Origin of the sequence: Coleofasciculus sp. E1-EBD-02, from assembly GCF_040218245.1 — a bacterium.
GTDB lineage: Bacteria > Cyanobacteriota > Cyanobacteriia > Cyanobacteriales > Coleofasciculaceae > Coleofasciculus.
Genome location: NZ_JAVJQN010000193.1, coordinates 1 through 102507, shown reverse-complemented (window position 1 = coordinate 102507; position 102507 = coordinate 1). Strand labels below are relative to the sequence as shown.

Annotated in this window: 79 protein-coding genes and 2 pseudogenes; 47 read left to right on the top strand and 34 right to left on the bottom strand. The window is 45.4% G+C overall.

What is annotated here, in order from left to right:
* Positions 1-555 precede the first annotated feature (555 nt).
* From RIC07_RS30270 to RIC07_RS30210, 13 genes are all read left to right on the top strand, one after another.
* On the top strand, positions 556-1833 hold the full coding sequence (locus tag RIC07_RS30270; protein WP_446397749.1) for a dihydroorotase: 1278 nt from the start codon (positions 556-558) through the stop codon (positions 1831-1833).
* The gene (locus RIC07_RS30265) at positions 1812-2000 is read left to right on the top strand and encodes a hypothetical protein (RefSeq protein ID WP_446397748.1); all 189 of its coding nucleotides are present in this window, start codon (positions 1812-1814) and stop codon (positions 1998-2000) included. Before RIC07_RS30270 ends, RIC07_RS30265 begins: the two co-directional genes overlap by 22 nt.
* A 242-nt stretch (positions 2001-2242) precedes the next feature.
* Positions 2243-4906, top strand: coding sequence for an ATP-dependent chaperone ClpB (clpB, locus tag RIC07_RS30260; protein WP_446397747.1), 2664 nt, complete (start codon positions 2243-2245; stop codon positions 4904-4906).
* A gap of 222 nt (positions 4907-5128) precedes the next feature.
* Entirely contained in the window at positions 5129-6112 is a 984-nt protein-coding gene (gene hpsE / locus RIC07_RS30255) for a hormogonium polysaccharide biosynthesis glycosyltransferase HpsE (protein WP_446397746.1), read from the top strand.
* A gap of 205 nt (positions 6113-6317) precedes the next feature.
* Complete coding sequence (gene hpsE, locus RIC07_RS30250; RefSeq protein WP_446397745.1) at positions 6318-7283, top strand: hormogonium polysaccharide biosynthesis glycosyltransferase HpsE; 966 nt, start codon at positions 6318-6320, stop codon at positions 7281-7283.
* Between the two features lie 14 nt (positions 7284-7297).
* Positions 7298-8428 (top strand): glycosyltransferase family 4 protein, encoded by a 1131-nt coding sequence (locus tag RIC07_RS30245; RefSeq protein WP_446397744.1) that lies wholly within the window; start codon positions 7298-7300, stop codon positions 8426-8428.
* A gap of 40 nt (positions 8429-8468) precedes the next feature.
* On the top strand, positions 8469-9449 hold the full coding sequence (locus tag RIC07_RS30240) for a glycosyltransferase (RefSeq protein ID WP_446397743.1): 981 nt from the start codon (positions 8469-8471) through the stop codon (positions 9447-9449).
* Positions 9450-9482: 33 nt separating this feature from the next.
* Entirely contained in the window at positions 9483-10454 is a 972-nt protein-coding gene (locus tag RIC07_RS30235; RefSeq protein ID WP_446397742.1) for a glycosyltransferase, read from the top strand.
* A 42-nt stretch (positions 10455-10496) separates the two neighbouring features.
* Positions 10497-11618, top strand: coding sequence for a glycosyltransferase family 4 protein (locus tag RIC07_RS30230; RefSeq protein WP_446397741.1), 1122 nt, complete (start codon positions 10497-10499; stop codon positions 11616-11618).
* A 72-nt stretch (positions 11619-11690) separates the two neighbouring features.
* The gene (locus tag RIC07_RS30225; RefSeq protein WP_446397740.1) at positions 11691-12605 is read left to right on the top strand and encodes a sulfotransferase family protein; all 915 of its coding nucleotides are present in this window, start codon (positions 11691-11693) and stop codon (positions 12603-12605) included.
* 85 nt (positions 12606-12690) lie between these two features.
* Positions 12691-14673 carry a molecular chaperone HtpG gene (gene htpG, locus RIC07_RS30220; RefSeq protein ID WP_446397739.1) on the top strand — a complete coding sequence of 661 codons (1983 nt, stop codon included), beginning with the start codon at positions 12691-12693 and terminating at the stop codon, positions 14671-14673.
* 247 nt (positions 14674-14920) lie between these two features.
* A complete protein-coding gene (hpsE, locus tag RIC07_RS30215; protein WP_446397738.1) occupies positions 14921-15871 on the top strand; it encodes a hormogonium polysaccharide biosynthesis glycosyltransferase HpsE in 951 nt (316 codons plus the stop codon).
* Positions 15872-15891: 20 nt separating this feature from the next.
* Positions 15892-16866, top strand: a complete 975-nt coding sequence (locus tag RIC07_RS30210; protein WP_446397737.1) for a glycosyltransferase — start codon at positions 15892-15894, stop codon at positions 16864-16866.
* 30 nt (positions 16867-16896) lie between these two features.
* Here RIC07_RS30210 and RIC07_RS30205 read toward each other — a convergent pair whose 3' ends face one another.
* Positions 16897-17874 carry a glycosyltransferase gene (locus RIC07_RS30205; protein WP_446397736.1) on the bottom strand — a complete coding sequence of 326 codons (978 nt, stop codon included), beginning with the start codon at positions 17872-17874 and terminating at the stop codon, positions 16897-16899.
* A gap of 306 nt (positions 17875-18180) precedes the next feature.
* On the opposite strand from RIC07_RS30205, the gene rpmB reads away from it, so the two are divergent.
* The gene (gene rpmB, locus RIC07_RS30200; RefSeq protein ID WP_006099802.1) at positions 18181-18417 is read left to right on the top strand and encodes a 50S ribosomal protein L28; all 237 of its coding nucleotides are present in this window, start codon (positions 18181-18183) and stop codon (positions 18415-18417) included.
* Positions 18418-18455: 38 nt separating this feature from the next.
* Here rpmB and RIC07_RS30195 read toward each other — a convergent pair whose 3' ends face one another.
* Complete coding sequence (locus tag RIC07_RS30195; RefSeq protein ID WP_446397735.1) at positions 18456-19463, bottom strand: glycosyltransferase; 1008 nt, start codon at positions 19461-19463, stop codon at positions 18456-18458.
* Positions 19464-19660: 197 nt separating this feature from the next.
* Positions 19661-20437, bottom strand: coding sequence for an FkbM family methyltransferase (locus RIC07_RS30190; protein ID WP_446397734.1), 777 nt, complete (start codon positions 20435-20437; stop codon positions 19661-19663).
* 742 nt (positions 20438-21179) lie between these two features.
* Between RIC07_RS30190 and hpsA the strand changes: the two genes are divergently transcribed.
* The 8 genes from hpsA to RIC07_RS30150 all read left to right on the top strand — a co-directional run bounded on the left by hpsA (position 21180) and on the right by RIC07_RS30150 (position 32848).
* A complete protein-coding gene (gene hpsA / locus RIC07_RS30185) occupies positions 21180-26246 on the top strand; it encodes a hormogonium polysaccharide biosynthesis protein HpsA (protein ID WP_446397733.1) in 5067 nt (1688 codons plus the stop codon).
* Between the two features lie 66 nt (positions 26247-26312).
* Positions 26313-26990: a hormogonium polysaccharide secretion pseudopilin HpsB gene (gene hpsB, locus RIC07_RS30180; RefSeq protein ID WP_446397732.1), complete on the top strand. Its 678-nt coding sequence runs from the start codon at positions 26313-26315 to the stop codon at positions 26988-26990.
* 43 nt (positions 26991-27033) lie between these two features.
* Positions 27034-28056 (top strand): hormogonium polysaccharide secretion pseudopilin HpsC, encoded by a 1023-nt coding sequence (gene hpsC, locus RIC07_RS30175; protein WP_446397731.1) that lies wholly within the window; start codon positions 27034-27036, stop codon positions 28054-28056.
* A gap of 39 nt (positions 28057-28095) precedes the next feature.
* Positions 28096-28767 carry a prepilin-type N-terminal cleavage/methylation domain-containing protein gene (locus tag RIC07_RS30170; protein WP_446397730.1) on the top strand — a complete coding sequence of 224 codons (672 nt, stop codon included), beginning with the start codon at positions 28096-28098 and terminating at the stop codon, positions 28765-28767.
* A gap of 645 nt (positions 28768-29412) precedes the next feature.
* The gene (locus RIC07_RS30165) at positions 29413-30009 is read left to right on the top strand and encodes a pilus assembly FimT family protein (RefSeq protein ID WP_446397729.1); all 597 of its coding nucleotides are present in this window, start codon (positions 29413-29415) and stop codon (positions 30007-30009) included.
* 371 nt (positions 30010-30380) lie between these two features.
* Entirely contained in the window at positions 30381-31709 is a 1329-nt protein-coding gene (locus RIC07_RS30160; protein ID WP_446397728.1) for a bifunctional folylpolyglutamate synthase/dihydrofolate synthase, read from the top strand.
* 90 nt (positions 31710-31799) lie between these two features.
* Positions 31800-32303 carry a DUF4365 domain-containing protein gene (locus tag RIC07_RS30155; RefSeq protein WP_446397727.1) on the top strand — a complete coding sequence of 168 codons (504 nt, stop codon included), beginning with the start codon at positions 31800-31802 and terminating at the stop codon, positions 32301-32303.
* Positions 32300-32848 (top strand): hypothetical protein, encoded by a 549-nt coding sequence (locus RIC07_RS30150; RefSeq protein ID WP_446397726.1) that lies wholly within the window; start codon positions 32300-32302, stop codon positions 32846-32848. The genes RIC07_RS30155 and RIC07_RS30150 overlap by 4 nt, the downstream gene beginning before the upstream one ends.
* Positions 32849-32943: 95 nt before the next feature.
* Here the strand turns inward: RIC07_RS30150 and RIC07_RS30145 are convergent, their stop codons facing one another.
* The 3 genes from RIC07_RS30145 to RIC07_RS30135 form a co-directional block, all read right to left on the bottom strand.
* Positions 32944-34224: an ABC transporter substrate-binding protein gene (locus RIC07_RS30145; RefSeq protein WP_446397725.1), complete on the bottom strand. Its 1281-nt coding sequence runs from the start codon at positions 34222-34224 to the stop codon at positions 32944-32946.
* A gap of 317 nt (positions 34225-34541) precedes the next feature.
* The gene (locus RIC07_RS30140) at positions 34542-35414 is read right to left on the bottom strand and encodes a pentapeptide repeat-containing protein (protein ID WP_446397724.1); all 873 of its coding nucleotides are present in this window, start codon (positions 35412-35414) and stop codon (positions 34542-34544) included.
* Positions 35415-35422: 8 nt separating this feature from the next.
* Positions 35423-35545 carry a hypothetical protein gene (locus RIC07_RS30135; protein WP_446397723.1) on the bottom strand — a complete coding sequence of 41 codons (123 nt, stop codon included), beginning with the start codon at positions 35543-35545 and terminating at the stop codon, positions 35423-35425.
* 143 nt (positions 35546-35688) lie between these two features.
* Between RIC07_RS30135 and ilvD the strand changes: the two genes are divergently transcribed.
* The gene (gene ilvD / locus RIC07_RS30130; protein ID WP_446397722.1) at positions 35689-37392 is read left to right on the top strand and encodes a dihydroxy-acid dehydratase; all 1704 of its coding nucleotides are present in this window, start codon (positions 35689-35691) and stop codon (positions 37390-37392) included.
* A gap of 154 nt (positions 37393-37546) precedes the next feature.
* A complete protein-coding gene (locus RIC07_RS30125; RefSeq protein WP_446381244.1) occupies positions 37547-37720 on the top strand; it encodes a hypothetical protein in 174 nt (57 codons plus the stop codon).
* Between the two features lie 354 nt (positions 37721-38074).
* Here RIC07_RS30125 and RIC07_RS30120 read toward each other — a convergent pair whose 3' ends face one another.
* The 3 genes from RIC07_RS30120 to RIC07_RS30110 all read right to left on the bottom strand — a co-directional run bounded on the left by RIC07_RS30120 (position 38075) and on the right by RIC07_RS30110 (position 41827).
* Positions 38075-40174 carry a lipoxygenase family protein gene (locus tag RIC07_RS30120; protein WP_446397721.1) on the bottom strand — a complete coding sequence of 700 codons (2100 nt, stop codon included), beginning with the start codon at positions 40172-40174 and terminating at the stop codon, positions 38075-38077.
* A 347-nt stretch (positions 40175-40521) separates the two neighbouring features.
* Positions 40522-40731 carry a hypothetical protein gene (locus tag RIC07_RS30115; RefSeq protein WP_446397720.1) on the bottom strand — a complete coding sequence of 70 codons (210 nt, stop codon included), beginning with the start codon at positions 40729-40731 and terminating at the stop codon, positions 40522-40524.
* A 136-nt stretch (positions 40732-40867) separates the two neighbouring features.
* Positions 40868-41827 (bottom strand): hypothetical protein, encoded by a 960-nt coding sequence (locus RIC07_RS30110; RefSeq protein WP_446397719.1) that lies wholly within the window; start codon positions 41825-41827, stop codon positions 40868-40870.
* A 122-nt stretch (positions 41828-41949) separates the two neighbouring features.
* Between RIC07_RS30110 and RIC07_RS30105 the strand changes: the two genes are divergently transcribed.
* The 5 genes from RIC07_RS30105 to RIC07_RS30085 all read left to right on the top strand — a co-directional run bounded on the left by RIC07_RS30105 (position 41950) and on the right by RIC07_RS30085 (position 47657).
* Positions 41950-42189, top strand: a complete 240-nt coding sequence (locus RIC07_RS30105) for a hypothetical protein (protein WP_446397718.1) — start codon at positions 41950-41952, stop codon at positions 42187-42189.
* A gap of 21 nt (positions 42190-42210) precedes the next feature.
* Positions 42211-42819, top strand: coding sequence for a glutathione S-transferase family protein (locus tag RIC07_RS30100; RefSeq protein WP_446397717.1), 609 nt, complete (start codon positions 42211-42213; stop codon positions 42817-42819).
* Positions 42820-43226: 407 nt separating this feature from the next.
* Positions 43227-44099, top strand: coding sequence for a pentapeptide repeat-containing protein (locus tag RIC07_RS30095; RefSeq protein WP_446397716.1), 873 nt, complete (start codon positions 43227-43229; stop codon positions 44097-44099).
* Positions 44100-44231: 132 nt separating this feature from the next.
* Positions 44232-46355: a tetratricopeptide repeat protein gene (locus RIC07_RS30090; RefSeq protein WP_446397715.1), complete on the top strand. Its 2124-nt coding sequence runs from the start codon at positions 44232-44234 to the stop codon at positions 46353-46355.
* Between the two features lie 552 nt (positions 46356-46907).
* Positions 46908-47657 (top strand): response regulator transcription factor, encoded by a 750-nt coding sequence (locus RIC07_RS30085; RefSeq protein ID WP_446381252.1) that lies wholly within the window; start codon positions 46908-46910, stop codon positions 47655-47657.
* Between the two features lie 516 nt (positions 47658-48173).
* On the opposite strand, the gene RIC07_RS30080 is transcribed toward RIC07_RS30085, so the two are convergent.
* Complete coding sequence (locus tag RIC07_RS30080; protein WP_446397714.1) at positions 48174-49295, bottom strand: hybrid sensor histidine kinase/response regulator; 1122 nt, start codon at positions 49293-49295, stop codon at positions 48174-48176.
* 4 nt (positions 49296-49299) lie between these two features.
* Positions 49300-54825 (bottom strand): PAS domain S-box protein, encoded by a 5526-nt coding sequence (locus RIC07_RS30075; protein ID WP_446397713.1) that lies wholly within the window; start codon positions 54823-54825, stop codon positions 49300-49302.
* 218 nt (positions 54826-55043) lie between these two features.
* On the opposite strand from RIC07_RS30075, the gene RIC07_RS30070 reads away from it, so the two are divergent.
* Positions 55044-55628, top strand: coding sequence for a thioredoxin family protein (locus RIC07_RS30070; protein WP_446397712.1), 585 nt, complete (start codon positions 55044-55046; stop codon positions 55626-55628).
* Between the two features lie 363 nt (positions 55629-55991).
* On the opposite strand, the gene RIC07_RS30065 is transcribed toward RIC07_RS30070, so the two are convergent.
* The 7 genes from RIC07_RS30065 to RIC07_RS30035 form a co-directional block, all read right to left on the bottom strand.
* Positions 55992-56558, bottom strand: a complete 567-nt coding sequence (locus tag RIC07_RS30065; protein WP_446397711.1) for a type IV pilin-like G/H family protein — start codon at positions 56556-56558, stop codon at positions 55992-55994.
* 105 nt (positions 56559-56663) lie between these two features.
* Positions 56664-57971: a DUF58 domain-containing protein gene (locus RIC07_RS30060; protein ID WP_446397753.1), complete on the bottom strand. Its 1308-nt coding sequence runs from the start codon at positions 57969-57971 to the stop codon at positions 56664-56666.
* Positions 57972-58083: 112 nt separating this feature from the next.
* Positions 58084-59034, bottom strand: a complete 951-nt coding sequence (locus RIC07_RS30055) for an AAA family ATPase (RefSeq protein ID WP_446379506.1) — start codon at positions 59032-59034, stop codon at positions 58084-58086.
* Positions 59035-59323: 289 nt separating this feature from the next.
* Complete coding sequence (locus tag RIC07_RS30050) at positions 59324-60427, bottom strand: DUF4350 domain-containing protein (protein WP_446397710.1); 1104 nt, start codon at positions 60425-60427, stop codon at positions 59324-59326.
* A complete protein-coding gene (locus RIC07_RS30045) occupies positions 60427-61044 on the bottom strand; it encodes a DUF4129 domain-containing protein (protein WP_446397709.1) in 618 nt (205 codons plus the stop codon). The genes RIC07_RS30050 and RIC07_RS30045 overlap by 1 nt, the downstream gene beginning before the upstream one ends.
* 337 nt (positions 61045-61381) lie before the next feature.
* A complete protein-coding gene (locus RIC07_RS30040; protein WP_446397708.1) occupies positions 61382-62299 on the bottom strand; it encodes a hypothetical protein in 918 nt (305 codons plus the stop codon).
* A 431-nt stretch (positions 62300-62730) separates the two neighbouring features.
* Positions 62731-63162, bottom strand: a complete 432-nt coding sequence (locus RIC07_RS30035; RefSeq protein ID WP_446397707.1) for a nucleoside deaminase — start codon at positions 63160-63162, stop codon at positions 62731-62733.
* Between the two features lie 339 nt (positions 63163-63501).
* Here RIC07_RS30035 and RIC07_RS30030 point away from each other — a divergent pair, with 339 nt between their 5' ends.
* On the top strand, positions 63502-64425 hold the full coding sequence (locus RIC07_RS30030) for an N-acetylmuramoyl-L-alanine amidase (protein ID WP_446397706.1): 924 nt from the start codon (positions 63502-63504) through the stop codon (positions 64423-64425).
* 194 nt (positions 64426-64619) lie between these two features.
* Here RIC07_RS30030 and RIC07_RS30025 read toward each other — a convergent pair whose 3' ends face one another.
* From RIC07_RS30025 to RIC07_RS30005, 5 genes and pseudogenes are all read right to left on the bottom strand, one after another.
* Positions 64620-66416: a protein kinase domain-containing protein gene (locus tag RIC07_RS30025; RefSeq protein WP_446397705.1), complete on the bottom strand. Its 1797-nt coding sequence runs from the start codon at positions 66414-66416 to the stop codon at positions 64620-64622.
* A gap of 320 nt (positions 66417-66736) precedes the next feature.
* Positions 66737-66940, bottom strand: a pseudogene (locus tag RIC07_RS30020) (transposase); the annotation flags it as partial.
* Positions 66941-67035: 95 nt separating this feature from the next.
* Positions 67036-67575 carry a GIY-YIG nuclease family protein gene (locus tag RIC07_RS30015; protein ID WP_446379522.1) on the bottom strand — a complete coding sequence of 180 codons (540 nt, stop codon included), beginning with the start codon at positions 67573-67575 and terminating at the stop codon, positions 67036-67038.
* A gap of 9 nt (positions 67576-67584) precedes the next feature.
* Positions 67585-67911, bottom strand: coding sequence for a hypothetical protein (locus RIC07_RS30010; protein ID WP_446379524.1), 327 nt, complete (start codon positions 67909-67911; stop codon positions 67585-67587).
* Between the two features lie 191 nt (positions 67912-68102).
* Positions 68103-69815: an ABC-ATPase domain-containing protein gene (locus RIC07_RS30005; protein ID WP_446397752.1), complete on the bottom strand. Its 1713-nt coding sequence runs from the start codon at positions 69813-69815 to the stop codon at positions 68103-68105.
* Positions 69816-70588: 773 nt separating this feature from the next.
* Between RIC07_RS30005 and RIC07_RS30000 the strand changes: the two genes are divergently transcribed.
* From RIC07_RS30000 to RIC07_RS29990, 3 genes are read left to right on the top strand one after another with little or no spacing between them, the layout of a single operon-like run.
* A complete protein-coding gene (locus tag RIC07_RS30000; protein ID WP_446397704.1) occupies positions 70589-71575 on the top strand; it encodes an AAA family ATPase in 987 nt (328 codons plus the stop codon).
* Between the two features lie 15 nt (positions 71576-71590).
* A complete protein-coding gene (locus RIC07_RS29995) occupies positions 71591-72964 on the top strand; it encodes a S8 family peptidase (RefSeq protein WP_446397703.1) in 1374 nt (457 codons plus the stop codon).
* Positions 72906-73394, top strand: a complete 489-nt coding sequence (locus RIC07_RS29990) for a hypothetical protein (protein ID WP_446397702.1) — start codon at positions 72906-72908, stop codon at positions 73392-73394. The genes RIC07_RS29995 and RIC07_RS29990 overlap by 59 nt, the downstream gene beginning before the upstream one ends.
* 126 nt (positions 73395-73520) lie before the next feature.
* On the opposite strand, the gene RIC07_RS29985 is transcribed toward RIC07_RS29990, so the two are convergent.
* Positions 73521-73718 carry a hypothetical protein gene (locus RIC07_RS29985; protein WP_446382952.1) on the bottom strand — a complete coding sequence of 66 codons (198 nt, stop codon included), beginning with the start codon at positions 73716-73718 and terminating at the stop codon, positions 73521-73523.
* A 302-nt stretch (positions 73719-74020) separates the two neighbouring features.
* Between RIC07_RS29985 and RIC07_RS29980 the strand changes: the two genes are divergently transcribed.
* Entirely contained in the window at positions 74021-74779 is a 759-nt protein-coding gene (locus tag RIC07_RS29980; protein ID WP_446397751.1) for a Uma2 family endonuclease, read from the top strand.
* A 156-nt stretch (positions 74780-74935) separates the two neighbouring features.
* Here the strand turns inward: RIC07_RS29980 and RIC07_RS29975 are convergent, their stop codons facing one another.
* Together RIC07_RS29975 and RIC07_RS29970 are read right to left on the bottom strand one after the other, a co-directional pair.
* Entirely contained in the window at positions 74936-75313 is a 378-nt protein-coding gene (locus tag RIC07_RS29975) for a type II toxin-antitoxin system VapC family toxin (protein ID WP_446397701.1), read from the bottom strand.
* Positions 75303-75542 (bottom strand): hypothetical protein, encoded by a 240-nt coding sequence (locus RIC07_RS29970; RefSeq protein ID WP_446397700.1) that lies wholly within the window; start codon positions 75540-75542, stop codon positions 75303-75305. Before RIC07_RS29970 ends, RIC07_RS29975 begins: the two co-directional genes overlap by 11 nt.
* Positions 75543-75942: 400 nt before the next feature.
* Here RIC07_RS29970 and RIC07_RS29965 point away from each other — a divergent pair, with 400 nt between their 5' ends.
* From RIC07_RS29965 to RIC07_RS29955, 3 genes are read left to right on the top strand one after another with little or no spacing between them, the layout of a single operon-like run.
* Entirely contained in the window at positions 75943-77736 is a 1794-nt protein-coding gene (locus RIC07_RS29965) for an eCIS core domain-containing protein (protein WP_446397699.1), read from the top strand.
* A 6-nt stretch (positions 77737-77742) separates the two neighbouring features.
* Positions 77743-78900 (top strand): hypothetical protein, encoded by a 1158-nt coding sequence (locus RIC07_RS29960; protein ID WP_446397698.1) that lies wholly within the window; start codon positions 77743-77745, stop codon positions 78898-78900.
* A gap of 6 nt (positions 78901-78906) precedes the next feature.
* The gene (locus RIC07_RS29955) at positions 78907-79293 is read left to right on the top strand and encodes a hypothetical protein (RefSeq protein WP_446397697.1); all 387 of its coding nucleotides are present in this window, start codon (positions 78907-78909) and stop codon (positions 79291-79293) included.
* Between the two features lie 439 nt (positions 79294-79732).
* Here RIC07_RS29955 and selD read toward each other — a convergent pair whose 3' ends face one another.
* The gene (gene selD, locus RIC07_RS29950) at positions 79733-82015 is read right to left on the bottom strand and encodes a selenide, water dikinase SelD (protein ID WP_446397696.1); all 2283 of its coding nucleotides are present in this window, start codon (positions 82013-82015) and stop codon (positions 79733-79735) included.
* Between the two features lie 158 nt (positions 82016-82173).
* Between selD and RIC07_RS29945 the strand changes: the two genes are divergently transcribed.
* Positions 82174-82308, top strand: a complete 135-nt coding sequence (locus tag RIC07_RS29945; RefSeq protein WP_446397750.1) for a PEP-CTERM sorting domain-containing protein — start codon at positions 82174-82176, stop codon at positions 82306-82308.
* 267 nt (positions 82309-82575) lie between these two features.
* Positions 82576-83238 (top strand): HAD family hydrolase, encoded by a 663-nt coding sequence (locus RIC07_RS29940; protein WP_446379538.1) that lies wholly within the window; start codon positions 82576-82578, stop codon positions 83236-83238.
* Positions 83239-83325: 87 nt separating this feature from the next.
* Here the strand turns inward: RIC07_RS29940 and RIC07_RS29935 are convergent, their stop codons facing one another.
* The 4 genes from RIC07_RS29935 to RIC07_RS29920 form a co-directional block, all read right to left on the bottom strand.
* The gene (locus tag RIC07_RS29935; RefSeq protein WP_446397695.1) at positions 83326-83874 is read right to left on the bottom strand and encodes a Uma2 family endonuclease; all 549 of its coding nucleotides are present in this window, start codon (positions 83872-83874) and stop codon (positions 83326-83328) included.
* A gap of 89 nt (positions 83875-83963) precedes the next feature.
* Entirely contained in the window at positions 83964-85796 is a 1833-nt protein-coding gene (locus tag RIC07_RS29930) for a vWA domain-containing protein (protein ID WP_446397694.1), read from the bottom strand.
* Positions 85797-85907: 111 nt separating this feature from the next.
* Positions 85908-88136 carry a caspase family protein gene (locus RIC07_RS29925; RefSeq protein WP_446397693.1) on the bottom strand — a complete coding sequence of 743 codons (2229 nt, stop codon included), beginning with the start codon at positions 88134-88136 and terminating at the stop codon, positions 85908-85910.
* A 593-nt stretch (positions 88137-88729) separates the two neighbouring features.
* Entirely contained in the window at positions 88730-89590 is an 861-nt protein-coding gene (locus tag RIC07_RS29920; RefSeq protein ID WP_446397692.1) for an EamA family transporter, read from the bottom strand.
* Between the two features lie 659 nt (positions 89591-90249).
* Here RIC07_RS29920 and iscB point away from each other — a divergent pair.
* The 3 genes from iscB (at position 90250) to RIC07_RS29905 (ending at position 93843) form a co-directional block, all read left to right on the top strand.
* A complete protein-coding gene (iscB, locus tag RIC07_RS29915; protein ID WP_446397691.1) occupies positions 90250-91584 on the top strand; it encodes an RNA-guided endonuclease IscB in 1335 nt (444 codons plus the stop codon).
* A 132-nt stretch (positions 91585-91716) separates the two neighbouring features.
* Positions 91717-92826 (top strand): TRAP transporter substrate-binding protein, encoded by a 1110-nt coding sequence (locus RIC07_RS29910; protein ID WP_446397690.1) that lies wholly within the window; start codon positions 91717-91719, stop codon positions 92824-92826.
* Positions 92827-93153: 327 nt separating this feature from the next.
* Complete coding sequence (locus tag RIC07_RS29905) at positions 93154-93843, top strand: HupE/UreJ family protein (protein WP_446397689.1); 690 nt, start codon at positions 93154-93156, stop codon at positions 93841-93843.
* 194 nt (positions 93844-94037) lie between these two features.
* On the opposite strand, the gene RIC07_RS29900 is transcribed toward RIC07_RS29905, so the two are convergent.
* Together RIC07_RS29900 and leuB are read right to left on the bottom strand one after the other, a co-directional pair.
* Positions 94038-94304 carry a hypothetical protein gene (locus tag RIC07_RS29900; protein ID WP_044210808.1) on the bottom strand — a complete coding sequence of 89 codons (267 nt, stop codon included), beginning with the start codon at positions 94302-94304 and terminating at the stop codon, positions 94038-94040.
* Positions 94305-94393: 89 nt separating this feature from the next.
* Positions 94394-95485 carry a 3-isopropylmalate dehydrogenase gene (gene leuB / locus RIC07_RS29895; protein ID WP_446397688.1) on the bottom strand — a complete coding sequence of 364 codons (1092 nt, stop codon included), beginning with the start codon at positions 95483-95485 and terminating at the stop codon, positions 94394-94396.
* A gap of 295 nt (positions 95486-95780) precedes the next feature.
* Between leuB and RIC07_RS29890 the strand changes: the two genes are divergently transcribed.
* Together RIC07_RS29890 and RIC07_RS29885 are read left to right on the top strand one after the other, a co-directional pair.
* Complete coding sequence (locus RIC07_RS29890; protein ID WP_446397687.1) at positions 95781-97487, top strand: ABC transporter permease; 1707 nt, start codon at positions 95781-95783, stop codon at positions 97485-97487.
* Positions 97488-97586: 99 nt separating this feature from the next.
* On the top strand, positions 97587-98501 hold the full coding sequence (locus RIC07_RS29885; protein WP_446397686.1) for a glycine betaine ABC transporter substrate-binding protein: 915 nt from the start codon (positions 97587-97589) through the stop codon (positions 98499-98501).
* Between the two features lie 137 nt (positions 98502-98638).
* On the opposite strand, the gene RIC07_RS29880 is transcribed toward RIC07_RS29885, so the two are convergent.
* On the bottom strand, positions 98639-99691 hold the full coding sequence (locus RIC07_RS29880; RefSeq protein WP_446397685.1) for a mevalonate kinase family protein: 1053 nt from the start codon (positions 99689-99691) through the stop codon (positions 98639-98641).
* A 143-nt stretch (positions 99692-99834) separates the two neighbouring features.
* Between RIC07_RS29880 and RIC07_RS29875 the strand changes: the two genes are divergently transcribed.
* The gene (locus RIC07_RS29875; RefSeq protein ID WP_446397684.1) at positions 99835-101211 is read left to right on the top strand and encodes a cytochrome P450; all 1377 of its coding nucleotides are present in this window, start codon (positions 99835-99837) and stop codon (positions 101209-101211) included.
* 337 nt (positions 101212-101548) lie between these two features.
* Positions 101549-102340: pseudogene (locus RIC07_RS29870) on the top strand (phytoene desaturase family protein); the annotation flags it as partial.
* Positions 102341-102507: the final 167 nt, after the last annotated feature.

The window sequence follows — 102507 nt, the reverse complement described above, 5'->3', positions numbered from 1 at the left end:
GGGGGTGTAGAGACGTAGCATGCTACGTCTCTACACTATCCTGTTCCCTGTTCCCTGTTCCCTGTTCCCTGTTCCCTGTTCCCTGTTCCCTGTTCCCTGTTCCCTGTTCCCTGTTCCCTGTTCCCTGTTCCCTGTTCCCTGTATAGCAGATATAAGAGATTCAAATAGAAAGACTGTGGCAGGATAACACTCCAGATTGTGTGAATTTTTAATAAAGTCTACAGCCGTTAGACGAAATTCTCTACACCAGAAGTGTTTACAGCATTAGCGTTTCGGGAGGTTCATCTATTTATCGGTCTTCCGCTGCAATACATCTCGGTATAGAAATAAGGTAAGCCATTCTTGATCCTGAGTTTTTGTCACTCGATCATGACGTTTGCCTGGAACACTTGCCTTGACAAATGCTCTCCGCACGGCTAATATTCTTGACTTTGTTCAACAAGCAACAATTGTCCGATCCGGGGATTTCTGATTTGTCCAGTATTTCGCTGTTGTGGCAACCGAAAAATGACCAACTGAACCCTCCGTCCTTAAATCCCCAATTGTGTGTTTCCCATGACTAATGAACTACTGCAACAAGTCCGGATTTTAGATCCGGTGTCTGGAACCGACCAACTCGCTGATGTGCTAATTACAGACGGCATCATCAAGGCTGTTGCACCAAAAATTGCGGAGTGGTCAAGTGATACTGTGGTGCGGGATTGCCAAGGTCTAATTTTAGGGACTGGCTTAGTTGATCTTTACAGTCATTCGGGGGAACCCGGATATGAGGAACGAGAAACGTGGACATCACTTCTCACGGCGGCGGCGGCTGGAGGCTTTACCCGATTAGCGATTTTGCCGGATACAGTACCACCGTTAGACAATCCCTCTGGACTTGCCCGTGTGCGCCAGCAGGAACGTTCCCATCCCAGCCACTCTTCTCCTCACCTATATTATTGGGGTGCGATAACCCAAGGCGTGGCAGGACAACAGATGACGGAACTAGCTGAGTTAGCCGCCGCAGGCGTCGTGGGTTTTGCCGATGGGCGTCCCCTATCGAATCTGGCTTTACTGCGGCGAGTGTTAGAATACCTGCACCCGTTGCCAATCCCGGTGGCGTTGTGGGCGTGTGACCCGAAGTTAAAGGGAAATGGGGTGATGCGGGAAGGGGCAAATTCTATCCGGTTTGGTATCCCTGGAAATCCCGCCATGTCAGAATCAACGGCATTATCTGCCATCTTAGAAGTAGTCAGTGCGATCGCGACTCCGGTGCATTTGATGCGGATATCAACCCGTCGCGGTGTGGAACTGATTCAAGCAGCGAAAGCACGAGGGGTTCCAGTAACCGCGAGTACCTCTTGGATGCATTTGCTGCTGGATACTCAAGATGTAAGCAATTATAATCCCAATTTACGCTTAGACCCCCCATTAGGCAATCCCGATGACCGAATCGCCTTAGTCGAAGGAATTCGGGATGGCGTGATTGATGCCATTGCCATTGATCATACCCCCTACACCTACGAAGAGAAAACCGTTGCCTTTGCCGAAGCGCCCCCTGGAGTTATTGGTTTAGAGTTAGCGTTACCCCTACTTTGGCAATATTTAGTGGAAACGGGCGTATGTTCAGCATTGCAACTGTGGCAAACTATTAGCACAAATCCAGCGTTTTGTCTAGGTCAATCCCCCGCCAAAATTGCCAATGAGCAACCCGCCGAACTGGTGTTATTTGACCCGCAGCAGGGTTGGACAGTAGCACAAGATACCCTGAAATCCCTCTCCAGGAATACACCGTGGTTTGGGCAAAAGATTAGGGGGCGCACGGTTCAAACGTGGTCAGGACAGGGGAAGTAGGGGAAGCAGGGGAAGCAGGGGAAGCAGGGGAAGCAGGGGAAGCAGGGGAAGCAGGGGAAGCAGGGGAAGCAGGGGCGGGTTTGACGGATAACTTATGGCGCCAAACCGATAACTTAACTAAACCCGCCCTTTCGTTACCCAGTTCGATAAGGAAATGTCTCGGTTGAGGCTATGCTTCCCTTGAAATATAACATTTAAATACATAACTTTATAAACCCACTTATTTTCAATTTTTGGAAAAGATCAAAAATTTATTATCTATTGCCTTTAATGAGAACGATTGCCTTAAATACCAGTGAAGCTGATCGTAAAGATCAAACCGTGTCAAGCCGTGGGCTACTTATATTGTTATACTGCCACTGGGAGATACTATTCAATCAAGCAAGACTCGATCACTAGATAACCACTCATGCAGCCCACCGACGCCAGCAAATTTACCGACAAAGCCTGGGAAGCGATCGTTAAATCCCAAGACGTTGCCCGCCGCTGTCGCAATCAACAGCTAGAAGTTGAACATGTGGCGATCGCACTCTTGGAACAAGAGGGGTTAGCCGCCCGGATTCTCTCACGGGTGACGGTGGATGTGCCGACATTTAAGCAGCAGCTAGAAGCCTTTGCCAATCGCCAAGCTAAGGTGAATAATGTTGACCAACTCTACCTGGGGCGAGGCTTGGATATTATGCTGGATAATGCCGAGGCATCCAGAGTCGCCCTGCAAGATGACTATATTGCGGTTGAGCATTTACTTTTGGGATTAGCTGCCGATGAACGCATCGGACGCCGTTTGTTTAAAAGCTTTGACCTGGATAGTACCAAACTCGAAGCCGCCGTTAAAGCAATTCGGGGTTCGCAAAAAGTCACCGATCAAAGTCCGGAATCCCGCTATGAAGCGCTAGAGAAATTTGGGCGGGATTTGACCGAACAAGCCAAAGCCGGGAAACTTGATCCGGTAATTGGGCGGGATGAAGAGATTCGTCGAGTGGTGCAAGTCTTATCCCGACGTTCTAAAAATAACCCGGTACTCATTGGGGAACCCGGTGTCGGTAAAACCGCGATCGCAGAAGGATTGGCACAACGGATAATTAATGGAGATGTGCCAGAATCCCTCAAAGAACGCCAGTTGATTTCCCTGGATATGGGGAGTTTAATTGCTGGGGCGAAATATCGAGGAGAGTTTGAAGACAGACTCCGCGCCGTCTTACGGGAAGTTACTCAGTCTGATGGGCATATTGTCCTGTTTATTGATGAATTGCACACGGTTGTCGGTACCGGATCAGGTCAAGGAACAATGGATGCCGGGAATTTACTCAAACCCATGCTAGCGCGAGGCGAATTGCGCTGTATTGGGGCGACAACCTTAGATGAGTACCGCAAGCATATTGAAAAAGACGCCGCCTTGGAACGACGGTTTCAACAGGTACTGGTACGACAGCCGACGGTGGACAATACGATTTCTATTTTACGGGGACTTAAGGAACGTTACGAAGTTCACCATAATGTGACGATTACTGACTCCGCCTTAGTCGCCGCCGCCACCCTATCGAATCGGTATATTAGCGATCGCTTTTTGCCCGATAAAGCCATTGATTTAGTCGATGAAGCCGCCGCTAAGCTGAAAATGGAGATTACCTCCAAACCCGTGGAACTCGAAGCCATTGATCGCAGGCTGATGCAGCTAAAGATGGAAAAGCTATCCCTAGAAGCCGAAAGTCAGCGTCAGGGTGTCGCCGCCGTTAGCAGTGCTTATCAGTCGTCTCAGGAACGGTTAGCCCGGATTGAACAAGAGATTGAACAACTCGAAACCAATCACCAACAGCTTAACGGACAATGGCAGTCGGAAAAACAACTTTTAGAAGAAATTAATGACCTGAAAAAAGAAGAAGACCAACTCCGGGTTAAAATTGAGCAAGCCGAACGCGCTTATGATTTAAATCAAGCCGCCCAGCTTAAGTATGGACAATTAGAGGTACTCCAGCACGATCGCGAGGCAAAAGAGACGATGATGATGGAACTCCAGGCGAAGGGTTCCGCCTTACTCCGGGAACAAGTTACCGAAGCCGATATTGCCGAAATTGTCGCCAAGTGGACAGGGATTCCGGTAAAACGATTGCTGGAGTCGGAACGCCAGAAACTCTTGCAGTTAGAAGGACATCTGCATAAACGAGTAATTGGACAAGGAGAAGCCGTGGAAGCCGTCGCCGCCGCCATTCGTCGCGCTAGGGCGGGGATGAAAGATCCCGGACGCCCCATCGGTTCATTCCTCTTCTTGGGACCCACAGGTGTGGGTAAAACGGAATTGGCGCGGGCTTTGGCACAGTTCCTTTTTGACAGTGAGGAGGCATTGGTGCGGATTGATATGTCCGAATATATGGAGAAACACGCCGTTTCCCGATTGGTGGGTGCGCCTCCCGGATATGTGGGCTATGAAGAAGGGGGACAACTCACCGAAGCCATTCGCCGCCGCCCTTACTCGGTGGTATTGCTAGATGAAGTGGAAAAGGCACACCGGGATGTCTTTAACATTTTATTACAAGTCCTTGACGACGGACGCATTACCGACTCCCAAGGGCGAACCGTGGATTTCCGCAATACGATTATTGTCATGACCAGTAATATTGGCAGTGATCATATTCTCAGTGTGGCAGGGGATGATACCCAGTATGAGGAGATGCGAAAACGGGTAACTGATGCCTTGAGAAAGCAGTTTCGCCCCGAATTCGTCAATCGTGTCGATGATATTATTATCTTCCATACCTTGACGCGCAAGGAACTGCGGCAAATTGTCGAGATTCAACTGAAACGGATTGAACGGTTGTTAGCGGATCAGAAAATCTCCATTGAACTGTCATCGACGGCGCAAGACTATGTGGTGAATGTCGGGTATGATCCAGTCTATGGGGCGCGTCCTCTGAAACGGGCAATCCAACGGGAACTGGAAAATCCAATTGCCACGAAGTTATTAGAAAACACATTTGGGGCGGGAGATACAATTCTCGTTCATTGTGTGGATAATACCCTCACCTTTGAGAAAAAGGAGGCAGTAAATTTGCCGGAACCGCAATCGGTACATTGAACGGGTTTCGTAAAAAATCTTCATTAAAGTTTTAGGAGAATCTCTCCCGAATTCCGCTACTATTCAGTTAGGATCAGAATCCAGGACAGGGGCATCTCTATCAAAAAACTTTAAACGTTCGTAGTAAGCGCTTTAGCGCCATCATTAGCGCCATCAGTGCCTCAGCACTAACTACAAACACTTAAACCGATTGTCTTCTCAACTAGGCAAAAGTGACTTGTTATGTCCCTTACCTTCACCGTCGCGATTCCCACGTATAATGGCGGAAGCCGAATCCCCGAAGTATTAGAACGACTGCGCCGCCAAACGGGTACAGAATCAATTCGCTGGGAAGTTATCGTTATTGATAATAACAGTACCGATAATACGGCTGAGATTGTTAAAGCGTATCAGGAAAACTGGTCTGCCGACATTCCCCTACGATACTGCGTTGAAGCCAGACAAGGGGCAGGATTTGCCCGCCAGTTAGCCGTTAAGGAAGCCCAAGCCTCCCTAATTGGCTTTTTAGATGATGATAATATTCCCGCCCTAAACTGGGTGGCTGCTGCCGTTGCCTTTGCTCAAGCCTATCCCCAGGCGGGGGCGTATGGCAGTCAAATCCACCCCGACTTTGAAGTACCGCCTCCAGACAGCTTACGACCTATCTTACCCTTTTTAGCGATCGCAGAACGCGGCGATCAACCCTTTCGCTACGAATCCCGTCAAAAGTTATTACCCCCTTCCGCCGGATTAGTCATTCGCAAACAAGCGTATCTAGACAGTGTTCCAAATCAACTGATTTTAACAGGCAGAATTCAGGGAAATATGCTCACCGGGGAAGACTTGGAAATGTTAAGTTATATGCAGCTCAACGGCTGGGAAATTTGGTATAATCCAGCCATGGAAATTGACCATAAAATTCCCCAAAAACGCTTAGAACGAGACTATTTAATTCCCTTTATGCGCGGCATTGGACTCAGCCGTTTTGTCACCCGCATGTTAAGCGTCAAACCTTGGCAACGCCCCTTAGCCTTTTTCGCCTATACAGTTAACGACTTGCGGAAACTCATTATTCACAGCCTTAAATATCAGGGTAAACTTCAATCCGATTTAGTCGCCGCTTGTCAATGGCAACTCGTTTTGAGTAGTTTAGAGAGTCCATTCTATTTATACAAAAATGGCTATTTCAATCGCCCGAACCAAATCATTACCCTGAAAGGCAAGTAGGTGGGCAGAAATAAACTCACCCCTCAATCCGGCTTAATTAAGGTGAGCAGGGGGAGCAGGAGAAAAAAAGGGAATTGTAGGGGCGGGTTTTACTACTAACGTTTGCTTTAACAAGCTAATATAACTAAACCCGCCCCAAAAGATTACCAGTATTCTGCGACAAATGACAAATAACCAATGACAAATGACAAATGACCAATGACAAATGACCAATGACCAAACAATGTCTATAGACTTTACAGTAGCGATTCCCACCTATAATGGTGCCAGCCGTTTGCCGAAGCTGTTGGAGAAACTGCGACAGCAAACCGATTTAGACCAGATTTCCTGGGAAATAATTGTTGTTGATAATAACAGTACAGATAATACCGCCCAAGTGGTACATGAGTATCAAGGGAATTGGCTAGTCGATGTTCCCTTAACGTACATCCTGGAACCGCAACAGGGGGCGGCGTTTGCCAGATTACGGGCAGTACAAGAAGCACAGGGGGAACTAATTGGATTTTTAGATGATGATAACTTACCCAATCCCGATTGGATAGCCCAAGCGTATACCTTTGCCAAAGAACATCTCCAAGCGGGTGCATTTAGTGGGCAAATTCATGGAGACTTTGAAGTCGAACCGCCGGAAAATTTTCAACGTATCCAAGCCTTTTTAGCGATTCGAGAACATGGTTCCACACCCCATCAATTTGAACCGCAAAATTTGAGATTACCGCCAGCGGCTTCATTGGTGGTGCGGAAAAAAGCCTGGAGTGAAACTGTGCCGTCCCGTCCCACATTAACAGGTAAATTACCCGGAGTGATGATACAGGGGGATGATTATGAACCCTTACTGTACATATATAAAGCTGGGTGGGAAATTTGGTATAATCCAGATTTGCATACTTATCATCAAATACCCCACTGGCGATTAGAACGGAATTATCTACTCTTTATTTGTCGGGGTTGTGGTTTAGCCACATGTCAATTGCGGATGATCAATGCCAATGCTTGGCAAAAACCCATAATTTTTATCCGCACATTTCTAGGAAATTTACGTCGAGTTGTCCTTCATGTCGCCAAATATCGAAATCAACTTAAAACCAATCTCGTTGCTGCCTGTGAAATGGAATTTTTTTGGGGAAGTTTAATGAGTTGCTTTTTTCTATTTAAAAAGTACAAAATATAAGGTTGATGTAAACTATGCATGTTTTAGTTTTAGAAGAAAATCCATCAACAGTTGGCGGCAAAGAACGAAGTACACTAGATATTTGCTATAGTTTATATCAGCGGGGACATCATATTCATCTGCTTTATGCCAAAGAAGGAGATTTACTACCCGATTATCAGAAGTTTTGTGATCAAGTCATTCAAATCAACACGTTTAAAATCAGTCATGATCAATCTTTAACAACTCACGTTCTATTCCGTTTAGGGAGTAACCTCGTCAAAATCTATAACATCCGTGGGGATATTGTCTATATCAATCAGTACCATGACAGTCTGTTTGCTAGCGCTTTAGCGTTATTCAAAAATATTCCTCTCCTGTGTCACCTCCGCCACCCACCTCCACAAACGATGTATAAAAAATGGAGATTTGGTCTTAAAAGTGTCAAGCAATTTATTGCGATTTCCCATCAGACGAAACAGGATTGGGTTAATCAAGGATTTCCCGAAAATAAAATAACCGTAGTTTATAATGGAATTAAACCGACATTATTCACTCTAGCCGAAAACTCGTCTTTAGTTAAGAATCAATGGGGTATTGATCAAGGGACAAAAGTAATAGCTTATGTGGGAAGACTGGATAAATCTAAGGGATTAGAAACTCTCATTCGTGGGTTTAAGTCTGTCTTAAAAGCAGGGATCAATGCTATTTTATTAATAGCGGGTAAACCTTATCTTGAAAATTTAAATTATCAAAACTATCTGGAAAAAATTGCCGATGAACTAGGAGTAAAAACAGCGATTAAATTTACCGGACACCTAGAGAATCCAATTTGGGTTTATCAAATTAGTGATGTTACCGTTCTACCGAGTCTAGATTCTGAACCATTCGGGCGATCAATTATTGAATCAATGGCTTGTGGTACGCCAGTTATCGGCAGTTGTACTGGAGGAATTCCCGAAATTTTAACGGGAGAATTTAAAGTTGGCTTATTTGAGGCAGGGAATGAACAGGATTTATCAACTGTACTCACCAAAGTTATAAAGTGGCGTGAAACAGACCCGACTTTGTCTCACCGATGCCGTAACCATATTGTAGAACATTTCAACTTGGATAGAACCGTGAACGGGGTTGAGCAAATTATGCTAAACCTTGTTAAAAAATGAACGTTTACCCTTAGTTTATTGATGAATAAACTTAAGATCTATGCCAAAAATATCCGTCGTAATTCCAGCCTACAATGCGGCAAAAACCATAAAAGAAACGATTCAATCGGTTTTAAACCAAACCTTTACTGACTTTGAGTTAATTATCATCAACGATGGGTCTCAAGATGCGACTTTAGAGATTGTTGAAAGTATCCCAGACCCTCGAATTTACCTATTTTCTTACCCTAATGCTGGACCGACGGTGAGTCGCAACCGGGGAATTTGTCAGGCGGTTGGAGACTATATTTCTTTTATTGATGCTGACGACTTATGGACTCCAGATAAACTTGAATCTCAATTTAACGCGCTGCAAGCCAATCCGCAAGCGGCTGTGGCTTATAGCTGGACAAATTCTATTGATGAAAGGGGTAAACTACTACGTCGAGGGTTTTACGTTCAGTTGAATGGTGATGTCTACAAAACCCTCTTAGTTATTAATTTTTTGGAAAATGGTTCTAACCCCTTAATTCGTCGAACGGCGTTAGTGGAAATGGGGGGATTTGAAGAGTCCCTGACTCATGGAGAAGATTGGGATATGTGGCTAAGATTGGCTTCCTCCTATGACTTCGTGGCGGTGCCATCTCCTCAAGTTTTATATCGAATCTCTCCCGATTCAGCCTCCTCTGACGTTTTCAAGCAGGAAGAAGGCTGTTTAATCATGATTGAACGAGCGTTCACGCAAGTTCCTGAATCCTTACAGAATTTGAAACGGCTAACCCTGGCTAATCTTTACAAATATCTGACGAGTAAAGCTCTGGAAGGAATTCCTAGCCGAGCCAACAGTCTAGCCGCCGCGCGATTTCTGGGATTAGCGCTCAGAAATGATCCGTTTCTGCTGCGAAGACGGGTTTTGGGGAAGGTATTATTTAAGATTGCCCTAACCCTGATATTACCATCTCAACAGACGCAACGATTTTTTACTAGATTTGATCGGATTTTTAATACCACAACATTATTAGGTTATTTGAAATTCTCTTGATTTCGTCAGTATTATTAATTTTATAAACAGAAAATGGATAGACCAACTATATCGGTTATTATTCCCGTTTTTAACGGCGAAATTACTATTAAAGAAACGATCAAATCCATCTTAAACCAAACCTTTCAAGATTTTGAAATTATTGTCATTAATGATGGATCTCAAGATAAAACATTAGACATAATTGAGAGTTTTAATTGTCCCCATATCAAAGTCTTCTCCTATACCAACAGGGGACCAGCCGTGAGTCGCAATCGAGGTCTTGACCACGCCAGGGGTGAATTTATTACATTTCTCGATGCGGATGATCTCTGGACATCGGCTAAATTAGAGGCTCAATTAAACGCTTTGCACGCTAATCCGCAAGCGGCGGTTGCTTATAGTTGGACAGATTATATCAATAAATCCGGTCAATTTTTATATCCAGATGAGCGGATTACCGAGACTGGAGATGTTTATGCCAAACTATTAGTTAGTAATTTTTTACACAATGGCTCAAACCCGTTAATTCGCCGCCAAGCATTGCAGGAAATTGGTTACTTTGATGAGTCACTTTGGGGGTCTGAGGATTGGGATATGTGGTTGCGCCTAGCCGCACGGTATCCTTTTACCCTGGTGCCATACCCGCATAATTTATATCGGATTTCAGAGTATTCAGTCTCGTCTAATATTGAAACCCAAGCCAAAGAATGTTTAAAAGTAATTGACAAAGCCTTTGCTCAAGCGCCTGATTCCCTACAGCACCTCAAAAAACAAAGCATCGCTAAGCTTTACCAGTATTTAACCTTTAAAGTATTGGACAGTTTGCCGAATCGCCACAAAGGTTGGCTAGCTGCCCAGTATTACTGGTATACTATTAGCGCTTATCCTCATCTGCTGTGGCAGCGAAAAAAATTAATGGTTGTCATCTTGCTTAAAATTATCTTATGGCTCCTACTGCCGCCACAACAGGCTCGGTTATTCTCAAAAAATGGTAGTTCAGTTCTTCCATCCGAGCCAAAATAATTTAAACTGTAGACGATAGTTCAATCCGTTCTGGGGATGAAATTGAAGAATTCACCAAGCCTCCATGTTTTAATTATGCCGGATTTTCGGTATCCAAATCCCTATCAAAGCCTTCTAGCGGAGGCATTAGAAAAGCAGGGCGTAACCGTTGAGTTTTGGCGCTATCCCTACGTCAAAACATTTCCTATATTTCGGGCGGCTGTGATTCAAGCCTGGAAAAATCCAAAAAATTCTTATCAGGTTGTTCATCTTCATTGGATTCATGAGTATATTGAAAGTTATTCTCAACTGAAGCAATTGTGGCGATCGCTAAAATTTATTCTGGATATTGTTTGTACTCGTTTGGCTGGTGTAAAAATTGTTTGGACGGTGCATAATGCCATGGCTCATGAGTCTAAGTTTCCTCGGTTAGAACGTTGGACGAGAAGTTGGGTTGCTCAATGGGTTGATCGGCTTATTTTTCATAGCCAATCGACGTTAGAGTCTGTGGCTCAACTGTATGGTTTTGCTCCGACAAAAGCCACAGCGATACCGATTGGACATTATCGGGATATTTATCATCCTCTGATTGATCCAATCCTAGCAAGAGCAGAATTGGGATTACCTGGAACTAGGCGAATTTACCTTCATTTTGGCTTGCTTAGACCCTATAAAGGGATAGAAAAATTAATTCAGGCATGGCAAAACTGGACTAGTGATGATAGTTTACTTGTCATTGCGGGTAAGCCTCAAGATGAAGCTTATAAAAATAAACTCAACCAACAGGTGGAAGGGATAAGTACCATTCGCCTCTATCCCGAATACATCGACAATAGTAAACTCCATCTTTTCTTTAGTGCCGCCAATATAGTGGTTTTACCCTTTGATAAAATCTTAAACTCTAGCAGTTTAATTTTGGCAATGTCTTACGCCAAACCGATTATCGCTCCTCGACTCGGAGGGATTCCCGAAACGATGAAAGACGCGGATACGTTGTTATATGATCCAGAGGATGAACAAGGATTAATTAAGGCGCTGGAAAAAAGCAAGCATGTTATTCTGGATGAGCTGAGCGAGTCTGTAATTAAGGTTTGCGATCAACTCGATTGGAATGGGATCGGGAAGAAAACCCTAGAGGTCTATCAAATGGCAATGAATACCTATAGCACTACGGAGATACGTTAGGACATCAGTTAGTCTATGTCCTAACCTGTTTTAATACCGTTATAAGACATTAAACAATTATTGATACAGCGAATGGCTAACTTGATTAAGTCGCGACTCTTTCTGGTTGGATGTCCCCGCTCCGGCACAACATTATTACAAACCCTATTAGCGGCTCATCCTCAAGTCGCCTCTTTTCCAGAAACTCAATTCTTTTTAGATTTAACCCAACAACTAGAGCGTCGGTTATTTGGTCAACCGCCCCTGACTCTCCAAGACCGACTGGAAAACTTGATCAGCGATTGTCGGGTAGGATTAGGGATTGCCTCGCCAAAATTTAGATTGCGAGTGAATAAATTTATCGACACAATTGGTCGCTCAGAGTTTAGGAAAAATTTCCCCTGGCGAGGTCGGTGGATGAAGCAAAAAACTCAAGCGTTTATTGAAATCTTGGATACCTTAGCCTTAGAACAGCAGAAATCTTATTGGCTGGAAAAATCCCCCCATCATTTGAGTTATATCGATATTATTGAAAAATATGTCCCCGACCCGAAATTTATTCATCTGGTTCGGAACGGGGAAGATGTGATTGCCTCCATGTATGAAGCTGTTAATACCTATGCCAATTGGGGAGAACGCTATCGCCATAGTTTAGATGCCTGTATTCAGCAATGGATATGGTCAATTCAGCTAACCCAAAACCAATTACATAAACCGAATCATAAACGGGTCAGCTATGAAACCTTAGTCGCCAATCCTCAAGCCGTACTGCAAGACCTAGCGGCATTTATTGGCATCGACTATCAGGAAACGATGCTGCAAGGCTATCAAACCGTCGCCAAACAGGTCGTCTTAGACACCGAATCCTGGAAATCCCAGGTTTACCAACCAATTCACAATGCCAATTCCCGGAAATTCCACCAGGTTTTCGACGAGCCGCAACAGGATTATGTCCGGGAACGACTCTCGGTTGTCAATTATCCTGAATGGGTAGGGAAATCCGAATAGGCGGCGGGGGTAAATCCTATCGCCCATCACCTGGGGAATCCCGCAGAATTATCATGAATACCTAAAATCTAATCATGAGAGACCTATGACTGTACTGGAACAGGGAAAAATTACCATTCATACCGAGAATATCTTTCCCATTATCAAGAAGTCGCTCTACACCGACCACGAAATCTTCTTGCGGGAGTTAGTTTCTAACGCCGTGGACGCCATCCAGAAGCTGAAGATGGTGTCTTACTCTGGGGAAGTGGATGGGGATGTGGGAGAACCGGAAATTACGATTTCCCTGGATAAAAATAATAAAACTCTCTCGGTTTCCGATAACGGGATTGGCATGACCGTTGAGGAAGTGAAAAAATATATTAACCAAGTCGCTTTCTCCAGCGCCGAAGAGTTTATCCAGAAATACCAAAAAGACGCTGACCAGCAGATTATCGGTCACTTCGGCTTGGGATTTTACTCCTGCTTCATGGTGGCACAGAAAGTAGAGATTGATACCCTCTCCTACCAAGCCGGGGCTGAGGCGGTACATTGGTCTTGTGATGGGTCCCCCCAGTTTGAACTGTCGGAATCCTCTCGCAAGGAACGGGGAACCACGATTACGCTGACGCTACAGGATGAAGAGACCGAATATGTCGAACCCGCCCGGATTCGCCAACTGGTGAAGAAGTACTGCGACTTTATGCCAGTGCCAATTAAGATGGATGGGGAGGATCTCAATCAACACAAAGCACTGTGGAAGCAATCGCCCCGGGATCTCAAGGATGAGGATTACTTAGAATTTTATCGCTATCTGTATCCGTTTCAAGAAGACCCCCTGCTGTGGGTGCATCTGAAGACGGATTATCCGTTTCTGTTAAATGGGATTCTCTATTTCCCCAAACTGAAGCCGGATGTGGATGTGACCAAGGGTCATATCAAGCTATTCTGTAATCAGGTTTTTGTCAGTGACAACTGCGAAGAAGTCATTCCCAACTTCCTCATGCCCTTGCGTGGCGTGATTGATAGTCCGGATATTCCCATCAATGTGTCCCGTTCCGCCCTCACCAATGACCGGACGGTGCGCCGGATTGCCGATTTTATCGCCAAGAAAATCGCTGACCGCCTCAACCAACTGTATACTGAGCAACGCAAAGACTATATCCGCTGCTGGCAAGATGTGGGTACGTTTGTCAAGTTTGGGGCGTTGAATAATGATAAGTTCAAAAAGCAAGTTGAAGATATCATTATGTATCGCACCACCTATTCTGGGGAGTCCCAAAGCCAAGCAGAGACACCGGAGGTAGAAGTGCAGTCGCAAGCAGACGATGCTTGGCAAGAGGTGAGTTCAGCCGCCGTGAATCAGGATGACCAAGGGCGAACTTATACGACGCTAAAAGCCTATTTAGAGCGCAACAAAGCCCAGCACGAAAACCACGTCTTCTACTGCACCGACGAAGCCGCCCAAGCCACGTATGTGGAACTGCACAAGAATCAGGGGTTAGAAGTCCTATATCTGGACTCGTTTATCGACACCCACTTTATCAGTTTCCTGGAACAGGAATATTCGGATGTCAAGTTCTCGCGGGTGGACTCCGAGTTAGATAATACGCTGGTTGACCAAGACAAGGCGGCGGATATTGTTGACCCCAAAACCAATAAGACTCGTAGCGAACTGATTAAGGAGTTATTTGAGCAAGCGATAAATAAGCCCAAGGTAAACGTGAAAACCCAGGCGCTGAAGTCCGATGACCCCCAAGGGACACCGCCAGCGATGGTACTGCTACCGGAAGCCATGCGACGGTTGCAGGATATGACCGCCCTATTGCAGCAGCAAGCGGCGCAGTTTCCAGAGGAGCATATTTTAGTCGTGAATACCGCGCATCCCTTGATTGAGAACTTGGTGGAGATTAGTCAGGGGAGTATTGTCCAAGGGGTAGGTCAATCCCCCAGTGGCGAACTTGCCAATCAAATTTGCCAACACGTCTACGACTTGGCATTAATGGCGCAACGCGGCTTTGACGCTAATGGAATGAAGGCGTTTGTGGAACGGTCAAATCAGGTGTTGACGCGGTTGACCGCAAAATAGGGAAGGGATAAAGCTTTTTCAGTCAGTGAGGTACACCGATTCCCGACGTCTCTAAGACGTCGGGGTTCTTGCTTAGATAGATTGTCAACGTCAGCTCAAAGCCAGGGAAACAGGAGAAGGGGGGTATGATAAATGCACTTGCCCAGCCGGACATGATATAACTGACTAGGATACATGAGATGAAATTTTTTGATATTTTACGTATTGTAAAATATTTGACTAAGTTCTTAATAATTTGAACGGACAGATGTCTCTTGACTTTACTTTAGCCATTCCCACTTATAATGGCGCTAACTGTTTGCCGAAGTTGCTAGATCAACTCCGACAGCAAATCGGTTTAGAACAGATTTCTTTGGAAATTATTGTTGTTGATAATAATAGTAGCGATAATACAGCCCAAGTGGTGCAGGAGTATCAAGCCACTTGGCTACCCGGTGTTCCCTTCAAGTACATTTTTGAACCGGAACAGGGCGCCGCTTTTGCTAGATTACGGGCGGTGCAAGAGGCGCAGGGGGAACTGATTGGATTTTTAGATGATGATAACTTACCTAATCCGGATTGGATCGCCCAAGCTTATTTATTTGCCCAAGAACATCCCCAAGCCGGTGCATTTAGTGGGCAAATTCATGGGGAGTTTGAAGTCGAACCGCCGGAAAATTTCCAGCGCATTCAAGCCTTTTTAGCCATTCGGGAACATGGTTCCACACCTCATCAATTTGAGCCGCAAAACTTGAGATTACCACCTGCTGCTTCGTTAGTGGTGCGGAAAAAAGCTTGGTGTGAGAGTGTTCCGTCGCGTCCCACATTAACGGGTAAATTACCCGGAGTGATGATACAGGGGGATGATTATGAACCCTTACTGTATATGTATAAAGCCGGATGGGAAATTTGGTATCATCCCGATTTGCATACCTATCATCAAATACCACGCTGGCGCTTAGAACGGGATTATTTACTCTCTATTTCCCGGGGGTGTGGATTAGCGACATGTCAGCTACGGATGGTTAATGCTCAACCTTGGCAAAAACCGCTGATTGTTATTCGCAATTTTTTGGGTAGCTTACGTCGAGTTTTTTTGCAGTTGCTCAAGTATCGGGGTCAATTAAATAATAATCTAATTGCGGCTTGTGAACTGGAATTTTTTTGGGGAAGTTTAATAAGTTCGTTTTTGGTTTTGAAACGCCGCCGATTAATATAAATAAATGAGTCCGAAATATTATGCCCATAATTTCCGTTATTATTCCTGCCTATAACGCTGAAAAAACGATTAAAGAAACGATTGGATCTGTTTTAAATCAAACCGTAACAGATTTTGAAGTATTGGTGATTAATGATGGCTCTACAGATGGAACGCTGGACGTTATTGCCGGGATAAAAGACGAACGTTTGCGGGTATTTTCCTATCCTCATGCTGGAGTAGCTACGACTCGTAATCGGGGACTTGCTCACGCGGTGGGAGAGTATATTTCTTTCCTCGATGCGGATGACTTGTGGACACCCGATAAACTTGAAGCCCAACTCAATGCGTTACAAGAAAATCCCCAAGCGGCTGTAGCCTATAGCTGGACGGATTGGATTGATGAATTGAGACAATTTTTGCGAGCGGGGGGTTATATTACTGAAAATGGTCAGGTTTACGAAAAGTTGTTAGTCCGAGACTTTATCGAAAGTGGCTCAAATCCCTTAATTCGCGCTGAAGCGTTTCAGAGTGTGGGGAAGTTTGATGAATCCTTGGAATTTTCAGAAGATTGGGATATGTGGTTGCGCCTAGCGGCTTGCTATGAGTTTGTCGCGGTGCCATCTGCTCAAATTTTATATCGAATTTCTCCGAATTCTGCCTCGTTTAATGTGTGGAAAATGGAAGCCGGAAGTTTGCGGGTTTTGGAAAAAGCTTGGGCGCAAATTACCCCATCTATACAACACCGCAAACGAGAAATTCTGGGAAATCGTTATAAATATCTTACGTGTAAAGCTATTGAGGGAAATTTGGAACGACGTAGAGGATTAGTCGCCGTGCGGTTTTTCTGGCAAGCGATTCTCAATGATCCCGCTTGGCTAGGACGAGGCAAACTGATGTTAATCGTTTTCTTAAAAATTGGATTGGCAATTCTACTCTCTCCTCAACAAGCTCAAAGAATACGAACAAGCTTGAGAAAATGGTTTACCAAAGAGCGTCCGTTTCAACGGCAATAATTTATATCACAATTCCATTGTAATTTAATATCACGGATTTAATTTAATATAGCCCAGGATGGTATCCGTATTTAGCCATTTCCCCCCGATTAAATTATCAGTGAGTCGAGCAGGAAGCAGAGTGACTAAACCACTTTTTAAGAAAATTTTCCAAGTTACTCGTTTTTGCCATAGCTCAGGTTGGTGGTGTAATACTTGCCACCAAAACCGTACCGCTATTTTACCCGCTTGGGGGTCTGGAACTCCTGCCAAGACTTTGTAGGTTAGGTATTTATATAAATTAGCTAAACTCGGCTTTTTTAAGTGTTGCACTGAGTCAGGTGCTTGAGCAAATGCCTGGTCAATTACCTGTAAACATGCGGCTTCTTGTCTAACAACATTTGCAGACATGGAAGTTGTCGATAGTCGATAGAGAACTTGGGGGGATGGAACGACGACAAACTCATAGTTAGCCGCCAGCCGCAACCACATCTCCCAATCCTCAGCCGCCGGAAGAGATTCATTGAAATAACTTACTTTCTTGAACGCTTCAGAGCGAATTAAAAGATTTGAGCCGTTTTCGATAAAATCGGTTAATAAAAGTTGGGCATAAACATTGCCGCTAACTGTGCTATAGTTGCCTCGGCGGGAAAATTGACCTGATTCATCAATACAATCGGTCCAACTAAAGGCTACAGCCGCTTGGGGATTATCTAGTAATGCCTTGAGTTGAGCTTCTAGTTTATCCCCTGTCCATAAATCATCCGCATCGATGAAGGAAATATAGTCTCCACTAGCTAATTGAATTCCTCGGTTACGACTGGCGGCTAAACCGGCATTGGGGAAGGGAAATACTTTTAAGCGGGAATCGGAAATACTCCTGACAATATCCAGGGTTGAATCTTGTGAGCCATCATCAATCACAATCAGTTCAAAATTGGAAAAGGTTTGGTTAATGACGGATTCGATTGTCTGTCGAATTGTCTTTTCACCGTTGTAGACGGGAATCACAACAGAAATAAGTGGCATACTCTGTAATTATATTTGCCAGGGCATTTCATTATAACTTCCTGGGTAAACCCATCTAAAAGTTCTTGACAAAAACGTTAACGTCTGAATTTAAATAAGGGTGGGTTAGGGTCGAGAGCAAAGGTATCCGAAAAGGCTTCTGTGGGGCAAGAGGATGAGACACACAAAACCAATGACACCAGCTCTAGTCAAAAGTCGCTAACATAAGAGTCTGTAGTCAGTGCTTGACTTGCTGGAGGCACAGCCTGTGCCAACAAGGAACCCAGGTTAGGTCAGTACCACTCAACGATAATGACGAGGATTATTATGTCACGCAAATGTCAACTCACTGGTAAAAAGGCAAACAATGCCTACGCTATCTCCCACTCCCACCGCCGCACCAAGAAACTCCAAGAAGCTAATCTGCAATGGAAGCGCGTCTGGTGGCAAGAAGGCAATCGCTGGGTGAAGCTGAGACTCTCCACTAAGGCGATTAAGACACTGGAGAAGAAAGGATTGCAAGCGATGGCGAAGGAAGCGGGGATTAACCTGAAGCATTATTGAGCAAATTAGAAGATAAGGTAGGGTAGGGTAGGCAATGCTTACCCTACTTCGGAGCCACTGGACATCAAGTCTGAAGGGAGTGGGGTTTTAATGTGAACGAGTAAAGCTCTAATGTCGGAGAGTTGTTTCATCGCAGCTAGCTGTTGCTGGGGTAAGAAAGTTACCAGAACAATTTTTAATAAGACTTTCCAGATCACTCGCGTTTTGAGCAAAGTCGGATCATTAATCAGGGATTGCCAAAGAAACCGGACTGCGGTTAAGCCTTTTTCTGGAACCGATGACCCTTCTAATGCCTTGAAAGTGAGGTATTTGTAGAGATTAGCCCGACTTGGCTTCTTTAAGTCATCGCAGGATTCACTCGCCTGAGCCAACGCTCGTTCCATGACCTGTAAACTAGCTCTTTCTAATTGAAGCACATTGGTAGACATGGACTGGGCAGACACGCGATATAAAATTTGGGGTTTGGGTATGGCGACAAAATGAAATTTAGCCGCTAACCGCAGCCACATATCCCAATCCTGAGCTGCGGGAAGTGATTCGTCAAAACCACCAACTTCACTCAATGCCTGTTGGCGAATTAGGGGGTTGGAGCCATTTTCTAAAAAATTAACCAATAACAACTGGGTTAAAACATTGCCATTGGCGGTAATATGACAGCCGGGACGCAGGAACTGACTGGATTCATCAATACAGTTACTCCAACTATACGCCACAGCAGCCAGGGGATTTTTTGTTAATGCTTTGAGTTGAAGTTCTAGTTTATCAAGTGTCCACAGATCATCTGCATCGATAAAGGAAATATATTCACTACTAGCATGGCTTAACCCGCGATTTCGGCTCACCGCTAAGCCGCCATTGGGATAAGAAAATACCTGTAAACGAGGGTCTTGAATTTGCAATACAATTTCTAGTGAAGAATCTGTTGAGCCATCATTGATAACAATGAGTTCCAAGTCGGAAAAGGTTTGGCTTAATACCGATTGAATGGTTTCTTGAATCGTCGTTTCACTGTTGTAAAGTGGGATGATTACAGAAATCAGGGACATATTTTTTACAAAAATAACAAGTTTAGGTCTGAGAGGGTACATGAGGTAAGAGCGCAAGGCTTGCGCCCCTAGGCTTAGGTTTACGGCACAGGCTAAATGGGTTGTGGTAATCGTCCGAAACGTTATCCTGGCTATACCTGGGTTTCAATCCGATCACTTGTCATATCTGATTGAGGGTGGCTATAGTCTTTAATAAATTAAAGTTGGCGCTCTAAAAATAATTCTTCTGTTGTGGAAATTTTAGGATGAATTTTAAAGCCCCATTGATGTAACTTGGCTTTAACGAATTCTACTTTTTCTCGTCCGATTATCCGTTCGTGCAGTTCGATGACGAGTTTCTTGACGTTGTGGAAATGGGCATAGTTTAATAATTCATATTCTCCGCCTTCAATATCAATAATTAAGAACGTGGGATTGAGGCGTTTAATTTCTTGATTAAAAGATTTTACAGGAACCTGTATAGCTTTGGCATCGGGATGACGCTGTATCGTGGAAGACGACCAAAAGTTTTTCTCGATATAAAACTGATGGGTTCCTTGTTGGTCTCCAATCAGACAAATTTCCAGGTGGGGAGAGACTTGATTGATGGCGTAATTTTGGCGAATCGGGAGTTCTAGCTCTGGATTGGCTTCAAAGGTAAAGACTCGTTCTGAACCGATGCGTTTGGCACAGTAACTGGAGAGTAAACCAATCCCTGTCCCGATTTCCATAACAATATCATTGGGGGTAAGTTTAGCCTTGACGATTCTCAGTTCATTTTGCTCGTAGTAGCCCGCATAAATATCGTTGAGTACATCATCAGAGATGTGAGAGTCCAGGCAAATTTTTATGCCTTCATACTCTAACACCTTAGGCTTTTTGAATTGACGATACTTTAATAGGAGTTTAGGTTTTAGTCCTTGATTGTATTCCAATTTAATCCGCCGCTGTAGGCGAGTAAGTAAGTTAGCGGATGATTGATGTAAATTCAGCATTTTTAAGCAATGGCGAGGAAGGACTGCTCAACGTCTACACCCCATGTAAACTGAACACGGATTGGCTTAAGCACAACCTGGTACATGTCCCATTAGTATAACCTCTAGAATTTTCACAGCAAAAGTTTCCCAGCCGATCTGAAGGCAGAGGTAGCCGGAGTGTCGGGGCAGGCATTGGTGTCAACTTAAGGTGAAAAGCGGGGGGAGCAGGGGAAGCGGGGGAAGCAGGGGGAGCAGGGGAAGTAGAAATACTTTCGTTACTAAGTTCAATAATGAAATGCCTTGGTTGAGGCTATGCCTACCTTGAATGGCTGGAAACCAGAATTGGCAAGGGTTGTGGCTTAATTTGACACGGATGCGGGGCGGGGTGGAGCGATAACGTCCCTAACGTGGGCAAGATTTGGCGTTGGGGTGATCATTTTTCTCGCCCAAGTGGGTAAGCTAGATGTAGAAACTCACTGACTGAGTGTTATATACAGTTGAATGGTCAGCCAGGTGATGGGTTCAGACTGCATCAAGTAACTTAATAATTCTGTCGGGAGAGGGAACTTACTCCTTGAGGCATTGCCTCATAATCATACAAGGGGGGTTGATGCTCATCCGGAAAAATCTTGAGTGTCTTGCTAGTAGGGTGGCAACAACAGGTTGAATATAGTGCCTTGAGTGGCACTGTTTGGCTATCCTATCCATATAGACAGAAACGCTTATCAGCAAATCCCCTCAAACTTACGAGGACGTCACTATGTCAATCCCTAAGAAATTAACTAAGGTTATTCAAACTCTATATCAAGAAAGTATAAAGACAGCGCAGGCACTCCCAAAACGGTTGATGACGTGGCTGTTGCGGAACTTGATGATTTTGCGTCATCGCAGCCATTTGACTAGAGCGGGATTTATTCTACCAACGGTGACAATGGTGATCTTGGTTGTGGCGTTGCTGACGACGGCGATCGTGTTTCGCTCCTTTGATCGGGCTAAAAATGCGAGTAACGTCCGGGTTAACGAAGCAGTGTTGAAGGCAGCGACTCCAGCCATTGATCGGGCGAAAGCCAAATTAGACGAACTCTTTACTGACCCCACCCTACCCCGCGCTACGCCATCAGAGGAAGCTTTAGCAACGGTTTTTATACAAAAGAAAACAAAGTACACCTTAGGGGATGAGGAACGCTTGGAAATTGAAGGCGAGGGCGACCCAGTTTGGCGCTTCCCGGTTGATACCAATAACGATGGTAAATTCGATAGCTTTACTTACTATGGCATCTTCTTCAAAACGCCGCTAGACGAGCAGGAAAGCGCCAGAGATCCCCAGGACATGGAAGCTCGTACCCCGCCCATGGATGAGGGGACAACGAATAAGCAATGTACAGAACTCCTTGCCACTAGCGCGAGTTTGGTCGGCGGTCGCGGTTATTATAAAGTGGGTTCAAAGTTAAAGAAAAGTATTTTTGTTTACACGGCAACCGTTCCGATTACCGACCTGACCGGACTTGATCTGGGTACGTATCAGGAATTTCCAGGAGGGAACAAAGGATTTTCTGCATTAGAGTATCAGCAAGACCGATCTCGGATTCCCCTCTCTAACAACGCTGTAGTTTACGAAGATGACTTGGCAATTACGCCTGGTGAAGGGACAACATTCAACCTGAATGGGCGGATTATGACCAACGGTAACTTACTGATTGGGAATGGCGCAACTGCTAGTAATCCAACAATTAATTTATATCTAGTCAGTAGTGCAGAGTCCTGTTTCTATCAGGAAGAAAATAGCAAGATTTTGGTCGGCGGAAATGTGGGTATCGGCGCACCAGATGGTCCTGAGCGATCGGCGGGTGCCAATGTTCATACGTTTGAGGAGGGCGTCGCCGCTGCGGGTACGCCGCCTGGAAAGGAAGGTTTAGGGACGGGTAATAAGTCGGTGACCAATAATCCCCAGGAGATTACCTCAAATAATTTGGCTTATGCCCAACGGATTGACCATCTGGTTAACAATACGACGGGTGGTGATCCAGATGAAGTCACCAACCGATCCGCTGGCACCTCTCGGGACAAAGCCCTAGAAAACTATTTTAAAGAGCGTACCCGCCGCGTTCCGTTTGTAGAAGTTCCTTTGGGTACGGCTCAAACATTGCAAAATCCGACCGGGTCGGGAGACAATCTACGACCTGTAAATACATGGATATTGCCATTTGACGAGACCAATAACCAGACCAGTAACAATAGTCTGAGTCTGAAGTTCAATGGAGATTTCCTTGACCCGCCCGCCACAGAACCGGAAACTCAGCAAAGCTTGGGTAAGGAGAAACGACTGGGCGATCGCTTGTTGGTGGGGAATGCCCTACCGGCGAAGTGGTGGAATGGCACTAGCTTTGCGGGAGAGGAGACAGAACAACCCGTGCTGAAAAATGGAAATGATGTCTTCTGGAATGAACCCGATGACGAACCTCGCTTCCGCACGACCCAAATGCGAACTCTCTCTGATTTGGGTGATACGGATCGCAATGGTTTCTGGGAAAGAATGGCAGCCCAACAACCGACGCAACCGTTAGAAGGCATTGGCGGACTGCGTGTGGTTACCGGGGCGGGACTTTATGTGGATGATAATAGTATCACTGGTGATACCCCCCGCTATCCCCGCAACAATCCAACCAGAGACTCGAAGACATGGGAATCATATTTACCCGTTCCCAGTTGGGATCTGCGGTTTGTTGATCCTAGCGATAGTGACACAAACCGGATTCATGTCAGTGACCTCACCACTCAACTCGGCGGTAACACCCCGATAATTGTTTGGCCCGATACGATGCCGATGAGCGGGGGTGAGGGTGATCTGACTGGGAATAATGGGGCGAATTTGCCAGCCAATCAAGTTAACTCTGATTTTGCCCAAAAAGGCGACCTGTTAATGAGAGCCTCAGTCGTCTATCACTACGGCAGTGGTGCTGGCACTAATCCCGCTCAAGAAGACGGAAATAAGAATCAGACCCCGATCGCTTGTGTCAGTAGCTACTATGACCCAACTGATGCGATCACCGCCCAAAATGAGCAGACTTTAACTACGAATTGGGAAAATCCCCTAGCCGCCACAGGTTTACCCACAGCCCTAGGAGGTCGGACGGGAAAATCTAACAATGGTATTGTTTACACCTATTCCTCAGTGGCAGGAATTCCAGAGTCTAACCTAGCCCGACAGGCAAGACTGGTGTATCCCGATGGGCGCTTGGTGAACGAACCGTTGCTGAAGGCGCTGAATACAGCAGCAGGCGATCGCCTGTGGGCAGATTATGCCGCTATCCATGCCGCCCGATGCGCTGAGGGAATTTTAAGGGGGGTTGCCTCTGTGGATAGTTCGGGTACGATTCCCCACGGCGCTATCTACGAAACCACACTGTTAGATGCCCGACAGCTAAAAGCAATTCACCAGGAACTGCCTCAATACCTGGGGTCGAATCCCGACTACGACCTGGAGATTGAAGACCGTCAGCCTTCAGAAGTTCGGGTCACGGTGTTGGATCTACAGAAACTACGCACGACAACAGCTACAGCATCCGCCAATGGTCCCTCACCCGAGTTCCTCTTGCCCAATAGCGGTATTATCTATGCCAGCCGTGATGATGCTTTACCTGACTTGAGTCATGACCCGACTAATTTGACTGACATTGACACGAGGGAGCGATTTAGTCCAGTAGACTTTAAACTCGACCCCACCCGCCGTCCTAACGGAATTATGCTGCGAAACGGCACGATACTGGCTCGTCAAGATGAGAGTAACTCATTTATCTTGACTTCACCACCAGGGGCAGAGAAGGGGTTGATTTTGGCTTCTAACTTGCCTGTCTACGTTAAGGCGGATCTCAACTCCGCGATCGCTGGCTCGACAACCACAGGGTTTAATCTGCATCAAAACCCAAGCGGCACTCTTGTTGAGGAGTTTAGTGACAACAGGCTAGCTGTTGATGGCTGGACTGAAGCCACCTTCTATAACCGTACTACCAAAGATCCCAGCTTTGCTTGTCGCGCTGATGACCCCAGACTGCCGAGTTGTAGCAGTGGCGGCGACCTATGGCGACCGGCGACGGTGCTGGGAGATAGCGTTACCCTGCTTTCGAGTAATTTTCGGTTTGGGTTCCGCAATGAAGGGGGGTATGACCAGAGGAATAATATGGGTCATGCTCAGATTAGTCAACCCATCGATCTCAATAATCTCAACGGAATAGAGGCAGCCGCCACTTTTAACGAAACCGTGCTTAACTTAGACCTGAACGGAGATGGGGACAAAGTAGACAACATCACTGTGGATGAAAGTAATCCGCCGCTCTCCCTCGTGCGGCTGTTCAATGGTTTCTTTGACAATGATTATGGCACCAGTTATGACTGGGTCGAGCCCACAACGGGTCAACCCCAGGATTTGGATTCTGTGGCTACAAGAACTCAGGGCAGTTCCTATCTCAACAATTACATAACCCCGATCCAACGACGAGTGCCTTTTCCTGAGTACGTTATGGAAATCTGCCGGAAAGTACCGGTTTCCAGTTGTGGTCCCAATGACTGGGTTGTGGGGTTTGACGGGGATGGAGATGGGGAGTTGGATAATACTGAGAAAGCTATTAAAGCGTTCCAGCTAGGTCAGGCTTTAGTAGCAGCGGGTAAAACCGATGCGTCATCTGACGATTCGCTAGAGGATGGTGAAGTCAATTGGGCTAGGGCGTTCACTACAGGCAGCAATAGTGCGAGTCCTTTAGACCGCTTGGGAGCCGGGACTACGGCAAGACCAGCCCTAGACCCAGCCGACCAACGCTATCCCCGCCGCGTTGCCTTTGCTCGGGATGCTAATGATCAGCTTGAACCGGTTACTGTGAGTGGCAACCCAGTCTACAAACCCATGGGAGTGGGCTGTCCTCTAGATGCAACAGGTACAACCTACAGTAATAATGGATGTACCTATCCTCCAACCCCTACTTGGACGGCGAACGTCCATTACGGCACCATTACCGCTACTAACAATGCCCTGTGGTTCAGGACAACCAACAACAGAGCGGGGCAACCCAACCAAGATGAACGTTACACAGCTAACAGACCTTTGTTCTATGACCCACCCATTTCCCTACTGGGTCAACCCCGGCTTGTACCCGTCCTACAGGTACATACTCTAACGAGCGATCCGGATAGTCCTAGAAAAAGTCCCGACGCTTTGCCTCTGGAAGGAGGAAACATTGAATGTTTGGAGACCACAAACTGGCTACAGCAAGCTAATACCAACGGAGAAATATTTAACTTAATTGCGGCGGGTGGTGATACTCCTCCGCGCCCAAGCGAACAAAATGGCGGTTTAGAAAACTATGTGCGTTTGCTAGAAAGGTGGGCGGAGGATACTACAGCTTGTGGCACTATTGACACGCTCACAGCCCAAATCAGTGGTTCGTTCATTCAAACCAAGCGCAGTGCCTATGCTACGGCTCCCTTCCTCCAGTCACTGACCGATCCCAGTAGTCCAACCCCTCTTCCCAGTCGGTTTGGATACGCAACCACTCTCACCGGTAAAAACGCAGGTCCTGCCTTCAATCGATACTCTCGCTTGCCCTACAGCAGCCAAAGTGGTGGACGCAACGCCTACTATACGGCGGCTAACCGTCTTTGGGGCTATGATGTCGGTTTGCTCAGTCAGTTACCGGACTTGTTCTCCCAACGGTTTACCACTCCACCGGCTGGCGAACCGGATGAGTTCTTGAGAGAGGTGGGGCGAAATGACCCCTGGGTGGAGGCTTTAGTTGATGATTCCTGCCGGGATACCACGGCTAATGATGATTGCTGATAACCATGACCAGACATAGAAAGTCGAGCGACTGAATTGTGCAATAACTGAGTAGAGAGTCTAACCATGATGAGTAAACGCCAACTGTTCCACCCCCCCTCTAAACCCAATCAAGCCGGATTCACGGTTATTGAATCCTTGATGGCAATTATCGTGGTGTCTATCCTGATGATTGGACTCTCACCCGTGATCGTTTTATCTGTTGCCACGCGGGTGCAAGCGCGACGGGTAGAACGGGCAACTCAAGCGGCTCGAACCTACATTGATGGTTTACAGGCAGGGACTATTGATCTTCCCCTACGCACTGTTACGGTAGCCGATGCCACAGATAAGAATACATTTGCTGGCATTGGCGCTCCCAATAGTAGTGTCAACTTATCCTCCTGCTCGGGTAATACTTACTGCCAAAACACCACGAGTGAAAGTCTATACTGTATCGATTTCGACGATGACGGGGGCTGTACCTCTGACAGTCCAATCGACATGATTGTGCAAGCGTATCGCAGCGTTCCGAGTGGCACAGTAACTACTCCTGAAAATAGTTACTTTCTTGGCGTGCGCGTTTACCGAGCAGATGCTTTCAGTGGCGGCAGAACTCTAACAGCCGGGACACAAAAAGCCACATTTACTGGGGGGACGGGTTTGAGCAGTAGTGAAGCTCCCCTGGTGGAAATGACGACAGAAGTTAATGCTAGTGAAGTCAATTACCAAAATTTGTGCGATCGCTTGGGGGGTTGTAACTAAATTGGACACAGCTTAATTGGTTAGTAAGAAGGGAAAGCGCAAGATGTTCGCAACACTGAAATTTATCTTAGCCAGTCAGTTCAAACGCTCTCAATCAGCCCGAAAAATGAGCGGTTTTACTCTGATTGAACTGCTCGTCGCCATTATTATCGCGGCTCTGGTGATCACACCCTTATTAGGATTCGCGATCGATATCCTGCAAACCGACAGGAAAGAGCAAGCTAAAGCGACTACGGAGCAAGAACTTCAGGCAGCGCTGGATTACATCGCCAGAGATTTGCAGCAGGCTGTTTATATCTATGATGAGGATGGTTTAACCAGCAACAACAATACAGGACTAAACGCCGCTATTCATTCGGGAATCAGAACCGAAATTCCCCCGGTTGCTGGAACGACTGGCTGTGATGATACAACAACTTGTCAACCGATTCTCGTTTTCTGGAAGCGACAACACCTGGATAGACAACAAGTTGAAAATTTAAACATCGCCAGCCTGACACGCGATGATGGTACTTATGATGATGCGTTTATTTATTCCCTAGTCGGTTACTATTTGATTGAGGATAACAATGGTCTTTGGTCAGAGGAAACAGCTCGGATTGGTCGGTTTGAAATCAGAGATGGCATCCGTAATCCCAGTGGCACAGCAACAAGAACAGAAGGGACGGCAACGGTCAATTACGATTTGTTACCGAGCCAAGGTTTCTCCAATTTCGACCTTTCCGTGTCTGGCAGCAATTTGGGAGAAAAGCTGAATCAGTGGACGAAACATCCGGATAGTTATAATACTAACGTTAATATTCTTGTAGACTATATTGACCAAAACGCCCCAACCCCAACCTGTCCAGTGGGGATGAGTCCTACCCAATCTGCATCTAATCTTAAAGGGGGGTTCTACGCCTGTGTTAATACTCCAGACAATACTATAGCTCAAGTGTATTTAAGGGGAAATGCCTTAGCTCGTATCCAGCAAGATACGGATAATGTTGATCGAGATGAAGCATCAACCTACTTCCCAACGGCAACGATGCAAATACAAAGAAAGGGGTTTCTGAATATTGACTAATGAGCTACCCAATTTGTCGCTAACAACCAGGAGAGTCGTATGAAAGACTGGACTTTATCGAAAATTTTATTATGGAAAACATTAGGGTCTAAAACATTGCCGTCGCGCTCAAAGAACTCCCCTTCCCGCGCACAAGGGTTTACGCTGATAGAACTGATTGTGGTGATACTCATCATAGCAATTCTAAGTGCGATTATCGCTCCGGGTTGGCTAGCCTTTGTCAACCGTCAACGGGTGGCGAAAGTGAATGATGCGGTGTTTAGTGCGATGCAGGAAGCGCAGAGAGAAGCGAAACGGACGAAACGGAGTTATAGTGCTAGTTTCAAAACTGATTCAAATAATTTAAAGGTAGCGGTTTATCCAGAAGGAACAACAACTATACCCTGGAAATCCTTGAATGAGGGTTTAGATATTAAAGCAGGACAAGTGATTCTATGTTCTAACATTAATACGACAGCAAACACCATTGTAAGTCCGGCAACCTGTGATTTAAGCTCTGACGCGAAGAAAAGAACTATTCAATTTGATTATCAAGGAAATCTAGCTAAGGTAGCAGGAAATGCTCCTGATACATCGATAGGGGTTACTGTAGCGATTCCCCAGTCTAATGGAGGTACACAACCGATTGAAGCTACGGCTCGCTGCGTTATGGTTAAAACCTTAATTGGCTCAATGGCGATAGAAAAGGATTCAACTTGTCCTTTACCGTAATTTTTAAGTCGTTAGGGGTACTGGGTAACCACCATAACGATTCTGTTTGTGGTGGAAGTCTTGATTTATGGGTAAATAGAATTAAATTATCAACTTCTATTAACTTTAAAGACAAAACGATTCATTAAATTAACATTTTTGACATTCCCCTGTACAGAGAAAGACGCTTGTCGCAAAATACCAAAAGGGATTTGCCAGAGGAGCATCCTATTTTTAGAGAATTGTAGCCGATTATTCATCAGGTTAGTAGTAGGCACTTTAGTGCCTCTACGAACAGAGCAAGATGTTCCTGTTGCGATGAGTAACCTGCTTATCGGTTTTATATAGAATCGGGCTTGATTATCCTGGAAGCCTGTCAAGGACAGGTTGGGTAAAGGGGGACCCGATCAAATTGAGTGGATACCGTTGTTGATTTGTGCAAGCGGGCATCCGTATCAACTTAAGCCACAACCCCCTCACCCCCAGCCCCTCTCTCTCCGAGGGAGAGGGGAGAGAGAAAGGAATCGGAAGTAATGGTTCCCCTTCTTTTACCCCTCTTTCAAAGGTAATAGGCTCCCATTACCCTTATGTTGCGCCTGATAAAAGTGGGTTGTTAAATCGTAGCCTGGAACTCCCGATGATGAGTTCAATCAGGGTAACTTGACGATGCGACAAAATAACTTAACTCCAAAACCCGTACTTAGCAACACGGCTGGATTTACGTTGCTGGAACTGATTGTAGTCGTTTTCATGATGGGGATATTAAGTGCGATCGCCGCCCCCGCTTGGCTACACTTTACGAATATACAGCGTTTGAATACAGCGCAATATCAAATTCACCGAGCCATGCTAGAGGCGAAAAGTAACGCCACACGGGATAAACTGACTTGGCAAGTGAGTATTCGAGAAGTGAATGAGCAAGTTCAGTGGGCGGTGCATCAGGCTGAATCGGGGTATTCTATCCCTAATACAGTGAATTGGCATAGCCTCGATCCCCATATTCAAGTTTACAAAGACCAAAATGACCAAGGCAAATGTGAAACGACGTTATACCAAGACACTCGTGCTTGTCCCACAACTGGACCGTGGCATGTTCAGTTTAACTACAAAGGCAATACCAACGGACAACTGGGACAGATTACGCTAATCCCCAAAGATAATAGTCAAGTTCAACGTTGTGTCTATGTGTCTACGTTAATTGGCACGTTGCGGATGGGTGAAGATAATGATAAACCCAATGATAGTGACAAGTATTGTTATTAGGCTTTAGCCTGGAGAGGAAATCGAATCAATTTACGGTGTAGTAGAATAACCCCCTCACCCCCAGCCCCTCTCCCACCAGGGATACTGCTGGCGAATTGGCAAAACCTAACCCCCCAGCCCCCTTCCCTGCGAGGGAAGGGGGAGAATCAAAGCCCCTCCCCGCGTCGGGGAGGGGTTTGGGGAGGGGTCCTCAGTTAATGACCAGCAATATCCACCAGGGGAGAGGGGAGCAAGAGGGGAGTAGCCCTTAGCCCTCAAGGGCGGAGCAGCTTTAGCCAGCCGATAAGGGCGCATGTCGGTTATCGAACAGGGCGCACGTCGGTTATGGATAAGGGCGCACGTCGGTGCGCCCCTACGAGTTCGGTGTTTTTATGGATATAAATTCTCTGCTGCAACCCTATCAACGTTTTGGTGTCCATTTGGGTTTGGAACGAATCCAGCGACTCTTGGCGGTGTTGGGGAATCCCCATCAGTGTGTGCCGATGATTCATGTGGCGGGAACGAATGGGAAGGGTTCGGTTTGCGCCTATCTTTCCTCGGTTCTCAGTGAAGCAGGGTATCGGGTGGGACGCTATACGTCTCCCCATTTAATTGATTGGACGGAACGGATCTGTATTAATCAATACCCGATTTCTACACCAGAATTGGTTAATGTTCTGGAACAGGTGCAAGCGGCGATTCCCCCCAATACGGAAGAGTCGCCGACGCAGTTTGAAGTGATTACGGCGGCGGCTTGGTTCTATTTTGCCCAGAAACAGGTGGATATTGCGGTGATTGAGGTGGGGTTGGGGGGACGCCTGGATGCAACAAATGTCTGTGATCAGCCTTTGGCTACGATTATTACCTCGATTAGTCGGGAACATTGGCAGGTTTTGGGTTCGACGCTGAGTCAAATTGCCACGGAGAAAGCGGGTATCCTCAAAACCAATTGTCCGGCGATTATCGCCCCCCTTCCCCCAGAAGCGAAAGCTGTTGTCCAATCTCGGATTGAGGAGTTAAATTGTCCGGTAACCTGGGTAGAACCAGCCCAGGAATTCAATCGGCAAACTGTAGTCAGGGCGGGTTTTGAACCAAGGTTATCATCAATCGCGACACCCAAGTCCCTAAACCCGCCCCTACATCAAAATGCAGACGCGCCATTATGGGCAAGTTATGCGGGGATAACCTATCCATTACCCTTGCTGGGGGAGATTCAGTTAACGAATTCTGCTGTGGCGATCGCGACGCTTCAATCCCTAGTTAACCAAGGTTGGCATATCCCTGATTCTGCTATTGTTTCGGGGATGGCAAAGACGCAATGGTTGGGACGCTTACAATGGACTGAATGGAAGAATTATCGTCTATTGGTGGATGGCGCTCATAATCCGGCGGCGGCGACAGGTTTGCGTCAATATGTGGATACGCTGAATACGCCTGTAACTTGGGTAATGGGGATACTCTCAACTAAAGAGCATGAGGGGATTTTCAAAGCATTACTGCGAGGGGGCGATCGCGTTTACCTGGTTCCTGTGCCTGATCATAGCTCAGCCGAACCCGAAGAATTGAGTGCGATCGCGCGATCGGTTTGTTCTAGTCTTGCTGATTGTCACACCTATCCTAACTTAGAAGCTGGACTGCAAGCGGCGACAACCACGGCTTCTGATTCGACAATTGTTCTGTGCGGTTCCCTGTATCTGGTGGGTTATTTCCTCGGTTCGTAGGTTTGTAGTTGCGCTTCAGCGCCAGTATAATTTTGAGGTTAGTCCCTACGTTGAAGCGATGATAGGCTAAAGCCCTTACTACAAACCACCGTGGCTCTCAACACCCAAAAAGAAGACTTTAGCTATGCTTATGTATATGGTGTCACCGCTGCGGCTGGTTACTCCCTCCAATCAGCCACACGACGGTTAGATAATAGTGGTATTGATGCCACTATAACCGTACCCGGAACTATTGGCTCAAAACGCTTACCTCGATTTGACGTACAGATTAAATGTACGTCACAAGATGTTCTGCAAGAAAACGCTATCAAATACCGTCTCTCAGCGAAGAACTATGAAGAATTAAGCTGTGATGACCCGTTTGTTCCTCAACTTCTAATTATCGTTTTAGTTCCCGATAACGTCAATGAATGGTTATCCCAGTCAGAAGAATCTCTGTGTCTCAAACGATGCGGCTATTGGCTATCACTACGCGGACAACCTCAACTCATCAATCAATCAAGCATCACCGTTGAAATTCCACGCCATAATATATTTAACGTGGATGCTCTTTCTACCATTATGCAACGAATCGCCGCCGGAGAACTTTTATGAAAGCAGTTATACAAGATTTAGAGGCTCTTAGAGAAATACAACCCATGCAAGTTGAAGCGTATTTAAAAGCGCATCACTGGCACCAGCAAGAAAAGATAGCGGATAAAGCTTCAATCTGGACTCAAGCCACTTCCCAGGGAGATGACTTTGAACTCTTACTTCCGTTAAAACCGGAAATTCTAGATTTTCCCCGCCGGATGGGTGAAGTGTTAGAAACCTTGTCCTTGGCTGAAAATCGTTCTCAACTGGAAATATTTAGTGAATTAATTACTCAAGCTAAGGATATAACTGTTCAGGGAATTGTCATCCAAATGCAAACCCCTAATCATGATAAATTAAGCGGAGAAATTACTCTATCAGGTGTTATCGTCAACAAACTCCGTAAAATCCAGGCTGAATTATTTAATCATGACTATATTCTTGCCATTAAAGCCTATCAAGAACGCTTACCTCTATCCTGTACAGGTGACTTAATCAAAGAAGATGACACCTTTATCCTGAAAAACCCTCATAATTTAACTTTAGATGAAACCTGGCAAAACTAACTGGTTTGTAGTTGCGCTTCAGCGCCGATATAATTTTGAGGTTAGTTCCTGCGTTGGAGCGATGAAGGGCTAAAGCCCTTACTACAAACTACAAACTACAAACTATCCCACATCTGGGCTGCATCAGCTACCGCTTGTTCTACCTCCTTTTCTTCTAACATAGCTGCCTGTAAGTTCTCATAAATTGCGGCTTGTAACTTATTTAAATCCTTCATCGCGGGTACTAATACCTCCGCTTCTGTTAACTGATTGGCACTAATTGCCCGTGCTTGTTCTACGGGTGAAGCATTCGGATTACTTGACAATTGTGCTTGATACTGTTCCACGGCTGCAATGGTTGAGGGTAAAACATTTGCGGCTTGAGCAAAGGCTAACTGATTCTCGGTATTTGTCACAAATAGAGCAAAGTTTAAGGCATCCTCTGGATTATTCGTATCCCGTGGAATGACTAAATTCATTACCGCTACATTCTTTTTCCCGGTTTTTCCGGTAATTTGAGGAGATGTCGCTGATACTTTGGCAATGTCGGGAGCATTGGTTTCAATGGTTTTTAGGAATTCCGCACCGGATGCTAGTAATGCAGTCTCTCCCGCTTGATATAATTCTATGGCATTTCGATGTCCTTGGGTGAGAACTTCTCGCGGTAAGAGTCCTTTTTGATACAAATCCACCCAATACTTAAATGCCGCCTTTCCTTCCGGCGTATTAAACGCCGCCTTTCCTTCCTCATCGACTAACTGCACGCCCATCTGGACAAACGATTCCAACACTTCACTGGAATCATCGGGGATAAAGGTGACAAAAAAGGCATATTTCCCTGTCTTATCTTTCACCTGTTGGGCAACCTCTGCCAATTCAGTATAGGTTGTGGGCGGTTGACTAATTCCGGCTTGTTGGAGTAAATCTTGATTGTAAATCGTCACCCGTGTGGTTAGATACCAGGGGATACCAAAACTCTGATTATCAATCGTACTGGCTTGCCAGATTTTGGGCAAATATCGCTGGCGAATTTCATCGGGGATTGTCTCTTCTAACTCTAACCAAGCATTACGAGTGGCAAGCTGGGAGGCAAAGCTGGGATTTAAGTTAACCACATCCGGTGCTGTTTTTGCGGATACGGCGGTTAAGATTTTACGCTCCATTTCTGCCCAAGGGACATCCACCCAGCGCACGTTTACTTCTGGGTTTTCGGCTTCAAAGTCACCGATGACTTGATTAAAATACTCGGTAAACTGAGGCTGAAGCTGCATCGTCCAGAACTCTATTTCTCCAGCGGCTGAGGGTGCGGGGGCGGGGCTACAGCTTACCAGCCAACTTAACAGCCATCCTAACAGGGCAAATAGTCCAAATTGTTTCCAGGTTTTGATCCGAATCATATTGAGATATTACACCATTTTAAGACTCCCACATCATCCGCCAAGAACTCAAGTTCTTGGCTCAAAGCTTAAGTCCATTAAAATGGACTAAAATGCTTATTTGGTTATCAACCCGGTGGGCAGTGTCCACCCTCTGAAGGGGTGAAAAGCTCGCGTCAAAGGTAGGCAGGGTGTGGGGTATGGGGTGTGGGGTGTGGGGAAAATATTAGAGAAACTAAATTTTGTCACCTGAGTTAAGAGTTGTCAATTCCTTTTTCCCTGTTCCCTGTTCCCTGTGACACACCGAGGTAAGTCGAGGTATTCCCTGTTGCCTTCCCTCACTCATAACTTGATCCATCGGGTAATATTGCCCCGGTTAATGTCGCACCGCGCAGGTTAACCTGATCCATATTGGCATCGAGTAAAACGGTTTCTAGTAAAATTGCTTCAGTTAAATTAGACCAGCATAGTTTGGCGCGATATAAATTAGCTTTGCTAAGATTAGCACCTCGTAGGGTTGTCCAACAAATACTGACTCCTCTGAGTTTAGCCCCAACGAGTATCGCTCTGGTCAAGTTAACGCCATTAAGCCTAGCCTGACTCAAATCGACTTCTGTTAAATCTGCCTGGGTAAAGTTAGCACCATGTAACAGGGCTTTGTTCAGATTTGCCTGTTTTAAGTTTGTTTCTAGAAGAATCGCATTCGTCAAATTCGCCTTTTCTAAATTGGCGCTAATTAATGTAGCATAAGAGAGATTCGTGCGACTGAGTGAAGCGTCTATCAATTTTGCCTGGTTTAAGTTAGCTTCCCGCATGATTGCCTCACTGAGAATGGCTTCCGACAGATTGGCACGACTGAGATTCGCACCATTCAAGGTAGATGCCCGCAAACTGGCATTGATTAAATTGGCTTCACTAAGATTAGCTTGGGTTAAGTTACTCGAAATTAGGTTTGCTTCGACCAAATCTGTGCCACGTAAGGTGGTTTGAGTAAGATTTGCTTCTCGAAAGTTGACGAGTTTGAGAGACGCCCCAGTTAGATTGCTTTGGCTTAAGTCCGATCCTCGTAGGTTGGCATGAGTCAGATCAGCACCAATCAGGGAGGCGTTTCTAAGATTAACTCGTCTGAAGTCCCGTTCCCCTACTGCATATCGTCTCAGCAGTTCATCGGCATCCATAATCGTGTTTTGATTGCCTAGGTAGATGTGCATCAAAGGCATTAAGTCATCAAGTTTACCGTAAGGGATTCATGATTGGTGAGTTGTTTGGGGTGTCGGGTGTCGGGTGTCGGGTGTGGGGTATGGGTGAGATGGGGAGATGGGGGGAGGTAGAGACGTAGCATGCTACGTCTCTACTGTGGTAGATTCTGAGACAATCAGAACAGAATGATAGCCGTAGAAGCCGTGTTGAGACGTCGGATTGGCGTTGTGCCTCAATTTTTGCGGTTAATCGTGAATAGCCAATCGCTGAGGAAGAGGAAACCAAATGTCAGACAACCTGAGAAGCAAAGTCGTTACCCAAGGTGTGCAGAGATCGCCAAATCGTGCCATGCTTCGTGCTGTCGGTTTTAGCGATCGCGATTTTACCAAGCCAATCGTTGGGTTGGCGAATGGTTATAGTACAATTACGCCCTGTAATATGGGCATCAATGATTTAGCGCTACGGGCAGAAGCCGGACTTAAACAAGCGGGGGCGATGCCGCAAGTCTTTGGTACTATTACCATTAGCGATGGTATTTCTATGGGAACTGAGGGGATGAAATATTCCCTGGTGTCACGGGAAGTGATTGCTGACTCCATCGAAACCGTCTGTAATGGTCAAAGTATGGACGGGGTGCTGGCAATTGGAGGCTGTGATAAGAATATGCCTGGGGCGATGATTGCGATCGCACGCCTAAATATTCCCGCTATCTTTGTCTATGGGGGGACGATTAAACCCGGACATCTGGATGGACAAGATTTAACTGTTGTCAGTGCTTTTGAAGCGGTGGGACAACATAGCGCGGGTAAGATTACAGAAGAACAACTGGTAGCTGTCGAACGAAACGCTTGTCCTGGTGCGGGATCATGTGGCGGGATGTTCACCGCTAACACCATGTCTTCAGCATTTGAAGCGATGGGGATGAGTTTACCCTATTCCTCGACAATGGCGGCGGAAGATGCCGAAAAAGCTGACAGTACGGAAAAATCCGCAAAGGTTCTGGTTGATGCGATTCGTCAGCAGATTCTACCCCAACAGATTTTAACCCGCCAAGCCTTTGAAAATGCCATCTCGGTAATTATGGCAGTAGGTGGATCAACGAATGCGGTACTGCATTTACTGGCAATTGCGCGGGCGATCGGGGTAGAGTTAACTCTGGATGACTTTGAAACGATTCGCGCTAGAGTTCCGGTTCTGTGTGATCTTAAACCCAGTGGCAGATATGTGACCACGAATTTACATCAGGTTGGCGGTATTCCTCAAGTGATGAAAATGCTGCTTGTCCATGATTTATTACAGGGTGAAGCCTTAACGATTACCGGGAAAACCCTAGCTGAAGTATTAGCCGATGTACCCGATGAACCACCCTCAGATCAAGATGTGATTCGTTCCTGGGATAATCCCATGTATCGCCAAGGACACCTGGCGATTTTAAAAGGAAATTTGGCAACCGAAGGTGCGGTGGCGAAGATTACAGGCGTGAAAACCCCCCAAATCACGGGTCCTGCGCGAGTCTTTGAATCCGAGGAAGCCTGTTTGGATGCAATTTTGGCGGGTAAGATTAAAGCTGGAGATGTAATTGTGGTGCGTTATGAGGGACCCAAAGGAGGTCCGGGAATGCGGGAAATGTTAGCGCCAACCTCAGCAATTATTGGTGCAGGATTAGGGGATTCGGTAGGATTAATTACCGATGGTCGCTTTTCTGGTGGGACGTATGGTATGGTAGTCGGTCATGTTGCCCCAGAAGCTGCCGTTGGGGGTGCGATCGCGTTAGTCGAAGAAGGGGATTCGATTACGATTGATTCCCCAGCGCGATTATTACAGATTAATATATCCGATCAGGAACTACAACAACGCCGCGCCAAGTGGCAACCTCCCAAACCCCGATATACCAAAGGAGTGCTGGCGAAGTATGCCAAATTAGTGTCGTCTAGCAGTATTGGTGCGGTGACAGATTTTGAGTCTGTGATCAATCAGATCACGGATTGAGGGGGGGTAGAGACGTAGCATGCTACGTCTCTACATTTGCCCACCCAGTCGGTTGATCAATTTTTCTTTTTCACACATAATTGTTAAAATATGAAACAATTGTAATATTTTGTAGCGATTTTGGGATTAGAAGCCCATTAAGCAGTAATAGATTATGGCAGATAGAACAACAACCAAAAATAAAAGCACTCAAGCTGAGACACAACAAGCGCTAGCGAGACGAAATCAAAGTGCAACCGCGCTGGATGTTCAGCCTTTACCGAATAATCGTCCGATTGCGGCTAATGCGACTGAATCGAGTGATGAACTCATGGGCTATTTGGACTAATTCACTATTAGCTAGACATGAACACTACCGATTTCCAGTGAGGAAATCGGTATTTTGTCTTTTGACGAATGACGTAGCTTTCTTCTCAAGGGTAGCGAGTTCTCCACCGTTAGCTTTTATTGTGTCCACCTACTTAAATAGGGCTTGCTGCACAAAGCCAAAACCGCAAAGCCCATCAATACTTTGAGCTTTATTTACAGAGGGTTGGATTCAAGGAAATCGGGTAGTATTCTTCATAAGAATAGCATCACCTTGCTCAGGAAAAATGTACCCTTGCTCCCCCAGCTCCCCCAGCTTCCCCAGCTTCCCCAGCTTCCCCCGCTCCCCCTCACCCCAAGACTTATTCAGCAGCCCCTAAATATTGATGCTTTGAGGAATTTTGGAGGGTAGCAAATATCGGTAAGACACAAGCCTTTGACTATCTTCTTGGAGAATCGTGTTTTCAATTTCTGTTAGCTTTAGCTTGAACTTGTCCAAAGCGTTTTTCACCTGGGTATTCTGAAAATGTGAGCCAGAGTAATCGCCTAGTTTCGTATAGTAGACTGAGCCAAGCAAATAAAGGACTTGTATTTGCAGTTCAGCTCGTTCTAAGGGCGGTAGTAACTCCATAAAATCTTGATCCTGTTGGGAGCTTGTCGGTGCTGGGGAATAGCAACCTAAAGGAAATGCTGGTGCGTAGCTCATCAAGCCACTTTGGGGAAAGTTGACCGCCCCATGTTGAACACTAGCGGTAAAGATAATGATAGAGATAGCCTCAACTAGATAATCTAGGGTTTTAATTTGACCATCACCTGCTTCTCCAATATTACAATGTCCTTTAGAACGCAATTCACTCGCCCAATTTTGTAGTTGTGAATCTGTCTCTACAGACTGATCACTGGAGTAAAACAGTCCTAAGTATTCCTGCACCCATTGAGTAATCGCATCCCAAATCCGTTGTCCGTCATCTCGGTAAGGGTAAATGGGTAGCTGTTTGAAATTATTAACACCGCGTTTTTCTAAAGTCCGAGGGAAAGCAACATCATTAAAATTAGCTAAGTGAGTTTGGGCTTCTTTGATAGCTAGCTGAGTGTTACTGCCAATCGTGGCACTTAATAAGGAGTCTACAGCACCTTTTGGAGCTAATAAGCGGTTATGGGCGCCATAATTAATTAATATCGTACCTTCCAAATGAGGTTTCAATAAACGTCTTACCTGATGATTTTGATCCGTAAAACAGCGATTAGTGGCAAGAACAAACGGTTCAATAAATAAGTGAGTCTGCGCTAAGTGAGAGATCAGCTCATGATAATTACTGTCTGCCATTTGTAAGACGGTTTTAGCTGCCATCCAGCTATCTCCATCTAGAGGTGTAAATATATCCCCGACAGTCTGTTGACAACGAATGGCTATCGACAGTAAATTCTGATCGGGATGCTTATCGGGTGGTACGGCAAATAATGCGACAGGATCATAAATATACTTTTGAATTTCGCCAAAATTACCATTCGTTAGAGTGCCTAGCTTAGAATAGTCTGCTAAATAAAGTCGTCCTTCTTGTAGTGCTGCCTCTAGAGAATCCTGAGACACGATAGCTTGGTATTGTTCGTTGGTAATTGGCAGGCGGGAATCAAATTTTTCGATTTGCTTGAGCATAACTGGGTTAGAACCAGCGACTTGCATATAAGCAAAAACTTTATCTTGTTGAAAGTTATTTAACGTTGCTGGCTTTATTTCTAACGGATCAATTAAGTTTTCGTAATCCTCTAGAGTAGGATTAGGAGCAGTTGTTTCCTGTAGCGTTGTAAATTCCGGTTGATTGTCAATTAATTCCCGCCCTAAAAGCCTGGTAATTTCTTTGAGATTCCGATATAATCTTTCGTCAGCTTGTCCAACGTCGTCAGTTTTTAATGAAATGGCAGAGTCTTGCGGTAAATTTTGGTTGAACGAAGCCTCTATTTCTCGGTCAATTTCATCAAATCTCGCTTGAGATTGACTGAGATTGCTTTCAAATTGGAGAATAGTTTCAGTCTGTGGGAATAGTTCGGGTTGTTCGTCAGTATCGGCTAATCCTAAGGCTGATTTCAGATTCAAGACAGCCTCTGTCAAATCTACTTGTTCCTTGGCGGCTTCGATTTGTTGATTAATCGACTCTAATAAATTAATTTCCTTGTTTTTTTGCTCAAAAATAGATAGATTGCGAGAATTGTTCGGCTTTTTAGCTTTAGCCAAAAGACTGAGTTGAGTTAGCACTAAACTCACCCATTTTTGACTAGGAAGTTCATCTTTTGTCGGTAAAGCCGGTAGTTGTGGTATTGGGCTAGGCGGCACCTCTGTCATCGCCAGAGGTGCTAGAACCTCATAGTCATATTCATATTGATTAGATAAAATCAACCAACTGGAAAGGCGATTATCCGCTAAAATAGTTATAAAGCGATAGAGTTCTTCAAGGGTTTCTTGGATCAGCGGCGACATCTATTTCTCCTTTATTCCTGGGGTTTTATTAAAAATTTGTTGGCTCAATTCTTGTCATCTGTCTATTCTAACCCAAGTTGCTGATTAGCCGTGCGATCGCAAATACGGCGGGTTTGGGTAATCAATTCAGCTATTCACCACTAAATGAACACCAAAACCCGCCCTGATTTAGCCGAGACGTTGCGGGCAATGTCTCGGTTAAACTGGGAGCATCCCAATTCGGCACGTTGGCTGTTTGAATGGGGCTGAAACCATTGCAATTGCGTTACTTGAGGTAATGCTTTGTCCAAAACGGGATGCTCCTGTTAAACTCGCCTATGAGGATGTCAATTTCTCTAGACTTAAACTCAACGAGAACCCGCACCACCTGATAGAAAACTGACGAGCTTTTTGAGTACCGGAAAACTTTCTTTGGTTCCTTGACTGGAAAAGCCAATAATTTTGGAGAACTCCTTCTCAGATAATTCACCCGATTGATACTGTGCAAACGCATCAACAACCCGAATTAAATCCTCTGTGGAAAACTCAAAACCCTGCTTGGCGGCAAACTTCACCACCACCGGGGCATTATTCGTGAGGGCTTGTGCTTCTGCGGTATCGAGTTCTAAATATAGCCTTACTAAGGCAGGTTAGGACATTTTCTACTGTTCCCTGTTCCCTGTTCCCCGTTCCCTGTTGGGATTAACTGATGTCCTAACGTATCCTCGTAGTGCTATAACTACTAATGTCTCCATCGCCAACACCGAGTAATGTTCCCAGTTGTTGTTGGAGTTGTTTATCTTCGGCGGTTTTCTGCATAAACTGTAACACCTTGGGAACAGTCGTTGCTGGTTTTTCCACGGGAACCAATTGTCCATTAATTTTTTGGTAACGAGTTCCGCGATAGACAAACTCTAGAGTTTGTTTAATTGAGGGTAAACTTGCTGGTATCCCTTGATCAGACAATCCCAGAATTTTAGCTAACTCTTGATCGGATAGTTCATTGGATTTATATCGCACAAAGGCATCAACAACCGTTGTAAGTTGTTCAACGGAAAAGTCAAACCCATGTTGAGCCGCAAATTTCACCACTAACGGGGCGCGATCGCCGATTAACGCAGCAGCTTCTTGCTGATCCAATTCGGAATAGCTACTTATGTCGCCGTCACCGACTCCCAATAATGCTCCTAATTTTTGTTTAACTTCGGGATCGGAAGCCGTTTTCTGCATAAATTGTAGCACACTGGGCGTAGAATTAGTGGGTTGGATAACAGGGACGAGTTTCCCATTAATTCGTTGATAGCGAGTTCCCCGATAGACGAATTCTAATGTCTTTTTAATCGAGGGAATACTCTCTTGTGTTCCTTGATCGAGGTTGGATAATCCAATGCGTTGCGAGAACTCTGCTTCAGACAGTTCTCCTAACTGATATCGCCCAAACGCATCAACGACGGTTCTTAAATCGTCAACAGAAAAATTAAACCCCTGCTGGGACGCTAATTTGACGACTAAGGGAGCGCGATCGCCCGTCAATGCTTCGGCTTCTGCCTGATCTAGTTCAAACTGACTACTAATATCGCCATCGCCAACCCCTAGCACTTCCCCTAGGTGTTGCTGTAGCTGTTCATCTTCTGCGGTTCTCCGCATAAATTGCAAGGCTTTTGTGGTTGTCATTTCACTACTCGATTTCGCAATTCTTAGTAAAGGGAAAATTGTACCTGAATTACATCACTATTCAATGGTTTTTAACAACTCTTAAATATCTTAGGTTAAGGTTTTGTTTTTTTTTCGGCATAATGTTCATTTTGAACAAATTTAGTCTACCCATCGGCTTCCAAAAAGGGGCGGGTTTAGTTCAGTTATCGGTTCATATCGAGAATTTATGGGTCAAACCCGCCCCTACAGATTGGCTTCTGCCGCTTTTCTATCTACTACGGAAATTTTTGCCCTTTGGTCATTTCCCAATCCCCATAATCCTGAAACAGGTTCACTACTATTCAATTCAAGAGCGATCGCATACTTTAAAGTTAGAATAGAGTTCAACATTGCAATGACTAATGATGAAACTATACGATTTTTTACCGTCTGGAAACTGCTATAAGGTACGTTTGTTACTGACTCAACTTGGGATTCCGTTTGAGCGGGTAGAAGTAAATATATTACAAGGAAAAAGCCGAACCCCTGAATTTATGCCCAAAAATCTCAATGGACGAGTTCCGGTTTTAGAAGTTGAACCGGGTAAATTTCTGGCAGAATCCAATGCCATTTTATTTTATCTGAGCCACGGGACACCATTTCTACCTGATGATCCTTGGCAACGAGCAAAAGTACTCCAATGGTTATTTTTTGAACAATATAGCCACGAACCCTATATCGCCACATCCAGATATTGGATCTCGATACTGGGAAAAGCAGAGGAGTATCAGCAAGCACTCGCCCAAAAACGCCAACCGGGTTACGCGGCGCTAACCGTTATGGACACTCACTTACAGCAGCATAGATTTTTTGTGGGCGATCGCTATACCATAGCGGATATTGGCTTGTTTGCTTACACTCATGTTGCGGATGAAGGCGGCTTTGATTTAAGCGGATTTCCAGCTATCCTTAGTTGGTTAGAACGGGTTACGCTGCAACCGGGACATATTCCCATCACCCCAAATAAGTAACCCATGTAACAATCAAGGTAACAATCAAGTTCGTAGTTGCGCTTTAGCGCTATAATTCAAGCTAAAAACTCTGCACTACCTTGATCTGACCCCACCCTAACCCTCCCCTTATCAAGGGGAGGGAACTCGAAAAGCTTTGGTTAGGTTGGTTCCTAATCTTAAAATTAATACTATGATTAAGATTGATCTGTCGAGAAAATAAATCAGGTCAGCGCATCTACTGGCAGAGAAGTCACGACTCAAGTTGGTCAAGTTGCTGTGAATGCCGCCAAAGCATCCGATCTATTAACCCTCGTTGAAGCTCTCTACTCAGCCTTTCAATTGTTTGTAGAGAACAAATGGGCATTGGCTGTACAAACTCCGCAACGAGACGACTAAGGGTTAGCCAAACATAAAGGTAGATTCAGATGAACCCTGATGAACTATTAAGTAGATACCAAGCTGGCGAACGAGATTTTTTTCTCATCGACGTTAATGGAGTCAACCTGATGGGTGCGACTCTGAGAGCGGTCGATTTAACTCATGCCAACCTGAGCCAAACGACATTAGTCCAGGCTAACTTGAGCCGCGCTACCCTGCATAATGCCAATTTGCAGGGAGTTGACTTGCAAGGAGCCAATCTGGGAGGTGCTGACTTGAGTGGTGCTGATTTGATGGGAGCGAATTTAGTGGCGGCTGATTTGAGTTTTGCCACGTTGACGGGTGTGGATTTAACTGGGACTAATTTAAGTTTTGCCCGGTTGATGGGCGCTGATCTCAATGGTGCTAACCTCTGTCAGGTTAAGCTATTGGGCGCGGATCTGCGGGGTTCTCTGTTAATTGGCGCTAATCTCAGTCGCAGCAATCTGAGTCGCAGTTATTTATTTGAAGCTGATTTAAGTGAGGCAAATCTGGAGCAAGTTAAGTGGCAATGCAGTCTGTACAATCTGCAAACTCATTTTCCCAAAGCGTTTGATCCTCAACAAGGAGGTGCTTATTTAATTGCGCCTGATGTCTCTCTCGCCGGAGTAGATTTAAGCGGTGTTAATCTCAAGAGAGAAAATTTACAAGGGGCGAATCTGAGTCGGGTCAATTTAAGTAAGGCTAACTTACGTTGGACAGACTTCCGTGATGCCAACTTGCAGGACGCAAATTTGAGTGAGGCGACTCTCAGTGGCGCTAACTTACAAGGGGCTTCTTTGAGTCAGACAAATCTGGACGGGGCGAATTTGAGCGGTACAACGATGCCCAATGGGGAGTTACATCAGTGTCATGGAATTCAGAAATTGGCTGAGAGGTAGGGAAGCTGGGGAAGCCATGTAGAGACGTAGCACGCTACGTCTGGAAGCTGGGGAAGGGATTGGCAAAATTTTGTGTAAGAATCAATCATATCATTACTGCATGGCAATGCTGGGATTGGCTTGATAAAACCAATGAACTTGGCTCTCGGACAAACAATTGGTGGACGCTATAATATCGTGCGGCAACTGGGACAAGGTGGGTTTGGTGCTACATTTGTTGCCCACGATCACCATTTGCCTAGCGATCGCGATTGTGTGGTGAAGCAACTCAAACCCCAAGCGACTGACCCGTTTACGTTGCAGACGGCGCGGCGTTTGTTTGAAACCGAAGCTAAAATCCTGCATCAGTTGGGTCATCATCACCAAATTCCCCAGCTATTTGCCTATTTTGAAGAGAGTCAAGAATTCTATTTGGTGCAGGAACTGGTTGAAGGGGATAATCTGAGTCAGGAATTGACGCCGGGAACGCAGTGGTCAGATCAGCAGGTGATTGATCTGTTGCAGGAAATCCTGACGATATTAGCGTTTGTTCATCAGCATCATGTGATTCACCGCGATATTAATCCCCACAACCTGATCCGGCGTAAATCCGATCGCAAGTTAGTCCTAATTGATTTTGGCGCGGTTAAACAAGTTAGCACTCAGGTGGTGCAGGGAAAATCCTCTAGCTTTACGGTGGCGATTGGTACGCCGGGATATCGACCCAGTGAACAAGCCAATGGGAATCCCCGTTTGAGTAGTGATATCTATGCGGTGGGAATTGTGGGGATTCAAGCGTTAACTGGGGTAGCGCCTCAGGAACTGCCCGTTGATCCCGACAGTGGAGAAATTTGCTGGCGCGATCGCACGTCGGTTTGTCCAGAGTTGGCGAAGGTTCTGGATAAAATGATCCGCTACGATTTTCGCGAACGCTATCCCTCGGCGGAGGCGGCGTTACAGGCGTTGAATGACTTGATTCAACCCACGAAGGCGACGATGGCTTTAGGCGCTGCTTCTCCATCGTTACCTGTGACTCAATCCTCTAAACGGAAGAAACTGATAGTTGTCCTATTAATTGCCATGGCGGTAATTGCTGCTGGGGGAGGGGCGACAGTGGCGATTATTAACTGGATTAATTCGACCAATGCCACCCAATCCTATAACCGAGGTGAAACCCTGCTGGAGTTGAGGCGGTATGAGGATGCCCTCAGTGCTTATAATCGTGCGGTTGAACTGCAACCGGACTATGCTGAAGCTTGGCTGGGTCAAGGGGATGCGCTTTTGGCATTGGGTCAGTCTGAGGAAGCGTTGGATGCGTATGATCAGGCGATTCAGATTCAGCGTGAGTATCCAGAGGCTTGGAAAGGACGAGGAGAGGCGTTAGTTGAATTGCAGCGTTATGAAGCGGCGATTAGTGCGTTTGATCAGGTGACGAAACTGCAACCGGAGGACGTGGAAACCTGGGAACGTCGCGGGATGGTACAGATGGAGTTACAGCGCTATTCGGCGGCGATCGCATCTTACGATAAAGCCTTAGAGATTCAACCCAATTATTCCTCTGCCTGGTATCGGCGCGGCTGGGCATTCCATAATTTACAACAGTACGAAGAGGCGCTTAAATCTTATGACAAAGCGGTGGAACATAAGCCCGATTCCGCCGAATATTGGTATCAACGGGGTAATGCCTTTGTCAATTTGAACAAACATCGTGACGCGGTGGACTCTTACCAGAAAGCGGTTCAGTTCCAGCCGGATTTTTACCGAGCGTGGTACAGTCAGGGCAGTATTTTGAATAATTTAAATCAATATCAAGAGGCGTTAGCCGCATTTGAACAAGCGGTTAAACTTCAGCCCAACAGTTATGAGGCGTGGTATGGTCGGGCTTGGGCGTTGCATCAATTGCAGCGTTATGATGAAGCGTTAACGGCTTACGAGAAGGCGGTGAAACTGAGACCCAATTCTGAGCAAGCCTGGTATAACCGGGGGAATGTCTTCTATACATTGAAACAATACCAAGACGCGATCGCGGCTTATGACCAAGCTGTTGCCCATAAGCGCAGCCATTACCAAGCCTGGAATAGTCGCGCTAATGCTTTATTTAACCTGAAGCGATACAACGAAGCCTTGACCTCTTATGAAAACGCTTTGACGTATCAACCCGATTACAAAGAAGCGAAGCGGGGGAAAGACCAAACGCAGCGTGAACTTGAGGAGTTGAAAAAGAAATCCCAGCCGCGCTCAGCTAGTAGGGATGACGAGGAAGAAACTGACGAGTGAACTCAAATCTTATTCAAATAAAATTAGCGATATCTTAAATTCAATTCACATCTAATGATTAGTAAATAATTTTTTATTAATTAGGGCTTGCTGCATGAGTGCTGACGTCGCTCTCACAATAGCGTCACGCAAGTATAGCAGTAGACACATCAATTAGGACAAACGAACTTTTGTAGAGACGTTGCATGCAACGTCTCTACCATAAGATGCTTCTACGATAGTAATATAGCGCTTTCCCAGCGTGTGAGGTACACCTAAATGTAGGGGCAATGTAGGGGCGCAACGCTTGCGCCCTTAACGATGTATTGCATCAAACCGGAAATTGCTAGATCTGGCGTCTTCTGTACCAGTGAGTCTACTTGACCGACGCCCGAAACAGGATATGTTTCCAAATTAACCCCCCATTATACCTGATTTTCCCAAAAAAAACAGAAAATTTCCATTTTCTTCACAAGTAGTTTAGAATCAGCGCTTATAATCGGTACAGTATCTGTAGTTTCCTGTGACAGTTCTTATCCGACCTTAACAAGTCCTATTAGTAACTACTTAGTGATGCATAGAATCCTTTTAATCGATGACGATCCCGCAATCTCAGAACTTGTCTCCATTAACCTAGAAATGGCAGGATACGAAGTTCACCAAGCGCCCGATGGAATCAAGGGTCAGGCGCTAGCACTGCAACTCCAGCCCGACCTGATCATGCTAGACTTAATGCTCCCTCGAGTCGATGGCTTTACCGTTTGCCAACGGTTGCGTCGGGATGAACGCACCACGGATATTCCCGTGTTGATGTTGACAGCTTTGGGTCAAACGCAGGATAAGGTGGAAGGGTTTAATGCTGGTGCGGATGATTATCTGACTAAACCCTTTGAACTCGAAGAAATGCTAGCACGGGTACGCGCCTTACTGCGACGTACTGACCGCATTCCCCAAGCCGCCAAGCATACAGAAATCCTCAACTATGGTCCCTTGACGCTGATTCCAGAACGGTTTGAGACGATTTGGTTTAATCAGACGGTTAAATTGACCCACCTGGAATTTGAACTGTTACACTGCTTATTGCAGCGTCATGGTCAAACGGTTTCTCCCAGTGAAATTCTCAAAGAAGTCTGGGGATATGATCCAGATGACGATATTGAAACCATTCGTGTCCATGTGCGCCACCTGAGAACCAAACTCGAACCTGATCCCCGTCATCCCCAATATATTAAAACAGTATATGGTGCGGGATACTGTCTGGAGTTACCCAATAGTGAAGAAACCGCTGAGGCGGGATCATCCAATTCAGCAAAATCAGAATAGATTGGGGATTGGAGAAGTGTTGAGTGTTGAGACGCACCATTATTTCTCTGTAGGGGCGGGTTTAGGGATTTTCCGGTTGCGATGGATGATAGCGTTGATTCAAAACCCGCCCTGATTAATGGGTAGGGGCGGGTTTAGGGATTTTCTTGTGGCGATGGATGATAGCATTTATTCAAAACCCGCCCTGATTAATGGGTAGGGGCGGATTTAGGGATTTTCCGGTTGCGATGGATGATAGCGTTGATTCAAAACCCGCCCTGATTAATGGGTAGGGGCGGATTTAGGGATTTTCCTGTGGCGATGGATGATAGCGTTGATTCAAAACCCGCCCTGATTAATGGGTAGGGGCGGGTTTAGGGATTTTCCGGTTGCGATGGATGATAGCGTTGATTCAAAACCCGCCCTGATTAATGGGTAGGGGCGGATTTAGGGATTTTCCTGTGGCGATGGATGATAGCATTTATTCAAAACCCGCCCTGATTAATGGGTAGGGGCGGGTTTCACGCTTATCGTTTCTTACACAACCTTGTTTGACGAAGGGAGGGTTTGGTGAAACGGTAAGGTAACCGTAAATGTCGTACCGACTCCCACCGTACTCTCAACCGTAATCTCACCACCATGTAAATCAACGGCTTGCTTAACAATACATAATCCTAATCCTGTACCCTTAATATTACCCACATTGGCAGCGCGTTCAAATTGCTGGAAGAGTCTGTTCAGGTACTCTGGAGGGATACCAATCCCTTCATCTTGCACCTGAAACGTAACTTGTTGGTTATTCCTCGTCACTATTAACCGAATATTACCCCCTTGGGGGGAATATTTAATCGCATTGGTGAGCAAATTGGTGAGTAAATACCGCAGTAAACTTTCATCAAAATAGGCAAGGGAAAACTCTCCCTGATAACTGAAATTAAGGCTATGTTGCTGACTGACAAGGGGAATTAACTGTTCGATCAGATTTTCACATAAAGCAATCACATCCAAAGACTCAGGTTGAAAGTCTAATTTTCCCGCTTCAGCTTGACTCAGGGTTAAAACATCTTCCAGTAGCTGATTCATATTCGTCACCGCATTTTGAATCCGCTTAAAATGCCGAGTTTTTCGCTCATCCTCCTGATCCGCTTTTAACTGAAGCAGTTCCGCTGACATCTGAATTGTAGTTAACGGGGCGCGTAAATCATGGGACGCCATGGACAGTATCCGTGATTTATTTTGATTAATCACCTGCTCATCTGCCAACAATTGTCGCATTTTTACCGCTTGTTTATGTTGACTCAATGCGATTTTGATTACCGCATGTAAGTCTCGCTCTTTAAAGGGTTTGATCACATAGCCATAGGAACCTGTGGCTTCCGCTCTTTGTAAGGTATCATCATCTGCATACGCCGTGGTATAGATAACCGGAATATCCAATTGCTGATGAATCATAGCCGCCGCTTCAATCCCATTCATTTCTCCTTTAATCACAATATCCATGAGAATTAAATCCGGTTTAATTTCAGCCGCTTTTTGAATCGCTGCTTCTCCGGAGGAAACAATGGCATCAACGCTATACCCCAGCTTTTTCAGTTTGCGGGATAAATTTTTAGCAATTAACAGTTCGTCTTCGACAATTAGAATATGAATATCGCTCATCTGCTTAGATCCTATTTTGATACTGAAGTTCGCTAAATTGAATCGAAAATGCTGTGCCGGGAGTGCGTTGGAGTTTAATCGTTCCTTCTAACTGTTCGATTAATGTACAAACGACTTGAAATCCCATAGATTCCGTATCCTGAAAATCCAACGCTTCGGGAAATCCGATGCCATTGTCGCTGATGACTAAGTGAATTTGCCCATCTGACTGTTGATGACAGTCGATAGACACAATTCCTTCTCGCTCATCGGGAAAGGCATGTTTGAGGCTATTCGAGACTAATTCATTAATAATTAAGCCACAAGGCGTAGCGGTTTCAATGTTGAGAAATATCGGCTCAACATTGATGTGCAACTGAATGCAATCCTCATTAACATTATAGGAATCAAAGAGATTATTTGCCAAGTCTTGGATATAGTCCTCCAGGTTAATTTGTCCAATGGTGGGCGAACGATATAATTTCTCATGAATCAGCGCCATGGAGTAAATTCGATTTTGGCTTTCTTCAAAGAGTTTGCCGATGTGAGGTTCAGTAATGGAGTCAGCTTGTAGTTCCAAGAGACTAGACACCACATTTAAATTATTTTTAACGCGGTGATGAATTTCTTTAAGTAAAACTTCCTTTTCTTTCAGTGACGCCTTAATCTGCTCCTCTGCCTTTTGCCGCTCGGTGATATCAATTCCTACCGTCACACAGACTTGACTTTGCTGATATTTCTGAGCCACGATTAAATAACTCTGGATCTTGCCATTCATCTCAAACCGCAGCGTTTGAGACGCCGTTTGACTTGAGCTAGCAAAAAATTGACACAGGAACTCAGCAAAATCACGATTATTTTCAACAAAGCCAACTTTTTGACCTAAGAAATGTTCCGGCGCTAAATTATAACACGAGGCTAAATGGTGATTGACTCCGAGGTAACTTAAATCGGAACTAATCCAAGAGACTAAGCCCGGTACAGCATCTAAAACAGCTTGGAGTTGAGCTTGAGAATTTTGCCACGCTTTTGCTGACAGTTCCCGTTCTTTTGCCAGGGCGATCGCAGCCGCTGCAGAACTCAACAATCCCTCTTCTAAGGGTTGCCATTGTCTGGCTTCGACACAATTATCAAAGCCAATAAATCCAAAGAATTCTCCATTGACAATTAACGGTAAGGCGAGGATCGATAAAATCCCTTGGGGCGCTAAAATAGACCGTTCCGATTCCGGAAAATCTGCCACAATCCCATTAATTATACCCCCTTGGGCTAAGACATCCATCCAACGCGGCACAAAATTATGATAACTGACATTTTGTAGCGCCGGATTATCCAGTTGGGGTTCAATTCCTGGGGCGCACCATTCCGCCCGTTGGCTACTCAAAACTTGCTCAGTTTTATCACAATGATTCTCAAACACATAAATTCGATTAGCATCGGCAATCGGGGCTAAAATAGTCAAAATTTGCTGATAAACATCACAATTAACGGGCGCGGCTAATAACTGACGCTGCACTTCAACCAACGCCGTCAAATAGCGATCGCGCTTGACTAATGATGCTTCAGTTTTCTTGCGTTCGGTAATATCGCGACAGACACAAATCAGTCCACCCCCCTCAATTAACGTCAGGGATAATTCTTCGGCAAATGTCGAACCATCACGGCGTTTAGACAAGGTTTCTCCTCGCCAATATCCATTCTCAATTAAGATGGGAAAAATATCGCGTTCAATGCGACTGATTTCATCAGGATAGTACAACTGATGCCAGGTTTTTCCCAATAAATCAGTCGTCATATCATAGCCAAATATTTCCAGATGCGCTTGATTTAGATAAATATATTCGCCCTTCTCATTTAGAATGCCAATTCCATCAATAGCGGCTTCAATTGCCATTAACTGCTGATTGAGAGTTTGTTCGGAGAGTTTGCGATCTGTAATATCAGTCAGCGTTCCCGATGTTCCTTTAATGCTCCCATCTCCGGCTAAAGTTAGTCGATAAAACACTTCCAGCCAGCGAATATCACCGTTTTTAGTCAAATAGCGGATTTCCTGGCGACAGTATTCCTGTTGACGATTAATTAGGGATTGAAATAGATCTAGATGAAGTTGTCGATCTGGCTGATGAATATAATCCCAACAAGAATTTCCTAGACTTTCCTCAATTGAAAACTCAGTAATTTCTGTCCAGGCTGGATTCATAAATGTCCAGTTTCCTTGAGCATCGGTTTGGAAAATAACCTCCTTGACACTATTAATCACTGACCGATACTGTTCTTGGCTCTGGCGCAACTCATCTTCCGCTTTTTGGCGGCGTTTATCATTGCGATAAGCTTCCATAATATTGGCACAAGTTGCCAAAAAAGGTTGCAGATACTCGACAAGGCTTTTATCATATCTTCCGGGTCGATTAGCAATGCCAACCATACCGACAAATTTGTTTTCAATATAAAACGGCAGTCCTAAAAATGCCATAATCGGAGGATAATTCTCTAGGAGTTTATCCCGACATGAATCAGTGATAGGATGGTTGATCATAACAGGTTTTCCTGTGACGATAACCGCATTAAATAGGGGGTGTAGGGTATCCAAATCCATCCCTGGAGCCGTTTTATCGTTCCCCGGACTAGGGATAATGACCTGAGATTTTAGATCAGGTCTACCCCGTATCTTCATGTAAGCTTCTTCGACAAATGGTTTGCCATTCTCTGTATAGAGAATCTCGCCAATGAAGCCATATTCACTATTGGTTAATCCCAAGATACTGTCCAAGAGTCCATCAAAAAGAATATGGGGATTTGCATCGGCAATAAATTGAGACTGCGCGGCGCTAATCGCTTGTAATAGCTGATTACTCTGTTGGAGATTGGCTTGAGCCTGTTGGCGTTGTATCGCTTGTTGATAGGCATCACTAATATCCCGTTGAATGACAACAATATAGGCACAGTGTTTCTGTTCATCCTGTACCAACGAACTCGATAAATTCATAATCGCTAACGTGCCATCCCGGCGAATTATTTCCACGTCTAAGCGATTACTCCCTGTTGCCAAAAGTGTGGGGAATTGTTCAGCAAAGCATTGTTTTGACTCTGGCGTAAAGAACTCATCCAAGGGATGACCGATCAATTCAATTTCGCTATACCCCAACTGTTCGACTGATGCGGGATTGGTTTGCCAAATAAACCCATCGAGATCAATAACATGAATACAATCAGGAGCGGCTTCAAACAGCGAGCGAAACCGGACTTCACTTTCCCATAACGCATCTTGAGCATATTTGCGATCTGTGATATCATGACGAATCGCTAGATATTGAAAGGGTTGACCTTGCTCATCTAAAAAGGGAATGATAGTCGTATCCACCCAGTAGTAACTATTATCCTTTGCCTTATTTTTGATTTCTCCTTGCCAAACGTCACCTTGGGCAATTGTTTGCCACATCTGCTTAAAGAATGAGGATGGATGATATCCGGAATTAATCAGACGATGGGTTTGACCAATCAATTCATCTGGAGAATATTGAGAAATTTCGCAGAATTTTTGGTTGGCATAGGTAATCATACCCTGAGCATCCGTAATTGCCACAATTGCCGAATAATCCAAAGCCAATTTGTGAAACTCTAACTCTTGGGTTCGCGCCTTAACTCGACGTTCGAGTTCCTGATTGAAACGTTGCAAGGCTTGATGCGCTCGTTTGCGTTCCAATTCAGCGGCGGCTCTAGCAGCAAAAATCTGGAGAATGGCTAAGGCTTGTCGGGGTTCAGGGATGAATTGTTCGTGTAAAACGCACAGATTGCCCATTGGATTTCCGTCACCATCTGTCAAGGCTACACCCATATAACTATCGGCGTCTAAGGTGACTAAATCCGCATCATCAGCAAACGTTTTTTGCACCTGAGATGGACACCAATAGGTTCCTTCCGCTAACACCCGTTGGCAAGGTGTATGGGTGATAGGGTAGGTTAAGTTTGGCTGTAATTGACCCTTTGACCAAAATGCTAACGTGTTAAAATAATCACCAACTTTTTCGCTAACCATAACATGAGAAACGCCTAAAGCTAGGGCGATGTGGCAGACTAATTCTCGGAAAAAGTCAGCACCTGTAACGTTAGCCGTTGCTGCAAAAATATTTTTTAGGGCGGCTTCGGCTGTTTTGCGACTATTAATATCGGTGAGTGTGCCAATATATCCCAGAGTCTCGCCATTGGCTCCAACGTCCGGGACAGCTTGACAAAATACCCACGTTACCTTATCGTCAGGTGTAAGAAAGCGATGCTCTGAGATAAAAACCTGCTGTTGCTCAACCGCATCATGCCAGTCACGAATCACGCGATCGCAGTCTTCCGGGTGTAAGGTTTTTGCCCATCCTTGTCCCAATATTTCTGCTATGGGAATTCCAGTAATTTCAGCACAGCGTTGATTCGCATACAAGCCAATTCCTTGAGCATTGGTACGAAAAATGCCCACGGGTGAGGCGTCAGCTAAGGTGGCATAACGATGCTCACTTTCCCGTAATTGTTGTTCGATCTGTTGACGTTGTGTTAGTTCCGTTTGCAGTTGCTGCGTGCGTTCTTTAATTTGCTTTTCGAGTTGAATCGTGCGATTTTCTAATAACTCAACCTTTTCCCGCTGTAGTTGGTGAACTTCTTGCTTTAAACCCTGAATTACCTGATACATTTCCATCGGATTAAGGGTTTGCAGCAGGCTGGTTTGAGTGACAATTCCTACCAATTTCCCTTGTCTATCTACCACCACCAATCGTTGTACTCGTCGCGACAACATCTGTTGATGAGCCTCCCATAACGAGTCTTCGGGATAGAGGCACAATAGGGGTGTACTCATCACAGTTTGGGCAGAAATGGCGGAAAACTCTAAACCCAACGCCTGAAACTGAACAATATCTCGTTCTGTAATAATTCCCACTGGAATTGGCGATGCACCCGCGTTTTTCTCCTCAACAATCACCACACAACTAACGCGATAATCTGACATTAGCAGCGCTACATCCAAAACAGAGGCGTTCGGTTTCGCCTGAATCACAGACGTTACCATTACATCCTCAACCCGACGCAATTGTAATAAGTCACTGGGTTGCAAATAAGCGCGAATACTATCCGGCGTCACCATACCCTGTAAATTCCCCCCATCATCGACAATGGGTAAGTGACGAATGCGATGTTGACGCAACAGGTTGAGTGCGGTAAAAATAGTCTGAAATTCCGATGCTTTCAAGGTAATCAAACGCCCTGTCATTACCTCAGCCACATTCACCCCAGTTAAATTCATCCCTTGAGCCACTAATCGGACAATATCCCGTTGCGTCAGTATCCCCACCAGTCGCGTTTCCTCCAACACCAGAACACAACTAGCGCGTCGTTCGTTGATTGGGTTAGCGTCTGGTGCTACATTGAAACACGGTAAGGAACAAGTGCTTCGGAGTTGACTCATCTGCGCGATCGCATCTATCACAGGTGTATCGGGTACAACAGTTAGGGGTTGAGTATCAATAGCCACTTGGAGTGATGACGCAATGGGACGATCTAACGCTTGCATGGGATTTGCTGGGATAATCGGTCACAGGATAGAAAGGGCATTCTGTTTCAGTTATTCCCAGGTGGACTCGCTCAAATTTCTATCTATAGGTTGAATATATAAAAAAACATAAATTAATAAGTTAAATTTATAAGATATCGTCTTGTTCCCCGTTCCCTTTACCCACCTGTATGTTCAACAATCCAATCCTCTAATTAGTCAGCAAAGGAGTTAAAATCATGGCACTCACAGCCTCAACCATGTTGCCTCTAGGCAACAAAGCCCCAGAATTCCATTTACCCGATGTGGTATCGGGCGAAACGATTTCCTTAGACACGTTTACGGGGAAACAGGGATTAGTGGTGATATTTCTCTGCCGTCATTGCCCATTTGTCAAGCATGTACAGGGTGAATTAGCTAAACTAGGTCGAGACTACCAGGATGCAGATCTGGGGATTGTGGCAATTAGCGCCAATGATGCCACGACTCACCCCGATGATGCGCCTGACAAGTTAAAGGAAATGGCACAAGAATTAGGATTGACGTTTCCCTTGTGTTATGACGAAAACCAGGAAACAGCGAAAGCTTATACAGCCGCCTGTACGCCAGACTTCTTTGTGTTCGATCGCGATCGCAAATTAGTATACCGGGGACAATTCGACGATAGCCGCCCAGGGAATGATCAACCTGTGACAGGTAAGGATCTACGATCCGCGATCGATGCGGTATTGGCGCAGTCTCCCGTCAGTGAAGAACAAAAGCCCAGTATTGGCTGCAATATCAAATGGAAGCCAGGGAATGAACCCGCGTACTATGGCGCTTAAGGATATTTAGCGGTTGAGAATCCGATAGGTTTTGTTATCCCCTTTCAGGTTGGGATTAGGGCGGGTTTTGCTGTTTAGTTTGAGGTAGGTTTCCTCATTTAATCCCTAAACCCGCCCCTACATCTTTGGCGTGCGATCGCGGTTGAGAATCCGATAGATTTTGTTATCCCCTTTCAGGTTGGGATTAAGGCAGGTTTCATTTGTAGGGGCGGGTTTAGGCACAAACTTAACCCACAAACCAATAACCTTTCTCCAAAACCCGCCCTGCCCCCTCTCACCACCCCGACATTTTTGGCGTGCGATCGCGGTTGAGAATCTGAAATTTAATGGGCAGTTTAAATCTGAACAGCTTATAATTACCTTTTACTTAATAGAGTAAAGATAAGATGAACCCGCTGGGCATTGAAGTCTTTCTTCTGAACGACTAGGCACTACCACTTTTTCAGGCGGTTTGGTAGAAGGTTTGTCTGTTCCACAAATAGCATTTATTGTGATATTTTGACCATTTTTTTTAATTTCAAATACCACCCCGGTGTAACTTTTAAGTCCAGATTCTTTAGCCTCAGCTGTAGCCATTACACCGGGTATTTGTTGGGGGGTGACAATCTGGTAGCGATAACTTTCTGTTTCTGGCGATATTCCCAGATTGAATCCCTCAATTGAGCGAGCAAAAGTACCTTTTTCAAGATAGCTCATTTGCTGCATTCGATTGATTGAACGAATATGTTTTTTGGCTTCATATTGTTTTGCTTTCGTTGCCTGATTCAGAAAAGAGGGTAATACAATCGCCGAAACTATACCTAAAATGATTAGACCCAAAAACAAGCAACCACAACCTGCAAATATCCATAGTATAAGAGGAAACTTATTTTTCTTGGCAGTTGCCGTTGATTCTGCTGTCCAATCGCCTTCTGGTGGTGTTTGTGCCATCGTAATAGTTCCCCCTGATTGAACCCGTGGGCAAGCTTAATCATGTCAGAGTATTCCCATCGACTCTATTTGTCAATACAACCCTACCTGAATTTTAACAGTTTGTTAGAGTAGACTCCGCGCCTTCAGTTGTAAATAGCGGTTAACCAACTGCTCACTAATCTGATTCGCTGGTGCATCTAGTACCAATACCCCTTTTTGCTTCAATTGGGCAAAAGCTACCTGACGCTGGGCAATTAAATCTAACGCAACCGCACGAGAGTATGTTGTTTCTAGATTAGACGTCCGAGTGTGAGCAATAGTATCAACTTGGGGATCACGTAATGTTACACAAAAGGGCAAATAACGCGGCGTGAGGCGTCCCATGGCTGATAAGAGTTCAGCAGAAGCCGTCACATCAACAATATCAGTAATCAAAACGACTAAAGCACGACGAGTTTGTTGATTCACTAATCGCGTCACCGCACCAAAATAATCCGGTTCTAATAATACAGGTTGAATTGGCGTCAAACGTTCTATTAATTTCGATAACTGATGCTGACCCCGTTCCGGTGGAATCCAACTGGTAACCTCTCGGTCAAACACACCAATTCCCACTCTATCGCCTCGATTTAATCCCGCCAAAGCCAGGGATAATGTCGCATTTAATCCCCAATCAAATCGCTTTAATCCCTGCACCTGTGCCGTCATTAACCGCCCTCGGTCGAGTAAAATAATTAAAGTCTGTTCTCGTTCGGGTTCTAATACCCGGATTAACGGACGTGAACGGCGGGCTGTGGCTTTCCAATCAATCAGTCGAGTATCATCGCCAACGCCATATTCCCGAAGTTCTGCAAACTCAGTTCCCGCACCCAGGCGTCGCGCTCGGCGCATGGTTCCTGTATTTTCTAAAGTGAGGCGAATCGAAAGTTCTCGCAATCCTAGTAAATCTGGATACACCGCCACCGTCTGACTGGCGGGGATAGTCCAATCCAGCCATGCTAATCCCCAGTGCCCCCGTTGTCGCACTTGAATATCTCCCCATTGATACTCGCCGCGACTTTTGGGGTGAACGGTGTAGCTAAAGTCCTGAGTGTGATTGGGTTCCAGCTTGGCTGAGAGAGTCGGTGTAGAGACATCAAACTGTAGTGGGTAATGATCACGCAGGCGAATCTGGGCAGATGACGATCGCGATCGCACCGATAGTACCACAGGATTATCCCGCCCGATGGATAATCGATGTAACGGATAGCGCGTCACCGTGACACGATGCGGTTTAGCCCGTTGTCCATCCCAAACCGCTACACTCAGGACAACCACATCAAATCCCAGAGTTCCCCAAATGCTGCTTGGCTGATTAAATACAACAGCCAGCAAAAGGGCGATTACCATACCCAGTAGCAGCAGCCAATAAAGACGTTGTGACGGAATAATCATATTAAATTTGTAGGGGCGGGTTTCACTATTATCGTTTCTTGCCTCACCCAGATGCAACTAAACCCGCCCTGACTATGGTTTGAATTTTGAATATTCATCGCAATACCCATTATCGCGGAACCGGAACCTGCTTCAATAACGACGCAATCACCCCATCAACCATCAACCCATCCAACTGCGCCTCTGGTTTCAAAATCAGACGATGACGCAACAACGGCGGCGCAACTGCTTTCACATCATCCGGTGTCACATAATTCCGCCCTGCTAACCAAGCATACGCCTTACTCGTTTGCAACCACGTCGCCGTCGCCCGAGGAGACGCCCCTAATGCTAAATCCGGATGGTTACGTGAACCTCCTACCAATGCTAATAAATAATCCAATATTTTCTCATCCACCTCAACCGCTTGCACCGCTTTACGCCCATTCAGAATATGTCCTACCGTTGCTACAGGTTTGAGACGTTCCAAATCAAAACGTTTAGCCCGAAATCCCTTTTGTACATTCAGCAACATCTGCTTTTCGGCGGCGGTATCTGGATAATCCACCACCAGTTTAAATAAAAAGCGGTCTAACTGGGCTTCAGGTAACGGATAAGTTCCCTCAAATTCTAGGGGATTTTGAGTCGCAATCACCCAGAATAAGTCCGGTAAAGGCAAACTTTCCCCATCTAACGTCACCTGTTGTTCTTCCATCGCTTCTAATAGCGCGGCTTGGGTTTTTGGGGGTGTACGGTTAATTTCATCCGCCAGCAAAATCTCGGTAAAAACGGGTCCTTGCTTGAGGGTAAAACTGCGGCTATTCAGGTCAAAAATATTGGTTCCGAGAATATCTGAGGGCAAAATATCAGGAGTAAGTTGAATTCGGCGAAAATCGGCTTGTATTAATTTTGCCAGCACTTTCACCAGTAAGGTTTTTCCGGTTCCCGGTACACCTTCGATAATGACATGACCTCCACTCAGTAGGGCGACAAGCAACTGTTGCACGACAGTCGATTGACCCAAAACAACTTTGCCCAGGGTTTGGCTGATGCGATTAAAGATGGTGTTGTCATTGGTCATTTGTCATTGGTCATTCGTCATTTGTCATTCGTCATGTCGTCATTTGCCATTCTATACCGTAGTGGCTTGACACAGCTAAAATTGTGGAATAGATTTGACCATTGAATCGGGCGCAAGTCTTTGCGCCCCTACAGTTTCCGGGCGTAATTCTAATTCATCAAATAAGGTGTGCCACGCCAGTAGGGTGGGCATTGTCCACCAGCCTTAAGTCAGTATTATTCTAGTTAAGTTCGTGATTTTAGGCGCAGCGTTATCGGTAAAACTCGCTCCTACTTGCCTCAAAACTTTTTTATAGTTCCGACCATTTTCTCAACCAGTTTAGCAAGTCAGATTCACTCAAGCGGCGTTTGTTAGAGACTTGCAACAGTTGTTCTAAGTCTTTGGCGGGACGCCCCGTTTGCCTTGCCCAAGCCGCTACTAGGGATTGATGGTTGAGGGGAGTCTCTCCTAATCCTAAGTCTTTCTGGAGTTGTCGCTGTTCTGCTTTGCCAACCCTATCTACGATAAAGTCATGACTCCCCGCTTTGAGTAAGACAGCCGCTAGCGCCCGAATGTATGCTTCACTATTATCCACCACAGGGGCGGATAGGGTGACGGGTTGTCCCAAACGACGATTAGCCGCCCAAATCGCCACGAGTAGGATAACAATGCCTTGGATTAGCAGAGGAAATAGGGGGGTTTTGATTAAATAACTGATCACATTTTCGCCAACTTCGCGTTCAATTGCTTCTTTATCTTTATAACCATGGATGTATTCATCGACCCATAGTTGATTGGCGTTAGCAGATGGGTTAATTAGTTTATCGTCTATAGTTTCCTGGGTCACCAGTTTAGCTAAGAGTTCATAATTGGCTGGAAAATCTTGATATGCATTGGCAGCGAAATGGGGAGTGGTAACGAAAACAACCTGTCCTTTTCCTCGTTGCTGTTGCCATATAATCGCGCCAAAGTTATCACTAAGAATGGCATCGTTGCTGGACTTATGTCGCCGCCTAGTGTCAATTTTAACGTTGCCAACTGGACTATCTTGTAGGGTACTAAATGCCGCTTCGGTTACGGGTTGGTGGACACCAACGATAACTAGGGTATTCCCTTTTTTAACCCAGTTGTCCTCGGTACTCCCTAATTGATGCGGTACTAAACGGCTGTGAACGCGCAACAAGGTGACATCTTGGCGATCGCCGAATTCACTCAATGGCTTTTGCCAGCGCTGGATGGGAGTTCCCCGTTCTGCCATAAATGTATACCAAGCCCCGTAGCCATCGGGGGCGCGGCTATAGGTTGAACCACTATTGAGTTGATTGTTGGCTGGCGCAGCGACTAGAGTAATCAGGATCAGAACCGCGATCGCGATCGCACTCAATACCCCTAACCGTCGTTTAGAAACTCTCATCACCCTTGATTAATTTGTTGATAGGCTTGCTGACACTCCTCAAACAGCGATCGCGAGGCTGGAGTCTGACTGAAACAAAGCTGTTGATGGGTGATCAGCAAACGTTGATAGGCGCTAGACTGAGGGAACTGTTGGACTAACTTGAGATATTCCCCATCCGTGCGACTGGGTTGTTGGGGAACATGTCCACTATCATGCAACTGTTGTAACATAGCTCGATACAGGCACAAGCAGGCGTCACGATAGTTACCTTGAGTTTGGGCGTTGTGCGATCGCGCCAACCAATCAGCAACGGATAAGGTTCTATCTGGCGTGGTTGTAAGTTTCTCAGATTGCTGATGCAGTTGGTTTCTCCACGAATAAACATAAGGAGAAAACCGTCGCATGAGTTGTAGAGCAATCCAGCATACCAGGAAAGCAATCAGTACCCAAAAGATTACCCTAGCAATAAAGAACAGAACTGGCGAACTTAACCAAGCGGGTAAAGACCAACCGGAACCCCCTGGAAAATCTGGTGAAAATCGGGACAATTGGAGTTCCCACCATTCCCCCACTTGTTTTTGCCACTGCTGAAACTGCCAAGCCCAATTACTTTTCTCGTAAGATCCGGTAGACATGGTTGGTGACATCCTGCCCAGGCTAACTCTGTGAGTATAACGCGGACTTCCCCATCTCAAGCAGATCCCTAACCAAACAAAAGTGGATAAAAGGGAAAACTCTCACACCTTAACTAGAGGTGAGAGTCATCATTTGACGCTAATTTTTTATCCCGAAGCGTAGTTGTTTGTCTGAAATCATATTCACCGAAACCGTCATTATTTCCTTCTACCTTGCAACACTTATCTTTCCCTTATACCCTGTAACCTGCTGCCATCTGCCTTGTCTCCATCCAAGTGTCAGTATTCAACCAGAGAGGATCGGACGTATAGCTAAAAAAAGGGGGGGTATGGACTATTAAATTACCGCCTGAGGGTGTTGAGACCAAGACTGAATCACCTTGAGTGATGTTGAATGGCGCGGTTGGGTTGCATGTCCCTGAGACTGAGCCGCTTTTTGAGCCGCCTGTAGTTCGGCTTGCATGACAATCATCTGAGACATGATGTTTTGTAGTTGAACCTGAAGTTGCTCAACCTCAGATGAACCAACTGCTACCCCAGTTGATGCAGAGGGAACCGATGTTTTGGGTTGATAACCCAGGAAGCTTTGAGCCGAGGCAAATTTCGCTGACGCTGTTTGGCTGCTAACGGGATGAGCGGTAACAGGTTGAGTATAGAAGGGTTGTGTGGTGATGGTGAACGGAACACTCATTGGCTGTTCCTCAGATTTCACCACAGTAGGTGTTAGTGCAGGCTGGGGTTCAACCGTTTCTTCGACTAGAGGTTGAGCTTCATTTTCAGAAGGTGGAATGATTTCCGGTTCTGCTTTAACAGTTTCTTCAACCAGGGGTTGATCTTCGTTCTCAGAAAGCAGACCTGATTCTTGTTCGCCTTCTTTCTCTAAAAAATTATTGAGTCCAGCCGCTGCGAGTCGAGATTTAGAAAGTTTGAGTTCTTCTAAAAGTTGTTCCTTTTCTTGAAGATTTCGCTCTAAATCCGAAAGCTGTTCTTCGGCTTGGGCAGATTTTTTAGACGATTGTCGCCACCCGGTTACAGCGATTGTCGCGATTCCCGTCCCTATACCTAAAACACTTGCCAACCCTAGGTAAGGAGTAGCAACATCCCGGAGTTTTCCATGATGTACAGGCTCTTCTTGCAGTTGGATCGTGACCTCTTGATCTCCGAAGAACGCTAGAGGTAAGGTCAAAGCTGAGAAGACGGCGGTTGAAAGAATTATCGGCGTAAAGAGAAATTTTTTTAAAGGAGAGCCAGTCATGATTAATAAGTCCTAGTGACAATTTCCAGTATCAGTTGTGCGAAACAAGGCGTCTTTCTCAAATTTCACCAAATTGCAAATTGCCGATGCTGATTAAGCCAGTTGGCAGGAGAGATTGCTTGGGTGTGAATCGACTTGCCTTAGCTTATTTACCAGATTAGCCAATCGTCTATCAAGTCCAGATAAAGTCCAAAAAAAACTCAGTGAAGTTCTGATGAACTTTTATTAACTTGTCATTGGTCATTGGTCATTGGTCATTGGTCATTGGTCATTGGTCATTGGTCATTGGTCAAGTCGGGGCGGGTTTAGTTACATCTGGGTGTAACCGAAAAGATAGTTGTGAAACCCGCCCCTACAACTTTCAAAACTCTTCCCCATCTCCCCCATCTCCCCTATCTCCCCCATCTTCCCCATCTTCCCCATCTCTTTGGCTAAACGCCGATATCTTCATTCCAGAGTTTGGGATGCTGTTGAATAAAGTCGCTCATCATCTGCTGGCACTCCTCTAGATTCAAATCCACAACCTCGACGCCATGGGATTCCATAAATTCCCTAGCACCCGCAAAGGTTTGAGACTCGCCAGCAATCACTTTTTTAATCCCAAATTGCACCACAGCCCCGGCGCAGAGGTAACAGGGCATTAATGTAGAGTACAGGATTGTGTCATTGTAGTTGCCGATTCTGCCCGCATGACGCAGGCAATCAATCTCGGCGTGGGTCACAGGATCATTATCTTGAACCCGCTTATTATATCCTTGACCAATAATCTGACCCTCTTTGACTAACACCGAACCAATGGGAATTCCCCCTTCCCGGAGTCCCTGTTTGGCTTGAGCGATCGCGGCTGCCATAAACTCATTCATGTCTTGCTATCCTAGAATTCCCTAAATTTCTCTAGATTAGTACGTTTCCAGAATTTTCTCCGGATCGGATTATCGGAATTGGGGAGATGCAGACAGATGTTCTGAACCACTATTGCCGATTTCACAAACGGAACAAAAGGGTGGTAGGGATGTCAACCCCTAGTGCATCGGTTCAGTCATCGGTCATCATCAGAGTTAAGTGGAATGGCACTGACTTTAGAGTTTGTAGTAAGCGCTGTCTTCGCTTCTGGCACGCTTCGTGCCTACTACGAACCCAGTTTAAGTCAGCGACATTCGAGTTAAGTGAACTAACATCTCATCACCAATTGGGAGTCAACAATGAAATACGGAATTGATATCGGACATAACTGCCCTCCAGATACTGGTGCTAGCAATATCAGAAAAGAAGATGATATGACTAAGGCGGTGGGGACGAGAGTGATCTCGAAACTTAAATCCCTGGGTCATCAAGTCGTAGACTGTACACCTAGTCGTGCTTGGAGTGTGAGCAACTCCCTACAACAACGGTGCAATACAGCGAATAACAATCGTGTCGATCAATTTATATCCATCCATTTTAATGCCTTTAACGGCAAAGCTAAAGGCGCAGAAGTCTTTGCCATCAGCAATACAGGGAAGGATATGGCTAAGCCTGTATTAGATAATATTGTTGACTTAGGGTACTTCAATCGCGGGATTAAAGATGGTTCCCATTTGTACGTTCTCCGGAATACCGCAATGCCAGCGATTCTAGTTGAGTGCTGTTTCTGCGATAATCAAGAGGACATGGATCGCTACGATGCCGAAGCCGTGGCAAATGCAATTGTCAAAGGATTAACTGGACAAACCGCATCACCGACGATTCCTCTTTCCCAAAATCCAATTGTTGACCTTCAAAAAGCCTTAAATCGACTCAAAATCAGAAGTCCCAAAGGTACACCATTAAAAGAAGATGGTTCCAACGAAGCGGATACTACAGCAGCACTCAAAACCTTTCAGGCGATCGTTGGGGTTACACCCACAGGTACTGCTGATGCTAAAACCTGGCAGATCATTACTCAAATCTTAGCCATGCCAGTGTTGCGAGAAAACCATGCCACAGGATCTGTGGTCAAATATGTACAACGTCGTGTCGGGGCTACACCAGATGGAGTATATGGTCCAGCGACAGCCGCCGCCGTTAAACGATTCCAACAACAACAAGGGATCACGGCTGATGGTATTATTGGTGCCCAAAGTTGGAGCAAAATACTGGCGGATTGAGTGTTGAATTTTGAATTTTGAATTTTGAATTGTTAAGGGAAGTAGGGGCGGGTTTCACTATTATCATTTTTTTCCCGCCCTGATGTGACTAAACCCGCCCATTACTAATATTGAACAAATGACAAATGACAAATGACAAATGACGAATGACAAATGACGAATGACAAATGACGAATGACGAATGACGAATGACCTTAATGTAAATCAGCTTCCCACACCCCAATATAAATGCGATCGCGTTCATTGCGTTCAATCACCCCTTTTAAGGGAGAACCATTGTTGCTGGTGAAACGATAACGAGTGGATTGACGCTGATAAACCTGAGTTAATCCCTGGCGAATCTCTGGTGAGAGATTGCGACTCAGCATTTTATCTAAGGTATCTGCCATCGTTTCTAATCCCACAGATTGGGCAAAAGCCACCTCAGTTTGGCGCAAACGCTTGGTATCGCGATCAAACAGATAACCGAGACTGACGCGATCGCGAATAAAATCTTCATAGAGTAACGCCTGGGTATTATGCCACAACCCTTTGGAAAGCTGGGTTGGCGTGCCTAAGGTGGCTTCGACAACTTTTCGAGAGGTTCCTGGTGTAAATCCAGGGATTTTATTGGATAGAGGTGGTTTGGGCGTCTGGTTTTCGGGTGCAGGTGAGGGTGAAGGTGTGGGGGTTGGGGAAGCGACAGGAGACGGGGGAGGAGAGGGGGAGGATAACACTGACGGTTCAGAGGCAAAGGGTGCGGGGGGATCAGGAGACGGCAGGAGTTCTGGGGATTCTTGGATACGGAATGTGGGATCAGTTGGGTATAGGGATGTTGGAGATTCCGGGTTCACCAGTTTAGGCGGCGGAGTTGGCGGAGGTGAAGAGGTTGGGGGCGGTGTAGGTGAGGGCAGAGGGGTGTTTCCAGAGGAGGCGGATACTGACTCTGAGGGTGACGGTATGCGATTGGAGGGTTCTAATACACGGTTTAAACCCCAGCCAATCGCCACAGCACTTAGGAGTAAGCCGCCAGCAATTAAACCGCCGAAGCGCCGAGAGGGTTGTTCCTCGTCTGCTTGTAGAGGTTTTCTGCGGATGGGAACAGTTGGCGGAACGACTGGCTTACGGGTAGAAGGGACAGATTCGCTAGAACTAGAAAGGGATAATGTGGGTGTCGCGATCGTTGTTGGATGGGCGTTTAAGGCGTCCAGCATTTCCTTAGCATCCGCAAAGCGATCGCGCGGGTGAAAGCGAATCGCCTGATCAATCACCGTAGCTAAATGGGAGTGACAATTGGGCGCATCCCGACGCCATAAAATTTCGCCCGTGCGGGTATCGGTTTCTAGGGTTTGCGGTAATTTACCCGTGAGCAAAAATACCGCAATTAAGCCCAAACTATACAGATCACTAGCATAGCGAGGACGTCCTGCCGCTTGTTCGGCTGCCATAAACCCCGGTGTGCCAATGACTATCGATGGGGTGGTATTGGCTTGGGAATGAACAACCGTTTTAATCGCTTCTTTCACGGCACCAAAGTCAATCAGCACAGGTAATCCGTCTCGCCGCCTGACAATCACATTATCCGGTTTAAGATCCCGGTGAACAATGTGACAACTGTGGACGTAATCCAGTACAGGCAACAGACTCAACAAAATTGCCTTGACTTGACCATCATTCAGCCGACCTTCCCGGTCTACAATTTGAGTCAGGGTATCCCCTTCAATCCATTCCTGAACCAAGTAAAATTGTCCAGACTCGGAAAAATAAGCAAATAATCGGGGAATTTGGTGATTACTTTCACCTAACTCTTCTAAAACCGCCGCTTCCCGCTGAAATCGCTCTTTTACTTGCTGATAGGTTTGGGGATCATGAGTCATGGGTTTAAGCTGCTTAATCACACACTTACGTCCCGACGGCATGTAAGTATCTTCAGCGAGAAAGGTATTCCCAAACCCACCTGCCCCCAGCGTCTGGAGGATGCGATAGCGATTATTGAGCAGCGTTGGCGTCATGAGCGATTTAGGCAAGCTGTTTATGAATGATGAATATGAATTATGATATCTTAAGCAACTCTGAGAAACCGAATATGTATTCCTAAAAATCGGGTTTCTCGTGAGGATGACAACGTTATATCAACCTTTCACTCAAAAAAACCCGGTTTCTTGACCGCTGTCTTGTTTCTGAGAGGTTAAGTAGGTGGACACAATTAAAGTTAGCGGTGGAGATTAGGGAACAGGGAACAGGGAACAGGGAACAGGGAACAGTAAGGGTTTGAGGCTTGTTTACATAACTTAATCTAGTTAAGTTTATTTCCACCAACCTACTTACTAGATTTTAGGTACACAACCAGGGGGTAATGGTTGGGCATCAGGCAATAAGCGATAACATCTAGAGTCTGGGGAATTAGGAATCGACGGATTTGGCGCAAAAAATAGAGGTAATTTTCGCGTTCAAAGAAAATATTGTGGCGATTATTTCCCCGATTGTAAAGATGGTAATAACATCCCAACTTGAATGGGGTTTTTCGATAAGGTATAGTCTATACAATAACTTGAGAAACCGGGTTCCTGAAGCCATACCCAAAATTGATAGGAAATGTCTAACAAAGAAACCCGGTTTCTGGGCGAGTCATTATTTTAAATCCAGTAATCCCTGCTCTTTTAACTTAGGATTAAAACGAATCTCAGCTTGCACACCACGGGCATTTAATTGTTCGACTATTTCCGCTTCAACGCGCCGTGCTATTTTCTTTAACAGCTTAATTTGACCTAATTCTTCACTCTTGTTATAGGTGGCTTTATCCTCATCTGTCATCGCCTTTTTCGCATCAATCGGCTGATTCCAAATCGCTTCATCTTGACCATTCCCTGGCGGAATGTCTCCATTTTCTTCAATCCAAGCCTTGCGGATTGTTTCCAAGCGAGTGCGATTGGGGCGCTCAATGGTTTCCGCTTTCAACCAATAGCAAGATTGAGGCTGACGGACTAGGTGTTGTTTTAAGCTGACATAAATATCACGAGAATAGTTAACCAGTTGCAGAGTTTTATCCTGGTCAAAAATGGCATAGACACCGATTTTACCGGATAAGGATTCCGGGAGATTACCCTCCTCGTCCAGATAAGGGATATACTCTAGGTCAGAGAGAGCGGGAATTGGCGTTTCAGAACTCATCAGCAATCCTTAGGCTATTTTTCTATAAATCGCGCAGAGGCGGCTGGGGTTGAAGATTTTGGCTTTGAACATGAAGTTGGGCGGGACGTTTATAATTGCATAATCGTCCGATTCGTGATACTGTTCAAACTGCCGTGGCATCCCCTTGGGAGTCCCTTCGCTGTAGGGGACAGGTTGAAACAGTAACTCGGTGAATTCCAAGTCTTGACAGTGCAGTTGTCCCGCGACTTGCTGGCGGAATGATTCACCGTTCAACAAGCTAAATAAATGGGTCTGGGCGTCTGGTTCAAGGACAAAGCTGCCATCAAAATTGTTAACAATTTTTAATTGAGCCATGGTGGGGCAGAATCGTGAGCAAGTTTACGACTGGGATGATTATACCCCACATCTTGCATCATTCTCAGTCAGTCAATTTTAGGAGGGCGACCCGACAATAGTTAGGGGTCGGTTCTCTTAATTGAGTAAGTGGGTCGCCCCTACAGATCTATGACCGACAAATCAGCTTTTGGCGACGGTGACAGAGGATGTTAATGATGATCCCGTACCTGCAATGTTCGCAATCGATTTAAGGCGGCGGCTAACTCAAATCGCCGGAATAATACTAAGTCTCCTTCTGGCAAATTTCCCAGCAAATCTAATCCCTGAGATTCAAGATCTGCCATCATCCGATTTAGCACTTCGGCAACTGTATGTCGCCCATTAATATAGTGCCGTTTGGCATAAACAATCGCTTCAGCAATTGCCCGTAATTGCCCTTTCTCCACAATCTGTTCAACGGCGGCTAAATCAATTTCCTCTTTGCCAAAGACAACTTCATCCACATCGCGCACCTTCAGCTTAACGTCTCGTGAACCGCGACTGGGGTCAATGCTTTCGGGTAACGGAATACGCGGCGCAATCTCGCCAAACTCTTTTCCGCCTTCGGGAATCCGTTCCGTTTGATACTGTTTCGCGATCGCGCGGGCTTTTTCGGTAACATCGTAGGGTTGGAAGTTATCCATGGCGATGACGGTATCGGCGACATCAAAGTAATCGCCACTACCCCCCATGACTACAATCGTGGATACCCCATAATCGGTGTAGAGTTGGCGTATCTTATCGATAAACGGCGTAATCGGTTCCTTGTCTTTGGCAATCAACTGTTGCATCCGATGATCACGAATCATAAAGTTTGTCGCCGCCGTATCCTCATCCACGAGTAATAATTGGGTATTGGCTTCTAACGCTTCAATAATATTCGCCGCCTGGGAGGTACTCCCACTCGCATTGGCGGTGGAAAATTGACGAGTAGACCGACCTTGAGGTAGTTGGTTAATAAACGGCGAAATATCGACACTGGCAATACTACGCCCATCTTCTGCCCGAATCTTTACGGCTGAGGCTTGAGTCACCACCAATTCCCGTCCATCTTCGGGAATGTGATTATAGACCCCCACCTCGAGCGATCGCAAGACGGTAGACTTACCATGATAACCACCGCCGACAATCAGGGTAATTCCTGCTGGAATCCCCATCCCGGTTACCTCTCCCCGATTGGGACAATTAAACGTTTCTCGCAAGGTTTCTGGGGATTGGAAGGGTAAGGCATTTTTGTCTAATGGGCGATCATCCACGCCACTGCGTCGGGGTAGAATGGCATCATCAGCAATAAATGCCACTAAATTCCGTTCGGCTAACTGTTGACGCATCCAGTCTGCATCTTCAATGGTTTCAATGTGCTGTTTAATCTCTACGGCATCTAGAGAGTCGTACTTCAGCGCTTGATCAACAATCTCCGGAATATCCTCACACAACATTTCCGCCGCCTGACGCCCAGAGATACGTCGTCCCCGTGCAGGTAATCCGACGACAAAGCGCACTTCGACGAGTTCATCATTGATAAATGCAGCCGTGCGCTCAATTACCGATTGTCCCACAGACATAATCGCAATCCGCCCACTATTCCCGGTTCCCCGGTGGGAACTGAATTCTCGCGCCACTAAATCAAACTGGCGTGTTAGGTAATCCCGTAAGGCGATTTCTCGACTACGACTTTGGTAAAGGGTTTTGGGAAAATCCGCCACCGCTTGGGACAGTTGCACCCGAACATGACTGGGACTGGCAAAGGGATCACCTTGGACGCGATCGACAATTAAGGTGAAATCCGAAAAGTTATAGCGTCCCTTAATATCCTTGTAGGCTTTGTAGCTCTTGTTGTCAAGTTGGAGTAGGAGTTGGCGTAGTTTCTCGCGATTGCTCATAACCGTAGTAAGAAATTGGGTAATGGTTGTTTTCACACTACTACTAGATCCCCGACTTCTTAAAGGATATCGCTAGCGAATAGGGAGATTATACTAAATCCAGGTTAACGAACCCCTTTTAGGAGAAGGCAGAAGGCAGATGACTCCAAGGAAAAAGTACCCACGGGATAAAGGAGTTTCAGTAGTCATGGTGTGAGTTTTGGAGTATAGGGAACAATTTTGTATTTATCTTGAAATCAAAACTTACAATATTATTTTCACATTAATGCTTAATTCTACAGTATTCTATCCTTAAAAAATGGATTTTAAATTGATACAAAGGAATTGAACTATACACTTGATCTAAAAATCGTTGCTTGGAGTTGATTGAATCAATTCAAGGTCTTTCCCTTGGTATAGCCTTGTCCCGTAATGGCACAGTGCAGCATCATCTCAAGAAACTACCACAGCCAAGTGATCACCTAAGCCAATCGGGTAAATCACAGCCGCATTTTGATCCAGATTATCAGTGGATGGGCAAGACTCACTAGCATATTCAAAGCGGATCACTATAGTGCAATTGTACTATACTAGAAGTGGTCAGCAAAACGATATAGTTAAATCCGATGAGCAGTTACGGCTTGTGTACTTTTTGGATTAGATGTGACCATGACCTACCGAGGAGTTTTTGTCAAGGCGGAATTTGCCATCCATAACAACGGCTAAACTGACCAACATTCAAGTTTTAATAGTACTACAGTTAAGACTGCCACGAAAAAAGGCAAAGATCAATCATGTCCACTGCTCGGCACATTATAGCGCTTTTAAAGAGCCATCTGGAAGGTGAGGATCGGCAGTTCTATTCTGCTGCTCTACAGATGGCAGCTTATGAAGCAAGGCTGGGACATGGGAAGTTAGCTCAAGAAATCAGAGAGTTAATTGATCAAGCCAAAGAGCGTAAGTCTGTGATAGAGCAAACACCTGGAATTATACCCTTAGCTCAACCCAAAGGTGATCTGGCGAATCTAGTATCCGTGAGATATCCAGAGACGCGGTTATCTGAAATGATTCTGCAACCTGAATTAGAGAGTCGATTAAAACGAATTTTAACCGAACAAAAGCAACAAAAACGGTTGCGGGAACATAACTTGTCACCTCGTCGTAAACTCCTGTTTGTCGGACCACCAGGCTCAGGGAAGACAATGACGGCGGCGGCTTTAGCTGGAGAGCTGCAACTTCCGCTTTTTACCACACTTTATGAAAGTATTATTGGTAAATTTATGGGAGAAACGGCTAGTCGGTTCAGAGTTATTTTTGATGCCATGAGCGTAACCAAAGGAGTCTATTTATTTGATGAATTTGATGCGATTGGCACCCAGCGCACGACGGGAAATGATGTGGGAGAAATTCGGCGCATACTCAATTCTTTTTTGATGTTTTTGGAAAATGATAATAGCCAAAGCATTATTATTGCGGCAACGAACCACCCCAGCTTATTAGACAACGCCCTTTTTCGGCGCTTTGACGATGTAATTAAGTACAAGCTGCCGGATGCAAAAATAATTCGCAAACTGATAAGAATGCGGCTAGTAACCTTTGATATAGGATGGAAGGATTGGTCACGCATTATCGACGCAGCCGAGGGACTCACTCAAGCTGAGATTGTCAGAGCGACAGACGAAGCGGCAAAACAAGCGATATTATCGAATACCAAACAAGTCAGCGAAGAAACCCTAATCTTGGCTATCCTGGAACGAAAGGATATTACCTTTGAGCAATAAGGAGTTCAATATCGAATGGTTGATCAGTCGCGTGATCGTCCTCATATCTATCTTCCTGATAGTGGTGAAAGCGAAAATTACACATCGCCACGTACAGGAACAACTCCACCACCGCCCCCTCGCGATAGAGAAAGACATGCTAACGAGTTAGCACGAGCGATTGGTCGATCCCTTCTTAAGGCTCGACAGCAGTTAGACTCTCGTGAACCCGAAATAGCCACGGGTAAACCGGGTTTTTATTTAGAATTTCAGGTGCTGGCTGACCAAGCAAATGCGTTTGAGAAACTAGAAAATCGCCAAAAGAAGATTGAACTTGTGGCAGTACATAAGCCTGCTGAACAGGAGGATGTGGTCAAAGCAACGGTATTTGTACCGGAAGCATCCACTGACTACTTTCTGTCAAAAGTGGAACAATACCGTGATCAGGAAACGAAAAAAGGTAAGCCTAAGAATGAAGTATTGGTTGCGCGACTAGAAACGGTAGAGATTGGTACTGTTCGCTCACTGTTTACGGACGATTCAACCCTCTTTCCTCAAGATGGGCAAGAAGTTTGGTGGGAAGTCTGGCTGCGTCGTGACCAACGTGAAACGTTTAATATTATTACTGAGCGCCTGAATATTCAAACCAAACCCCACGCGATTTCCTTCCCAGAACGGGAGGTTGTTCTAGCTATGGCTGATGTAGAAGCAATGGCGAGGCTGATCAAAAACTCGGATGCTGTTGCAGAACTGCGTATTGCCAAAGATACCCCATCAATGTTTTTGGACATGGGTCCAATGGAACAAGAACGTTGGGCTAGAGATGTAGCGGATCGTATCCTTGAGCCAGGTCAACATGCGATCGCGTTATGTCTATTAGATAGTGGAGTTACCCGAACCCATCCACTCATTGAGCCAGCTTTAGATCCCAGCGATGTGCATACCTACGAACCTAGCTGGGGAGTCCATGATAACCGGGGTCACGGTACTCAGATGGCTGGCTTAGCGCTATATTCTGATTTATTAGATGTACTACAAACCTCTAATCAGGTAAAACTTAGGCATCGGCTGGAGTCCGTTAAAATACTCCAACCTAACCAACCGAACGATCCTGAACTTTACGGTGCAATTACACAGGAAGCTGTGGCTCGTCCCGAAATTCAGGCTCCGACTCGGCGTCGAGTTTTTTGCATGGCAGTAACCAGTGTACCCTCTAATCAAGGAACTCCGTCATCTTGGTCAGCCGCAATAGATCAGTTATGCTTCGGTGAAGATGATTGGCGACGACTCATGGTCATTTCTGTCGGTAACATTCGTCAGGATATGATGGCTACTGACTATCTTGACCTCAATGATGTATCACCAGTTGAGAATCCTGGACATAAAGGTTACTCTTTCTTACTTCATTGAGCCAAATCCTGGGGAACGCGGATGGGGTCAGCGTCATCGGTATGCATCATACGGCTTACGGTTTGAAGTAAAACGCCCCTTGGAAAGCCATGATGATTTTAGGAAACGAATCAATAAAGCGGCTAGAGAAGAAGAGGAAAACACAACGACTAGAACGGAGAGTGACAATTGGTTTCTCGGTTCAAAGCTAAGAAACCGAGGTTCAATACATTCGGATATCTGGAATGGCACTGCTGTTGAACTGGCACAAAGAGGTGCGATCGCCGTTTATCCAGTTGGTGGATGGTGGAAAGAGAAAAAATACTTAGATCGTTGGCAGCAATCTGCTCGTTATTCATTAATTGTGTCAATTCGAGTCCCAGAGGTTGAAGTTGATATATATACTCCTGTATTAAATCGAGTTGAACTTGCCGTTGATATCAATACCTAGATAAGGCTAGCTATAGCTCCCTGACTTCTTGAACAAGTCGGAGATTTCGTCGTTGCTCAGAATTTCAGTGGTGGAACACCGGAAATAGCTAACGTTACCAATGACAACTGACAACTGACAAATGACTCATCTCAACAAACGACCAACCAAGGAGGTAACTGAGTTAACCAGCCATATCATCGAGCCAGCCAGGAAAATGTTCTCCCGCAATTCTCGGCGATTAACCCCATAGCTGGAACGACGCCCACTACCCGCACCGTCACGCTCTAAATCATAAATAATTTTCTCCGCGTACCACCGATCAGATTTTCCGGGATATTTCATTTGCGCCTGAGCCAGTAGTCGTTTGGCTAAACCCTTATTCCCTTTTTCTACACTGCCAAGCTAAAAATATTTAGAAATATTAACGGCATAGTTTTCATCTCCAGGGCTTAAGTTGACAAAACCGAAAAACTGTAGCCTTAGCTACCAAAAAATTCTTGAGACTTGGCGCGATCGCACAATTGTTCCTGAGTGCTGATCAACCGGGTAGCTTGTACAGTCTGGGAATACAGCGCACGATGGATTTCTCCATCGTCTTTTGGGGATATGCTAAAGTGACAAAAAATGTTTGTTCCTGTGATATCATGCCCCTTTCTACCTTCTCTAAAATCATCTACCCCGAAAGTGACGGTCAACCCTTGGCAGACAATACAATCCAATTCCGCTTGATTGTCACCATTCAAGGTGGAATTGATGCCCTATTTCTTGAGAATCCTAATGTCTTTGTAGCTGGAGATTTATTCTGGTATCCAGTGGAAGGCGAACCGTGGATTAGACAAGCGCCTGATGTCATGGTTGTCATCGGGCGTCCCAAGGGTGATCGACGTTCCTATAAACAGTGGGAAGAAGACAATATTCCGCCCCAAGTGGTTTTCGAGATCGCTTCTCACAGTAATACGAAGACAGAATTAGAGGAAACCAAGCGTTATTTTTACGAACGTTATGGTGTTGAGGAATATTACCTGTTTAATCCTCAGTCTGGAATCCTCAAAGGATGGCAACGGGATAACGAAGTATTACAGCCAATTCCGAGAATGTCGGGTTGGATTAGTCCCCGTCTGGGCATTCGATTTGAATTGGAACAAGGAAATTTACAGCTATACCATCCTGATGGGGAGCGATTTGCTTCTTTTGTGGAAATTATTGAACAGCGAAGGTTAGAAAAACGAGCAAGAGAACAAGCTGAACGGGAAAAAAGACAAGAACAACAGGCACGAGAACAAGCGGAGTTAGCGCAACGAAATGCGATTCCTAAGTTATTGGCAATGGGTTTAACTGTAGAACAAATTGCTGAAGCGTTATCGTTACCAGTGGAGACTGTGCGGGCTATCGCTGAAAGGTAAGTGCGATCGCATATCTTGTAGGGTGGGCAAGTTACGTTAATTTAACAATTTCACCAGAAATTATATCCATTTGCCCACCCTACTCGCCTCCATTAATTGGCAACTGATCGAGCAATTGAGTAACCTAGATCTAGTTTTAGATCCAGCAATGACTCACTACCAAGTAGTCACTGTCAACTGCGTAACTTTTGAGAACTCCCGATCAGCCGTTACCAAACTTGCTCCATTTTGGATTGTGATCGCTGCAATTGTGGCATCGGGCAATTTCAAGCGATATTGCTGACGAATTTCGATAATCTTCTCAATCAAAGTTGCATCACCTGCTGTTAAACCCACAACCTCCACTCGTTGAACAAACTGTTGAAAAAGCTGGCGATCCGCTTCAGTTAGTCCGGAAAACACCAGAAACTCAATCTGGCTAATAATTGAAATGCCAATCCAACTAGCATTCTGGAGTAATTGAACCAATTGGAGATTGCCTTGTAACAAAGCAACGATAGCATTAGTATCCAGCACATAGCGATTACCACTCATCTCGTAAAGCCCTTTGCATGGCTACTGCATTTCCTCGCCAATTCAGTCGCCCTGCCAAATCAGAAAAATCATAGTTCTGGTTTTGCACTTTAGATGCAACAGATGAACTGAGTACCAACACAATATTCACGGGTCCAGGAGAGAGTTGTGTGGGAATATCAAGGATCAAATGACCGGAGGCATTGACAGTAGTTGTCAGTTGAAAAACTTCCATTTTGACTTCAACCATTAGATATCAGGGTTATTGTAGCGTGATCCTCATCCTACCGCGCGATCGCAAATCTCTATCTTGATTCCTGATCAACCTTGCTACTTGTACATTTTGGGGATACAGAAAGAGCGCCTAATTTTGTTGGGTGGGGAAATTCTGATAATTTGACGATTTCATCAAAAATTATGTCCAGAAAGCCCACTCTACTCCTACCCCCCTACAAGCCAACATATCAAGACCGACGGCTACACACACCTCAAAGTAAAGTTTGATAAAGTAAAGTTTGATGTCGATTTAGAAGAGCGATCGCCTTTTTCTTGTACTATGGTGCAAAATCTTGTTCAGCAAGACTTATTCCCCGAAAACTGACGCAGAAATTGGGAACGGATGAGTGTTGGCAGGCAACCGAGGTGGCATCATGTATAAACCCGTACAAAAGAAAAATTCTTCTTGGACTCCCTCAACGGTACAGAAAAAGGGTAAGAGTCCATCTAAACTGGGACATTTTTCGATTCAACCCAAGTCAAACCCGTCATCAACCTCATCCCAAGAAATAGGGGAGTATTCCAGAGACTCGGCGGATAGACTTACCGCCAATGTGATGCGAGGAATCCAAGCTAAGAAACAGGAGGAAGCTGAAGGGTCAAAAGTACAACCTAAATTTGAATCACCCTGGGCACCAACGTTTGAGCCACCCCCACCCTTACCAGAAAGTCCAGCTTCCAAATTAAAAGGTGCTTTTGCCCCTGTCTCAGAAAACCCGATTCAACGCCAATGTGCTGATTGTGCGAAGGAAGAGAAAGAACAGGTGGGGGAGGAAAGGAAAGATTTAGATGAAATTGGTATTCAAACTAAGTTGACGGTAGGAGCGCCTGGAGATACTTACGAGCAAGAAGCTGACCGAGTAGCGTCTCAGGTAATGTCAATGTCAGCTCCTGCTGATAGTTCAGCATCCGTTCAGCGTCAATTAGATACCAATCACCCCCATCACCCCCATCAGATATGGAAAAGAGCACAGTCGATTCAACCTGTAATGCAGAGGCAAATTGATCCGCGCGTGCAGATGCGCCAGATGATACAACGGGCAGCTCAAATAGACGGAAATCAAGCCTCTGGGGATTTAGAGAGTCGTTTGAATGCGTCTAAGGGTGGGGGTTCTCCGTTATCGGAGAACGTGAGAGGGTTTATGGAGCCGCGCTTTGGGGCTGATTTTAGTGGAGTGCGGGTGCATACGGGTGGTGAAGCGGTGCAGATGAATAGGGAGTTGGGCGCTCAGGCGTTTACTCATGGGAGTGATGTTTATTTTGGGGCGGGGAAGGAACCTGGGAATAATGAGTTGACCGCGCATGAGTTGACTCATGTGGTGCAACAGACAGGAGGAGGAATGCAAAGGAAGTCTACTGAAGCAAGTGCAGACAAAGCTCATCAGATAAAATTCGAGACTATTCCTTTTATGCATGATGATTATGGGCAAAAGATTCATCCATTAGTAGCGCCAACGATAGAGCAAATTAATTCTCCTCAAGTTTATGAAGCAATCGTTCAAAGAAATCCTCTTGGTCAAGCTGCTGCAAAAGCTGCACAGAAAGCCCTTAGATGGCTTGCTAAGAGAGGCCCAAACGTCTCTAATCATGTTTTCAAGCGGCATGTTGCTAAAAATATGGCTAGATATTTAACAAGATCTAAGTTTGTGAGAGGCGAGTTTGTCAAAAAGTGGGTTCAAAAAGCCCTGAAAAATCCTGATAACGTTGTTGATCAAGGGAGGCGAATTGTTTTTGAAAAACAACTCGGGCTTAAAATAGGTGGCGGGGGAGAAACAATCATACGGGTAGTAGTTGATAAAGCAACTGGCAAAATCGTAACGGCTTTTCCAACAAATGCCTTTAAGATCCTCTCAGCTGCTGCGGTTATAACAGCATCAACAAGCTCTGCGCGTGCCGACGCAAAGATCTTATCTCGTAGGAAAGCAATTGCAGAATGGGAAGCTGAAAGAGAAGGTTTGACAACGATGCTTATCGATTTTTTCATCGGACCTTCAAGAATTGCAAGAGATGAGGATATCTTAGCTGAAGAACGGATAATTGATAAGGCTATTCATGAAGCCATTCATAAAATTCAAGAGGCAGAGCAAAAAACGTTAAGTCAGGAAGAAATTGAAGAAGTTAAAGAAATTATTTTGACTGAAATGGAAACGACTCCAACAGCAGGTTAAATAAAGATGGTCACTAAAAACGACGAACGAAGTACGGAAATAAAAGCGCTGTCAGATACTATTAACGAAATTCGTTGTGCATTAGAAAAGGATTCCGAGAATGATGCAATTCAACTCGCAAAGTCTGGCTTTCAAAAAGCTCTTACCCTTGAAGTCAAGTCTGCTGCAGCTTGGGAACTCTCGGAGTTAATGATTGAACTCAATCTTGAATCTGAAGGTCTTACTTTGGCGAATAAACAGCTTAATCTCTCGTGGGATAGTACTGATGTGACTCGCTATGCAGGTTTGTTAGTCTTGGCCGGTCTGGAGGATAAAGCCACTCAATTACTATATGATGAGGCACAAAAAGATTCATCAAGGATCGATATAATTGGCAACCTTATAGAACTTGTGTTATCAAATAGTAATTGGCAAATTATAGACAAGTTATCAATTACCAATTCAGATATATCTAAACTTGTAGGAGAGGTTAAACGAAGAGCATATCCATTTATAGGAGAACATTTAGATGTTAGAAGATATACATATAGTCTGGCGAAGATAATCGTCTTGGGAGGTGCTGAGGATGAAGGAGATACAGTCCAAGCATACTGGTTTGTACAGTTAGATGAATATGAAGCAGCTTTGATACTACGTCGTTTGCTCGCTTGGCTGCAAAATGAAAAGATAGAATTAAGTGCTGTCTATTCTGGTGATAAGATGGCTTCCCCTTTTGCTCTAGCACTGGCAAAAAAATTGGGGATAGAGGTTTGCCATGAGATTTCTTCAAATGGTAGGACAATGCGCGTATTTAGCAGTGCTGACACCTTTCAATCTGTGAGCAAGCCAATTAATGATAATACCTTAACATTTAGCCTTAGTGTGAATGAATTACCTTCGTGGCAAGTAGCTTTATTGCAAAGTCCTATTGATATTGTTGGTATAATTGCTCCTACAACGCTGTCCTGGTCGGAAGATTCAATAGTATTTCCTCAGCTAGGTGCGATTTCCTCTTCTTATAGAGATACTCAAAGTGAGAAGAGCTGTGTTACCTTATCTCCTGAATCGATTGCTGAATCAATCCTGAAAGAGTTTAAGGAATTACCTTATGATGATGCTCTCGGCAGCATACTGGAATTCTACAAAATACATAAGGAAAGGATAAGACTTTACTCGGGTGAATAGTTATCCATGATTTGGTTAGCAAAAAGTGGCAGTGAAACTCCTCTCCAACTTGAGGTTGGTGATGATATGTTGGAGTGGCTTAAAGACCAGATAGATAGTTATGCCATAGAGCAAATCGATCTATATGGAGATACTGTCCTAGATCGTAAAGATCAGAGTCAAATCTTGAAGAGCTTAAACTTTGTGTTTTCACAATGGTCTGAGAGTCTGAGGAAAAAGTACACAACTAGTACTGTACTGCCCCGTAACCCTGATGTTCGCGAGTGCATACTGAAAGATTTGATCAGTAAAGAGTTGAGGAAACATCCATATTTTCAGAATTTGATGGAATTAGAAGCATTTTTAGAGTTATCTCTAGAATTAGGATTTACTGTCTATGCAGTTGGTAATTGAGAGCATGGTAATGTTCTCGACGTGTTGATGTTCATTGTTACAGAGCAAAAAAAGAATGTCTTGGCAAGAATTAGTAAATTTATACCTTGAAGATTGTGTTGCCAGCAAACGCGAATTATCTTTTGATATCTTGTAGGTTGCTCTCCATGGGTTACGCGCTCCTCATCCTACAGCGCGATCGCGTAACCTACCGCAGGCGATCGCTAATCTTGTCAGGTGCGTTACTATTCTACAAGAAGGGGAGAAGGAAAAATACCAAGAGTCCAATAAAATGGTTCAAATTATTCTCAATTTTTATGAGTAAATATTGTCGGCACGGCGTAAGCGCGATCGCACTATTGTAGGGTGGGCAAATTATTGTTAATTTAACGATTTACCATAAATTATATCCATTTGCCCACCCTACTCGCGACAAACTGTACGTTTCTTTAGAGACAGCCTAGGAAAATCTCAATGGGGGAACGTCTGAACTAGCGGAAATTACCTGACCAATAATGCAACTCTGTTTATATCCTAATTCTTGCAGAACCTGTACACAATTCGCTGCTTTATCCCCAGGAATCGTCGCCAATAAGCCGCCAGACGTTTGTGGATCAAAAAGTACCGGATAATTAACGCGATCGCAAATCTCTTCCTGATTGCTGATAAACTGTGCAGCTTGGACATTCTGGGGATACAGTGAACTGACAATTCCCTGTTGCACAAGTTCCGTCACCCCCTCCATCAGGGGAATTTTATCCCACTCTAATTCCACCGCCACCCCCGATGCTTGCACCATTTCTACTAAATGTCCCACCAATCCAAACCCCGTCACATCCGTACAAGCTGTGACACCATGATCTCGGAATACTTTAACTGCTTCCTGATTGGATAACAACATTGACTCCACCGCCTGATCAATCCAGCGCCCTTTTGCTTGTAAACGTTGATGTGCAGCAAACAAAATCCCGGTTCCTAACGCTTTAGTCAGAATTACGCGATCGCCCGGTTTCATCCCACTTTTTTTGATAATTTGCTGAGGATGCACTAACCCATTACAGGATAAACCAAACGTTAATTCTGTCCCTTCCGTTGTATGTCCTCCCACCAACGGCGCTTGTACTTGAGATAATACCTTCATCGCCCCGGATAATAATTGATAGAGAGTTTCCTCCTGTTTAGCGGCTGTCGCATAAGGTACTGTTACCATTGCCAAAACACTCTGAGGCGTTGCACCCATGGCAAATAAATCACTGAGACAATGATGAGTGCTAATTTGTCCAAAGATAAAGGGATCATTGATTAAAGTGCGAAAATAATCAATCGTTTGCACTAATAGTTTATCGGCAGGAACTTTTAGCACCGCTGCATCATCTGGCGTTCCCAATCCGAGAATAATATTATCTGGCGTGGGGAAAGGATACTCATTCTGCAACCGTTTTAACACTCGTTCTAGAGTAGTGCTACCCACTTTAGAACCACAGCCAGCGCAATACATGGGTGGGGCGTTTTTCGGCTTCCCTAAACGGGGGGATTTCGTCAAGTTCGGCGTTTTCTTTGGAACAGGATTAGCCGATTCCATTTCTGGCAAATCCCTAAATTGCCGCATAAACTTGCGATCAATATGATCCTTCCAACGCCATAATAGTCGGGAATGCCAGCCAAAGGGACCCCAGGATGCGATCGCGCTTCCATCACCCGTACCAATTAAACTCAAATACCGCCGTTGGGGTTTGTAAGGATGTAGCGTTTTTCCCTGTACAAAGCAACGCAAATTTTCGACTAAAGGCTTCCCTTGGCGCACCGCAAATACCCCAGCTTTCGGACGAGGATGATTTACCATGGTGGCAATATCACCAGCGGCAAACATATAAGGATGAGAGAAGGATTGTAACGTATCACCAACGGAAATAAAACCCTTTGAAGTGGTATGCAATCCTGATTCCGCAATCCAACTTGGTGCAGAGGCTTGGGTTACCCAGAAGCTGTAATCACAATCGACAACTAAACCTGAATCACAGCAAATTTTATCCGGCAATATCTGAGAAACCGTTTCCCCTAAATGCACCTGAATTCCCCGTTTTTTTAGCAACTTCTCAACATATCGCTGCGCCCAGGAATTATGCCCCGACAAGAGTTGATCACCCCGATTAAATAAATGAATATTGACCGAGGTGTGATGGCACGTTTCAACCTGATGAATACGCCGTTGCATTGTCATTGCCAGTTCCACGCCACCTGCACCACCGCCAACAATTCCTAAACTCAGAGATTGCTGAGGATGTTGGCTAATTGTTTCGATGATTTGATTCCATCGCGTTAAAAATTGGGGGACAGGTTTAGCCGGAATCGCGTATTTAGCGACACCAGGAACCGATTCTTTCGCCGGGGTACTGCCAATATCAATGGATAAGACATCAAAGGCAACAGGAGGACGATTGGCACAGATAACTTTATTCGAGTTTAAATCCAAACCTACGGCTTTATCAATATATAATTGAGCGCCAGCAAATTGAGCAAGACGCCGCAAATCAATATGACATTCATCAAAGGTATAGAACCCAGCGACATGACCGGGTAGCATTCCGGAATAGGGGGTATGAGACACATTAGTAATCAGCGTCAACCGTACTCCGGGCAAGGGATTCATCCCCAACATCCGCAGTGCGATCGCGTGGCTATGACCGCCGCCGATCAGGACTAAATCTTTGTCCTTTATCCTTTGTTCTTTGTCCTTTGTCATTGGTCAGGGGTACTTATATACCTAATTTAACATACAGCGCTTTCAAGTCAGTGAGGTACACAGACAGATCCCCGACTTCTTGAAGAAGTCGGGGATCTTGCTTAGAGACTGTACCTCATCAACCACCAAATCTGCTGTAGTTAAGTTTTAACGAATTCATTCTTGTCCAACTCGATCAATCCTTAAATCTTGATCCGTCTCAGGCTACGCCTGTCCCTGAACCGATGACTATTTTGGGTTCGGCTGTGGCGTTGGGTTTTGGTGTCTTATTTAAAGCTAAAAAAAGGCAGTAAATTTTGAATAAGGGCGGGTTTTGTTGATCAAGTCAATACTTACGCAGTTAACCGATTCATAAGTCTGCTCTCTTGTCTACCCCTCTCTAACTTTTCCCTTATCAACCCCTCCCTAACCCTCCCCCTGCTTCCCCTGCTTCCCCTGCTCCCCCTGCTTTTCCTATCTACTATGTTTGAGCGCAACTCGGTATTAGTATCTCTCTCAGGCTAGATTGATTTCCTAGAATGGCATCGGCATAATGAAGGGAAACCAAAGGAGAACCTGTGATGCCAAAGGCTGTTATTTTTGATGTAGACGGCACGTTAGTTGATTCCGTTGATCTGCACGCCCAGGCGTGGGTTGAAGCGTTTAAACAGTTTGGCTATGATGTGCCTTACGATAAAATCCGTCATCAAATCGGTAAGGGGAGTAACTATATCATCCCTGTCTTTATTTCTCAAGCGGAATTTGAACGCCTTGGTGAGGATATTGCCACTTATCGCAAAAAATTCTATCAAGAAAATCTTCTGTCTCAGGTGCGTCCCTTTGAGGGAGTGCGCCAACTCTTTGAACGCTTAAAAGCCGATGGCAAAAAGGTTGTCGTGGCGTCTTCAGCCAGAACCGAAACCCTGACTCACTACAAAAAACTGTTGGATATTGAAGACTTAGTGGATGGTGCAACCTCTACAGACGATGTTGAAAAGTCCAAACCCCATCCCGACATCTTTCAAGCCGCATTAGGGAAGCTGGATGGGGTGACAACCCAAGATGCAATTGTGGTGGGGGATAGTCCTTATGATGCTATAGCCGCCTGTAAAATAAATCTAGATGTCATTGGCGTGCTTTGCGGTGGTTTCTCGGAAGCTGAGTTAAAAGAAGCAGGCTGTATGAAAGTGTATCAAAATCCGGCGGATTTACTCGATAATTATCATCAGTCTCCTTTGGTTTAATTGGGTGGACACAATTAAAGTTAACGGTGGGGATCGTCATTCGTCATTCGTCATTCGTCATTTGTAAGGGTTTGAGGATTGAAAACGTCACTGTAATAATCTAAGCACGTCCACTTCGACGTGCGGCAATGCTAATGGCATAATTATACCCGTCGAATACTTAACCACAGATTGATATATTCCTTGGTTAGGTTCACGATGCACCCACAACTGATTCCCTGGAATATCAATCACCCAATAGTCTACTATTTGATGCCGCGCATATATCTGAGCCTTCTCGTTTAAATCATAGGAAAGGGTTGAATTGGATACCTCAATGAGCCAATAAATATCGTTGGGTTGCGGATGACGCTGATCATAACGCGATTCTGGGGGTATGGCGATACAAATATCCGGTTGTGGCTCACTATTACTGGGTAATGTAACTGGGGCTGTGGCAAAGACAACCGCTTGAGTCCCTAAAAGAGCTTCTAGGTACTTCACACCGCGTCGATAGGTAACCCGATGAATCGGGAGTTCTGGAGCCATATCGATAATTTGTCCATTGATTAGTTCAACGTGCCGACCTGCCAAAATGCCAGTTTCAATCATCTGATGATAATCGGCGACAGTCCAGTGGGTTAATGTTCTAACCATAGGGATTTTGCGGCTATTTAAGTATTCAGCCTAATCGTGCTAGTTTAGCAAACTCTGAGTTTTAATGATCTATCTAATCCCCCCAACAACTACTGAACTAATTTGCGAATTTTACCATAAGCAATATAGGAACCTCCCTGGGGATTTTCCTTAACTTCATCCACTACATATAATATCCCTTCCTCTCGAATCGTGCGAGGAAAACGGATATTATAGTCAGGATTATAGCCATCAGAAACGACTCTGGCTCGTAGTTTTTTTCCATCCTTGATACACTGAACTAGAACTCCATCTCCCACCGTATCTGTGGTTTCTAAATCAGCCGCCGTTCCTTGGGCTTTAGCGGTTTGTAATTGTTTAGCTTGGCGGGTTTTCTGAGTGGATGCTTTTTCTTCACCGGGTTTAACTAGGCGGCGAATGGTTCCTACAGCGCGATAAAATGTGCCATTAGCAGATGGGGTAATTTCATCCACGACATAAGTGACACCTTGTTCGCGGATACTGCGGGGAAACTGCACGTTTAAATCCGGATTATATCCCTCAGAAATGACCCGCACTCGTAGCTTACCCCCAACCCGTTCACATTTGACTAAAACACCACTGTCGGGATTCGTTGTTACCTCTAACCCACTGGCTGCACCTGTTGTGGTTCCACGGAATTTTAAATCTTCGCGATCGCGGGTTTGGGTTTGATAAGATTGATCCCGCATTTCTTTGCGGATTGCCCGGTCAAATCGTCGATTTTCTAAACATTGGGCATAGTAGTCCAGTTGGGCTATTTCTTCAGCAATGTCAAAGAATTCGTCTAATGTCTTACGTTTGAGTTCCTGGATCGTTTCCCGCAGCTTAACCACTGCTTGTTGAAAGTCTCCTTTGTCCGCCAGGGAAACGGCTTCATCTTTTAATTTGGCAATTCTTAACTGAGAGGTTTGTTCTAAGACTTGCGGATCAGGCTGGATGTTTTTGGCTTCTGCTTCTGAACCGACGGTTAAGGTAATGGAAAACTGATTGCTAATGTCTTGGATACTGCCTTCGACAATGGTTTGATAGTCATAGGTCACAGTAGCAATCGTCGTCATTCCGGATTGCGATCGCGGCGACACGGTTACGGGAATTGCTAAGGGCTTTTGTTCAACGCCATACACATCCCCCAAGACAACCTCTACCGTATTACCTACCTGGGAAAACCGATAGTTATTAAGAATCTCACCAACCTTAACAAATTCTTCTGGTTGTAGCTTCACCCTGAGATTTTGCGCTACAACTGAGACTAAACTTTCCATCTCAATGTCAAACACTTGGGAGGCGTCATCAGGAGACTGAATAAAGTAGAAATTTCCCCTGGCAGCATTCGCCATATTAATCAGTAAATCTTCGTTAAAAGAATTACCAAACCCTAAGGTTGTGGTGACAATATCCGCTTCTGCTTTTTCTAAGGCTGTTTTCGTCAGCACTTGCGGATCTTTAATCCCATAATTTGCCAATCCATCGGTTAAAAGTAAGACGCGATTAATTCGTTCCGGACTTTGGTTAGCTTGAACTTGAGTACATCCCAACAACCATCCGCCACTTAAGTTGGTGCAGCCCCTGGCGCGAATTTTACCAATTTTTGCTTTAAGGGCGGCTTTATCACCAACTAATTGTGGGGGAATAATCACCTCGGCGGTGTCATCATAAATCACCACCGAAATAAAATCATCAGCACTGAGATGATCAATCAGATTTTGGGCGGCTTGAATGGCACATCGTAGGGGATCTCCCGCCATTGAACCCGAACGATCTAGGACTAAGCTGAGATTCAGCGGACGACGCGAGGAGTTCTGCTGACTCGACTCTGATCCTTGAAAGGTAATCAGTAAGTCTACCGTCGAGGGACTGTCTGCGGCAATTAACGATTGACTTAGGGTGTAGCTGGCTTTCATATCCACCGATTGGCGTTAAGGGTTTAGATGGCATTATTTCATTTTAGTTTAACCAATGAGAAATAAGATGTCAGGTCTTGGAGACGTTCCCTGGAAACGTCTCTACCGTTGTTAATCGTCGTTATCGTCATAAACGAAATCGGGCGGTGGTGGAATATCGGGAACCAGTTCAATCGTCATTCCTTGTTCAAACATGCAGGAATCTATATCCTCTTCGTCTAAGATTACCTCCCGATGCGCCCAAGCTAAACCTTGATTGGGAAGTTTTATTTCTATCCAGCCACCTTTGGTTTGTTTGCCTGTTATTGGTACTTGTTCTCTAGTTAAATAGGTAATCACATTATCGCGAAATGATGCGGGATCAGAACGAACATTTCCGGTAACAATCACTGAACAAGTGGCAGGTTCTGGCGATGGTTTAGGTTCAGGAGAGGGAGATGGAGATGGGGAGCGACTGGAAGTAGCGCCGTTGGGGGATTTTGTCGTTGTGGGAGAGGGTGTTGATGATGATACAACGGTATCGGTTGCATCGGTTGACGGTTGGACGGCGGCACGATTAAATAAACTAATCAGTAGCGCTAATGTAGCTAAACCGCCACCAATTCCTGCCCAAAGGAGGAGTTTATTGGAGGATTTAGAAACGGCGGGTTCAGGATTTAAGAAATTGCTAAGATTTGATGATACTTGGACGCCAGAAGTCGGTTCGGTTTCCGGTTCCTCTGGCGTTTGCATATACCATTCGGGGATAGAATTGGGTTTTAATGGGAGTCGATCCGGTTGATTGCCATTGGATGCCGTTGATTCTTGGGTTGGTTCAGGATTAATCGAGTCAAAGGTGGATGAGGGCGCGATCGCACTCTCCTGTTGTGGCGATGGAACCTCTGGCGGTGTGGAGGCGGAGACGGGTGGTGCTGGGGAATCAACGGGTTGATTGGGTGGGAAAGTATCTTCTAGTTGGGGTGATCCCTCTGTCGGCGTGAATGGCGGTATCGGGGGTGCTGGGGAATCAACGGGTTGAGTCGGTGGGAGACTCTCCTCGGCTGGAGGTAACACCTCCCCAGGTGCAGAAGCTGAAACAGTGGGTTCTGTAGGCTCAACTGATTGGGGTGACACCTCCATGGGTGTGGATACGTCGGTGGTTTCTTCTTGATCTCGTTGATCTCGAATGAGTGAAACAGAACGCCGACTTAGAGATTCTCTAATGTCTGTTCCTCCTGTTCTCTCGACGTCCCGATTACTATTGGGATTCGCCTGGGACGTTTGGCGGGATTGCTTTTGGTATAGAATTATTTGTTCGGTGTCTTTAATATCTTGATCTTTCAATCCTAAAGACTGTTGCAAATCTTTTAAGAGTTTACGAGACTTGGGGTTGAGTGAATTATCGGCTCGGAAAACTTCCCGAAACGCTTTTTTATATCGCTGTAATTTTTCCTGATACTCGCGATAGGGGGTTAAAACTTGGGCTTCTATCGCCGCACAATCGGCTGGAGTGAGATGTAGACTTTGGGCTAATGTATCCAGAGCCGAACGACCGCCAACAGAAATTTCACCCCCTCTGATCCAGCGCTGTGCTTCTTTACGATACTTTAAGGTGAGGCGATTCAGGGGAACTTGACTCAGTGCGATCGCTTGGTAAGGTTCGCTAGCATATAATCTAGGTTTTAAAGCGGGAGCAACAATTTTAAGCTGCTGAGAAACATAGTCATGAAGTTCCTTGACACAAATCCAATCATCATGATTGCGATCGGCTAGTCCTGTTGCTAGTCCTTCGATTAAGTAACGAGTGTAATCCGAGGGTTGAGATTGCTCGGATTGGTTGAAATAGGGAATGGAACTAAAACAGCTCATAAACGCCCACTTTTCACCCGTCATTTGTTGTTTTAACCCAACCTGATTATAGTCGTTTGCCGTTATTTCCCAATCCAAAATATTGCTACAGTAACCGTCGATAATCACAATATTCTGCGGACAGGGACTGTTGCGAAGTATATCCTGGATTAAACCAGCGGGAACAACGGTTGCCTTGACTAATTCTTTGAGAGAATTGTCATCAGTCATGCGAGTGGCGGTGATGCCAGTTCCTAAATAGACGGTATCATTATAATCTTGGATACATTGACCTGAGAAAAACAACAACACGACATCTTCCTCGTCACGCTTACTCAACAGCGTTTCGATAGTTTCCCGCATCACGGGAGGATTCGGATTGATCAGCGTTTCTATCTCGTCAAAAGAATACTGCAAAACACGTTGCATCGCTTCAACAGCGTTAACGGCTCCGGGTACGGGGTGAAAACCATAGCCGTACTCACTTACCCCAATCAGCAATGCTATTTTCACAACTGGTGATTCCCTAGACTGCTACAACGTTTTGTGCTGCCTAAATTACTCCCATCAAGATTTTTTCAGGCAATTGGTGACCCTAGGTTTAGACTCACAGGTTCCACTAAGCGGTTATACATTTTATCTGCTATAGTTATGGGTTTTGTCCGTTTTTGCGGAATCAACTGACCCCGTCCTTACACTGCAAACAGCCAGGATGTCAAGACAGACATTGAAATGTGTGTTAGCTTAGACTCTTAATGGTTGTCGTTGAATACACCCTCTTTAAACCTTTACTTCTGTTATATCCGGATAGACAGGCAGGTATCTACCGAAAGGCTAATTTTTTGGTCTATTTACAAACCTATACATTGATCGTAAACTATATTTTTATTTGTGGCTACCATCGCTTTTTTTCTTGTGACTAGAGTTTGTGGCAATTTGATAGCTAAGATAATATCCCCCTAAAGTATTGAACCAAAGGTTATTGTTTTTCAGTGGTTTACCCAATATCCAGGGACGGGGTATCTTATTTTAACCTCATAAAATTCACCCGATTGGAACTCTACAGCAACAAAAAAAAACCAGACAATGCCTCTATTAATTTGTAGTCAGAGTGTAATTAACACAACCCCAAAAATCATAATTGCTGCGCCAAGTGACCGTTCTTTGATGCCTTTTTCTTTAAAAATAAAATGCCCCAGCAGTACACTGAGTAAGACACTCATGCGCTTGACCGAAATGACATGAGCCACCAGTGTCATGTCAATCGCCTGCATTTGGAAGAGGACAGCCGTACCATGGAAAAGTCCAATGGGTACCAGAGAGAGTAAATTATGGCGGATTTCGGTTAAACGAGAATACGCCTTATATAACATGATCGGCGTCATCGCCGTTGCAATAAACGAATAATTCGCGATTGCCCAAAAAGTTGGGGAAGAATTTTGCACCCCAACCTTGTCAACGTTAGAGGTGATACTCCAAATAAACGCCACCAGGATCATCAGCTTCGGTCCCTTTTCCCGGAACAGAGATTTGAACGGCGCCAAGTAACCCTGCTTTTTTTCCTTCAAGTTCAAAATATAAGATCCGGCGACAATCAAGACCATGCCGATGGCATCCATGATTGTCGGATATTCTTGGACAATCAGCGGAGATGTGACTAATAAAAACAGGGGGGTAAACGTAATTAAAGGAACTGTGATCGATAAATCAGATACCTTGATCGCCTTAATATATAAAATCATCGAAATCACATTGAGACTGCCGCCAACGAGCAAGGCAAGTCCAAACCGATTCCCCAGTTCAGGGGTGTTAATAAAAAATAAAAAAGGCAGCAATAAGGGAAGTGTGAAGACAATTAACGACCACGAGACAATATAAACATTAATGGTTTTTAAACCATGTTTACTGGTGACATCCTTGAGCGATTCAAAAACAGCGGTTAGGGTAGCAAATATAAACCAAGTCATGGGCAATTGGAATTTATTGAATAACTACAATCTATGAAACTCATCATTTTTTGATGTATAACTTATGACTGATCAATCAGGACGGGTTTTGGTGAGCCGTTATCGGTCACCAGCCAGGGCGGGTTTTGTTTTTCAGTTATCAGTGATCAGCAAGCTTTAGTGGCTAAACCCGCCCCTACAGTAGCTAAACCCGCTCCGACAATTGACTCCGACAATTGACTGGAGACGTGCCATGGCACGTTTCTACAGAGGGCAGGTTATACTTTTATACTCAAAGGGAAACTTCCTCTGGTAGAATCAGGGCTTGCAGAGAAAAAGTATCCCAGATTACCAAAATCCCAAGGGCAAGCTGGGACAGTCAGTCATCAACTTGGTGCAACGGGCAAACTCGTCAACAACCCACCACTAAATCGGAGTACCGATTCTAGTGGGGGCTTGAAATACAGCCCTCGTTGACCAGGCTCAGGTAGCAATACCTACGTTTAAGGTAAGCGTTGTAGAGACGCGCCATGGCGCGTCTGTACCTACCTTGGAATGCGTAGCTAGTTCCAAGCTCTAGAAATCAGAAGTTAAACAGCCATTTGGGAGGCAGTGCTTTTGAGACAGTACCGACCTTAAACTTTGTCGAAGCTAACATTACCCGAAAGGAGACTCACGCTTTGAGTAAAGTTTTCGTTCTAGACACCAACAAACAGCCTCTTAATCCCGTCCATCCAGGTAGAGCAAGAATGCTGTTGTCTCAAGGGAAAGCTGCTGTATTCCGCCGCTATCCCTTCACCGTAATACTCAAACAGGAGGTGCTAAACCCCAAAATCGAACCGCTTCGAGTCAAAATTGACCCAGGAGCAAAAACCACTGGATTAGCATTAATCAACGACAATAGTGGTGAGGTTGTTTGGGTAGCCGAGTTACAACATCGTGGGCTTCAAATTCGGGATGCTTTAACTTCACGTCGTCAACTACGGCGGTCACGACGTAATCGTAAAACCCGCTATCGCAAACCTCGTTTTCTTAACCGTACCCGTCCCCAGGGATGGCTACCACCGTCTCTTAACAGTCGGGTGGCTAACATCCTGACGTGGGTGAAGCGTCTGTCATCACTGAGTCAAATTACAGCCATCTCGCAAGAGTTGGTACGATTTGATACACAACAGATGCAGGATGCAGAAATTAGCGGGGTGGGATATCAACAAGGGACTCTCTTCTGCTACGAAGTACGTGAGTTTCTGCTGGAAAAGTGGAACAGAGCTTGTGCCTACTGCGGCGCAAAAGACACGCCTGTTGAGATTGAGCATATTCAACCTCGGTCAAGGGGTGGTTCTAATCGTGTCAGCAACCTATGTTTAGCTTGTACGCCCTGCAATCAGAAAAAAGGGAATCAGGGTATCAAGGACTTTATCAACACCTCGGCTTCGCTCGGTGTTGACGCTCTCGCAAGTCGAAGCGTCAAGGGTAAACCTGACCTGCTTAAGCGAATCTTGGCACAAGCCAAAAGACCTCTGGCTGATACAGCCGCCGTCAATGCAACCCGATGGAATCTGTACGAAAATCTTCAGAAAACAGGCTTACCTGTTGAGGTTGGCACTGGTGGACGTACTAAGTACAACAGAACCATTCGAGGATTAGAGAAGACTCACTATTGGGACGCTGTTTGCGTTGGAGCATCAACACCAGAACAATTAATCACGTCAGGTGTTAAGCCACTGCTGATTGCTGCTAAGGGTCACGGAACCCGCCAACAATGTCGTACTGACAAGTGGGGCTTCCCGGTGCGTTATTGCTCTAGAACCAAATTTCACAAAGGCTTTCAGACGGGTGACATCGTGAAAGCTGTTGTCACTTCTGGCAAAAAGATTGGAACTTACGTTGGTCGAGTAGCCACTCGCGCCACTGGGAGTTTCAACATCTCAACACTTGATGGGCTAGTTCAAGGAATCAGTCACAAATACTGCACACATATTCACAAAAAGGATGGGTATTCATACATACAGTGATTTGGATATTTTAGGGGGTCAATCCCCCTAAAATATCCCTCGTTTCCTCCCGCCGCTAAAACATTGGCGGTACTCGCGGGAGCTTCGATATATCCGCCTCGTTTATAGCGGGGGTCTTCACGAGGAAGAAAGATGAAACGTAGAAAATTTGTCGGGAATGCTGTCATTGGTGCAACAGGCACCGCCGCCTTAGCGGGGTGTCGCCCAACCGCCACTAATTCAGGGGCGCAAAGCGGTAGCCAACCCCGAATTCGATGGCGCATGGCAACGAGTTGGCCCCAATCGTTGGATACTATTTTTGGCGGCGCAGAAACCATGAGCCAGCGTGTCAGTGAAATGACCAATGGACGGTTCACGATTAAGCCCTTTGCTGCTGGTGAAATTGTACCCGGATTGCAGGTGCTAGATGCGGTACAAACTGGCACGGTGCAATGTGGTCACACCGCCAGCTATTATTACATCGGCAAAAACCCAGCTTTGGCATTTGGCACAACTGTTCCCTTTGGTTTAGACGCCCAACAACAGAATGCCTGGTTATACCATGGCGGTGGTTTAGAGGCGATGCACAAGCTTTATAGTGACTTCGGCGTGATTAACTTTCCGGCTGGGAATACGGGAACTCAGATGGGCGGCTGGTTTAAGCGGGAAGTTAACTCGGTGGCGGAACTCCAGGGTTTGACCATGCGGATTCCTGGGTTAGGGGGTGACGTGATGTCCCGGTTAGGGGTCAATGCCCAAGTTTTACCCGGTGGCGAGATTTACCTAGCATTGGAACGGGGGGCAATTGACGCGGCTGAATGGGTGGGTCCTTATGATGACGAGAAACTCGGCTTGCATCAAGCGGCTCAACTCTACTACTATCCCGGTTGGTGGGAGCCAGGAGCAACCTTAGAAGTGCAAGTGAATAAGGCAGAGTGGGATAAATTGCCCAAAGAGTATCAGGAAGTCTTCAAAACGGCAGCCATGGATGCCAACCTAAATATGCTGGCACGGTATGATGCCTTAAATCAACAAGCCCTAGGAAAACTGCTGGAGGCTGGGGTGAAGCTGACGCCCTATTCTCAAGAGATTATGCAAGCGGCTCAGAAGGCATCCTTTGAGATATATGAGGAGAATGCTGCTCAAGATAGTACGTTTAAAGAGGTTTACGAGCAGTGGAAGGGCTTTCGCGAACAGATTTACCAATGGCATCAGGTGAATCAACTTAGTTTTTCTAATTTTGTGATGGCGAGTCAGGGATGAGGACGTTTTGAGTGTGTAGGGACAGGTTTAGGAATTTTCGGCTTGGTTATTAGTGGTAACATTTGTGCAAAATCCGCCCTGACTTAGTGTTGAGTGTGTAGGGGCGGGTTTAGGAATTTTCGGCTTGGCTATTGGTGGTAACGTTTGTGCAAAACCCGCCCTGACTTAGTTGTGAGTGTTGAGTTTTGAATTTTGAGACACCCTCATCGCCCCCAGCTTCCCCAGCTTTCCTTAACCCCAGATGAAAAAACTAAATCCGCCCCGACACTGAGAACCGCTATAATAAATCCGCCTTTCCCAAATATGTCATTGATGAGGTGTGAACGATTGAAGTTTAAACAGTCTACTATGCGGCACTATCCGTTAAAACGCTCTACTCTAAAAAAACCAGGATTTGACTGGGTTCAGATTGCTCTGTTGGTTTGGATTGGTGTCTTAGGGGCGGCTGAACGTGCCGCCGCTCACCACCCGGTTGGGGGTAGAACCCCTGCCAATATCTGGGAAGGGTTGCTCTCTGGATTCGCGCACCCAGTTATCGGATTTGACCATTTGGCGTTTGTTGTGGCTGTGGGTTTATTAGCCGCGAATCTTGTTCGGGGTGGTTTTATTCCCGTTGCCTTTTTGTTAACGGCAATGGTAGGTACAGGGATTCACCTGTTAGCGATTGACTTGCCGATGACTGAACTGGCAATTGCCGCTTCGGTGGTTCTGTTTGGGGCAATGCTGATAGGGCAATACCGTCTCGATTATAAAGTGTTAACTGGACTGGCTGCGATCGCGGGATTGTTTCATGGTTATGCTTATGGAGAAGCCATTATTGGTGCCGAGATGAATCCGATAGCGGCATACCTGCTGGGATTTACGCTCATTCAAGGGATTATTGCTTTCGGCGCGATGATGGCAAGTCAACTTATCCTCAAGCGATGGAGTGAGAATGCATTGGCTATCCTGCGGGTTTTCGGCTTGGCAATTTGCTCAGTGGGAGTCATGTTCCTAGCAACTGCCATTGTCGGTTGACATCTCCACTCCTTAAAAGAGAGTGGATTCTGAGCTGATGTTACGCCTCGGTCTTAAGACGCGAGGCTTCACATTTCTCACGGTATGATCGTTTTAGGTTGGAAAACAGGTCATACCGTTTCGGTTCTGTATTGAGTTCCAAAAGTTGCCACACGTCTTTTCTGCTCAAAGAACCAATGACAAATGACAAATGACTAATACATTTCCGCCTCAAGCTGACTCAGTGGCACAAAACACTCTTGCGGTAAAAGAATCGGTTTCGCCCGAAAAATCAACTTGCCACGATAGGTAAAACGGTCAATTGCCACACCCATGGGACGTTGGGTCAGGTGGGGATGGACTTCATAATAGGTATGGTATATCTGCCGAGCGGCTCTGAGAAGACCCGGGTCTAACAACATCGGTAACCCTGTCCGAGTGTCTTGATACTCTTCTTGCCATTGCTGTGATGTGTATACCACCCGCCTAACCCTATTGTTTAATTCACCACCATGATTCTTGTCGGACGTTTCGCTGTAGAGCGAGTCGCTGCGCTCCTGGTTAACTTAACTTATGGCTGTTTGAGAATCTCAATCAAAGCATTTCCCATCTCCTGACAACCGACAAGCGTCATTCCTGCTGACATAATATCCCCTGTACGGTTACCTTTCTCTAAAACTTTAAAAACGGCTTGCTCAATTTGGTCAGCCGCCGTTGGTTGATTCAACCCATAGCGTAGCATCATCGCCGTACTCAAGACTTGAGCCAAAGGATTTGCCTTATTTTGTCCCGCAATATCCGGCGCGGAACCGTGAACGGGTTCAAAAACGCCGGGTTCTTTTTCCCCTAAACTGGCAGAGGGTAACATGCCAATACTTCCGGTGAGCATCGCCGCCGCATCAGAAAGCACATCTCCGAATAAATTGCCCGTGACAATCGTATCAAACTGCTTAGGTGCCCTGACTAACTGCATGGCAGCATTGTCAACATACAGATGAGATAACTCCACATCCGGATACTCAGCCGCTAATTGAGTCATGCGATCGCGCCATAATTGAGATACCTCGAGAACATTAGCTTTATCGACAGAACAGAGTTTACCCTGGCGTTTCTGTGCCGTTTCAAATGCGACTCGTCCAATGCGGTCAATTTCGGCTTCCGTATACGCCATCGTATTTACACCGCGCTTTTCCCCCGTTTCAGTGGTAAAGATACCCTTCGGCTGACCGAAATAAACCCCACCTGTCAATTCTCGCACCACCATAATATCCACCCCGTCAACCACCTCCCGTTTCAAGGTTGAGGCATCAATGAGTTGGGGTAATATAGTGGCAGGTCGCAAATTGGCAAATAAACCTAATCCTGCTCGTAATCCCAACAAACCCGTTTCGGGGCGTTGATGGCGCGGCAGGTTATCCCATTGATAACCGCCGATGGCAGCCAGTAAAACAGCGTCGCTATGGCGACATTTTTCCAGGGTGTCAGTCGGTAGGGGTTCCCCAGTAGCATCAATTGCCGCCCCTCCGATTAAGGCTTCAGTGAATTCAAAGCTAAGGTCGAACTGTGCGCCAATCACCTTTAACACATCTACCGCGACTGCCATAATTTCTGGACCAATGCCATCACCGGGCAAAAGGGTAATGCGGTAGTGCTGCTGTGCCATAACTTATATTGTGTAATCCTGTGGACAATCTGAACAAGTGTACGCCTGAACCATGCAACTTGACCAAGCAGTCTCTTATCATAACGGCTAATTGACCCCCCTGACTGGAATTGGTTTCAATTTTTTAAGTTCATCGGGAAAATGGGGATTGAGGATTAGGGAAGAGGAGAGAACAGGAAGAAAGATTTTCAGTGATCAGATGTTGATCATTCGCTCATCGATAACAAGCTGGAGGATGTCTAAAACTCATTAAGTTGGAACGATATAAGCTTTTACTACGGAGATTGAGATTACGATGGCATTGAATTTAGTGAACCAACTGGGCGAATGGAATCCCCAGTTATTTCGGGAAATCAAAGGACGGCTGAAACCCCGCAATATTTTAATTGCTGTCGCCATGTCTTTCCTGGGACAGTTACTGCTGCTGATGGTTTTCGCGGGTCAATTACCTGTGGCTAAGGATACCATGACGGTTTACAACCGTTATTGTACAGGGTCAACTGAGGAATACTCGAGGGTTCCCGCCTGTCTATTCGATGGGTCAGGTGGGTTTGTGATTAATTGGTCACTCTGGTGGCAGGATGTATTTTTGGGACTCAGCCTAATCGGTATTTTTGCCCTGTTAGTCGTTGGCACTTATATGCTGATTAGTGATTTGTCTCAGGAAGAACGTCGGGGTACGCTGAATTTTCTACGGCTGACTCCGGGTTCAACGCTGAGTATTTTAGGCGGCAAATTATTGGGAGTCCCCCTGTTACTTTATCTAGTCGCTGCCCTAGCCTTGCCCTTGCATCTGGTGGCGGGTGTGGCAGGTCGCATTGGTTTGAGTCAAATTTTAGCTTTCTACACCGTTCTAGGTGCTAGTTGCCTATTCTTTTTCAGTGGGGCGCTACTTTTTGGCTTAGTCGGTAATTGGTTGGGAGGTTTTCAAGCTTGGTTGGGGGGTGGGGCAAGTCTCCTATTCCTATCGATTATCACCAGTGTGATTCACGGGGGTGTGAATCATTACCCCACGGATTGGCTGACCTTATTTAATCCGGCAATTTTGTTACCGTACCTGATTGATTCGAGTTCTCTAGATGTCGTTAATACGTATCCAAACGGTGATTTTTGGGACTTGCGTTGGTTTTATCTCCCCATCGGAAAGACAATCTGGATGATGGCGGGATTTGCTATTCTCAATGCGGGTTTATGGAGTTACTGGATTTGGCAGGGGTTAAATCGAAATTTTCACAATCCTACGGCTACCTTACTGAGTAAACGACAAAGTTATCGGTTAACGGCTTGCTTTGAAGTGATGATTCTCGGATTTGGCTTAAATCCTCAGGTACATGAATGGAGAACCTATGCCGAAGGATTGTTTGAGAATCTAGAAATCCTGCTGGTGTTTAACTTGATCCTGTTTTTAGGGTTAATCGCCGCGTTGAGTCCCCATCGTCAAACGATGCAAGATTGGGCGCGTTATCGCCATGCCAAACGCTCGTCCCGCAAGGCTGGAATTATGGCAGACTTAATCTGGGGCAAAACCAGTCCCGCCCCTGTGGCGATTTTCTTGAATTTAGCGATCGCGTCTGCTATTTTACTGCCATGGATTCTGCTGTGGTCGCCCAGTGAATACAAGACACCCGCGATTTTGGGGCTATTAGTAACCGTCAGTCTCATTGTTTTCTATGCTTCAATTGGACAGCTTATGCTGTTGATGAAAACACCGAAGCGGGCAGTTTGGACAGCAACGGTGGTTGGTGGACTGATTATCTTACCGCCGATTATTCTGGAAGTCTTGTCCATGTCCCCATTAGTAAAACCTGCGGTATGGCTATTTTCGGCGTTTCCTTGGGCTAGCATCCAATATGCGGCGGGAACATCAGTATTATTCGCCCTCTTTGGTCAATCCCTGGCATTAGTCTTGTTGAATCTGCAACTAACGCGACAGTTGAAAAAAGCAGGTGAGTCTTCGACCAAAGCCTTACTATCTGGGCGGATGCCCTTAGAGATTCAGTAATTGAATCATCATTGTATTGTAGAGACGTAGCATGCTACGTCTCTACAGCTAAAATTGTTTTGGCTAGACCCTTGGAAGAAAACCCAGAAAACCTGCATAATGCAAAAAATCCGTCAATTGGTCATTCTACCATTACTAACTCTTTTCGCGATCGCCACCCTCAGCAGTTGCGGTGGTGATAGTGCAGAATCAGGAGCGATTCGAGTTGGCTCAAAAGATTTTGCTGAACAATTTATCTTAGGAGAAATGTATGCGCTGGTATTAGAAGAGGAAGGCTTTCCTGTAGAACGCAAACTTAACTTAGGGGGGACTCAGGTGACTCATGAGAGTCTCAAATCGGGAGAAATTGATTTATATCCAGAATATACAGGGACTGGATTGATCACAATTTTGAAGCGTCCTCGGAATAGCGATTCCCAAGAAGTCTATGAAATCGTTTCCCAGGAGTATGCGGAACAGTTTAATTTAGAGTGGCTGGAACCCGCACCCATGAATAATACATACACGCTGTTTATGACGCCCGATGATGCCCAAGAGTATGGAATTGAAACGATTTCTGATATAGTTCCTCAAGCTAATGAACTGAAGATGGTTGGCACCTATGAGTTCCAAGGGCGTCCTGATGGATTATCTGGGCTGAAGCAAGTATACGGTGATTTTAAACTAGCAGAGTATAAAGCTGTGAACGCCGCATTGAGGTATCAAGCCTTGGCTCAAGATCAAGCTGATATTGCCGTTGGCTTTGCCACAGATGGAGAAGTCAGCGCTCTGAATTTGGTTAGACTGGAAGATGACAAAAATTTCTTTCCTCCTTATGAAGTTGCGCCCGTTGTGCGTCAGGATGTCCTAGAAGAAAACCCAGAAATTGCCACGATACTCAACAAGCTTTCGGCAACAATTACAGATGAGACAATGCAACGTCTCAATTACCAGGTAACTGGGAAACAACGGGAACCGGGTGAGGTAGCGAAAGAGTTTCTCGTTGAACAAGGATTTCTGGAATCTAATAACTAGGGTGAACTCTAGTTAGAAGTTGCTGAATCAGTATTGGGGTGAGGGGAGGGAACAGGGAACAGGGAAAGTCAGTCCGCGTAGGCGGACTTTGTTTGTGTAGAAGCGATTTTAATCGCCGTGGCAAAAGGAAGTCACTATTAAAGGTTGGCATGAATGGTTAACGTCAAGGGATGCATTTGGGGAAAGTCTTGCTGAATAATTCGGATAACTTTTTGTTGATTAGTCTTATTTTTTACAATAAATTGGGCAGTGCCATCGCCTTGAGAACCAACACCCTTGCCCCCTAAAATATAAGGTTGAATCGGCTCATAATTGAGCAGTTGGTGCAAAACGGGAGCTGTCAATTGTTGGGAACAAGCGGGGATGAGATAGCGATCAAATTCAGATTGAGCCTTTGTCATCAACTGACCCAGCTTGGGAGCATCTCCTGCTTGCAGTGCTTCAACCGCTTCTTGAGTAATTTGATAACTAATAGTGCCGAGATAGTGCTGTACATTCTTCTGTACGTTATCAGTACCAAAGGGATAACACTGATTCAGCCGACTGAGGATTTCTTGGGTATTTTTACTCGCGCCCAGATCAACAATGACAAAAAACAAATCTTTTGGAACATTTAGCTCGATAATATCCGCCGATGCGCCATCAAAAATTATGGCAATTGGTTGATTCCCATAAGCGCAGGCTTGATCCATACGTCCGCAGCGAGAAGGTGTAGTTGTCTCACCCAGATAAGCATATTCCATTTCGCCTCGCCGATTCATTTTCAGATCATATAAATGATTAAAGGCGCGTGCGACTAAAACGCAAATAGCGGCACTGGATGATAACCCTTTCTGTATGGGTAAATCAGTGCAATAGTTATCGATTTCTACGCCACCTACTTGGAAATAGGTAAGAAAATGATAAGCGACGCCAGCCGCATAACTGCAAAATCCTCCCTTTTGGGCTTCAGCAAGGAGAACAGAGCGTTCCATGGGCAACTGAATGGGTTCTGGACGAATACCATCACTCAGGGAAGCGTGAAGAATGAAATGAGTAGGGTGGGGCTTGACGTTGGCATAGAGTCCCTGGTTGGTTCCTGTGATAATGGTGTAGCCTTTTCCAAGCTGAGGATTCAGGCGGCGGTAGCCTCCCGCCCAATCGCTGTGTTCACCAAACAGACAAAGGCGACCTGGCACAAACAGTTTCATTCATAACCCCTATAATTATTGCGATCGCTATTAATAGAGTACTCTGGAGGTTAACGTATTGGCGCGATCGCTTCTGGTCGTGCTATTCAAATTTGTTGTACCTCTGATATCTTAAGTAAAAAAATATATAGAGAAAACCGACTATGCAACTCCCAAATAGTCCGCAGGCTCCAGCTATGTTACAGATGATCCACTGGATCGCCAACCCATTTTCCTACATGGAAGCCTGTAGCCAAAACTATGGTGACATCTTTACTGTTCCACTAGGCAGAAAATTTGCCCCTCTCGTTTTTGTTAGCAATCCCCAAGCGCTTCAGCAGATTTTAACCAGCGATACTAAAGAGTTTGATGCTTCTGGAGAGTACAATGAGCTATTTGAACCCATGTTGGGTAACCAATCGGTGATCACCTTAAGTGGGAAGTCTCATCGCCGTCAGCGTCAGCTCATGATGCCTCCCTTTCATGGAGAACGAATGAAAGCTTATGGAGAATTAATTACCGAGATCACAGAGCAAGTTGTACACCAGTGGGAAGTTGGGAAATCCTTCTCTGTTCGTTCGTTCATGCAGCAAATCTCACTACGGGTAATATTACAGGCTGTGTTCGGCTTATATGAGGGAGAGCGTTACCATAAACTTGAGCAACTTCTAAGTATGATGCTTGACCAAAGCAGTACCCCTGGCAGGGTCAGTGCGCTTTATTTTCCCATCCTGCGACAAGATTTAGGGGCATGGAGTCCTTGGGGACGCTTTTTGCGCCAACGACAGCAAATTGACCAACTCATCTCTGATGAAATCAATGAACGTCGAGACCAACCGGACGATTCTCGTACAGACATCTTGAGTATGCTCATGTCTGCCCGTGATGAAGCGGGACAACCCATGACTGATACGGAGTTACGAGATGAATTAATGACGTTGTTAGTCGCAGGTCACGAAACCACAGCGACGGCTCTAACTTGGGCGTTGTACTGGATTCACAAGCTGCCAGAAGTACGCCAGAAGCTGTTAGAGGAACTGGATAGTTTAGATAACCCAGACCCCAGTACCCTGTTTCGCTTGCCCTATTTAAATGCCGTTTGCTCAGAAACCCTGCGGATTTACCCAGTGGGTATGTTGACCTTCCCACGGGTGGTGCGATCGCCTGTGGAGTTAATGGGGTATCAACTTGAACCCGATACAGTCTTGGTGGGCTGCATCTATTTGACCCATCAACGGCAGGATTTATACCCTGAACCGAAACAATTCAAGCCAGAACGTTTTCTCGAATATCATTTTTCTCCTTATGAATATTTGCCGTTTGGCGGTGGCGCACGGCGTTGTATTGGTATGGCGTTTGCTCAATTTGAAATGAAAATAGTACTCGCCAAGATTTTGTCCAGTTGTGAATTAGCGCTAGCGAATAACCGTCCCGTGCGTCCTGTGCGTCGAGGATTAGTTTCAGCCCCCACCGATGTGCAATTGGTGGTTACAAGTCAGCGGGTTCAGAGGACTCCAACTCCGGAAACCATTTCTGTTTGATCGAACACTGTTCTCGAATTATTCATTTCAACGCTACTGATAAACTTAGGGTAGACAATGCTAACCCTAAGTTTACAATAAATCGATATTTTAAGTAGGTGGACACAATAAAAGCTAACGGTGGAGAACTCGCTACCCTTGAGAAGCAAGCTACGTCCTTTGTAAGGGTTTGAGGCTTGTTTACAAAACTTAGTACAGTGCCGTTTTCTTTTGTCCGACTACTTATCTCTAACTAAACGATTGAAACTTAAAAAGCCAAGAAAACCTCTTCCTTCTGGTAGATTCAACAAATCCTTCAGATTCATTACGATCTGGAAAATATCAATACCTCTACCTTATGGAAACTTATGATGTCATCATCATCGGTGCGGGTCATAATGGTTTAGTCTGTGCAGGTTATTTGCTCAAGTCTGGTTACAGCGTTTTGCTACTCGAAAACCGCTCTGTCATAGGTGGAGCCGCTACAACGGAGGAAGCTATGCCGGAAGAAGCGCCGGGCTTCTACTTTAACCTGTGTGCGATCGATCACGAATTTATTCACCTAGGACCAGTTGTTGAAGAACTAGAGTTAACCAAGTTTGGACTTGAGTATCTATACTGCGATCCCACTATTTTCTGTCCTCATCCTGATGGCAAGTATTTCTTAGCTCATCGCTCCGTTGAAAAGACTTGTGCAGAAATCGCTCGCTATAGCCAGCGTGATGCCCAGAAGTATCGAGAGTATATGGACTTTTGGCATCGCCTGATTCAAGCCATTACTCCTATATTCAACGCTCCCCCTAAATCGATTATTGATATTTTAGGGAACTATGGGTTGCATAATCTGCAAGACATGCTTTCATTGCTAGGAGGCGTGGATAAAAGCCTGGACTTGCTCCGTACCATGCTGACAAGTCCTAAGGATTCATTAAATGAGTGGTTTGACTCCGAATTTGTCAAAGCCCCCTTAGCTAGACTTGCCTCTGAACTGGGGGCTTCTCCGGCTGAGAAAACGATCGCGATGGGGGCGATAATGATGGCACTCCGTCATGACCCCGGTACCGCTAGACCGCATGGGGGTACGGGTGCCTTAGTCCAAGCCTTAATTAAGCTGGTGAACCATCATGGAGGCACTATCTTATGCGATCAGCCTCGACTAGGTGCCACGGTCTTGCACTTTGCACCGATGGGAACTCAATGGTAAAATACAATCTTATAGTATTAGTATCGCTGGTGGTCATCGTCTTATCGATATTGTTGACTTAATTGGTAAGAAATCGGGTAACGAATAGCTATGACGACGATAACTTATTGCAA

Excerpts from the sequence above, each read along its gene's own strand:
- RIC07_RS30270 (WP_446397749.1), top strand. The coding sequence starts at position 556 with ATGACTAATGAACTACTGCAACAAGTCCGGATTTTAGATCCGGTGTCT.
- clpB (WP_446397747.1), top strand. The coding sequence starts at position 2,243 with ATGCAGCCCACCGACGCCAGCAAATTTACCGACAAAGCCTGGGAAGCG.
- hpsE (WP_446397746.1), top strand. The coding sequence starts at position 5,129 with ATGTCCCTTACCTTCACCGTCGCGATTCCCACGTATAATGGCGGAAGC.
- hpsE (WP_446397745.1), top strand. The coding sequence starts at position 6,318 with ATGACCAATGACCAAACAATGTCTATAGACTTTACAGTAGCGATTCCC.
- RIC07_RS30245 (WP_446397744.1), top strand. The coding sequence starts at position 7,298 with ATGCATGTTTTAGTTTTAGAAGAAAATCCATCAACAGTTGGCGGCAAA.
- RIC07_RS30240 (WP_446397743.1), top strand. The coding sequence starts at position 8,469 with ATGCCAAAAATATCCGTCGTAATTCCAGCCTACAATGCGGCAAAAACC.
- RIC07_RS30235 (WP_446397742.1), top strand. The coding sequence starts at position 9,483 with ATGGATAGACCAACTATATCGGTTATTATTCCCGTTTTTAACGGCGAA.
- RIC07_RS30225 (WP_446397740.1), top strand. The coding sequence starts at position 11,691 with ATGGCTAACTTGATTAAGTCGCGACTCTTTCTGGTTGGATGTCCCCGC.
- htpG (WP_446397739.1), top strand. The coding sequence starts at position 12,691 with ATGACTGTACTGGAACAGGGAAAAATTACCATTCATACCGAGAATATC.
- hpsE (WP_446397738.1), top strand. The coding sequence starts at position 14,921 with ATGTCTCTTGACTTTACTTTAGCCATTCCCACTTATAATGGCGCTAAC.
- RIC07_RS30210 (WP_446397737.1), top strand. The coding sequence starts at position 15,892 with ATGCCCATAATTTCCGTTATTATTCCTGCCTATAACGCTGAAAAAACG.
- RIC07_RS30205 (WP_446397736.1), bottom strand. The coding sequence starts at position 17,874 with ATGCCACTTATTTCTGTTGTGATTCCCGTCTACAACGGTGAAAAGACA.
- rpmB (WP_006099802.1), top strand. The coding sequence starts at position 18,181 with ATGTCACGCAAATGTCAACTCACTGGTAAAAAGGCAAACAATGCCTAC.
- RIC07_RS30195 (WP_446397735.1), bottom strand. The coding sequence starts at position 19,463 with ATGTCCCTGATTTCTGTAATCATCCCACTTTACAACAGTGAAACGACG.
- RIC07_RS30190 (WP_446397734.1), bottom strand. The coding sequence starts at position 20,437 with ATGCTGAATTTACATCAATCATCCGCTAACTTACTTACTCGCCTACAG.
- hpsA (WP_446397733.1), top strand. The coding sequence starts at position 21,180 with ATGTCAATCCCTAAGAAATTAACTAAGGTTATTCAAACTCTATATCAA.
- hpsB (WP_446397732.1), top strand. The coding sequence starts at position 26,313 with ATGATGAGTAAACGCCAACTGTTCCACCCCCCCTCTAAACCCAATCAA.
- hpsC (WP_446397731.1), top strand. The coding sequence starts at position 27,034 with ATGTTCGCAACACTGAAATTTATCTTAGCCAGTCAGTTCAAACGCTCT.
- RIC07_RS30170 (WP_446397730.1), top strand. The coding sequence starts at position 28,096 with ATGAAAGACTGGACTTTATCGAAAATTTTATTATGGAAAACATTAGGG.
- RIC07_RS30165 (WP_446397729.1), top strand. The coding sequence starts at position 29,413 with ATGCGACAAAATAACTTAACTCCAAAACCCGTACTTAGCAACACGGCT.
- RIC07_RS30160 (WP_446397728.1), top strand. The coding sequence starts at position 30,381 with ATGGATATAAATTCTCTGCTGCAACCCTATCAACGTTTTGGTGTCCAT.
- RIC07_RS30150 (WP_446397726.1), top strand. The coding sequence starts at position 32,300 with ATGAAAGCAGTTATACAAGATTTAGAGGCTCTTAGAGAAATACAACCC.
- RIC07_RS30145 (WP_446397725.1), bottom strand. The coding sequence starts at position 34,224 with ATGATTCGGATCAAAACCTGGAAACAATTTGGACTATTTGCCCTGTTA.
- RIC07_RS30140 (WP_446397724.1), bottom strand. The coding sequence starts at position 35,414 with ATGCACATCTACCTAGGCAATCAAAACACGATTATGGATGCCGATGAA.
- RIC07_RS30135 (WP_446397723.1), bottom strand. The coding sequence starts at position 35,545 with ATGCTACGTCTCTACCTCCCCCCATCTCCCCATCTCACCCATACCCCA.
- ilvD (WP_446397722.1), top strand. The coding sequence starts at position 35,689 with ATGTCAGACAACCTGAGAAGCAAAGTCGTTACCCAAGGTGTGCAGAGA.
- RIC07_RS30125 (WP_446381244.1), top strand. The coding sequence starts at position 37,547 with ATGGCAGATAGAACAACAACCAAAAATAAAAGCACTCAAGCTGAGACA.
- RIC07_RS30120 (WP_446397721.1), bottom strand. The coding sequence starts at position 40,174 with ATGTCGCCGCTGATCCAAGAAACCCTTGAAGAACTCTATCGCTTTATA.
- RIC07_RS30110 (WP_446397719.1), bottom strand. The coding sequence starts at position 41,827 with ATGACAACCACAAAAGCCTTGCAATTTATGCGGAGAACCGCAGAAGAT.
- RIC07_RS30105 (WP_446397718.1), top strand. The coding sequence starts at position 41,950 with ATGTTCATTTTGAACAAATTTAGTCTACCCATCGGCTTCCAAAAAGGG.
- RIC07_RS30100 (WP_446397717.1), top strand. The coding sequence starts at position 42,211 with ATGATGAAACTATACGATTTTTTACCGTCTGGAAACTGCTATAAGGTA.
- RIC07_RS30095 (WP_446397716.1), top strand. The coding sequence starts at position 43,227 with ATGAACCCTGATGAACTATTAAGTAGATACCAAGCTGGCGAACGAGAT.
- RIC07_RS30090 (WP_446397715.1), top strand. The coding sequence starts at position 44,232 with ATGAACTTGGCTCTCGGACAAACAATTGGTGGACGCTATAATATCGTG.
- RIC07_RS30085 (WP_446381252.1), top strand. The coding sequence starts at position 46,908 with ATGCATAGAATCCTTTTAATCGATGACGATCCCGCAATCTCAGAACTT.
- RIC07_RS30080 (WP_446397714.1), bottom strand. The coding sequence starts at position 49,295 with ATGAGCGATATTCATATTCTAATTGTCGAAGACGAACTGTTAATTGCT.
- RIC07_RS30075 (WP_446397713.1), bottom strand. The coding sequence starts at position 54,825 with ATGCAAGCGTTAGATCGTCCCATTGCGTCATCACTCCAAGTGGCTATT.
- RIC07_RS30070 (WP_446397712.1), top strand. The coding sequence starts at position 55,044 with ATGGCACTCACAGCCTCAACCATGTTGCCTCTAGGCAACAAAGCCCCA.
- RIC07_RS30065 (WP_446397711.1), bottom strand. The coding sequence starts at position 56,558 with ATGGCACAAACACCACCAGAAGGCGATTGGACAGCAGAATCAACGGCA.
- RIC07_RS30055 (WP_446379506.1), bottom strand. The coding sequence starts at position 59,034 with ATGACCAATGACAACACCATCTTTAATCGCATCAGCCAAACCCTGGGC.
- RIC07_RS30050 (WP_446397710.1), bottom strand. The coding sequence starts at position 60,427 with ATGAGAGTTTCTAAACGACGGTTAGGGGTATTGAGTGCGATCGCGATC.
- RIC07_RS30045 (WP_446397709.1), bottom strand. The coding sequence starts at position 61,044 with ATGTCTACCGGATCTTACGAGAAAAGTAATTGGGCTTGGCAGTTTCAG.
- RIC07_RS30040 (WP_446397708.1), bottom strand. The coding sequence starts at position 62,299 with ATGACTGGCTCTCCTTTAAAAAAATTTCTCTTTACGCCGATAATTCTT.
- RIC07_RS30035 (WP_446397707.1), bottom strand. The coding sequence starts at position 63,162 with ATGAATGAGTTTATGGCAGCCGCGATCGCTCAAGCCAAACAGGGACTC.
- RIC07_RS30030 (WP_446397706.1), top strand. The coding sequence starts at position 63,502 with ATGAAATACGGAATTGATATCGGACATAACTGCCCTCCAGATACTGGT.
- RIC07_RS30025 (WP_446397705.1), bottom strand. The coding sequence starts at position 66,416 with ATGACGCCAACGCTGCTCAATAATCGCTATCGCATCCTCCAGACGCTG.
- RIC07_RS30015 (WP_446379522.1), bottom strand. The coding sequence starts at position 67,575 with ATGAGTTCTGAAACGCCAATTCCCGCTCTCTCTGACCTAGAGTATATC.
- RIC07_RS30010 (WP_446379524.1), bottom strand. The coding sequence starts at position 67,911 with ATGGCTCAATTAAAAATTGTTAACAATTTTGATGGCAGCTTTGTCCTT.
- RIC07_RS30005 (WP_446397752.1), bottom strand. The coding sequence starts at position 69,815 with ATGAGCAATCGCGAGAAACTACGCCAACTCCTACTCCAACTTGACAAC.
- RIC07_RS30000 (WP_446397704.1), top strand. The coding sequence starts at position 70,589 with ATGTCCACTGCTCGGCACATTATAGCGCTTTTAAAGAGCCATCTGGAA.
- RIC07_RS29995 (WP_446397703.1), top strand. The coding sequence starts at position 71,591 with ATGGTTGATCAGTCGCGTGATCGTCCTCATATCTATCTTCCTGATAGT.
- RIC07_RS29990 (WP_446397702.1), top strand. The coding sequence starts at position 72,906 with ATGATGTATCACCAGTTGAGAATCCTGGACATAAAGGTTACTCTTTCT.
- RIC07_RS29985 (WP_446382952.1), bottom strand. The coding sequence starts at position 73,718 with ATGAAATATCCCGGAAAATCTGATCGGTGGTACGCGGAGAAAATTATT.
- RIC07_RS29980 (WP_446397751.1), top strand. The coding sequence starts at position 74,021 with ATGCCCCTTTCTACCTTCTCTAAAATCATCTACCCCGAAAGTGACGGT.
- RIC07_RS29975 (WP_446397701.1), bottom strand. The coding sequence starts at position 75,313 with ATGAGTGGTAATCGCTATGTGCTGGATACTAATGCTATCGTTGCTTTG.
- RIC07_RS29970 (WP_446397700.1), bottom strand. The coding sequence starts at position 75,542 with ATGGTTGAAGTCAAAATGGAAGTTTTTCAACTGACAACTACTGTCAAT.
- RIC07_RS29965 (WP_446397699.1), top strand. The coding sequence starts at position 75,943 with ATGTATAAACCCGTACAAAAGAAAAATTCTTCTTGGACTCCCTCAACG.
- RIC07_RS29960 (WP_446397698.1), top strand. The coding sequence starts at position 77,743 with ATGGTCACTAAAAACGACGAACGAAGTACGGAAATAAAAGCGCTGTCA.
- RIC07_RS29955 (WP_446397697.1), top strand. The coding sequence starts at position 78,907 with ATGATTTGGTTAGCAAAAAGTGGCAGTGAAACTCCTCTCCAACTTGAG.
- selD (WP_446397696.1), bottom strand. The coding sequence starts at position 82,015 with ATGACAAAGGACAAAGAACAAAGGATAAAGGACAAAGATTTAGTCCTG.
- RIC07_RS29940 (WP_446379538.1), top strand. The coding sequence starts at position 82,576 with ATGCCAAAGGCTGTTATTTTTGATGTAGACGGCACGTTAGTTGATTCC.
- RIC07_RS29935 (WP_446397695.1), bottom strand. The coding sequence starts at position 83,874 with ATGGTTAGAACATTAACCCACTGGACTGTCGCCGATTATCATCAGATG.
- RIC07_RS29930 (WP_446397694.1), bottom strand. The coding sequence starts at position 85,796 with ATGAAAGCCAGCTACACCCTAAGTCAATCGTTAATTGCCGCAGACAGT.
- RIC07_RS29920 (WP_446397692.1), bottom strand. The coding sequence starts at position 89,590 with ATGACTTGGTTTATATTTGCTACCCTAACCGCTGTTTTTGAATCGCTC.
- RIC07_RS29910 (WP_446397690.1), top strand. The coding sequence starts at position 91,717 with ATGAAACGTAGAAAATTTGTCGGGAATGCTGTCATTGGTGCAACAGGC.
- leuB (WP_446397688.1), bottom strand. The coding sequence starts at position 95,485 with ATGGCACAGCAGCACTACCGCATTACCCTTTTGCCCGGTGATGGCATT.
- RIC07_RS29890 (WP_446397687.1), top strand. The coding sequence starts at position 95,781 with ATGGCATTGAATTTAGTGAACCAACTGGGCGAATGGAATCCCCAGTTA.
- RIC07_RS29885 (WP_446397686.1), top strand. The coding sequence starts at position 97,587 with ATGCAAAAAATCCGTCAATTGGTCATTCTACCATTACTAACTCTTTTC.
- RIC07_RS29880 (WP_446397685.1), bottom strand. The coding sequence starts at position 99,691 with ATGAAACTGTTTGTGCCAGGTCGCCTTTGTCTGTTTGGTGAACACAGC.
- RIC07_RS29875 (WP_446397684.1), top strand. The coding sequence starts at position 99,835 with ATGCAACTCCCAAATAGTCCGCAGGCTCCAGCTATGTTACAGATGATC.